At 32.1% G+C, this 113,476-nt stretch carries 112 protein-coding genes and 2 tRNA genes; 76 read left to right on the top strand and 38 right to left on the bottom strand.

Going from position 1 to position 113,476, the window contains the following annotated elements:
* Window positions 1–214: 214 nt before the first annotated feature.
* On the bottom strand, window positions 215–1,357 hold the full coding sequence (locus tag K8Z87_RS09190; protein WP_227477205.1) for an acyl-CoA dehydrogenase: 1,143 nt from the start codon (window positions 1,355–1,357) through the stop codon (window positions 215–217).
* Between the two features lie 90 nt (window positions 1,358–1,447).
* Here K8Z87_RS09190 and K8Z87_RS09185 point away from each other — a divergent pair, with 90 nt between their 5' ends.
* From K8Z87_RS09185 to K8Z87_RS09150, 8 genes are all read left to right on the top strand, one after another.
* A complete protein-coding gene (locus K8Z87_RS09185; protein ID WP_227477204.1) occupies window positions 1,448–2,521 on the top strand; it encodes an anhydro-N-acetylmuramic acid kinase in 1,074 nt (357 codons plus the stop codon).
* Between the two features lie 198 nt (window positions 2,522–2,719).
* Window positions 2,720–4,111, top strand: a complete 1,392-nt coding sequence (gene nhaD, locus K8Z87_RS09180) for a sodium:proton antiporter NhaD (RefSeq protein ID WP_227477203.1) — start codon at window positions 2,720–2,722, stop codon at window positions 4,109–4,111.
* Between the two features lie 63 nt (window positions 4,112–4,174).
* Entirely contained in the window at window positions 4,175–4,870 is a 696-nt protein-coding gene (locus tag K8Z87_RS09175) for a MotA/TolQ/ExbB proton channel family protein (RefSeq protein WP_227477202.1), read from the top strand.
* On the top strand, window positions 4,870–5,262 hold the full coding sequence (locus tag K8Z87_RS09170; RefSeq protein ID WP_227477201.1) for an ExbD/TolR family protein: 393 nt from the start codon (window positions 4,870–4,872) through the stop codon (window positions 5,260–5,262). Before K8Z87_RS09175 ends, K8Z87_RS09170 begins: the two co-directional genes overlap by 1 nt.
* Window positions 5,263–5,310: 48 nt before the next feature.
* A complete protein-coding gene (locus K8Z87_RS09165) occupies window positions 5,311–6,159 on the top strand; it encodes an energy transducer TonB (protein ID WP_227477200.1) in 849 nt (282 codons plus the stop codon).
* On the top strand, window positions 6,159–7,379 hold the full coding sequence (locus tag K8Z87_RS09160) for a bifunctional folylpolyglutamate synthase/dihydrofolate synthase (RefSeq protein ID WP_227477199.1): 1,221 nt from the start codon (window positions 6,159–6,161) through the stop codon (window positions 7,377–7,379). The genes K8Z87_RS09165 and K8Z87_RS09160 overlap by 1 nt, the downstream gene beginning before the upstream one ends.
* A gap of 160 nt (window positions 7,380–7,539) precedes the next feature.
* A tRNA-Val gene (locus tag K8Z87_RS09155) sits at window positions 7,540–7,614 on the top strand.
* Between the two features lie 43 nt (window positions 7,615–7,657).
* Window positions 7,658–7,732 (top strand) — tRNA-Val (locus K8Z87_RS09150).
* A gap of 170 nt (window positions 7,733–7,902) precedes the next feature.
* On the opposite strand, the gene K8Z87_RS09145 is transcribed toward K8Z87_RS09150, so the two are convergent.
* Both K8Z87_RS09145 and gldJ read right to left on the bottom strand, forming a co-directional pair.
* Window positions 7,903–9,186: a UDP-N-acetylmuramoyl-tripeptide--D-alanyl-D-alanine ligase gene (locus K8Z87_RS09145; protein WP_227477198.1), complete on the bottom strand. Its 1,284-nt coding sequence runs from the start codon at window positions 9,184–9,186 to the stop codon at window positions 7,903–7,905.
* A 64-nt stretch (window positions 9,187–9,250) separates the two neighbouring features.
* Window positions 9,251–10,930 carry a gliding motility lipoprotein GldJ gene (gene gldJ, locus K8Z87_RS09140; protein WP_227477197.1) on the bottom strand — a complete coding sequence of 560 codons (1,680 nt, stop codon included), beginning with the start codon at window positions 10,928–10,930 and terminating at the stop codon, window positions 9,251–9,253.
* 249 nt (window positions 10,931–11,179) lie between these two features.
* Between gldJ and porU the strand changes: the two genes are divergently transcribed.
* The 9 genes from porU to K8Z87_RS09095 all read left to right on the top strand — a co-directional run bounded on the left by porU (window position 11,180) and on the right by K8Z87_RS09095 (window position 23,860).
* Window positions 11,180–15,037: a type IX secretion system sortase PorU gene (porU, locus tag K8Z87_RS09135; protein ID WP_227477196.1), complete on the top strand. Its 3,858-nt coding sequence runs from the start codon at window positions 11,180–11,182 to the stop codon at window positions 15,035–15,037.
* Window positions 15,038–15,087: 50 nt separating this feature from the next.
* On the top strand, window positions 15,088–16,287 hold the full coding sequence (gene porV / locus K8Z87_RS09130) for a type IX secretion system outer membrane channel protein PorV (protein ID WP_227477195.1): 1,200 nt from the start codon (window positions 15,088–15,090) through the stop codon (window positions 16,285–16,287).
* Between the two features lie 73 nt (window positions 16,288–16,360).
* Window positions 16,361–16,843, top strand: a complete 483-nt coding sequence (gene cdd / locus K8Z87_RS09125; protein ID WP_227477194.1) for a cytidine deaminase — start codon at window positions 16,361–16,363, stop codon at window positions 16,841–16,843.
* A gap of 133 nt (window positions 16,844–16,976) precedes the next feature.
* A complete protein-coding gene (gene pdhA / locus K8Z87_RS09120) occupies window positions 16,977–17,978 on the top strand; it encodes a pyruvate dehydrogenase (acetyl-transferring) E1 component subunit alpha (protein WP_227477193.1) in 1,002 nt (333 codons plus the stop codon).
* A 3-nt stretch (window positions 17,979–17,981) separates the two neighbouring features.
* Window positions 17,982–19,613 (top strand): pyruvate dehydrogenase complex dihydrolipoamide acetyltransferase, encoded by a 1,632-nt coding sequence (locus K8Z87_RS09115; protein WP_227477192.1) that lies wholly within the window; start codon window positions 17,982–17,984, stop codon window positions 19,611–19,613.
* 206 nt (window positions 19,614–19,819) lie between these two features.
* Entirely contained in the window at window positions 19,820–20,503 is a 684-nt protein-coding gene (locus K8Z87_RS09110) for an SDR family NAD(P)-dependent oxidoreductase (RefSeq protein ID WP_227477191.1), read from the top strand.
* The gene (locus tag K8Z87_RS09105; RefSeq protein ID WP_227477190.1) at window positions 20,503–21,135 is read left to right on the top strand and encodes a SprT-like domain-containing protein; all 633 of its coding nucleotides are present in this window, start codon (window positions 20,503–20,505) and stop codon (window positions 21,133–21,135) included. Before K8Z87_RS09110 ends, K8Z87_RS09105 begins: the two co-directional genes overlap by 1 nt.
* Window positions 21,136–21,253: 118 nt before the next feature.
* Window positions 21,254–22,336, top strand: coding sequence for a mannose-1-phosphate guanylyltransferase (locus K8Z87_RS09100; protein ID WP_227477189.1), 1,083 nt, complete (start codon window positions 21,254–21,256; stop codon window positions 22,334–22,336).
* Window positions 22,337–22,351: 15 nt separating this feature from the next.
* Window positions 22,352–23,860, top strand: coding sequence for a DUF389 domain-containing protein (locus K8Z87_RS09095; protein WP_227477188.1), 1,509 nt, complete (start codon window positions 22,352–22,354; stop codon window positions 23,858–23,860).
* On the opposite strand, the gene K8Z87_RS09090 is transcribed toward K8Z87_RS09095, so the two are convergent.
* Entirely contained in the window at window positions 23,857–24,624 is a 768-nt protein-coding gene (locus K8Z87_RS09090; RefSeq protein ID WP_227477187.1) for an ABC transporter ATP-binding protein, read from the bottom strand. The two genes, K8Z87_RS09095 and K8Z87_RS09090, sit on opposite strands and share 4 nt — an antisense overlap.
* Window positions 24,624–25,361: an MlaE family ABC transporter permease gene (locus K8Z87_RS09085; protein WP_227477186.1), complete on the bottom strand. Its 738-nt coding sequence runs from the start codon at window positions 25,359–25,361 to the stop codon at window positions 24,624–24,626. Before K8Z87_RS09085 ends, K8Z87_RS09090 begins: the two co-directional genes overlap by 1 nt.
* 111 nt (window positions 25,362–25,472) lie before the next feature.
* Here K8Z87_RS09085 and pafA point away from each other — a divergent pair, with 111 nt between their 5' ends.
* Window positions 25,473–27,098 carry an alkaline phosphatase PafA gene (gene pafA, locus K8Z87_RS09080; RefSeq protein WP_227477185.1) on the top strand — a complete coding sequence of 542 codons (1,626 nt, stop codon included), beginning with the start codon at window positions 25,473–25,475 and terminating at the stop codon, window positions 27,096–27,098.
* A 129-nt stretch (window positions 27,099–27,227) separates the two neighbouring features.
* Here the strand turns inward: pafA and K8Z87_RS09075 are convergent, their stop codons facing one another.
* The 4 genes from K8Z87_RS09075 to gcvP form a co-directional block, all read right to left on the bottom strand.
* Window positions 27,228–28,082, bottom strand: coding sequence for a glycosyltransferase family 2 protein (locus tag K8Z87_RS09075; RefSeq protein ID WP_227477184.1), 855 nt, complete (start codon window positions 28,080–28,082; stop codon window positions 27,228–27,230).
* Between the two features lie 3 nt (window positions 28,083–28,085).
* On the bottom strand, window positions 28,086–28,610 hold the full coding sequence (locus K8Z87_RS09070) for a class I SAM-dependent methyltransferase (RefSeq protein WP_227477183.1): 525 nt from the start codon (window positions 28,608–28,610) through the stop codon (window positions 28,086–28,088).
* Window positions 28,611–28,648: 38 nt separating this feature from the next.
* The gene (locus tag K8Z87_RS09065; RefSeq protein ID WP_227477182.1) at window positions 28,649–29,707 is read right to left on the bottom strand and encodes a 3-oxoacyl-ACP synthase III family protein; all 1,059 of its coding nucleotides are present in this window, start codon (window positions 29,705–29,707) and stop codon (window positions 28,649–28,651) included.
* Between the two features lie 174 nt (window positions 29,708–29,881).
* Complete coding sequence (gene gcvP / locus K8Z87_RS09060; RefSeq protein WP_227477181.1) at window positions 29,882–32,731, bottom strand: aminomethyl-transferring glycine dehydrogenase; 2,850 nt, start codon at window positions 32,729–32,731, stop codon at window positions 29,882–29,884.
* Between the two features lie 122 nt (window positions 32,732–32,853).
* Between gcvP and K8Z87_RS09055 the strand changes: the two genes are divergently transcribed.
* Entirely contained in the window at window positions 32,854–33,687 is an 834-nt protein-coding gene (locus K8Z87_RS09055; protein WP_227477180.1) for a UbiA prenyltransferase family protein, read from the top strand.
* Here K8Z87_RS09055 and K8Z87_RS09050 read toward each other — a convergent pair.
* The 5 genes from K8Z87_RS09050 to K8Z87_RS09030 all read right to left on the bottom strand — a co-directional run bounded on the left by K8Z87_RS09050 (window position 33,661) and on the right by K8Z87_RS09030 (window position 38,524).
* Window positions 33,661–33,921 (bottom strand): hypothetical protein, encoded by a 261-nt coding sequence (locus K8Z87_RS09050; protein WP_227477179.1) that lies wholly within the window; start codon window positions 33,919–33,921, stop codon window positions 33,661–33,663. The two genes, K8Z87_RS09055 and K8Z87_RS09050, sit on opposite strands and share 27 nt — an antisense overlap.
* 7 nt (window positions 33,922–33,928) lie before the next feature.
* Window positions 33,929–34,483 (bottom strand): sigma-70 family RNA polymerase sigma factor, encoded by a 555-nt coding sequence (locus tag K8Z87_RS09045; RefSeq protein ID WP_227477178.1) that lies wholly within the window; start codon window positions 34,481–34,483, stop codon window positions 33,929–33,931.
* Between the two features lie 298 nt (window positions 34,484–34,781).
* On the bottom strand, window positions 34,782–36,812 hold the full coding sequence (locus K8Z87_RS09040) for a M3 family metallopeptidase (RefSeq protein ID WP_227477177.1): 2,031 nt from the start codon (window positions 36,810–36,812) through the stop codon (window positions 34,782–34,784).
* 71 nt (window positions 36,813–36,883) lie between these two features.
* The gene (purE, locus tag K8Z87_RS09035; RefSeq protein ID WP_227477176.1) at window positions 36,884–37,366 is read right to left on the bottom strand and encodes a 5-(carboxyamino)imidazole ribonucleotide mutase; all 483 of its coding nucleotides are present in this window, start codon (window positions 37,364–37,366) and stop codon (window positions 36,884–36,886) included.
* Between the two features lie 3 nt (window positions 37,367–37,369).
* On the bottom strand, window positions 37,370–38,524 hold the full coding sequence (locus tag K8Z87_RS09030; RefSeq protein WP_227477175.1) for a 5-(carboxyamino)imidazole ribonucleotide synthase: 1,155 nt from the start codon (window positions 38,522–38,524) through the stop codon (window positions 37,370–37,372).
* Between the two features lie 153 nt (window positions 38,525–38,677).
* On the opposite strand from K8Z87_RS09030, the gene K8Z87_RS09025 reads away from it, so the two are divergent.
* Genes K8Z87_RS09025 through K8Z87_RS09010 form a run of 4 tightly spaced genes read left to right on the top strand, consistent with a single transcriptional unit; the run spans window position 38,678 to window position 42,017 of the window.
* The gene (locus K8Z87_RS09025) at window positions 38,678–39,787 is read left to right on the top strand and encodes an adenylate kinase (RefSeq protein ID WP_227477174.1); all 1,110 of its coding nucleotides are present in this window, start codon (window positions 38,678–38,680) and stop codon (window positions 39,785–39,787) included.
* 52 nt (window positions 39,788–39,839) lie between these two features.
* A complete protein-coding gene (gene obgE / locus K8Z87_RS09020) occupies window positions 39,840–40,841 on the top strand; it encodes a GTPase ObgE (RefSeq protein ID WP_227477173.1) in 1,002 nt (333 codons plus the stop codon).
* A 44-nt stretch (window positions 40,842–40,885) separates the two neighbouring features.
* Window positions 40,886–41,416, top strand: a complete 531-nt coding sequence (locus tag K8Z87_RS09015) for a DUF4136 domain-containing protein (RefSeq protein ID WP_227477172.1) — start codon at window positions 40,886–40,888, stop codon at window positions 41,414–41,416.
* A 46-nt stretch (window positions 41,417–41,462) separates the two neighbouring features.
* Window positions 41,463–42,017, top strand: a complete 555-nt coding sequence (locus K8Z87_RS09010) for a mycothiol transferase (protein WP_227477171.1) — start codon at window positions 41,463–41,465, stop codon at window positions 42,015–42,017.
* A gap of 61 nt (window positions 42,018–42,078) precedes the next feature.
* Here K8Z87_RS09010 and K8Z87_RS09005 read toward each other — a convergent pair whose 3' ends face one another.
* Together K8Z87_RS09005 and K8Z87_RS09000 are read right to left on the bottom strand one after the other, a co-directional pair.
* The gene (locus K8Z87_RS09005) at window positions 42,079–42,453 is read right to left on the bottom strand and encodes a DoxX family membrane protein (protein ID WP_227477170.1); all 375 of its coding nucleotides are present in this window, start codon (window positions 42,451–42,453) and stop codon (window positions 42,079–42,081) included.
* Between the two features lie 94 nt (window positions 42,454–42,547).
* On the bottom strand, window positions 42,548–48,643 hold the full coding sequence (locus K8Z87_RS09000) for an alpha-2-macroglobulin family protein (RefSeq protein ID WP_227477169.1): 6,096 nt from the start codon (window positions 48,641–48,643) through the stop codon (window positions 42,548–42,550).
* Window positions 48,644–48,833: 190 nt separating this feature from the next.
* Between K8Z87_RS09000 and K8Z87_RS08995 the strand changes: the two genes are divergently transcribed.
* The 6 genes from K8Z87_RS08995 to K8Z87_RS08970 all read left to right on the top strand — a co-directional run bounded on the left by K8Z87_RS08995 (window position 48,834) and on the right by K8Z87_RS08970 (window position 56,399).
* On the top strand, window positions 48,834–49,787 hold the full coding sequence (locus tag K8Z87_RS08995; protein WP_227477168.1) for a tetratricopeptide repeat protein: 954 nt from the start codon (window positions 48,834–48,836) through the stop codon (window positions 49,785–49,787).
* A 115-nt stretch (window positions 49,788–49,902) separates the two neighbouring features.
* A complete protein-coding gene (locus K8Z87_RS08990; protein ID WP_227477167.1) occupies window positions 49,903–50,577 on the top strand; it encodes a TetR/AcrR family transcriptional regulator in 675 nt (224 codons plus the stop codon).
* Between the two features lie 3 nt (window positions 50,578–50,580).
* Window positions 50,581–52,242 carry a peptidase domain-containing ABC transporter gene (locus K8Z87_RS08985; RefSeq protein WP_227477166.1) on the top strand — a complete coding sequence of 554 codons (1,662 nt, stop codon included), beginning with the start codon at window positions 50,581–50,583 and terminating at the stop codon, window positions 52,240–52,242.
* Window positions 52,243–52,251: 9 nt separating this feature from the next.
* Window positions 52,252–53,610, top strand: coding sequence for an HlyD family secretion protein (locus tag K8Z87_RS08980; RefSeq protein WP_227477165.1), 1,359 nt, complete (start codon window positions 52,252–52,254; stop codon window positions 53,608–53,610).
* On the top strand, window positions 53,610–55,013 hold the full coding sequence (locus K8Z87_RS08975; RefSeq protein WP_227477164.1) for a TolC family protein: 1,404 nt from the start codon (window positions 53,610–53,612) through the stop codon (window positions 55,011–55,013). Before K8Z87_RS08980 ends, K8Z87_RS08975 begins: the two co-directional genes overlap by 1 nt.
* A gap of 33 nt (window positions 55,014–55,046) precedes the next feature.
* Window positions 55,047–56,399, top strand: coding sequence for a UDP-N-acetylmuramate--L-alanine ligase (locus K8Z87_RS08970; protein WP_227477163.1), 1,353 nt, complete (start codon window positions 55,047–55,049; stop codon window positions 56,397–56,399).
* A gap of 144 nt (window positions 56,400–56,543) precedes the next feature.
* Here the strand turns inward: K8Z87_RS08970 and K8Z87_RS08965 are convergent, their stop codons facing one another.
* From K8Z87_RS08965 to K8Z87_RS08950, 4 genes are all read right to left on the bottom strand, one after another.
* Complete coding sequence (locus K8Z87_RS08965) at window positions 56,544–57,875, bottom strand: Fic family protein (protein WP_227477162.1); 1,332 nt, start codon at window positions 57,873–57,875, stop codon at window positions 56,544–56,546.
* Window positions 57,876–58,110: 235 nt separating this feature from the next.
* Entirely contained in the window at window positions 58,111–59,118 is a 1,008-nt protein-coding gene (locus tag K8Z87_RS08960; protein ID WP_227477161.1) for an N-acetylmuramoyl-L-alanine amidase family protein, read from the bottom strand.
* Window positions 59,119–59,150: 32 nt separating this feature from the next.
* The gene (locus K8Z87_RS08955) at window positions 59,151–59,741 is read right to left on the bottom strand and encodes an FMN-binding negative transcriptional regulator (RefSeq protein WP_227477160.1); all 591 of its coding nucleotides are present in this window, start codon (window positions 59,739–59,741) and stop codon (window positions 59,151–59,153) included.
* 73 nt (window positions 59,742–59,814) lie between these two features.
* A complete protein-coding gene (locus K8Z87_RS08950; RefSeq protein WP_227477159.1) occupies window positions 59,815–60,267 on the bottom strand; it encodes a DUF1569 domain-containing protein in 453 nt (150 codons plus the stop codon).
* 45 nt (window positions 60,268–60,312) lie between these two features.
* Between K8Z87_RS08950 and radC the strand changes: the two genes are divergently transcribed.
* The 6 genes from radC to K8Z87_RS08920 all read left to right on the top strand — a co-directional run bounded on the left by radC (window position 60,313) and on the right by K8Z87_RS08920 (window position 65,997).
* Window positions 60,313–61,014, top strand: coding sequence for a RadC family protein (gene radC, locus K8Z87_RS08945; RefSeq protein ID WP_227477158.1), 702 nt, complete (start codon window positions 60,313–60,315; stop codon window positions 61,012–61,014).
* A 79-nt stretch (window positions 61,015–61,093) separates the two neighbouring features.
* Entirely contained in the window at window positions 61,094–62,392 is a 1,299-nt protein-coding gene (locus K8Z87_RS08940; RefSeq protein WP_227477157.1) for a polysaccharide deacetylase family protein, read from the top strand.
* Entirely contained in the window at window positions 62,385–63,071 is a 687-nt protein-coding gene (locus tag K8Z87_RS08935) for a YjjG family noncanonical pyrimidine nucleotidase (RefSeq protein WP_227477156.1), read from the top strand. The genes K8Z87_RS08940 and K8Z87_RS08935 overlap by 8 nt, the downstream gene beginning before the upstream one ends.
* A gap of 48 nt (window positions 63,072–63,119) precedes the next feature.
* A complete protein-coding gene (locus K8Z87_RS08930; protein WP_227477155.1) occupies window positions 63,120–63,689 on the top strand; it encodes a hypothetical protein in 570 nt (189 codons plus the stop codon).
* Window positions 63,686–65,098, top strand: coding sequence for a DUF5723 family protein (locus tag K8Z87_RS08925; protein WP_227477154.1), 1,413 nt, complete (start codon window positions 63,686–63,688; stop codon window positions 65,096–65,098). The genes K8Z87_RS08930 and K8Z87_RS08925 overlap by 4 nt, the downstream gene beginning before the upstream one ends.
* Window positions 65,095–65,997, top strand: coding sequence for a hypothetical protein (locus K8Z87_RS08920; RefSeq protein ID WP_227477153.1), 903 nt, complete (start codon window positions 65,095–65,097; stop codon window positions 65,995–65,997). The genes K8Z87_RS08925 and K8Z87_RS08920 overlap by 4 nt, the downstream gene beginning before the upstream one ends.
* A 43-nt stretch (window positions 65,998–66,040) precedes the next feature.
* On the opposite strand, the gene K8Z87_RS08915 is transcribed toward K8Z87_RS08920, so the two are convergent.
* A complete protein-coding gene (locus K8Z87_RS08915; protein ID WP_227477152.1) occupies window positions 66,041–67,318 on the bottom strand; it encodes a replication-associated recombination protein A in 1,278 nt (425 codons plus the stop codon).
* Window positions 67,319–67,491: 173 nt separating this feature from the next.
* Between K8Z87_RS08915 and K8Z87_RS08910 the strand changes: the two genes are divergently transcribed.
* Complete coding sequence (locus K8Z87_RS08910) at window positions 67,492–68,247, top strand: rhomboid family intramembrane serine protease (protein ID WP_227477151.1); 756 nt, start codon at window positions 67,492–67,494, stop codon at window positions 68,245–68,247.
* A 52-nt stretch (window positions 68,248–68,299) separates the two neighbouring features.
* On the opposite strand, the gene rlmB is transcribed toward K8Z87_RS08910, so the two are convergent.
* Both rlmB and K8Z87_RS08900 read right to left on the bottom strand, forming a co-directional pair.
* Complete coding sequence (rlmB, locus tag K8Z87_RS08905) at window positions 68,300–69,034, bottom strand: 23S rRNA (guanosine(2251)-2'-O)-methyltransferase RlmB (RefSeq protein ID WP_227477150.1); 735 nt, start codon at window positions 69,032–69,034, stop codon at window positions 68,300–68,302.
* Between the two features lie 34 nt (window positions 69,035–69,068).
* On the bottom strand, window positions 69,069–70,757 hold the full coding sequence (locus K8Z87_RS08900) for a POTRA domain-containing protein (protein ID WP_227477149.1): 1,689 nt from the start codon (window positions 70,755–70,757) through the stop codon (window positions 69,069–69,071).
* Window positions 70,758–70,936: 179 nt separating this feature from the next.
* Between K8Z87_RS08900 and rpsL the strand changes: the two genes are divergently transcribed.
* The 36 genes from rpsL to K8Z87_RS08720 all read left to right on the top strand — a co-directional run bounded on the left by rpsL (window position 70,937) and on the right by K8Z87_RS08720 (window position 93,588).
* The gene (gene rpsL, locus K8Z87_RS08895) at window positions 70,937–71,311 is read left to right on the top strand and encodes a 30S ribosomal protein S12 (RefSeq protein ID WP_019386263.1); all 375 of its coding nucleotides are present in this window, start codon (window positions 70,937–70,939) and stop codon (window positions 71,309–71,311) included.
* Between the two features lie 22 nt (window positions 71,312–71,333).
* Window positions 71,334–71,810 (top strand): 30S ribosomal protein S7, encoded by a 477-nt coding sequence (rpsG, locus tag K8Z87_RS08890; protein ID WP_227477148.1) that lies wholly within the window; start codon window positions 71,334–71,336, stop codon window positions 71,808–71,810.
* A 6-nt stretch (window positions 71,811–71,816) separates the two neighbouring features.
* On the top strand, window positions 71,817–73,943 hold the full coding sequence (gene fusA / locus K8Z87_RS08885; RefSeq protein ID WP_227477147.1) for an elongation factor G: 2,127 nt from the start codon (window positions 71,817–71,819) through the stop codon (window positions 73,941–73,943).
* 12 nt (window positions 73,944–73,955) lie between these two features.
* Window positions 73,956–74,261, top strand: a complete 306-nt coding sequence (rpsJ, locus tag K8Z87_RS08880) for a 30S ribosomal protein S10 (RefSeq protein WP_007650482.1) — start codon at window positions 73,956–73,958, stop codon at window positions 74,259–74,261.
* A 123-nt stretch (window positions 74,262–74,384) separates the two neighbouring features.
* A complete protein-coding gene (gene rplC / locus K8Z87_RS08875; protein WP_227477146.1) occupies window positions 74,385–75,002 on the top strand; it encodes a 50S ribosomal protein L3 in 618 nt (205 codons plus the stop codon).
* Window positions 75,002–75,631, top strand: coding sequence for a 50S ribosomal protein L4 (gene rplD, locus K8Z87_RS08870; RefSeq protein WP_227477145.1), 630 nt, complete (start codon window positions 75,002–75,004; stop codon window positions 75,629–75,631). The genes rplC and rplD overlap by 1 nt, the downstream gene beginning before the upstream one ends.
* 7 nt (window positions 75,632–75,638) lie before the next feature.
* Window positions 75,639–75,929, top strand: a complete 291-nt coding sequence (rplW, locus tag K8Z87_RS08865; protein WP_227477144.1) for a 50S ribosomal protein L23 — start codon at window positions 75,639–75,641, stop codon at window positions 75,927–75,929.
* 12 nt (window positions 75,930–75,941) lie between these two features.
* Complete coding sequence (gene rplB / locus K8Z87_RS08860; protein WP_227477143.1) at window positions 75,942–76,769, top strand: 50S ribosomal protein L2; 828 nt, start codon at window positions 75,942–75,944, stop codon at window positions 76,767–76,769.
* A gap of 10 nt (window positions 76,770–76,779) precedes the next feature.
* Window positions 76,780–77,058, top strand: coding sequence for a 30S ribosomal protein S19 (rpsS, locus tag K8Z87_RS08855; protein WP_008269180.1), 279 nt, complete (start codon window positions 76,780–76,782; stop codon window positions 77,056–77,058).
* A 5-nt stretch (window positions 77,059–77,063) separates the two neighbouring features.
* Complete coding sequence (rplV, locus tag K8Z87_RS08850) at window positions 77,064–77,471, top strand: 50S ribosomal protein L22 (protein ID WP_227477142.1); 408 nt, start codon at window positions 77,064–77,066, stop codon at window positions 77,469–77,471.
* A 9-nt stretch (window positions 77,472–77,480) separates the two neighbouring features.
* A complete protein-coding gene (rpsC, locus tag K8Z87_RS08845; protein WP_227477141.1) occupies window positions 77,481–78,206 on the top strand; it encodes a 30S ribosomal protein S3 in 726 nt (241 codons plus the stop codon).
* A gap of 22 nt (window positions 78,207–78,228) precedes the next feature.
* A complete protein-coding gene (gene rplP, locus K8Z87_RS08840; protein WP_227477140.1) occupies window positions 78,229–78,648 on the top strand; it encodes a 50S ribosomal protein L16 in 420 nt (139 codons plus the stop codon).
* 12 nt (window positions 78,649–78,660) lie between these two features.
* The gene (gene rpmC / locus K8Z87_RS08835; protein ID WP_227477139.1) at window positions 78,661–78,852 is read left to right on the top strand and encodes a 50S ribosomal protein L29; all 192 of its coding nucleotides are present in this window, start codon (window positions 78,661–78,663) and stop codon (window positions 78,850–78,852) included.
* A 17-nt stretch (window positions 78,853–78,869) separates the two neighbouring features.
* Window positions 78,870–79,127, top strand: coding sequence for a 30S ribosomal protein S17 (rpsQ, locus tag K8Z87_RS08830; RefSeq protein ID WP_006988541.1), 258 nt, complete (start codon window positions 78,870–78,872; stop codon window positions 79,125–79,127).
* A gap of 2 nt (window positions 79,128–79,129) precedes the next feature.
* Entirely contained in the window at window positions 79,130–79,498 is a 369-nt protein-coding gene (rplN, locus tag K8Z87_RS08825; protein ID WP_227477138.1) for a 50S ribosomal protein L14, read from the top strand.
* A gap of 14 nt (window positions 79,499–79,512) precedes the next feature.
* Entirely contained in the window at window positions 79,513–79,824 is a 312-nt protein-coding gene (gene rplX / locus K8Z87_RS08820; RefSeq protein WP_227477137.1) for a 50S ribosomal protein L24, read from the top strand.
* Window positions 79,825–79,826: 2 nt separating this feature from the next.
* On the top strand, window positions 79,827–80,378 hold the full coding sequence (gene rplE, locus K8Z87_RS08815; RefSeq protein ID WP_227477136.1) for a 50S ribosomal protein L5: 552 nt from the start codon (window positions 79,827–79,829) through the stop codon (window positions 80,376–80,378).
* Window positions 80,379–80,380: 2 nt separating this feature from the next.
* On the top strand, window positions 80,381–80,650 hold the full coding sequence (gene rpsN, locus K8Z87_RS08810) for a 30S ribosomal protein S14 (RefSeq protein ID WP_099563531.1): 270 nt from the start codon (window positions 80,381–80,383) through the stop codon (window positions 80,648–80,650).
* 77 nt (window positions 80,651–80,727) lie between these two features.
* Window positions 80,728–81,126, top strand: coding sequence for a 30S ribosomal protein S8 (rpsH, locus tag K8Z87_RS08805; RefSeq protein WP_227477135.1), 399 nt, complete (start codon window positions 80,728–80,730; stop codon window positions 81,124–81,126).
* Between the two features lie 12 nt (window positions 81,127–81,138).
* A complete protein-coding gene (gene rplF, locus K8Z87_RS08800) occupies window positions 81,139–81,681 on the top strand; it encodes a 50S ribosomal protein L6 (protein WP_227477134.1) in 543 nt (180 codons plus the stop codon).
* A gap of 10 nt (window positions 81,682–81,691) precedes the next feature.
* Complete coding sequence (gene rplR / locus K8Z87_RS08795) at window positions 81,692–82,048, top strand: 50S ribosomal protein L18 (protein WP_227477133.1); 357 nt, start codon at window positions 81,692–81,694, stop codon at window positions 82,046–82,048.
* A 6-nt stretch (window positions 82,049–82,054) separates the two neighbouring features.
* Window positions 82,055–82,579, top strand: coding sequence for a 30S ribosomal protein S5 (rpsE, locus tag K8Z87_RS08790; protein ID WP_227477132.1), 525 nt, complete (start codon window positions 82,055–82,057; stop codon window positions 82,577–82,579).
* A 13-nt stretch (window positions 82,580–82,592) separates the two neighbouring features.
* Window positions 82,593–82,775: a 50S ribosomal protein L30 gene (gene rpmD, locus K8Z87_RS08785; RefSeq protein ID WP_227477131.1), complete on the top strand. Its 183-nt coding sequence runs from the start codon at window positions 82,593–82,595 to the stop codon at window positions 82,773–82,775.
* Window positions 82,776–82,789: 14 nt separating this feature from the next.
* A complete protein-coding gene (rplO, locus tag K8Z87_RS08780; RefSeq protein ID WP_227477130.1) occupies window positions 82,790–83,242 on the top strand; it encodes a 50S ribosomal protein L15 in 453 nt (150 codons plus the stop codon).
* Between the two features lie 12 nt (window positions 83,243–83,254).
* The gene (gene secY / locus K8Z87_RS08775) at window positions 83,255–84,622 is read left to right on the top strand and encodes a preprotein translocase subunit SecY (RefSeq protein ID WP_227477129.1); all 1,368 of its coding nucleotides are present in this window, start codon (window positions 83,255–83,257) and stop codon (window positions 84,620–84,622) included.
* A gap of 10 nt (window positions 84,623–84,632) precedes the next feature.
* The gene (infA, locus tag K8Z87_RS08770; RefSeq protein WP_007094967.1) at window positions 84,633–84,848 is read left to right on the top strand and encodes a translation initiation factor IF-1; all 216 of its coding nucleotides are present in this window, start codon (window positions 84,633–84,635) and stop codon (window positions 84,846–84,848) included.
* Window positions 84,849–84,879: 31 nt separating this feature from the next.
* Complete coding sequence (gene ykgO / locus K8Z87_RS08765; RefSeq protein WP_008269159.1) at window positions 84,880–84,996, top strand: type B 50S ribosomal protein L36; 117 nt, start codon at window positions 84,880–84,882, stop codon at window positions 84,994–84,996.
* 102 nt (window positions 84,997–85,098) lie between these two features.
* On the top strand, window positions 85,099–85,473 hold the full coding sequence (rpsM, locus tag K8Z87_RS08760; RefSeq protein ID WP_227477128.1) for a 30S ribosomal protein S13: 375 nt from the start codon (window positions 85,099–85,101) through the stop codon (window positions 85,471–85,473).
* Between the two features lie 101 nt (window positions 85,474–85,574).
* Entirely contained in the window at window positions 85,575–85,958 is a 384-nt protein-coding gene (gene rpsK / locus K8Z87_RS08755; protein ID WP_227477127.1) for a 30S ribosomal protein S11, read from the top strand.
* A gap of 148 nt (window positions 85,959–86,106) precedes the next feature.
* Entirely contained in the window at window positions 86,107–86,712 is a 606-nt protein-coding gene (gene rpsD / locus K8Z87_RS08750) for a 30S ribosomal protein S4 (RefSeq protein ID WP_227477126.1), read from the top strand.
* Window positions 86,713–86,805: 93 nt separating this feature from the next.
* Window positions 86,806–87,798 (top strand): DNA-directed RNA polymerase subunit alpha, encoded by a 993-nt coding sequence (locus K8Z87_RS08745; protein ID WP_227477125.1) that lies wholly within the window; start codon window positions 86,806–86,808, stop codon window positions 87,796–87,798.
* A 68-nt stretch (window positions 87,799–87,866) separates the two neighbouring features.
* Complete coding sequence (gene rplQ / locus K8Z87_RS08740) at window positions 87,867–88,340, top strand: 50S ribosomal protein L17 (protein WP_227477124.1); 474 nt, start codon at window positions 87,867–87,869, stop codon at window positions 88,338–88,340.
* Window positions 88,341–88,543: 203 nt separating this feature from the next.
* The gene (gene carA / locus K8Z87_RS08735; RefSeq protein ID WP_227477123.1) at window positions 88,544–89,647 is read left to right on the top strand and encodes a glutamine-hydrolyzing carbamoyl-phosphate synthase small subunit; all 1,104 of its coding nucleotides are present in this window, start codon (window positions 88,544–88,546) and stop codon (window positions 89,645–89,647) included.
* A 149-nt stretch (window positions 89,648–89,796) separates the two neighbouring features.
* Window positions 89,797–91,086, top strand: coding sequence for a phosphopyruvate hydratase (eno, locus tag K8Z87_RS08730; protein WP_227477122.1), 1,290 nt, complete (start codon window positions 89,797–89,799; stop codon window positions 91,084–91,086).
* Between the two features lie 160 nt (window positions 91,087–91,246).
* The gene (locus tag K8Z87_RS08725; protein WP_227477121.1) at window positions 91,247–92,533 is read left to right on the top strand and encodes a citrate synthase; all 1,287 of its coding nucleotides are present in this window, start codon (window positions 91,247–91,249) and stop codon (window positions 92,531–92,533) included.
* A 92-nt stretch (window positions 92,534–92,625) separates the two neighbouring features.
* Window positions 92,626–93,588: an arginase gene (locus K8Z87_RS08720; RefSeq protein ID WP_227477120.1), complete on the top strand. Its 963-nt coding sequence runs from the start codon at window positions 92,626–92,628 to the stop codon at window positions 93,586–93,588.
* A 6-nt stretch (window positions 93,589–93,594) separates the two neighbouring features.
* On the opposite strand, the gene K8Z87_RS08715 is transcribed toward K8Z87_RS08720, so the two are convergent.
* From K8Z87_RS08715 to rsfS, 6 genes are all read right to left on the bottom strand, one after another.
* Window positions 93,595–93,864 (bottom strand): acyl-CoA-binding protein, encoded by a 270-nt coding sequence (locus K8Z87_RS08715; RefSeq protein ID WP_227477119.1) that lies wholly within the window; start codon window positions 93,862–93,864, stop codon window positions 93,595–93,597.
* Window positions 93,861–94,514, bottom strand: a complete 654-nt coding sequence (locus K8Z87_RS08710; RefSeq protein ID WP_227477118.1) for a phosphatidylserine decarboxylase family protein — start codon at window positions 94,512–94,514, stop codon at window positions 93,861–93,863. Before K8Z87_RS08710 ends, K8Z87_RS08715 begins: the two co-directional genes overlap by 4 nt.
* The gene (locus tag K8Z87_RS08705; RefSeq protein ID WP_227477117.1) at window positions 94,504–95,325 is read right to left on the bottom strand and encodes a phosphatidate cytidylyltransferase; all 822 of its coding nucleotides are present in this window, start codon (window positions 95,323–95,325) and stop codon (window positions 94,504–94,506) included. The genes K8Z87_RS08710 and K8Z87_RS08705 overlap by 11 nt, the downstream gene beginning before the upstream one ends.
* Window positions 95,326–95,934 carry an LUD domain-containing protein gene (locus tag K8Z87_RS08700; RefSeq protein ID WP_227477116.1) on the bottom strand — a complete coding sequence of 203 codons (609 nt, stop codon included), beginning with the start codon at window positions 95,932–95,934 and terminating at the stop codon, window positions 95,326–95,328.
* A gap of 116 nt (window positions 95,935–96,050) precedes the next feature.
* Window positions 96,051–97,994, bottom strand: coding sequence for an ATP-dependent zinc metalloprotease FtsH (ftsH, locus tag K8Z87_RS08695; protein ID WP_227477115.1), 1,944 nt, complete (start codon window positions 97,992–97,994; stop codon window positions 96,051–96,053).
* 33 nt (window positions 97,995–98,027) lie between these two features.
* Entirely contained in the window at window positions 98,028–98,399 is a 372-nt protein-coding gene (rsfS, locus tag K8Z87_RS08690) for a ribosome silencing factor (protein ID WP_227477114.1), read from the bottom strand.
* A 95-nt stretch (window positions 98,400–98,494) separates the two neighbouring features.
* On the opposite strand from rsfS, the gene K8Z87_RS08685 reads away from it, so the two are divergent.
* Window positions 98,495–99,226: a biotin--[acetyl-CoA-carboxylase] ligase gene (locus K8Z87_RS08685; protein WP_227477113.1), complete on the top strand. Its 732-nt coding sequence runs from the start codon at window positions 98,495–98,497 to the stop codon at window positions 99,224–99,226.
* Here the strand turns inward: K8Z87_RS08685 and K8Z87_RS08680 are convergent.
* Window positions 99,223–99,618 (bottom strand): SRPBCC family protein, encoded by a 396-nt coding sequence (locus tag K8Z87_RS08680; protein ID WP_227477112.1) that lies wholly within the window; start codon window positions 99,616–99,618, stop codon window positions 99,223–99,225. The genes K8Z87_RS08685 and K8Z87_RS08680 overlap by 4 nt on opposite strands.
* A gap of 87 nt (window positions 99,619–99,705) precedes the next feature.
* Complete coding sequence (gene pyrE / locus K8Z87_RS08675; RefSeq protein ID WP_227477111.1) at window positions 99,706–100,350, bottom strand: orotate phosphoribosyltransferase; 645 nt, start codon at window positions 100,348–100,350, stop codon at window positions 99,706–99,708.
* Between the two features lie 117 nt (window positions 100,351–100,467).
* Between pyrE and K8Z87_RS08670 the strand changes: the two genes are divergently transcribed.
* Window positions 100,468–101,049 (top strand): NUDIX hydrolase, encoded by a 582-nt coding sequence (locus tag K8Z87_RS08670; protein ID WP_227477110.1) that lies wholly within the window; start codon window positions 100,468–100,470, stop codon window positions 101,047–101,049.
* Here the strand turns inward: K8Z87_RS08670 and K8Z87_RS08665 are convergent.
* From K8Z87_RS08665 to K8Z87_RS08655, 3 genes are all read right to left on the bottom strand, one after another.
* Entirely contained in the window at window positions 101,033–101,644 is a 612-nt protein-coding gene (locus K8Z87_RS08665) for a class I SAM-dependent methyltransferase (RefSeq protein WP_227477109.1), read from the bottom strand. The two genes, K8Z87_RS08670 and K8Z87_RS08665, sit on opposite strands and share 17 nt — an antisense overlap.
* Window positions 101,645–101,787: 143 nt before the next feature.
* Window positions 101,788–103,521 (bottom strand): M14 family metallopeptidase, encoded by a 1,734-nt coding sequence (locus tag K8Z87_RS08660; protein WP_227477108.1) that lies wholly within the window; start codon window positions 103,519–103,521, stop codon window positions 101,788–101,790.
* A gap of 31 nt (window positions 103,522–103,552) precedes the next feature.
* Window positions 103,553–104,059: a hypothetical protein gene (locus K8Z87_RS08655; protein ID WP_227477107.1), complete on the bottom strand. Its 507-nt coding sequence runs from the start codon at window positions 104,057–104,059 to the stop codon at window positions 103,553–103,555.
* A 119-nt stretch (window positions 104,060–104,178) separates the two neighbouring features.
* Between K8Z87_RS08655 and ctlX the strand changes: the two genes are divergently transcribed.
* Window positions 104,179–105,111, top strand: coding sequence for a citrulline utilization hydrolase CtlX (gene ctlX, locus K8Z87_RS08650; RefSeq protein WP_227477106.1), 933 nt, complete (start codon window positions 104,179–104,181; stop codon window positions 105,109–105,111).
* An 11-nt stretch (window positions 105,112–105,122) separates the two neighbouring features.
* Here the strand turns inward: ctlX and K8Z87_RS08645 are convergent, their stop codons facing one another.
* Complete coding sequence (locus K8Z87_RS08645) at window positions 105,123–107,144, bottom strand: tetratricopeptide repeat-containing sensor histidine kinase (RefSeq protein WP_227477105.1); 2,022 nt, start codon at window positions 107,142–107,144, stop codon at window positions 105,123–105,125.
* Between the two features lie 510 nt (window positions 107,145–107,654).
* Here K8Z87_RS08645 and argS point away from each other — a divergent pair.
* On the top strand, window positions 107,655–109,433 hold the full coding sequence (argS, locus tag K8Z87_RS08640; RefSeq protein WP_227477104.1) for an arginine--tRNA ligase: 1,779 nt from the start codon (window positions 107,655–107,657) through the stop codon (window positions 109,431–109,433).
* A gap of 3 nt (window positions 109,434–109,436) precedes the next feature.
* Here argS and K8Z87_RS08635 read toward each other — a convergent pair whose 3' ends face one another.
* The 3 genes from K8Z87_RS08635 to K8Z87_RS08625 form a co-directional block, all read right to left on the bottom strand.
* Window positions 109,437–109,979 (bottom strand): YfiT family bacillithiol transferase, encoded by a 543-nt coding sequence (locus K8Z87_RS08635; protein ID WP_227477103.1) that lies wholly within the window; start codon window positions 109,977–109,979, stop codon window positions 109,437–109,439.
* A 66-nt stretch (window positions 109,980–110,045) separates the two neighbouring features.
* Window positions 110,046–112,268 carry a TonB-dependent receptor plug domain-containing protein gene (locus tag K8Z87_RS08630; protein ID WP_227477102.1) on the bottom strand — a complete coding sequence of 741 codons (2,223 nt, stop codon included), beginning with the start codon at window positions 112,266–112,268 and terminating at the stop codon, window positions 110,046–110,048.
* Between the two features lie 82 nt (window positions 112,269–112,350).
* On the bottom strand, window positions 112,351–113,247 hold the full coding sequence (locus K8Z87_RS08625) for a FecR family protein (protein WP_227477101.1): 897 nt from the start codon (window positions 113,245–113,247) through the stop codon (window positions 112,351–112,353).
* Between the last annotated feature and the right edge of the window lie 229 nt (window positions 113,248–113,476).

The following is a 113,476-nucleotide window of genomic DNA, read 5'->3' as shown; positions in this document are numbered from 1 at the left end:
ACCTTTCCGAACAGAGAAGTTAAGCCCGTTTGCGCCGATGGTACTACTATTGTGGAAGAGTAGGTCGCCGCCTTTTTTGAAAGTCCTAATTACAAACGTAATTAGGACTTTTTTTCGTTTATAGTTATTACTAATTTAAACCATAAAAAAACCAGCAATAATGCTGATCTTAATATTTATTATAAAGTAAATAATATTGTGCTTACTTAAAAATTTATCCTTTGATAACTCCTCTAGAAATTACAATTTTCTGAATTTCAGAAGTACCTTCATAAATTTGAGTAATCTTTGCATCACGCATTAAACGTTCTACATGATACTCTTTAACGAAACCATTACCACCGTGAATTTGTACAGCTTCAACCGTTTGTTCCATGGCTACTTTAGAAGCATATAATTTTGCCATCGCACTTGACATATCGTAATTATTACCTTGATCTTTATCCCAAGCGGCTTTCATTACTAAGTGTCTAGCAGCATTGATTTCTGTATACATGTCAGCTAACTTAAAAGCAATAGCTTGATGATTACAAATCTCTGTGCCGAAAGCTTTACGTTCTTTAGAATATTTTAAAGCTAGCTCGTATGCGCCTTGTGCTATACCTAAAGCTTGAGAAGCAATACCTATGCGTCCGCCGGATAAGGTTTTCATCGCAAATTTAAAACCAAAACCATCTTCACCAATTCTATTTTCTTTAGGAACTTTTACGTCATTAAATTGTAATGTATGTGTGTCGCTTCCACGAATGCCTAATTTATCTTCTTTAGGTCCAACGTCAAAACCAGGAGTTCCTTTTTCGACAATAAAAGCATTAATACCTCGATGTCCTTTTTCTCTATCCGTTTGAGCAATGACTAAATAGACATCTGCTCTTCCTCCACTAGTAATCCAATTTTTAGTGCCATTAATAACATAATGATCTCCTTTCTCTATCGCGGTTGTTTTTTGTGATGTAGCATCACTGCCAGCTTCAGGCTCACTTAAACAAAATGCACCAACATATTCACCTGTTGCTAATTTTGTTAAATACTTTTGTTTTTGATCTTCATTACCATAAGCTTCGAGACCATAACATACTAATGAATTATTCACAGAGACTATAACTGATGCAGAGGCATCAATTTTAGAAAGCTCTTCCATAATAAGAACATAAGAAGTCGCATTCATACCACTTCCTCCATATTTTGGATCTACCATAATTCCCATAAAACCTAAGTCACCCATTTTACGAACAAGTTCATTTGGGAATGACTGTTTTTCATCACGTTCTATTACTCCAGGAAGTAATTCTGTTTGAGCAAAATCGCGAGCAGCTTCGCGAATCATTTGATGCTCTTCTGTTAAGCTAAAATCCATAAATGTATTCTGTTATTAATTCAATAAAATGCGATACAAAGATAACTTTTTGTTGTCTTATTTTCAATATATAATATTATTTTTACGAATATGTTAGCAGGTGATTTTAATGTAATAGCTTTAATGTCTGGTACTTCTTTAGATGGTATAGATATAGTTTACATTAATTTTTTTTATGAAAAGGATTTGAGTTTTAAAATTAAACATGCCAAAACTTATGAATACTCTAAGGACTGGAAATTAATTTTAAGTAACTTAACTCAAAAATCGAAAAGCGAGCTAAAAATTATAGATCAAGATTATACGTTGTTTTTAGCAGATGTAATTTTAAATTTTATAGCAATTAATTCAATTGAGACTATTGATTTTATATCATCTCATGGTCATACAGCACTACATCAACCAGAAAAGTGTCTAACTTATCAAATAGGAAATCGTCAAGAGTTAGCAAACAAATTAAATCATAAAGTAATTTGTGATTTTAGAGTACAAGATGTAGAATTAGGAGGTCAAGGAGCACCATTGGTTCCTATTGGTGATTTGTTGTTGTTTTCAGATTATGACTATTGTCTTAATTTGGGCGGATTTGCTAATGTGTCATTCGATATTAAAGGGAAACGAATTGCCTATGATATATGCCCAGTTAATATTGTTCTAAATCATTATGTTAAACGTTTGGGGTTTGAATACGATGATAAAGGAGAAATAGCTTCCAAAGGAAAAATTAATGACGTATTATTAAGAGATCTTAATGGTTTAGCATTTTATAAAGAGTTGCCTCCAAAATCTTTAGGGTTAGAATGGGTGCAAAAAAACATGTTATCAAAGATTGATGTTTATAATCTTCAAATTAAAGATGTTTTAAGAACTTTTATTGAGCATATAGCAATTCAAATTTCTAAAGAATTAGAAAAAAGTTATACTTCCGTCTTAATTACAGGAGGTGGAGTTTATAATAGTTTTTTGATAAAACGCATAAAAACTCATACAAAAACTTCAATAATAATTCCTTCAGCAGCTATTATAGAATATAAAGAAGCACTGATTTTCGGACTCTTAGGAGTATTAAAACATAGAGGCGAAGTTAACTGCCTTGCTAGTGTAACCGGAGCTTCAAGAGATCATTCTTCAGGAAGAATTTTAATTCCTAAAATTAAGATATAATTTACAATAGCGCTTCAGAGTTTTTTATATTTGTAAGGACTAAAAATAACTAATTTGATTAAAATCTTATTGTATAAATACGGACATAAATTTTTTAGGATGACTAATAAAGCTTATGTTGCTAAATGTATTTTTACAATAACTCACCGCAACAATTAAGATAATAACTTTTAAGATTGTATTAAAACAGTATAATATATGGAAACCATTATAATTTTAGTATTTGTATTTGGCTACTTAGCAATTACACTTGAGCATAGTATAAAAATAGACAAACTTATTCCTGCATTAGTGATGATGGCAGTGAGTTGGGCACTTATCTCTTTAGGTATTGATGCTTTTCCACAATGGTTTGATTCTGCGAAGCATACACTAATGGATAATTTTGGTTTGCTTTCTCATGAGGAAAAAACGCACCTTATGGAAGAAACACTATTGCATCATTTAGGTAAAACAGCTGAGATCTTGGTGTTTCTTTTAGGGGCAATGACTATTGTAGAAATCATTGATTATTTTGATGGATTCTCTACTATAAAAAATGCAGTTAACTTTAGAAGTAGGAAAAAACTATTATGGATGTTTTCTATTTTAGCATTTTTGCTTTCTGCAATTATAGATAACTTAACAGCAACAATAGTGCTAATATCTATATTGCAAAAAATTGTAAAAAATAGAGATATTAGAATATGGTACGCAGGTTTAATCATTATTGCTGCTAATGCTGGCGGAGCATGGTCACCTATTGGAGATGTAACTACAACAATGTTGTGGATTGGTGATAAAGTATCTACAGGAAAACTATTTATTTACTTATTTATACCATCATTATTATGTATGGTTGTGCCAACCTTTGTTGCTTCTTTTTTAAAGCCATTTAAAGGCGAATTAGAAATAAATGAAGACGACAATAAACCTAAAAGCAAGTTTAGTTCTACGATGCTTTTTTTAGGTTTAGGTGCTATTGTCTTTGTTCCGGTTTTTAAAGTTATTACACATTTGCCTCCATATGTGGGTATGATGCTATCGTTAGGAGTTGTGGCTATCTTTGCTGAGATTTACAGCAATTCTAAATTTGCAATATCTGCAATAAGCTCAGAAGAGCATAATGAGGACTCAAATCATAGTCCAGTGCACCATTCGTTATCTAGAATTGAGTTGCCAAGTATTTTATTCTTCTTAGGAATTTTAATGGCTGTAGCTGCTTTAGAGTCATTAGGTATATTATTTGGTTTTGCAAATACATTACAAGAAACAATGCCTATGCTAAATACTGAATTACACAGCGATGGTGTATCAGATTTAGTAGTCTTATTATTAGGCGTAGGATCTGCAGTTATAGATAACGTTCCGTTAGTAGCTGCAAGTTTAGGGATGTTTACAGAATCATTAGATAATGAATTGTGGCATTTTATCGCATATTCAGCAGGTACAGGTGGTAGTATGTTAATTATTGGTTCTGCAGCAGGTGTTGTAGCTATGGGAATGGAAAAAATAGATTTTTTCTGGTACTTAAAGAAAATTTCTTGGTTAGCTTTATTAGGCTTTATTGTTGGTGCAGCAGCATTTATGGTAACAAGAAGTATTTTCTAATATACTTAAGTTAAAAACTAAGCGTTATTACACTAATCGAAATCAATTTTTAAGACTTAAACTATGATATTACAAAGTAATATTCAAGAAGCAACAGAAACGCTAGTTGATGGTGAATCTACAGAAAAAACATTGTCAATTATTGAATTGATAAGTAGTGGAGGAACTGCAGGAATGGTAATCATTGCAATTCTTTTTGTGCTTTTAGTAATAGCAACATATATTTATTTTGAACGTTTATTTGCTATCAAAGCAGCTTCTAAAGTAGATTCAAATTTCATGAATCAAATAAAAGATCATGTAAGTAATGGTAAGGTAGATTCTGCTCAAATGTTATGTGCACAGGTAAACTCTCCAGTTTCTAGATTAATTAATAAAGGTATTACCAGAATCGGGAAGCCACTTGAAGATATTAATACAGCCATTGAAAATGCAGGACGACTAGAAGTTTATGGCTTAGAAAAAAATGTAAGTGTTTTAGCTACTATATCTGGAGCAGCACCTATGATAGGTTTTTTAGGTACGGTTATAGGAATGATACTTTCTATTTTTGAAATAGCCAATTCAGGCGGACAAATAGATATTAAACTTTTAGCTGATGGATTATATACGGCAATGACAACTACTGTTGGAGGCCTTATCGTTGGTATCATTGGTTACGTAGCCTATAATCATTTAGTAGTAAAAACGAATAAAGTGGTGCATCAAATGGAAGCTAACTCTGTTGAGTTTTTAGATCATTTAAACGAACCTATCTAATGAATATTAGAGGAAGAAATAAAGTCACTCCAGAATTCAATATGTCATCGATGACAGATATTGTATTTCTATTATTGATCTTTTTTATGCTTGCATCTACTCTAGTAACGACTAATGCTATTGATATTATTTTACCTAAAGCTAGTGGAAAAACAGAGAACAAACAATCTGTAGCGGTAAGCATTAAGAAAGACCTAACCTATTATATAGATCAAAAAAGAGTAGGAGTTAGTGTTTTAGAGAATCAATTAATTTCTATTTTATCTAAACAGAACACTCCAACAATAGTGTTAAGAGCAGAGAAATCTGTACCCGTAGAAAATGTAGTAAAGGTTATGGATATTGCTAATAGAAATAAATTTAAAGTCATTTTAGCAGTAAAGCCTAATTAAAAAGGCACTGTTTTTTTAAGTACTACTTTTTTAATAACAAAATATATTTTGAAATACTTTGAGACCAAACACGAACGTAATTCAGCAAGAATAACAGCTTTATTAATTGTTATTCTAGTGTTGTTGTTATTCGTAGTTGGGCCGCCGTATATAGATCCGCCAGAAGAATATGGTGTCGCAGTAAATTTTGGAACTACGGATTTTGGTAGTGGTAGTAAACCATTAAGTAGGCCAAATAAAGCAGAAATTCCTAAAAAAGTAGAGGAAACCCAACCTAAACAAGAAAAAGTAGAACCTAAAGTTGCAGAAAGTAAGGCTGAAGATGTTTTAACACAAGAAAATGCTGAAGCCATAGCTATTAAAAAAAGAGAAGAAGCTGAGGCAAAGGCAAAAGTAGAAGCAGAACGTATTGAGCGTTTAAAGCAAGAAGCTGAAGAGAAAAAACGTAGAGAAGAAGCTGAAAAAAGAAAGAGACTAGATAATCTTATAGGAGGTGTAAAGAATTCTCAAGATTCTGATAATGGTGGTGAAGGTCCGGATAATCAAGCAGGAAATAAAGGACAGTTAGATGGAAATCCATATGCACCAAGTTATTTTGGTGGGTCTGGTCCAGGTAAAGGAGGTGTAGGTTACGGACTTAATGGAAGAGGACGACCAACGAAACAAATTTATAAACAAGACTGTAATGAATACGGTTTAGTTGTTGTTCGTATTGAAGTGAATAAAAGCGGGCAAGTCATTAAGGCTGAACCAGGTGCAAGAGGTACCACCAATACACATCCTTGTTTATTAGAGCCTGCAAAAAAAATAGCATTATCTCATAAATGGCCAGCAGATTCTAAAGCACCAACAACCCAAGTAGGTTTTGTAAGTATCAACTTTTCGGTAAGCCAATAATGAATTATCAAGAGACCGTTGATTGGATGTTTCAACAGTTGCCTATGTATCAAGCAAAAGGCAAAGCGGCATATAAAACAGATTTAAGCAATACTATTCTTTTAGCAAAACATCTTAAAAACCCTGAACATAAATTTAAAAGTATTCATGTTGCTGGTACCAATGGTAAAGGTTCAACATGCCATATTCTAGCCTCTATTTTACAAGAAGCTGGTTATAAAGTTGGGCTATATACATCACCTCATTTAAAAGATTACAGAGAACGGATTAAAATAAATGGCAAGACAATTAGTAAACAATTTGTTAGAGGTTTTGTAAAAAAACATAAAATATTCTTTGAAGTAAATGCCTTATCTTTTTTTGAAATGACTGTAGGATTAGCTTTTGATTATTTCGCAAAAAAAGAAGTAGATATAGCAATTATAGAAGTAGGACTTGGAGGAAGACTAGACTCAACTAATATTATTAACCCTGAAGTTTCTGTAATTACTAATATTGGATTAGATCACACACAATTTTTAGGAGATACTTTACCGCTTATAGCTGCAGAGAAAGCAGGAATCATTAAAAAAAATATTCCAATTGTAATAGGAGAGACACATATTGAAACAACATCAATTTTTAATAGAATTGCCAAAGAAAATAAGTCAGAGATTACATTTGCAGACAAAATAGATAATGTAAAAATTTATGAAACTGATTTAAAAGGGAGTTATCAAAAAAATAATATTAAAACAGTTTTAGTCACTTTAAAAAAATTACAAAACAAACAGTTTAAGATTAGTAAGAGTAATATAACCAAGGGGTTATTAAATGTTGTAAAAAATACAGGGCTATTAGGAAGATGGCAGATATTAAATGAAGTACCTAAGATTGTATGTGATACAGCTCATAACAAAGAAGGGTTAAGTTATGTCATGAAACAATTAGCATTTGAAACTTATAATAACTTACATATTGTTTTTGGTATTGTTAATGATAAAGATTTAGATTCAATTTTACCACTATTACCGAAAGAAGCAACTTATTATTTTTGTAAACCTATGATTGAGAGAGGTTTTGATGCAGGGAGATTACAAGACATATTTCGCAAAAAAGGATTTACTGGTAATGCATATTCATCAGTAAAAGAAGCATTAAATATGGCTAAAAATAGAGTCACTAATAATGACTTTATTTATGTAGGCGGAAGTACATTTGTGGTGGCTGAAATAATATAATATTTTTTATAAAAACCTTTTGAGATTTTAAAAACTAGTCTATATTTGCAATCCAAATAAACGGGCGCGTAGCTCATCCCGATAACTATCGGGAGGTTCAGAGTCTATAGATTATGCATAAATTGGGTCAGGTTTTCTAATTCTGACAATAAAAAAATTAGGGCGCGTAGCTCAGTTGGTTCAGAGCACTTGGTTTACACCCAAGGGGTCAGGGGTTCGAATCCCTTCGCGCCCACAGAAGTCCACTTTATAGTGGACTTTTTGGTTTTATACATTTAGGGTCATTAACTCAGTTGGTTTAGAGTGTTACCTTGACAGGGTAGAAGTCACTGGTTCGAATCCAGTATGACCCACATCATTCAGAAGTCCTAATGCAAAGCATTGGGTTTTTATTCTGTAACGTCAAAATTTCATTTTGTAAGTAAACGGAATAAAATGGTTTTTGCATAGCAAAAAGGATTTGTAATTGCAGTAGCGGTTCTAGTCTGAATCATCATAGATAATCCAGTATGACCCACAGCAATTATATAATACGTAATATACGTTCTAAAGCCATGCCTCTAGAACCTTTTATTAAAATTGTAGAATCTTTAATAGAAGTTATATTCAAGTCAAGTTTTAAATCTTCAAAAGTTTTATAAGCCTTAATAAAAGAATTGGTTCTAGTTATAAAGAAATTTTCACCAATAATGTAAATATTTTCGGTAAAATTAGTTTCTAGATAATCAACAATAGCTTGATGCTCTTTAGGTGAAGCATTTCCTAATTCAAACATATCTCCTAAAAATAACATCTTGTTTTTGTCTTTTAGTTGTTTAAAATTATCTAATGCAGCTAGCATACTTGTTGGATTGGCGTTGTATGCATCTAAAATAATCTTGTTAGAATTTTGATTAATAATCTGCGAGCGGTTATTCTTAGGGCAATATTTTTCTATACCAAGTATTATTTTATCATTAGGGACATTAAAATGATGTCCTATAGCTACGGCAGAAGCTATATTACCGTAATTATATTTGCCAATCAATTGACTCCTAATTTCTATACCATTATATAGGACAGAAACAAATGGGTCTGCAGATTTAAATTGTATAGAAGTATCATTGTTATTAGATGTTCCAAAACGAATAACATTATTATAGCTGCCAATTTGTTTCACCTGTATTGAATCGTCAGTATTACAAAAAATAGTTTTGCTATTAGTTTTTAGATAATCATATAATTCTGATTTTCCTTTTATAATACCTTCAATACCACCAAAACCTTCCATATGCGCTTTTCCAAAATTGGTAATTAAGCCATAATCAGGTTCTGCTATATTAGACAGAAACGAAATTTCTTTTTGATGATTTGCACCCATTTCTACAATGCCATATTCTGTATCTTTATTAAAAGCGAGTAAAGTTAAAGGCACGCCAATATGATTATTGAAATTGCCATTAGTGGCTTGCACTTTGTAAGATTCATTTAAAACAGAGTAGATTAACTCTTTAGTAGTTGTTTTACCATTACTTCCTGTTAAACCAATTATAGTAGTACTTATTGATCTTCTATGAAATTGAGCTAGATCCTGTAATGTTTGTAAAACATCCTTAACTAAAATAAATCGATCATATTTTTTAGCTAAACTTTCGTCATCTATAATGCAATAGGAAGCACCACTTAATAAAGCTTTTTCTGCAAATAAATTGCCATTAAAATTTTCTCCTTTTAGAGCGAAATAGAGGTCGCCTTCTTTTAACTTTCGGGTATCTGTACAAACAGACGTGTTTTTTATAAATATATTGTAGAGTTCTTCAATCTTCATGTTATAAAAATAAAAAAGTCCTAACAAACAAGTTAGGACTTTCTAATTATATTATAAATGTTTATTAATTACGTTTCTTTTTATCTGTTCTAGATTTAGATCCAACTCTAGATACAGCACATCTAAAACCAATATAGTCTGTAGCCATATCTTGTGGGAAATAGCGTCTTTGTGCTGGATCAATCCAGTATGAGCGATCTTTCCAAGAACCACCTTTATAAACTCTTACTTCATCATTAATTAAAGATGTTCTTTTGTCAGACTTATCAAACTCTTTAATCAATTTATTATCTGAAGAATCTTTAGCAATTTTATGCTTAGGTGAATTGTACATTTTACGAGTGACATCACCTTTTTCAACTCTATCTTCTTCAAAATTATCATTGTAATATTTAGAAGATTTTACGTCACCGTCTCTAAAGTTTCTATGATCGCTCTTGTCAAAGTTAGTTCTTAAATAAGTTTCGTTATCATCAACAGGAACTTGAGCAATTTCTCCTTTAAGTTGACGAGCAATAATCTTACCGTTACTTAAGGTATCAAAAATAGTTTCTTCAACTATTTTAACAGTACCATCAGCATTTAATGCATTTTTATAATATGCATTACCTCTAAAGTAATTAAAGTCATTAAATTCATCATCTACTATTGGTCGGTATACATCTGCAACCCATTCGGCTACATTACCAGCCATATCATATAATCCAAAATCATTAGGCTCATAAAATTTAACTTCTTGTGTAATATCTGCACCATCATCAGACCATCCAGCTATTCCACCAAAATCACCTTTACTTTGTTTAAAGTTAGCTAATTGATCTCCGCGTTTTGCACGTTTACCAGAACGTGTATATTGTCCGTCCCATGGATACTTTTTACGACCTCTATAGATGTTATAGCTTCTTAATTCACTTAAGCCTAAAGCAGCATATTCCCATTCTACTTCTGTAGGTAATCTATATTTTATCGGAATTACTCCAGTTTCTCTATTTGCATAGATGTTGATAGGATCTCCATTTGCATCAACTTGAGGTCTTCTTTTACCACCAGTAAGAACATCTTCATTTCCTCCATAAGTTTGAGTTGGAGCATTAATATATGTGTCGGTGCTAAATGAACTGTCTGAATTTAAGTCAGTATATTGAGCATCTCTTTTTAGGTAACCTGCTTCTTGCAGAGCCATTTCAGCAACTCTATCTGTTCTCCAACCTGCATATTCTACAGCCTGTATCCAACTTACTCCAACAACTGGGTAGTTTGCATAGGCAGGATGACGTAGATAATTCTCTGTCATCATCTCGTTATAACCTAGACGATTTCTCCATACTAAAGTATCTGGTAAAGCTCCTTTATATATAGAAGCATATGCTGGATCTTCAGGTGGATAAACACGTCTTAAATAATCTAAATACGCTAAGTAGTTAAGGTTAGTAACTTCAGCTTCGTCCATATAAAAAGATTGAACATGCTGTTGATTAGGGTTGTTGTTCCAATCATGCATTGGATCATCCTGTACTTTACCCATTGTAAAAGTACCTCCTTCTACAAAGGATGTTCCTGGAGGCGTTTCTTGTTCTTTAAAATTGGTGTTGTACTGAAAGCCACCTTTTTTATCATTAATGGCCCAGCCAGTAGCACTATCGACATTGCTGCCAGAGCTAGATGAGCGTTTGCAACTAACAACAGTAATTGCTAGGGCGGCAATTACTAGATATTTGAGGTTTGAGGCATTTTTCATATCCATACTTTTAAGTAAGTTCGTTTATTTCGACGTGCAATATAGTAATTTAAGGTAAACATCCAACATTTTTTATCGTCAAAATGCAAAAAAATGTGTATTTCATCCTTTTTTTTAAACATTACAACGGATTTTTTGCGTTTTTACCGATGTAATTCATCTTAGGAAAACGCTAAAGAAAATAAAATATTGTTGTACTTTTGAAATAAAAAGCAGAACCTTATAATAAGCCTTTTTCTTAGGCGTTATTTAATCATGAAAAAGAGCTTTACACTCACTCTATTTTTAATTTATCTTTTTTCATTTTCTCAACAAAAGCAATATGTTATTAATTGGGAAGGTGTTCGTGTTTTAGAATCGGACTATTCAAAAATTGAAATACCATCATTTAATTCTAATCATTTTAGTTATAATGATGAAACAGGATTAACCTATTTTGCACAATGGGATAACAATAACATTATAAATGAAAATTCGGTAAGGTTAACAAATGTTAGCTATGCTCAAATAACTATAGCAGAGTTAAAAGATTTAAAACCAGAACTTATTCCTTCAGAGTTACGATATACCCTTAAAAACACAAAAGCTAGAGATAAGCGATCCGCATATTTTGAATTAACACCTATTATTAACGATAATGGAGTTTATAAAAAAGTAACAGCATTTACTGTAAATTATAATTTTGGTGCTAATAACCGTTCATCTAACTCAGCATTTTTAAATAGAACACCATTTAACTCAGTTTTAGAGTCTGGAGATTGGTATCGTTTTACAGTAGATACAACAGGTGTTTTTCAATTGACTAGAAATTTTTTAAATCAGTTAGGCGTTAATACAAATGCAGTAGACCCAAGAACAATAAAAATATTCGGTAATGGAGGTAGAATGTTACCATTACCTAATTCGGTAGATTACCCAATAGATTTAACAGAGAATGCAATTCAGTTTGTTGGTGAAGAAGACGGAAGTTTTGATAGTAATGACTTTATACTATTTTATGCACAAGGACCAACAGGTTTTACACAAGAGAGTAATACAAACTTAAATTTATACAGTGATGAATCTTTTTATTATGTTAATGTAAGTTCTGGTAATGGTAAACGAATAGCTCCGCTTATACAACCAGAAGGTGAACCTACATTAATAATAGATAATTTTCAGGCCAATCAGTTTTATGAAGTTGATGAGTTTAACTTAGTCAGACTAGGAAGACGATGGTTTGGAGATAGTTTTAATGTTGAAAATCAACGAAGTTATACCTTTAACTTTCCTAATATAGACACTTCAGAACCTGCTAGATTTACCATTACGTTTGGCTCAATTGCAGAAACATCTACGTCTATGGCTGTTAGTATAAATGGTAATAATGTGTCTAATATAAGTTTTCCTATAGTAGATCTTGAAGGAACAGTAATAGCTAGCGGAGGACAATATGTAGGTAATGTGAATCTTACTAGTGATGAGATTGGAATTAACTTAGATTATGAAAATAACGGAAACCCTACCACGATAGCACATTTAGACTATATTAATATTGAAGCTACTCGAAGACTTGAGTATGTTGACGAACAATTATTATTTACTAATAGAAACGTAGCTATTAACTCAGGAATTGCTCAATATAACTTAACAAACACTTCTAGCGTATCTCAAATATGGGATATTACTGATAGGTTCAATGTTACTTCATTTTCAAATTCAGATCAGAATAGTGAAATAAATCTTAAAGCTATAGCAGGAGAAGAACGAACTTATATTGCGTTTTCCAATTCAGATTTTTTTGAACCTAGAAGAACATCGAATTCTCAGGTAGCTAATCAGAATTTAAAAGGAACTATTTTTTTAAATGATGACGGAGTGTTTGAGGACATTGATTACATCATAATTACTCCAGAATTTTTATTAGGCCAAGCCGAACGTTTGGCTGAGATTAATAGAAACCAAAACAATCTTAATGTTAAAGTAGTAATGCTTAACGAAATTTATAATGAGTTCAGTTCTGGGAATCAAGATATCGCTGGAATTAGAAATTTTGTGCGTTACGTGTATGATAATGCAAGTGAAGATAGTAGAAGGCTTAAATATCTAGGGCTTTTTGGAGATGCATCATACGATTACAAAGACAGAATTCGAAACAATACCAATATAGTACCATCTTGGTTTTCTGTCAATAGCTTTAGTTTAACAAGTTCGTTTATCTCAGATGATTTTTATGGTGTTTTAGATGTTAACGAAGGCACATTAGCAACATCAGATCGATTAGATGTAGCGGTAGGTCGACTTTTAGCAGATGATTTGCAACGTGCAAAAGATATTGTAGATAAAATAGAAAGGTATTATGCAGAAGAATCCTTTGGTAACTGGCGTAATAATTTATTAGTTGTTTCTGATGATGTGGATGAACCTTTTGAGCGTGTTCTTCAACAAACTACAGATGACCTAGCAACAGAGGCAGCAATAGAAAAACCATTTTTTAATACTATTAAAGTACATTCAGATGCTTTTCAGCAACAATCATCTTCTGGTGGTGATCGTTATCCCGATGCAAATGCAGCAATTAGAGATGCCATAGAAGTGGGTGCTTTGGTAGTTAATTATTTTGGGCATGGAGGAGAAGATGGCCTAGCTGATGAACGTATATTTATTACCAATGACGCACAAGAGGTGAATAATTTTTGCCGATTTAATTGTTTTGTTACTGTTACGTGTGAGTATACGAGATATGACGATCCCAATAGAGCAACTGCTGGTGAGTTTACGTATTGGAATACTAGAGGTGGAGCAGTGGCATTGATAACGACTACTCGTCAAATTTTTGTTACTGTTGGTACAGATTATAACGAAGTGCTAGACGATTATCTTTTTGCATTCGGTTCTAATGAAGTTCCTACAATGGCAGAAGCGTTAAGGCTTACAAAATTAGATCCTCAGATTGCAGGAAGTTTTCAAAATCGCTTAGTACATTTTATTGGAGATCCGGCTATGAAATTAGCAATACCACAACCTAATATTAGACTTACAGCTATAAATGATGTCCCAGTTGGGCAAGATACTGATGTATTGCAGTCATTGTCTAGAATTAAATTGTCTGGTGAAGTTACAGATGAAAATGGTAATGTGCTATCAGATTATAACGGAGTTTTAACGGCTACTGTTTACGATAAAGAAATACAGCGACAAACCTTGGCAAATGATGGAGTAACAGATAGTAATGGATTAATAAGGCTAGATTTCACAACACTTGGCGAAACTATTTTTAATGGCCAAGCTACAATTAACAATGGTGTTTTTGAATTCAATTTTGTGGTTCCAAGAGATATTGGTATTCCTGTAGGTCAAGGCAAAGTGAGCTTTTATGCTAAAAATAACGCGAGATTAGAAGATCAAACAGGATATAGTTTTGATATTCAAGTCGGAGGAATTAATGAAAATGCTGAAGAAGATAATGTAGGTCCTGTGGTTAATTTATTTATGAATGATGAAAACTTTGTTTCTGGTGGAATTACTAATGAGTCACCAACATTATTGGCTAGGTTGCAAGATGCTAATGGTATAAATACAGCAAGCGGAATTGGTCATGATATTTCTGCAATTTTAGATGGAGATGAAACAAACCCGTTTATACTAAATGATTATTACCAAGCAAACGTTGATGATTTTACAAATGGAGTGGTTTCATTTCCATTTAGAGATTTAGAACCAGGATTGCATACCATAACATTAACAGCTTGGGATGTTTATAATAATTCTTCAGAATCCGAAATTCAATTTTTGGTATTCGACAATAATGAAGAATTAGTAATTAATAATGTTCTTAATTACCCTAATCCTTTTGTAGATTATACAGAGTTTTGGTTTAATCATAATAGTAGCGATGTTTTAGATATATCTGTGCAAATCTTTACAGTTTCTGGTAAATTAGTTAAAACAATTAATGGACAAACCAACCAATCAGGGAAATCAACTAGCACACTATCTAGAGATATTGTTTGGGATGGAAGAGATGATTTTGGGGATAAAATAGGAAAAGGAGTATATGTTTATAAACTAAAAGTGAAATCTCAACGTTTAAATAAACAAATCGAGAATATTCAAAAACTTGTAATACTATAATAATCATTTATATTTGTTAACCCTATATAGCTATTTTTACTACAATTAATATGAAAAATTACTTACTATTTATAATTGTTCTTGCGGTTTCGCAAGTATCTATTTCTCAAGAAACGATTACGTTTCCTAATCAATCTACAGTAATTACTACAGGTATTCCATTTACACTTATTGCTCCAGACTCTAGGTCTGCAGGTATGGGAGATATGGGAGTAGCAACTTCAGTTGATGGTTTTTCTCAACAATGGAACCCTGCTAAATATGCATTTTCCGAAGCTAAATCTGGACTTGGGTTAAGCTTTACACCTTATTTAACACGATTAGTTAATGACATATCTATTAGTTATGCTACTTATTTTAATAGATTAAATGAGTTTAGTGCAATTTCTGGGAGTATTAAATATTTTAGTTTGGGAGATATAGTATTAACGCAAGATGCTAATGATCCGGGTATTTCAGTTAGACCTAATGAATATGCTGTAGATTTTGCATATTCACTAAAATTAACAGATCAATTTTCTATGGCAGTAGGTTTAAGATATTTTAGATCAGCACTTAGAATAGGAGAAGTAGACCCTAATGCAAATCCTGCAAGTTCTTTTGGTGCAGATATTACAGGATATTATCAGAGTGAAGAAGAAGCATATAATGATTTTAATGGACGTTGGAGAGCTGGTTTTGCAATACAGAATTTAGGACCTAAATTCACGTATGATGATGGAGGAGAAGATGTGTTTCAGCCAACAAACCTAAGATTAGGTGGTGGTTTCGATTTTATATTTGATCAAAACAGTACATTAGGTATTACTGCAGAAGTTTCAAAATATTTAGTGCCTACTCCGCCATTATTAGGATTTGTAGATACAGATGGAGATGGAGAACAAGGACAAGATGAGCCAACAATAATTACTGAAGGAGAAGATAATGATGTAGGTTTTTTAACGGGTGTTTTTCAATCGTTTGGTGATGCACCAGGAGGGTTTAGTGAGGAGTTAAAAGAATTTACTTGGGCATTAGGTGCAGAATATCTATATCAAGAATCTTTTGCGTTAAGAGCTGGCTATTTTAATGAATCGGATGAAAAAGGAGCACGTAAGTTTTTTACTTTAGGTGCAGGTTTTAAGTATACTACCATTAATATAGACTTATCTTATTTGTTTTCTGCATCAAGAGTTCAAAGTCCATTAGAAAATACATTACGTTTCTCATTAACATTTAATTTTGGTGACGGTACATATCAAGAATACTAGAAGTTGTATTTTTTCTAACCATATTTAAACTATTGTTTTACGACAATAGTTTTTTGTCTTAAAAAGATTCAGAATGAAGGAAGTTAAAATAGAAACCGTTTTAGAAGTTTATAGTAATCTACAGGAGCTTCCCGATGATATACAAAAATTAATGCAAGCCGCTATTAATGCACGTAATAATGCTTACTCTCCGTATTCAAATTTTAATGTAGGTGCTGCTATTTTGTTAGATAATAATGAAACTATTATTGGCAGTAATCAAGAGAACGCCTCATATCCATCTGGTTTATGTGCAGAGCGTACAGCAATATATTATGCCGGAGCAAAATTTTCTAACGCTAAAATGCTAAAAATAGCCATAAGTGCTTCTTCTCAAAATCAATTAACAACTCAGCCAATACCACCATGTGGTGCTTGCAGACAAGCAATAGCAGAATATGAGATAAAACAGTCGCTGCCTATAGAAATTTATTTTATGGGAGCTGAAGGTAAAGTTGTAAAATCTAAATCGTTGGCTAACCTATTGCCATTAGTTTTTGAAAGTTCTGTACTCTAATGCTTTTATTATCTGTAAGCCTTCAATATTTTAATTTTTACCAAATACTGTTTCTTCATTAGTCTCTAAAGTGTTATTTTTGTTTTCAGAGTGTTATCAAAATAATAAGATTCATTATTTATAATTAAAATAGATGAAAAGAATAACTAAAAAAGTTTACCTAAAGTGGTATGAAGATATGTATTTCTGGAGAAAGTTTGAAGACAAACTCGCAGCAGTATACATTCAACAAAAAGTAAGAGGTTTTCTTCATTTGTATAATGGTCAAGAAGCGGTTTTAGCTGGTGCATTACATGCCATGGATTTAACCAAAGATAAAATGATTACGGCATACCGTAATCACGTTCAGCCTATTGGTATGGGAGTTGATCCAAAACGTGTTATGGCAGAATTGTATGGAAAAGCAACAGGAACATCACAAGGTTTAGGAGGATCGATGCATATTTTTTCTAAAGAACATCGTTTTTTTGGAGGTCATGGTATTGTTGGAGGTCAAATTCCTCTAGGAGCAGGTATTGCTTTTGGTGACAAGTACCACGATAAAGATGCTGTTACTATTTGTTGTTTTGGAGATGGAGCAGCAAGACAAGGTTCTTTACATGAAACTTTTAATTTAGCTATGTTATGGAATTTGCCAGTGGTTTTTGTATGTGAAAATAATGGATATGCTATGGGAACTTCAGTAGAACGTACAGCAAACCACACAGATGTATGGAAATTAGGAAGAGGTTATGAAATGCCATCTGGTCCAGTTGATGGTATGAATCCTATTAAAGTTGCTGAAGCTTTTGATGAAGCTATTTCTAGGGCAAGAAGTGGTGGAGGTCCTTCATTTTTAGAAGTAAAAACATATAGATATAGAGGACATTCTATGTCAGATGCACAACATTATAGAACTAAGGAAGAGGTAAATGAATATAAGAAAATTGACCCTATTACTCAGGTTAAAAATATTCTTCTAGAAAAGAAATATGCTACGGAAGATGATATAGCAGCGATTGACAAAAGGGTTAAAGATTTAGTGAAAGAATGCGAAAAATTTGCAGAAGAATCTCCGTATCCAGAAAAGAATGTCATGTATGATGCTGTATATGAGCAAGAAGATTATCCATTTATTGATCATAAAATTAAATAAGTTATGGCAGTAGTAGTAAATATGCCAAGATTAAGTGATACCATGGAAGAAGGTACTGTTGCTTCATGGTTAAAACAAGTTGGCGATAAAATTGAAGAAGGAGATATTCTTGCTGAGATTGAAACAGATAAAGCAACGATGGAGTTTGAATCTTTTAACGAAGGAACATTACTTCATATAGGAGTACAAGAAGGCGAAACCACCGAAGTTGATAAACTCTTAGCTATTATAGGAGAAGAAGGAGAAGATATTTCTGGATTGCTAAATGGTAACACTTCTGAAGAAAAAGAAGATGTCACTCCGAGCGCAGTCGAGGAGTCTCAAGACGATGTCACTCCAAGTGTAGTTGATGAAGCATCTAAGGAAGCGGAATTGCCAGAAGGAGTCATTGTAGTTACTATGCCACGTTTAAGTGATACGATGGAAGAAGGTACTGTAGCTACTTGGTTAAAAAAAGAAGGAGATGTAGTAGAAGAAGGAGATATTCTTGCTGAAATTGAAACAGATAAAGCAACAATGGAATTTGAATCTTTTAATGAAGGTACATTGTTACATATCGGAATTCAAGAAGGTGGATCTGCAAAAGTAGATGCATTATTGGCTATTATTGGTCCTGCAGGAACAGATGTAACTGCTGTAGCAAAAAACTTTAAAATTTCTGGTGGAGATTCAAAACCTGCAGAAGCACCTAAAAAAGTTGAAGCACCAAAAGAAACTAAGAAGAAAACTACACCTGTCACGTCGAGCGCAGTCGAGACGTCTCAAACGACTTCATCTTCTAACGGAAGATTGTACGTGTCGCCATTAGCTAAAAAAATGGCTGAAGAAAAAGGCATTAACTTAAATCAAGTTAATGGTTCTGGTGAAAACGGACGTATTGTAAAACGAGATATTGAAAACTATACACCATCTCAAGCAACAGCTTCTGTTGGTAAGTTTGTGCCAACAGGTCAAGAAGATTTTGATGAGGTTCAAAATTCAAATATGCGTAAAGCAATTGCTAAAAACTTAGTAAAATCTAAGTTTACTGCGCCACATTATTATTTGAATGTAGAGTTTGATATGGAAAATGCAATGGCATTCCGTGCACAATATAATTCTATACCAGATATTAAAATATCGTATAACGATATGATTGTTAAAGCTTGTGCTTTAGCATTAAAACAACATCCTCAAGTTAACTCACGTTGGTTTGATGATCGCATGCAATTAAACAATCACGTACATATTGGTGTTGCTGTAGCGGTACCTGACGGATTGGTAGTGCCAGTGGTACGTTTTGCAAATGAACAGAGTTTACCTCAAATAGGTGCTGCGGTTAAAGATTATGCAGGTAGAGCTAGAGATAAAAAATTGACTTTAGACGAAATGGAAGGCAGTACGTTTACCATTTCTAATTTAGGAATGTTTGGTATTGAGAGTTTTACATCAATTATTAATCAGCCAAATTCTGCGATATTATCGGTTGGAGCTATTGTTGCAAAACCAGTAGTTAAAAATGGCGAAGTCGTAGCAGGGCATACCATGAAATTAACAATGGCTTGCGATCATCGTACTGTTGATGGCGCAACGGGATCACAATTTTTACAAACCTTAAAAGGATATATTGAGAATCCAGTGACGATGCTAGTATAATAAAAATGTCACTCTGAGCGCAGTCGAAGAGTCTCTATAAAAATAAATCCTACCTACTTAGTGGTAGGATTTTATCTTTAAGTAATATTTTGAAAATTTATGTCAATCAGAGTGATTTTCTGTCATATCGAGCGTAGTTGAGATAAAAGAAAATTGTATCGGGACAGGATACTCGAATTGACGGCTTTTTATAATCAATTTCTATTATGTCAAAAAACATCATAATCACAGGGACAAGCCGAGGTATAGGCTTTGAAATGGTTAAATTATTTGCCAGTCAAGGTCATCAAGTATTAGCTTTATCTAGAAACGAAACACCAATTAAAAACTTGAAATTAGATAATGTAATTACTTTTTCGTGTGATTTATGTGAAGCTAATGTTTACAAACAAGTCACTAATTTTATTAAAGAGAATTGGCAACAGGTAGATGTTTTAATTAACAATGCAGGCGCATTACTTAACAAGCCGTTTGCAGAGACTACAATTTCAGATTTTGAAACCGTTTATAAAACGAATGTGTTTGGCGTTTCAGAACTAACACGTGTTGTTATTCCGTTTATGAAAAAAGAAGGACATGTTGTAACTGTTAGCTCTATGGGAGGTGTGCAAGGCAGTTTAAAATTCCCAGGATTGGCGGCTTATAGTTCTAGCAAAGCAGCAGTGATTACATTAACTGAATTACTAGCCGAAGAATATAAAGAAACCGGACCAAATTTTAATGTGCTAGCCTTAGGAGCTGTACAAACAGAGATGTTAGAAGAAGCTTTTCCAGGCTATCAAGCACCAACAACGGCTTTAGAAATGGCAGAATATATTACTGATTTTGCTTTAACAGGAAGTAAATATTATAACGGTAAACTATTACAAGTATCGAACTCTACACCTTGATGCAAAACCAGATTAAAAATTATATTCCCGAAACGGCTTTAGATATTGTTGCGAGTCTATTAGATGAAGAACATCTTGTTGTTAAAATAAAAAATGAACGTAAAACCCGTCATGGAGATTATAGACAGTTACCTAATGGGAAGCATCAGATTACAGTAAATTCTAATTTGAATAAATACCGTTTTTTAATCACTTTAGTTCATGAGATAGCGCATTTAGAAGCGTATAAACGTTTCGGAAAATTTATAAAACCCCATGGTAAAGAATGGAAGCAAACCTTTCAGTATTTAATGCTACCGTTTTTAAATCCAGAAATTTTTCCTAATGAATTATTACCGCTTTTGGCAGAGCATTTTAAAAACCCAAAAGCTTCTAGTGATACGGATTCACAATTAGCACTAGCATTAAAGCAGTTTGATGCGCCAAATGATAAAACTTATGTATTTGAAGTGCCTTTAGGTGTAACATTTAAGTTATATAATGGACGAATATTTAAAAAGGGGCAAAAACGTAGAAAGCGATTTGAATGTATAGAGGTAAATTCAGGAAAGTTGTATCTTTTCAACCCTAATGCTGAGGTGGAATTGTTAAAACAACAACTCCATTCCCTTGAAGAAGGGAATATCACATAAATAAAGAACAATTGTCATTCCTGTGAATCCCGATAGCTATCGAGAAGGAATATAAAAATATATGAATTAATATAGAAAATGTCACCTTGAGCGCAGTCGAAAGGTTACTAATAATAAAATGAAAAACCAAAATTATTACGCCATTTTAATGGCTGGAGGAGTAGGCTCACGATTTTGGCCGATTAGTACTCAAGATTTCCCGAAACAGTTTCACGATATGCTGGGTACAGGAGATACGTTGATACAAAAGACGTTTCATCGCTTAGCTCAATTGATTCCAAAAGAGAATATATTTATACTCACTAATGAACGTTACAACGATCTAGTATTTGAACAATTACCAGAGATAACACAACGGCAAGTCGTTTTAGAACCTGCCATGAGAAATACTGCTCCTTGTATTTTGTATGCGGCATTAAAGATTCAAAAAGAAAACCCTGACGCCGTTATGATTGTTGCACCTAGCGATCATTGGATTGAAGATGAACAAGCTTTTACTAATAATGTGCAACAAGCTTTTGATTTTTGTGGGTCAAACAATGCTTTGATGACTTTGGGTATAACGCCAACATTTCCCAATACAGGTTATGGGTATATAGAATATGATAATACTTCAGGTGATTCTATTAGAAAAGTCAATCAATTCAGAGAAAAACCAAATTATGAAACGGCAAAATCGTTTATTAAACAAGGAAATTTTTTATGGAATGCAGGTATTTTTATGTGGAGTGTAAAAAGCGTTTTAGAAGCATTTAAAAAGAATCAGCCTGAGTTATTCCAACACTTTAAAAACGGATATGAAGCCTATAATACTGAAAAAGAAGGTGCTTTTATAACTGAGAATTATGCTAAGGCCGAAAATATATCTATTGATTATGCGGTGATGGAAAAAAGTGATAATGTCTATGTGATTCCTGCTACTTTTGATTGGAACGATTTAGGAACTTGGGGCAGTTTATACGACAAGTTAGATAAAGATGATACTAATAATGCTGTAGTTAATGCAAAGACACTTTTAGAAGACGCATCAGGAAATATGATTCGTTCTAACAAAGATAAACTCGTGGTTATCGATGGCCTTAAAGATTATATTGTGGTAGATAAGGATGAAGTTTTACTTATCTTTCCTAAAACAAAAGAACAAGATATAAAGAAAGTACTCCAGAATGTAAAAGCTAATTTTGGAGAAGAATACGGTTAATTAATCCATTATAAAATGGCAGAGCAAGAAAACAAATTCAATTTTTCTGAAGAGCAGTCCGTCGATAAGGAGAAAGCTGTTGAAGAAAAAAAACAGGCAGTAAAAGAAGATGCTAAAGGCTTATTTGCAAGCATAAAGACTTTTATGGTTGAACTTCTAAGCTTTAGAGATGATACAGATAGAGATGCAACTATTGAGGCTATAAAAGCAGACATTCCGTTTAAAGGAGCAACCGCTTGGATTTTAGTTTGTTCAATTATGGTGGCTTCAGTTGGTCTTAATGCCGATTCTACAGCTGTGGTTATTGGAGCTATGTTAATATCACCACTAATGGGACCAATACTTGGTATTGGTATGTCTCTAGCTATTAATGATATAGATACTTTAAAAAAGTCGCTAGTTAATTTAACGACCATGATTGTGTTAAGCTTATTAACGGCATTTTTGTTTTTTTGGTTATTTCCAGGAGGTGAGTTTAAAACAGATGAACTTTTTGGTCGAGTAACACCAGATATTAGAGATGTGCTTATTGCTTTTTTTGGAGGATCGGCATTAATTATTGCTAGAACTAAAAAAGGTACTATAGCTTCTGTAATTTTTGGTGTAGCAATAGCTACAGCTTTAATGCCTCCGTTATGTACGGCAGGCTATGGTTTGGGTATAGTTTTTAGAGGAGGAGATGATGTTTCACTTGGATGGAACTATTTCTTAGGGGCAATGAACCTATTTACTATTAACACCATATTTATTGCTATAGCAACATTTATTGTACTTAAGGTATTGCGTTTTCCGATGATACGTTATGCAAATTCAGCAAAACGAAGACGAATTGCGAGGTTTGCTGCTTTAATAGCAATTTTAGTAATGATATGGCCAATTAAAACATTTGTAAATGTTTTGAGATTAAGCGGTTGTGAAAATGATTATGAACGTTATGAAAAATATGAAGTAAAAGATAACCATGAACTCTGGTTTCAACAAGGTATACTAAATTACGAAGAGAAGAAGATTACATTGTATTTTAATGATGAAATAACTCTGGCTACTGAAGCTTACCTAAAAAATGGTTTAAGGCGTTATGATAAAATAAAAGATTTTGAATTGATTATTAACGGGAACAAAAACCGAAGTATCGATAAAATTTCTGATGCTTATGATAGAGCGATACAGCAAATAGATGGAAAGGATAATATTATTTCAGGGTTACAAAGTCAGATTGATAACTTGGAATCTGAAATTACCAATTTAAATCAAGAGATAGAGCAGAATAGTGCTAATGAAAATTCGGTATCATTTACAAATTTGGCTAAAGATGCTAAAATAAGATTTAACGATTTACAATATTTTAGCTATGCAGAAATGTTAGAATCTAAAGATTTTATAAATATAGATACACTAGCCGTTGCTAATGTAAAATGGAATAATACACTTAACGATAGCCTTATGTCAATTAAGGAAAAAGAACTAAGTGCTTGGTTAAGGCAAGAAATAAAGTCAGATACTATAGTGATTAAAAGAAATTAAGCATTCTCTTCTAAATACATGCGTCTTACTTTTTTAAACAAGTTAGATGAGTAAACAAAGTTAGTTACAGCTTCATTATCTGTTTTAAAAATAGTTTTATTAGAACCTTCCCATTCTTTTAAACCATCTTTTAAAAACACAATTTTCTCACCTATTTCCATTACAGAATTCATATCGTGAGAGTTAATTACCGTAGTAATATTAAATTCGTCCGTAATCTCTTGAATTAAATTATCAATAACAATAGAAGTTCTTGGATCTAAACCAGAGTTAGGCTCGTCACAAAATAAATATTTAGGATTATTTACAATAGCTCTTGCTATAGCAACACGTTTTTGCATACCTCCAGAAGCTTCACTAGGCATCTTTTTATGGGCATCACTGAGATTAACACGGTTTAATACCACATTAACACGATCTTCCATTTCGCTTCTACTTTGTTTGGTGTACATACGTAATGGAAACATTACGTTTTCGGCAATAGTCATAGAATCAAATAAAGCACTACCTTGAAATACCATGCCTATTTCAGCTCTTAAATCTCGTTTTTGATTAGCGTTTAATTCTATATATTTTTTTCCATCATACGATATGCAACCATCTTCATACTCAAACAATCCTAATAGGCATTTTAAAAATACTGTTTTCCCTGATCCACTTTGCCCAATAATAAGATTTGTTTTTCCTTTTTCAAAAGTAGTATTAATGCCCTTTAAAATTTGGTTCTCTCCAAATGATTTAAATATGTTATCTACTATGATCATTAACTTAAAAGCAATTGAGTTAATATATAATTTAAAAGTATAATAAATACACTTGTCCAAACAAACGATGTCGTACTTGCTTTACCAACCTCTAGAGCTCCACCTTTCATATAATAACCATGAAATGATGGGATTGTAGCCAAAAGAAAAGCAAAGATTAATGTTTTAAGAAATGCATATACAATATGAAATGGAATAAAATCGAGTTGTACACCTGTTATATATACATCCATAGGTGCATAACCACCATATACACTAGCAATAAGACCTCCTGAAATTCCTAAAAACATAGCAATAGCAATTACAAAAGGGTACAACATTAGTGCAATAAACTTAGGGAAAATAAGATAGTTTAGAGAATTAACACCCATAACTTCTAAAGCATCAATCTGTTCGGTAACACGCATTGTACCAATACTAGATGTTATAAAAGAGCCAACTTTACCAGCCATAATTATAGAGATAAATGTTGGAGCAAACTCTAATATTATAGATTGCCTTGTTGCAAAACCAATTAAATGTAAAGGGATAAGCGGATTGTTTAAATTTAATGCAGTCTGAATGGTTACAACACCACCAACAAAGAAAGATATAAACGCTACAATACCTATAGATCCAATAACAAGATCATCAATGTCTTTAAGGATTAAAGAACGCATAACGGACCATTTTGTTGGTTTCCGAAACATATCTTTAATCATTAAAAAATAAAGGCCTATACTTTGAAGATAACTCATCTTTAATTTTACTATCGCTAAATTATGAAAATCTATGGGTAAATTAACGCTAAATTAAATTAAGATCTCTTAAAATCCGTATTTTTGATATTGAATTAATTTCTCTTACGAATGAAAAATGCATTCTTACTTATAATCATCTGCTTTAGTTTCACTTTTTCTAAAGCACAATCTAATGAAAAACCGAAACTTGTAGTTGGTATTGTAGTTGACCAAATGAGATACGATTACCTCACAAGATTCGATGCTAAATACGGCAATGGCGGTTTTAAACGTATGATGAATGAAGGTTTTAATTGTAAAAACAATCACTTTAATTATATTCCAACTTATACAGGTCCAGGGCATGCAGCCGTTTATACTGGCACAACTCCCAAATACCATGGTATAATTTCTAATAATTGGTACGATAAAGTTGAAAAAAAATCAGTGTACTGTGTTAATGATGATAGTTTTAATCCAGTCGGTACAGAAGATAAATACAGTAGAGTTTCGCCTAATAGAATGACTGTTACTACGGTTACAGACCAATTGCGTTTACATACGCAACAACGTTCTAAAGTTATAGGAATAGCCATGAAAGATAGAGGAGCAGTATTACCTGCTGGACATTCCGCAAATGCAGCTTATTGGTTTCAAGGAAAAGGAGAGGGCAATTGGGTTACAAGCTCGTATTACATGGAAGAACTTCCACAATGGGTTAAAACATTTAATGACTCTAAAGTTACTGAAGATTATTTAAAACCCTGGAATACCTTATTAGATATTAACACTTATACAGAAAGTGGTTTAGACTTAAATAATTTTGAAAATGGATTTAGAGGAAAAGAATCCGCTACATTTCCTTATGACTTAAAAGCTTTAAGTGAAGAGAATAACGGTTTTGATATTATAAAATCAACTCCATACGGAAACAGTTTAACTACGGACTTTGCTATAGCTGCTATTGATGGCGAAGATTTGGGAAAAGATAATGTTACTGATTTTTTAGCTATCAGTTATTCTAGTACGGACTATGTGGGTCATAATTTTGGTGTAAATGCTAAAGAAACAGAAGATACCTATTTAAGATTAGATAAAGATTTAGAGCGTTTATTTACGGTATTAGATACTAAAGTAGGTAAAGGCAATTACACCGTATTTTTAACGGCCGATCATGCTGCTGCCGATGTACCATCATTTTTACAGTCTCAAAAAATTGCCGCAGGCTATTACGATTTAAATGATTTTAGAAAAAAACTAAATGTGTTCTTAGCACGTACCTACGGAGCCTCAGATTTATTAGAATACGCTGGAGACTTTCAGATTTTTTTAAATAGAGCTAAGATTAAATCACTGAAATTAAATTTAGCTGAGGTACAAGAAGCTATTGTCAATGAAATTATAGATTACAAATTTATAGATAAAGCCTATTCGGCAACGGCAATGCGAAATACATCATATAACCATGGTATAGAACATTTATTGCAAAATGGCTATCACCAAAAAAGATCTGGTGATGTTTTAGTTGTTTTAAGCCCATCTGTAATATCGTATTCTAAAAAAGGAACAACACATGGTTCTGGTTATACCTATGATACACATGTACCTTTATTATTATTCGGAAAAGGGATAAAGCAAGGAGAAACACTTCAAAAAACAAGAATAACAGATATAGCACCAACCATTTCAGCACTTTTAAATATTGCATTTCCTAATGCAGCAACGGGACAACCTTTAGGATTTGTTTTGGATTAAAAACCAACTTAAGATTAATAAAAAGAAATGTTAGCTAGCTAACATTTTGTAAATGAGAGATGTTATATTTTAGATGAGTAAATATTATTGCTATTAATCATTTACATTTACTAACCTAAAAAAGGAAGACTATTTAAGTCTTCCTTTTGTTTTTATACCTTTCCAGCGTAGTTGTCGTATAAATTTGCCTTGGTCTTCATCTACTAAAAATTCTAAAGACTTAGCTTTCGCTTTAAAATACCCATTCATATAATCTTTAAATAATCTAAAACTTCTTTTTTTATAAGCCAGTTTTAAAGCGGAGATTAATGTAAGGGTAAAACCATAACGCATTTTATACATAGCTTCTCCTTGTAAAAATTTAGAAGCTTTATTGTAAGATTGGCCTGTGGGTTTTAAATGTTTAACATGCAGCGACTCGTCTGTTAAGAGTTCCCAATTGTAGTATTTAGCTAAAAGTTCATCTACAGTATCCCAACCCATAGATGCTTTTAATTTTCCTATTTGCTCAAAGCAATCTTTTCTATAGGCTTTAAGCGCACCGCGGATATGATCTTTGTTAGTTAAGTTTTCTAGGATCCATTGGTCATTTTTTTCAATATAACAGAAGCCAGCAGCCATACCAAGTTTGTCATTTTTTTGAAAATGAATAGCGATAACTTCTAGGTAGTTTTTTGGAAAGATTAAGTCAGCATCAAATTTACAGATAATGTCATAGGTATTATTTAATTGGTTTAAACCTTTATTAAACGCATTAATGATTTTTGATCCAGGTAAATGTGTGTTTGAAGATGTTATATTTAGAAGAGAAATCCAGGAATGTTTTTCAGTAAAGCCTTCAACAACTTTTTTTGTATTATCAGTAGAATTATCATTAACTACAATAACCTGTTTAGGTAATAAGTTTTGTTCTACTAATGATTGAAGCGTTAACCCAATAAAATGGGCTTCGTTATGCGCCGGAATGATAATAGAAATATTCAAAGCTTAAGAATTTCTTGTGGCATAAACAATATAATATCGAGGAGTAAAATGACGTAAAATAGGACGAAAACCAATTTTTTTTGTAGGATTTGTCCATTTACTTCTGGCTTTAATTTCCCAACCTGTTTTTTCTAATAACCAATCGAGTTGCCAATCTTCAAATTCATGATAATGACGATCTCTAAGATCTGTTTTACTTCGATATGCGGAAGAAAACCATAAGTTTAATGGTACGCTAATTACTAATTTTTGCGCTTTAATAGACTTTAAAACTTCGTATGGAGAAAGTAGATGTTCAAATATTTCAAATGCTGTAATGACTGTTGCATTAGAATTTTCAATAGCACTACGATCTTCATCTAAATCTTCTCCATTTGTATTCTCAACCGAATATCCTTCCGAAATCATAATTTCAGAAAATGGATTTTTAACTCCCAAATCTAGTATAGATTCAGAATTAGGAACATGAGTTCTTAAAAATTCTAAAGTAAGTTTATAGCGTTTATTAGGAAAAGTGCCTTCGTACAAGGAAAATGATTTTTATTCCCACGAAAGTGAGATTATAATTAATGTTTATATATAATAGCGTTGATATTCATTCCTGCTCCAACACTTGCAAATATAATAATATCACCTTTATTTATATGCTGGTCTTCAAGTTGACCTTTTAATATCATATCATAAAGCGTAGGCACAGTTGCAACACTCGAATTGCCCAATAAGCCAATAGTCATAGGCATAACACCTTCTGGCATTTCCATATTATGAAGTTTGTAAAAACGTTTTACAATAGCTTCATCCATTTTTTCATTGGCTTGATGGATTAATATTTTTTTAACATCGTTAATGGAAATATCTGTTTTTTCTAAACACGATTTTAAGGCTAATGGTACATTTGTTAGTGCAAACTCATATATTTTACGCCCATACATTTTTATGTATTTACGTTGATCTTTACTTTCAGGATGGTTAGTTTTTCCAAAGTATATAAAATGTGCCTCATCTAAGGTAAATGTAGCTGTTTCATGAGCAATGATTCCTCCTTCATCAGAAGTTTCTTCAATAATAATTGCTCCAGCACCATCACTGTAAATCATAGAATCTCTATCGTGTCTATCTATAACCCGAGATAGTGTTTCAGAACCAACAACCAAACAACGTTTAGCAATACCAGACACAATAAATGCATTGGCTTGTATAACTCCTTCTATCCAACCAGGGCAACCAAAAAGTATATCATAAGCAACACACTTAGGGTTTTTAATTTTCAATAAATGTTTAACACGAGATGCAATGCTAGGAACAGTATCACTTTGCTCTGTATTATGCTTAATATCTCCATAATTATGTGCAACAATGATATAGTCTATATCTTCTTTGCTAATTTTAGCATCTTCAATAGCTTTTTCTGCAGCAAAGAATGCGATGTCAGAATTTAGTAATTCATCTTTAATATAACGTCTTTCTTCTATACCAGTAATGGCTTTAAATTTTTCTATAATAACTTTATTACAATTATTTATAGAAGATCCGTCAGCATTTAAGAATTCATGATTGTAGAAATCTTCATTCTTTTCAATAGTGCATGGTAAATAACTTCCTGTTCCCGTAATTCGGATTGACATTCTAAAAGTTTTATGGTTGTATGACGAATCTAATTAATATTATGTTGTTTAAGCTTTAATTGGCTTTAAAATCAGTTATTTTTTAATAATTCGTAATATAAATCGATATTTATATGAATATCATAAAAAAGCGTCATTTTATGACGCTTTTCAAAATTTCATATTTCAAAATTTTTAAGCTTCCATATAAGTTTCTATTGGAGCACAACTACAGATTAAATTTCTATCTCCAAAAGCTTCGTCAACACGTCTTACTGTAGGCCAAAATTTATTGCTGGCTACATAGTCTAATGGAAAAGCTGCTTCTTGTCTTGAGTATGGAAACAACCATTCGTCAGAGGTTAGCATTGCCAAAGTATGTGGTGCATTTTTTAATACATTATTAGGATTATCTTTGGAAGCTCCTTCTATTTCTTTTCGGATTGAAAGCATAGCATCACAAAAACGATCCATTTCAACTTTACTTTCGCTCTCTGTTGGTTCTATCATCATAGTACCTGCTACAGGAAATGATACTGTAGGAGCATGAAAACCATAATCCATTAAGCGTTTAGCAATGTCAGTAACTTCTATACCATTAGCTTTAAAATCACGACAATCTATAATCATCTCATGAGCAGCTCTACCATTTTCTCCAGTATATAGTGTTGGATAATAACCTTCTAAGCGTTCTTTTATATAATTGGCATTAAGGATAGCAACTTCAGTTGCTTGTTTTAAACCTTTAGCACCTAACATTTTTATATAACCGTAAGAAATAATACATGCTAAAGAAGAGCCAAAAGGTGCTGCAGATATTGCAGTAATAGCATTGTCTCCTCCTGTTTTTATAATTGGATTACCTGGTAAAAAAGGAACTAATTGCTCAGCAACGCATATTGGGCCAACACCAGGGCCACCACCACCGTGAGGTATAGCAAATGTTTTATGTAAGTTAAGGTGGCATACATCTGCACCAATATTTCCTGGATTGGTTAATCCTACTTGCGCATTCATGTTAGCTCCATCCATATATACTTGACCACCATTATCATGAATAATTTGAGTAATCTCTCTAATAGCAGATTCGTACACTCCGTGTGTAGATGGATAGGTTACCATTAATGCAGATAAATTATCGGCATGTAATTCGGCTTTTTCTCTTAAATCGTAAACATCAATATTGCCTTCTTCAGTAGCTTTAGTAACAACAACTTTCATCCCTGCCATAACCGCACTAGCTGGATTTGTACCATGAGCAGACGATGGAATTAAGCAAATGTTCCTATGATGATCTCCACGAGACTCGTGATAAGCTTTAATAACCATTAAGCCGGCAAACTCTCCTTGTGCTCCAGAATTAGGTTGCAATGATGTACCTGCAAATCCTGTAATTTCAGTAAGCTGATCTTCTAAAGTGCTTAGCATTGTAGTATAACCTTTTGCTTGCTCAACAGGAACAAAAGGATGTATATTTCCCCAATTTCCCCAACTTAATGGTAACATTTCTGAGGCTGCATTTAATTTCATTGTACAAGATCCTAATGATATCATCGAATGATTTAATGCTAAATCTTTTCGTTCTAAACGCTTAATATAACGCATCATTTCAGTTTCAGAATGATAACTATTAAACACATCAAAAGTTAAGAAATCGGATTGACGTTGAAGAGCTTCAGGAATCGTATTTGTATCAGAAATACCAGTTATTTTATCTGTTGATTTTTGAGTAATTGTTTCAAAAATTGAAAGAATAGTATTTAAATCTGAAATGGAAGTGGTTTCATTAATAGAAATAGTTACCGTTTCAGAATTAGGATAAAAGAAATTAACACCTCTTTTTTCTGCTTCAACTTTTACCAAATCTGCATTTGTTTTAATTTGAAGTGTATCAAAATAATGCGAATTTAGTTGTGCGACTCCTAAATGTTCTAAAGCAGCGGCCAAAGTGGCTGCACTGTTATTAACTTTATTGGCAATAAATTCTAAGCCTTTAGGACCGTGATATACAGCGTACATACCAGCCATAACCGCTAATAAAACTTGAGCGGTACATATATTAGAAGTTGCCTTATCTCGTTTAATATGTTGCTCACGTGTTTGAAGTGCCATACGCAAAGCTCTATTGCCGTTAGTGTCTTTAGTAACACCTATAATACGACCAGGGACATCACGTTTGTATTTTTCTTTAGTTGCAAAATATGCCGCATGAGGTCCGCCATATCCCATTGGAATACCAAAACGTTGTGTGGTTCCTAAAACAACATCAGCACCAAATTTACCTGGAGCTTCTAGTTTAACAAGGCTTAAAATATCAGCAGCAACGGCAACTTTTATGGCAACAGCATTTGCTTTTTCTATAAACGACTTTATATCTGTAATTTGTCCATTCTTTCCAGGATACTGTACTAAAGCTCCAAAGAAATCTTCAGAAAAATTGAAATCTGATTCATTTCCAATAACAAGTTCTATACCAATAGGATTAGCTCTTGTTTCTAGTAGCGAAATGGTTTGTGGTAAAACTAAATTAGAAACAAAAAACTTGTTAATACCAGCTTTTTTTTGCGCTCTTTCTCTTACCGCAAAAAGTAGACTCATAGCTTCAGCAGCAGCAGTACTTTCATCTAAAAGTGATGCATTGGCTATCTCCATACCCGTTAAATCAATTGCCATGGTTTGGTAGTTTAGTAATGCTTCTAAACGTCCTTGGGCAATTTCTGCCTGATATGGCGTGTAAGCTGTATACCAACCAGGGTTTTCTAAAATATTACGTTGTATTACTGAAGGCAAATTTGCAGGATGATATCCTAAACCGATATAAGATTTAAAAACTTGGTTGTGTTGAGATAATTCGTAAATATGAGAAAGGTAATCCTGTTCACTCATGGCTTCGTCTAAATCTAAATCTGATTTAAGACGTATGTCTGCCGGTACCGTTTGTGATACCAATTGGTCAATACTTGTAGAACCGATAGTGTTTAACATGGCCTTTTGTTCTTCGGAATTTGGGCCAATATGTCTAAGTGCAAAAGAAGTTGTGTCCATTCTTTAAAATTGCTAATTTTTTGATATGCAAAAATACGCAATTACCTATTTTATTTAGTTAAGGAAGACTAAAGTTTTTAACTGAAATAAGCTATTATTAACACTTTGATTATTTTTACATTATGAAGCCCTTGCAAAACATATTCAACTTTTATATTAATAGTAGTATTCATGTAGCTTTAGCGGTATATGCATTAACATGGATAACTTTAATTGAGTATGGTTTTGAGTACGATAAGGAGTTACTCTATTTTGTGTTTTTTGCAACGATAACTGGTTATAATTTTATTAAATATTTTGGAGTTGCTAAATTTCATCATCGCAGTTTGGCAAAATGGCTTAAGATTATACAGTTATTTTCTTTAGGTTGCTTTTTGCTTATGTTATATTATGCGTTTGCGTTAGGAGTAAGGACTATAATAATTATAGCAATATTTGGGGGCATTACTTTTTTATATGCTATACCAATGTTACCAAAGCATATTCTATTAGATCAGCAACAAAATTTAAGAGAAATAGGAGGTTTGAAAATATATGTTATTGCGTTTGTTTGGGCTGGTGTTACCGTTCTTTTACCAATTCTACATTTAGAAACTCAAATAACTGTAGATGTAAGTATAAGTATAATTCAACGTTTTTTATTGGTATTAGTGTTAATGCTACCGTTTGAAATTAGAGATCTTAAATACGATAGCTTAAAATTAGCAACAATACCTCAAAAAATAGGAATAAAAAAAACCAAAGCTATCGGTGCTTTGGTCTTAATTATATTTTTTAATCTAGAATTTTTTAAAGATGAGATGCAAATATCCTTTATCGTTTCAACTTTAATATTAGTATTTTTTCTCTTATTATTTTTGATTTTTTCTAATAAAAATCAATCTAAGTATTATAGTGCGTTTTGGGTAGAAAGTTTACCTGTTTTTTGGTTAATGATCTTGTTGCTGCTTCACTAATTCTCTTTCAAAAACGTTTTGTAAATCCTCTTTAGCGGTAGCATCTAATGCTTGTACTTTAGGATTATTTACCAATTTAGTTAATTTAGTATTTTTTCTTGTGTATTGTCTACAAGCTCTGCAATAAATTAGGTGTATAGTTAACTTCACTTTTTCTAAAAAGCTAGCTTCTTTATACTGATTTTTATCACAGATATGATTTGCTTCGTGACATTCTAATTTTATATTACTCATAATTTTTTTAAAACCAATTTTTTTCCATACAACTAGCCATTGCGGTTCTAGCTCTATGTATAATTACCCAAAGGTTAGACGCAGTAATATTTAGTTCATTACAAATGTTTTCAGTTTCATGACCTAAAATAGTTTTCATTTTAAAAACTTTAGCTTGCTTTTCTGGCAATTTAGATAAACATTCGTGTATAGCAGTGCCTAATTCTGTGTTTTCTATTTTGTCTTCAGCAGTTTTGTCAAAAGGATCCGCAACGCGTTCTTCTAACCAATCTCCTTCGGTTTCAGAATCACTGTTGTAAGACATTCTTACTTCAGCTTTTCCTTTATTAGAATTAATTTTGCGATAATGATCAATTATTTTTCGTTTTAAAATAGAAATCAACCAAGTGCGCTCACTAGCTTCACCTTTATAATTGGTCATGGATTTTAGTCCAGCCAAAAAAGTTTCTTGAACAAGATCTTGTGCTATCTCTCTATCACTAACACGAGTTATGGTGTAATTAAAAAGATAATCGGAATATAGGGTAATCCATTTATTAGGATCTAATTTGTGTTCGGCCATGATTAGGTTACAACGTTACAAGTTGTAAAAATACTATAAATAAATTGAAAATGTTAAAAAAGAGATGATGTGATTTTAACATTTTAAGAGTAATTTAATATTATAATAATTAATTAAGGTAGAAGGTAATTATGTATTAGGCATTGCTAATCTAATAACACCTAAAACTTCCCATATATACGCTTAATAATGAAGTAAATAAAAAACTTTTGAAGTTATGAAGCTTTTATGTAAAAATTATTGAAAAATACTTTAAAAAAGAATATTAAATATATAAAACTAATTTTTATAGATCCACTTATTTTATCAATCCAGCACGTCTAAGCAATGCTTCTGGTTTTGGTTCTTGACCTCTAAATTTCTTATACAGAGTCATCGGGTTTTGCGTTCCTCCTTGAGATAACACAAAGGCTTTAAATTTATCGGCAACGGTTTTATTAAAAATACCTTGGTCTTTAAAATATTCAAAGGCATCAGCATCTAAAACTTCTGCCCATTTGTAACTGTAATACCCAGAAGAATAACCGCCTTGAAATATATGTGCAAAAGAAGTACTCATGCAATTTTCTATCACATCTGGATAAAGACTAGTATCTCCAAAAGCTTTAGTTTCATAAGTTTTTACATTTTTAATGTTTGAAGTATCAACACCATGCCACGCCATATCGAGTAATCCAAAACTTAACTGACGCATGGTTTGCATACCTTCATGAAATGTAGAAGATGCTTTTATTTTTTCAATGAGTTCCATTGGAATCACTTCATCAGTTTTATAATGTGTAGCAAATAATTTTAAGGTATCTTCTTCGTAACACCAGTTTTCTAAAATCTGACTAGGCAATTCTACAAAATCCCAAAATACATTAGTACCAGATAAACTTGGGTAGGTTGTGTTAGCTAGCATACCATGAAGTGCATGTCCAAACTCATGAAACAATGTGGTAACCTCATTAAATGTTAGTAAAGAAGGTTTACTCTTAGTTGGTTTAGTAAAGTTGCAAACGATAGATACGTGCGGACGATGATTATGTCCACCTTTAATCATTTGTGGTTTATAAGACGTCATCCAAGCTCCATTACGTTTGCCAGCTCTTGGGAAGAAGTCTGCGTAAAAAATAGAAACCAATTCGCCAGTAGCATCTGTGACTTTGTATGTTAAAACATCATCATGGTATTTGTCTATAGTGTCAATCTCTTCAAATTGTAATCCGAATAATTTTTCAGCAACGGTAAATGCTCCATCAATAACATTTTCTAATTTAAAGTATGGTTTTAATTGCTCATCATCTAAACTAAATAGTTTTTGTTTCAACTTTTCAGAATAGTATGCAGAATCCCATTTTTGTAATTGGTCAATACCATCTAATTCTTTAGCAAAGTTTTCAAGATTTTTGAATTCTTCTTTTGCTGCTGGTTTAGCTTTTTCTAATAGTTCGTTTAAAAAAGAATTCACCTTTTCTGGTGTTTCCGCCATACGCTCTTCTAGTACAAAATGAGCATGTGTTTTGTAGCCTAAAAGCTTTGCACGCTGAAATCGTAAATTAGCAATGCGTAACACAATATCTTGATTATCTAGATCATTATTATTAAAACCTTTACTGCCAAAGGCTTTAGATAGTTTTTTACGTAACTCACGATTGTCTGCGTAAGTCATAAACGGAATATAGCTTGGGTAATCTAATGTAACTAACCAACCGTCTTTTCCTTTGCTTTCTGCTAATTGTTTGGCAGCTTCTTTGGCACCTTCTGGCAAACCAGACAAATCAGATTTGTCTGTTAGATGCATTTCAAAAGCATTAGTTTCTGCTAAAATGTGCTCACCAAATTTTAATTTTAATTGACTAGATTCTTTATCAATAGCTCTAAGTTGTTCCTTTTTATCGTCGTTGAGGTTAGCTCCATTTCTAGAAAACCCTTTATATTTTTTATCGAGAAGTGTAGTTTGTTCTATTGTTAAATCTAAAGTTGATTTAGAATCATAAACGGCCTTAACGCGTTTAAATAAAGCTTCGTTTAACGTTATATCATTACTAAACTCAGAAAGTAATGGAGAAACGTCTTGAGCAATTTTTTGAATAGCATCGTTAGTTTCAGCTGAGTTAAGGTTAAAGAAAATACTAGATATTCTATCTAATTCTTCACCAGAATAATCTAAGGCTTCAATAGTGTTCTTAAATGTTGGTGTATCAGAGTTGCTAGTAATAGCATCAATTTCGGCACGCGCGTTCTCTATAGCAATTTTAAATGCAGGAAGGAAATCTTCATCTTTAATATCAGAAAATGGAGCTGTGCTGTATGGTGTGTTGAATTTAGAATTTAGAATATTCATTTTATAATATAGATAAAGTATAATTTCATTTATAGGCTTTGATTATGTTTAATTAACCAACATAATTTGTTTTATTTTAAATCCTTAGCTGATTCTATAACTTTAGCTTTCAAACCTTCTTTATAAACTAAAACTTTATCTAAAACACATTGATCGCTGCTACCAATAATTTGAGCAGCTAAAATTCCTGCGTTTTTAGCTCCGTTTAAAGCTACTGTAGCCACAGGAACTCCACCAGGCATTTGTAGTATAGATAATATAGAATCCCAGCCATCAATTGAGTTGCTACTTTTTACAGGAACACCAATAACAGGTAATGGAGATAAAGACGCTACCATACCAGGTAAATGTGCAGCTCCGCCAGCACCAGCAACAATAACTTTAATGCCACGCGTATGCGCATTTTTACTGTAATCAAATAATTTTTCAGGTGTGCGATGTGCTGAAACAATATCAACTTCAACTTCAATATCAAATCCTTTTAAAATGTCAATAGCGTCTTGCATTACTGGCAAATCGCTTTTGCTACCCATTATTACGCCTACTTTACTCATAATTTATTTGCTAATTACTTCGATTGTTTGTTTTACTTTTCCTGCTATTTCTCTGGCTTTATTAATGTCTTTGTCTACGATAGTTACATGTCCCATTTTACGAAATGGACGTGTTTGTTTTTTGCCATAGATATGAGGTGTTACGCCATCCATAGCCATAATAGTTTCAATATTTTTATAGTGTACATTACCAGTATGGTTTTCTGCACCAACTAAATTTACCATAACTCCGGCAACTTTGTTATCTGTATTACCTAAAGGTAAGTTTAAAATAGCTCTTAATTGTTGCTCAAATTGAGAGGTGTAACTACCTTCAATACTGTAATGCCCAGAATTATGAGGTCTTGGAGCTACTTCATTTACTAGAACATTATCATCTTTGGTAAGAAACATCTCTACAGCTAAAAGACCAACATGTTTAAAAGCTGTAGCAACTTGTAAAGCTAAATCTTCAGCTTTTTTAGTAATAGCGTCAGGCAAACGAGCAGGACATAAAACATATTCTACTTGGTTAGCTTCAGGATGAAACTCCATTTCTACCGTCGGATAGGTTTTTATTTCACCATCTGCATTTCTAGCAACGATAACAGCCAATTCGTTTTTAAATGGAATAAGCTCTTCGGCTATACATTCTACATTTGGGAGTTGCTCTAAATCCGATATTTGTCGTATCACTTTTACACCATTACCATCATAACCAAATCGTGCACTTTTCCATACAAATGGTAAATTTAATCCACCATGATTTATAGCTTCTTTAATTTCTGAAGTATATGCAAAACGAAAAAAAGGAGCCGTTGGAATACCATTATCAGTATAAAACAATTTTTGTGTGGCTTTGTTTTGAATGGTGCGTAATGTTTTTGAAGACGGATATACTTTTATGCCTTCCTGCTCAAGAGTCTCTAAGGCATCTACATTAACATTTTCAATTTCAAAAGTAAGTACGTCTACTTGTCGTCCAAAATTTAATACGGTTTCATAATCTAAAATATCACCCTGTATAAATTCGTCACAGGCTAAACGCGATGGAGCGTCAGCGCTAGAATCAATAACTTTAGTGTAGATATCAAATTTTCGTGTATTGTAAAGCATCATTTTGCCTAACTGTCCACCACCTAAAATACCGAGTTTAAATTGAGAAGAGAAGTAGTTCATATTTACTTTCCACAAAAGCGGAAATCTTTTAAAAATTCAACTTTATTTCAATGCAAAAATAAGCTAATTATAGAAGAAACTTCTAAAATCGCAAATCAAAAATCGTCAATCGCCAATCAAATGATTATCTTTGCATCTTTAAATTAAAAACTAGTGCTTAAGCTTCACGATTTACATTTTAAACCCTTTATTTCTGAACAAGAAATAACTGACGTTGTAGAGCGTATGGTTAATGATATTGCAGGAGATTTAAAAGATGAAATGCCAATTTTTATAGGCATTTTAAATGGATCTTTTATGTTCGTTAGCGATTTTGTAAAAAAATATCCGCATCCATGTGAAGTCACTTTTATAAAATTAGCATCTTACGAAGGATTAAAATCTACAGAAGACATTCAACGTTTAATAGGATTGACTCAAGATTTAACAGGTAGAACAGTAGTTATTTTAGAAGATATTATCGATTCTGGGAATACTTTAGAAGAGGTACATCGTATTTTTAGAAATGAAAATGTAAAGCAACTTATAATTGCGACTTTGTTCTACAAACCTGAAGCTTATAAAAAAGATTTTAAACTAGATTATGTAGGTCTAGAAATCCCAAATAAATTTATTGTTGGTTACGGTTTAGACTATAATGGTCTTGGGCGCGATTTGCCAGAAGTATATCAATTAAAAACAACACAACACATGACAAACATAGTGCTATTTGGTCCTCCTGGTGCAGGTAAAGGAACACAAGCAAATTTTCTGAAAGAAAAATACGATTTGGTACATATCTCTACAGGTGACGTCTTTAGATATAATATAAAGAATGAAACTGCTTTAGGAATGCTTGCTAAATCTTATATGGATAAAGGTGAGTTGGTGCCAGATAAAGTAACTATAGATATGCTTAATGCAGAAGTTGAGAAAAATGCAGATGCTAATGGATTTATTTTTGACGGATTTCCAAGAACAAATGAGCAAGCTAAAGCTTTAGCGGATTTAATGGATTCTAAAGATTCTCAAATTAATGCTATGATTGCTCTAGAAGTAGACGATGAGGTGTTGGTAGAACGTTTATTAGAGCGTGGTAAAACTAGTGGAAGAGCTGATGATGCAGACGAAGATATTATTAGAAATAGAATAAAAGAGTATTATACCAAGACAGCAATACTTAAAGAATATTACTCAGAACAAAATAGGTATTTTGGAGTTGATGGTGTTGGTAGTATAGAAGCTATTACTGAGCGTTTGAATAAAGTAATAGATTCATTATAAATTCAGAGGAGTTTAAACTTTAAACTTTAAACTTAGAACTTTAAACTCAATCATGACTGAAGGCAATTTTGTTGATTATGTAAAAATGCATGTCTCTTCTGGAAACGGAGGAAAAGGCTCTGTGCATTTACATCGAGAAAAATATATCACTAAAGGTGGTCCAGATGGAGGAGATGGTGGTCGTGGTGGTCATGTTATTCTTAGAGCTAATGAAAATCTTTGGACACTGTTACATTTAAAATTTAAACGTCATGCACGTGCTGGACATGGAGCACATGGTAGTAAGAGCAGAAGTACGGGTGCAGATGGCGAAGATGTGTATTTAGATGTGCCATTAGGCACTGTGGTTAGAGATACCGAAACCAATACAATACTTTTTGAAATTACAGAAATAGGTGAGGAGCGCATTATAGCTGAAGGAGGAAAAGGAGGTCGTGGCAATTGGCATTTTAAGAGTTCGACAAATCAAACTCCAAGATACGCTCAACCAGGAATGCCTCTTGAAGAAAGAGACATTACACTAGAATTAAAAGTTTTAGCAGATGTTGGCTTAGTTGGTTTTCCAAATGCAGGTAAATCTACATTATTGTCAGTAATGACCTCTGCAAAACCTAAAATAGCAGATTATGAATTTACAACACTTAAACCCAATTTAGGGATTGTAGAATATCGCGATTTTCAATCGTTTGTTATGGCAGATATTCCAGGAATTATTGAAGGAGCTGCTGAAGGTAAAGGGTTAGGCTATTATTTTTTAAGACATATTGAACGTAATTCTATATTATTATTTTTAGTGCCTGCAGATGCTGAAAATATAGCAAAACAATATGAAGTGCTTGTAGATGAGTTAAGACGTTACAATCCAGAAATGTTAGATAAAGAACGCTTTCTACTTGTTTCAAAATCCGATATGTTAGATGACGAACTTAAAACAGAATTAAAAACAGAACTAGATAAACAATTACTAGATATTAATTACATGTTTATGTCTTCTGTGGCGCATCAAGGTATTCAAGAGCTTAAAGATAAGCTTTGGAAGATGTTAAATAGTTAAAATCTAAAATTCTTTTTCATTTTTTACTATCTTTAAAAGAAAAAATGAAAAAGAATAAATTTTTAAAATTCTCAATTATCCTTTTACTATTTAGTTCATGTGGAGTTATTGTGAATTACGATTACGATAAAGACACTAATTTTTCAGAATATACAACCTATAATTATTTTTCTGATATCAAATCAGGTTTAAGTGAGTTTGATACCAGAAGACTTTATAGAGCATTAGATGCAAAGCTAGAGTCAATCGGAATTACAAAATCTGATAATCCTACTTTTTATATAGACATACAATCTAAAGTTATTGAAAGTAGAAGTAATAGCAATGTTGGCATAGGATTAGGAGGCACAGGACGAAATGTTGGAGGTGGAGTATCTATTGGAATCCCTGTAGGAGGAAATGCTCATAATAGAGAAATTGTTATAGAATTTGTAGATGATAATAACAATGAAAAAGTAATTTGGCAAGCTGTTAGTGCTGACACTTATGGGGCAGATTCAACACCCGAAAAACGCGAAGCAAAATTTATAGCATTGGTTGAAAAAATATTTAAAAAGTATCCTCCTAAGAAATAAACGTATTCACTTTTATTCTATAAAACCAAACAAAAATTAACATAATATGAAAAAACGAATAATTTATGCTACAATCTTATTTATAGGATTTGTATGTAACACTTATGCCCAATATGCTATTAAACCAGAAAAAGGATATTCTCAAGATATCGGAAATATGATATCTATGTTAGATAATCTTAAAACTAGAGTAGAAAACAATGTGAAAGATTTAGATGTAAAAGGAACAGATTTTCTTTTAGATGAAAATGCTAATAGTCCAGGAGCAATTATTTATCACTTAGCAGCGACTGAAGCATATTACCAAGTTTATACATTTGAGAAGCGACAGTTTAATAAGGAAGAAGAAGCGAAATGGGGAACAGCATTAAGTTTAGGAGATAAAGCAAGAGCTGAATTTAAAGATAAGCCGATACAGTATTATATGGATATTTATGATGAAGTTAGAGCTAAAACTAAAGAGTTATTGAAGACTAAAGATGATAAATGGTTTACTAAAGAAAATGGTGGCTTGACAAATCATTTTTCTTGGTTTCATGTTATGGAGCATCAAGCAAACCATATGGGACAATTGGCATTAATTACTAAACGGATAAATTAAAATCATTTGATATGATGATATAAAAAAAGAGGCAAATTTGCCTCTTTTTTTATAAATATTTTTAGCTAAGTAAATCTTTATACTTGTCTTTATAACTAATTAGAGCAGCAATATTTAAAACTAATAATGCTAGCGCAGGAACAATATTTGCAGGATCTAAAACAGCATGGAATAATACAGCATTTACAGAAACACTCATTAATATAACTGCCATTAGAGCACCAAACTTATTAGTAATTAATGCTAAGCCAGTTACAACCTCTACAATACCAACTAGCATTAATGTTTTAGAAGATGTTAATGCTCCAAAATAAGCGCCTGCTTCAGGAGATAAACCTTCAAATGGAGGCAAGAAATCTAAGAATTTATTAGCTCCAAAGACTAAAACAAAAAGTCCAAGCAATATTCTTAGAATCATAAAAATTTTCGAATTCATAATTATATGTTTTATCAGTTAGTGCCTGAAAGGTACAAAATATTTTTTTTAATAGTTAGATTTTACTACCAATTAGTATTCTAAAACCTAGACATTAATTTACTGTAATTCTAACTCCTTCACTATGACTGCTAAATTCTGGGGCATACATACTTTGTATAGTGCTAATGCCATTACTCATATCACCGGCGTTGTTAACACGGACATCGTATTCAAAAACAAAAATTCCTTTTGGTAAATAATCAATAAAAAAGTTGGTAGATGCGTCCTTAGTGCTTTCATAATATCCTAATCCATCTTGCCATTTGTATTTAGATATAACATTAATAGGTTCAAAACCTGCAGCGCGCATATCTTTAAGGTGTATAAATTCCATAGGACGATCGCTTCGTAATTCTATACGGATTCTAACTAAGTCACCAACGTTTAATTTTGTGTCTTTTGTTATTTCTGAAATCTCTTCACCTTTATCTGTATTGGTCTTTAAAAAGAGTTTTTTGCTTAACTTTAAAGGAGTTTCTGCCGAAGTGATTTTGTCTAAGTCTTCAAAATATTGCCAATATAATCCTCCCCAAGCAATACCATCTCCTTTTTTTGCTAAAGTTACCTTAGCCATTTCTGGTTTAATCTCAGTAGTATTCCAACTGGTTTTATAATATCCTGTACCAGCTTCAATAGTTACATTTTCTAATATTGAAGGATTTATAGTTGTATTACCAACAGTGACATCTACCATATCTGTTACGCTTAACCAATCGCTGCCTTGAAGCAGTAATGCATAGACAGCTTCAGTTGTTGCTTTTGTGGTCTTCCACTGATTGGTTTGTTTATTTTTTAAAAGCCAAATTTTCATATTATCAATATCGTCAAGGTTCTTTGTTTCATTTTGAAAATTACGACCTGCTTCTGAAAATGCTTCAATTAAAAGTGCTTGCGTTTCAATAGGAGCCTGATACCAATACCATGAGTTGGTGTTTGCTTTCCAATACATACCTAATTCTTCAGAAGTAATACTGTTTTCTTTTAGAGATTTTAGAATTTTATTGGCAGCTGAGGTTTCTTTATGTCTATGAAGCGTTAATGTCATTAACCCTTTAGCATATAACGACCGTTTTAACCAATAAGTTTTTATCTGACCGATATAATAATCCGTAATTTTTTGTACTTCGTTAGAAACTTTTATTTCTGGATAAAAGCTGCGTACGTACAAATAATGTAATTGCGAATACGATAAGTGATCTTTGGTTAAGTCGATTTTGTTATTGTATTTTTTTAAGTCTTTGTATTCTTTTACAAAAGCATTATCTAAATAGCGTAATGCGCTTTTAATCATAGATTCTTCATTATCATTTAGAGTCACGCCTAACTTATCTAAATGCCCAAAACCACCTATAATATGTTGTGTGATATAGCGGTTATCTCTTCCTCCATAAAACCATGGCCAACCTCCAGTTGAAGATTGATTATTTTTAAGTTTACGTATTGAAGATTGTAATTCATTATTCATTTTGTTTAAATCAAATAATAATCCAATACGCTTCTTTTGTTCTGTTTCAGATTGTGCATCGCGTAACCAAGGAGTTTCTTCAATTAGAATGGATTTTAACTCTTGATTCTTTTCGAGATTACTTAATAAGGTATCTGCGGATTTCCACTGATTAAAAACGGCTTCAATTCTTGGGTTAGATGTTACAATATGTTGAGCTAAAGCATTAGCATAATATCTTGAAAATGTTTGCTCATTACACTCATACGGATATTCCATTAGATATGGTAAAGCTTGCACTGCATACCAAGCCGGATTAGAGGTCATCTCTAAAGTTAATTTATGATGCTTAAGTGTGTTTGAAGTTGATGTTGCTAATTTATCTAATGTAAATGTTTTGGTTTGGTTAGAACGCACCCACATTGGTAGTGTTTCGGTAACTAACATTCTATTAGATAATACAGGTAAAGCGTTTTGTTCGCCGTCACTAAATGTTTCTGATTGCGCAATAATTTTGTATTCAACAGCTTGAATAGCTTCTGGTATTTTTAATTGCCAAGATACTTGAGTATTGCCTTTAACATCTACAGAAAATGTTGAAGAATGGTTAGTATTTGATAACTCATCATTGATTAACTTTCCAGTTGTAGGATCTGTTAATTCTAATCTAACACTACCAGAAAGTTCTTTTTCTGTAAGATTAGCAATTTTAGTGCTAATGGTAATATCATCTCCTTCTCTAAGAAAACGTGGTGCATTTGGGATGACCATAAGTTCTTTTTGGGTGACGGTTTCAAATTGTGCCACTGAACTCTCTAAAGTTTTGGTATGTGCTAATAGTTGTAATTTCCATTGAGTTAAGGCTTCAGGCGCTGTAAAATTAAAACTTACATTACCACTAGCATCTGTTTGTAATTGCGGAAAGAAAAATGCGGTTTCTTGAAGGTTTTTTCGGATTTGTATAGTTTTAGGTTCTACTATAGTTTTAGTATCACTACTAACGCCACGTAATTGAACCAAGTCGTCTGATCTAAGATCAGTATCATTAGTTGTAATATTTAATCCAGGGACTTGACCTGATAATGTTTGTACAAAACCTGCATTTGGTGTGGTCGTAATTTCATTTAATGCCACAGATTCTGATAATGAATAAGCATCAACTTTTTTAGAGGATACTCCTCTTAACTTTATAAGTCTACTACTCCCAAAATAAAACCCAAACCAATGCAATTGGTCATAGCCTTGATACGTGTAATTTGGTATGCGTTTAAAATTGTTATAACGTCTAAAATTAGTAATGCCAAAACTTTGTCTAGCACTTTTATGAGAACGTGCCGCATAAATAGGATTACGTATTGGGTTAAACGACCAATCTTGTGCTTTAAATTCATCTAAAGAAGCATCATACATGCTTGCTAAAATTTCAGCAGTAACTTTATCTCCTTTAGGGCCTTTAATGGTAAAACTCCAAGTTTCGTCTTGTCCTGGTTGTAACTTGTCTCTAAAGGTTTTAGTAATAATTTCTAAATCGGTTTTTGGGTAAGGCACATTTATTTTTACAGCACCTGTTTTAAAATCATTAAATGCAGAAAAGCTATAATGCACTACAAAGCCTCCCAAATCGTTTTTAGAAATGGGTAATGTAATTGTCGTTTTAGAATTGTTTAAATGGTGTATTTGAGTATCTGTTATTTTGCCTTCTTTTTCAATATCTAAAGTCACACTGAGACCCTTTGCAGCTGAGCCAAAACTGAGTTTTGCAGTATCATTTATAGTATAACTCGTTTTGGATAATTTAATATCGAATAATTGCTGATCAGAAATTGAGGTGTCATTATCACTGTATAAAGTAGTGTAGACTTCGTCTTTTACCAATTGACCGTATTTATCTTTGCTTTCTAAAAGAATAATGTACTTACCCGAAGCCCAATTTTTTATACGTTTTAATTGAACAGTTTTAGAAGTCTCAGTATTAAAATCGGTTTCAAAAACCAGTTTACCTTTTTTCCAATTGGTAACTAAGTGTTCATCTTTATAAGGTTCATTAGGAAATAGAGTTTTAAATTCTGATTCGGTTAATGCTTGATAATCGGGAGCATCCCATGAACGTTGACGCAATACAGATTTAGGGCTTGTAAGTTTATAGATTTTTAGTATGCCTTTTGCAGGAGCAAACTCACCATTTAAATTACTTGTATTTAAGCCAATTCCTATATCTTTTTTAGATTTATCTATAGTACTTGGAGCTATAATGTTTGCTATTAACGTATGGTAACCAACACTTACTGTAGTGGTTGCGCTGCGTGTTTCTCCATTAATATCTGTAACGTCTGCTGTGACTTCGTAATTAAAAACAGGAAGATTGTCTTTGTCTACAGTAGCATCAGGAATAGCTTTAAAGCTAATTTCAAATTCTCCTTTTGCATTGGTTTTATTTTCTCCAAATGTAATTTCTTGAGGAGCAGAATTATAAGACGGTCGTCTCCAATAATACCAGCGTGGTAATTGTACAATTCGTTTTACACGATAAACTACTTTAGCATCTGTAATATTGCTTCCGGCAAAAGCCAAAGCGTTCCCTTTTACAGTGACACTATCATTAACCTTATAAGTGTCTGTAATCGGTTGAAATGTAGTTTTAAACTTAGGGCGTTTATATTCTTCTACCGAAAAATAATGACGTTTCTGACCTGTGCTTGATGAATGAATTTTAATATTAAAATTCCCCGTTAAACCTGAGCTTGGTAAAACAAACTCGCCATGAAATGAGCCATATGCATTGGTCGTAAATTCTAGTTCAGATAGTTGCTCACCATTAACGTTATGTAAGGTGGCTTTTACTTTTTTATTAGAAGCAACCTCAGTAATAGAAGCGTTTTTTTGCGTAATAATACCTTTAAAATAGACTGTTTGTCCTGGTCTGTATATACTGCGGTCAGAAAATACATAAGTGCTATGCTGAGTGTTGTTGTTTTTAGGTTGATTATAATCTCTATAGATATAAAAACCATCGAAATTGGCAACATCGTTTGCATGAGTAATCTTAATATCTATATCACGATAGGTGCTATGATCTTTATTAAAAATAAATTTGCCATCATTGTTTGTAGTATATTGATTTGTCCAACGGTTACTACCATTATTTAAAGAATAAGTCAGTTCTACTTTAGCATTAACAATAGGTTTGCCATTATTTCTGTCAATAACTTGATAGTGATACTTTTCTTTTTCTGAAGACTCTACCAAAACCAAATCAGTAACTTGTATATGTGTCGCTGCAAAGACGTTGTCTTTATTTAAAGTTTCTGTTTTAATAATATAAAATCCATTTTCAAGCTTTGGTAAAACCACTTCTGTACTATGTAATTGGTAATCGTTTTCGTTAGTGAGTTTTGCAATCCATGATGTTTTAGGGGTTAATCGCGATAAAAATTGAGCTTTATCATCAGCTTGATATAGTTTATTAAAACGATCTAGCTGTGCTTTTCTAACCTTATAAATTTTAAAATTAAGGCTGTCTAAATTTTTATAGGTTACAAGTGCACGAGAAGGTTTGTTAATCGGTAAAAACTGTTCAGTTCTAATGGCAATATCTGGGTTTAAAATTTGCTGTTTTAAAACGCCACATTTCTTTGCGCCATCACTATCTGGGAATTTTGAAATAACTGTATTGCATAGGTCAAGAGCTTCTTTAGCTTTCCAACGATTGGTATGGTCTATGTCTTGCGGATTATATGCGGAACTTTGGTTTTTTAAAACCTGAGCCATTTCAAAATGATATAAACCAGATAATGGAGAATCCACTAATTCAGTAACTTTAATTTTAAGTGTTTCTAGTAATTTTTCTAGTTTGTTATCAAAAGTAGCATGATCTTTAATGAAATTTAAACGTTCAATATCGAGGTTAACAAAAGCTTTTGATGTAGAATTGCTACGATGGAATTTTAGTAAATTTTGATATATTTTAAGTGCATTAAGTTGAAGATTTACAGAATCTTTAGAAGTAATTTTTAAGTTGATAAATAAATCGCTGTTAGCTAAAAAATCTGGATTATCAATTTTAAATTGATATGCTGGTTGCGTAATGCTATTTTCATCCGTTTTATAAAATTGTAAAGCATTATGATGCAGTAAATCGTATAAGGTAGGTCTATAAGTTTTAGAATTTTCAACTTCATTTAAAAGAATTTTGTATTCGTTTAAATCTTCTTGCTGAAGTAAAAGGCCATTTTTTAGAGATCGTTGGTAGTATTTATGAATTTCGGCAAAAAGAGTTTCTAAATCCCAAGTTCTAAAATCATCACTTACTTTTTCTTTGGTTTTAGAACGGTTATAAAATATAAAACGATTTTGTTGAAAATATTGCCAATACATCGTAGCCAACAAATTTTCTAAGATGCGTTTGGTAACAATATTGCTGGTTTCAATTTCAGATTTAAAATGATTAACAATTTTTAATTGTGCATCTTCTTCTAAGATTTGAAGGTATTTACTTTTAAACAATAAACTTTTAATTATTTGTGTTTTGTGACCTTTAGCTTTAGCACGTTTATAAATGACATCGACGCGTTGAGATGCGGATTTGGTGAGCCCATCTTTTTCTAGCTTTTGAATAGCGGCCCATTCTTTTTCATAATAATCGTCTTGAGCATCCGAAAATTGTGAAAAACAGATAAGTATAAGAAGTGTTAAGTAATGTTTCATTATATATGTATTTACAACAAATGACATTCAAAATGCGTTCCAAAAAAAAGAATAATGAGTTAATGCATTGTTATAGTGAGTGAAGTTAACTAATTAATGCGTAAACTAATTTATGACTTTTTTAGAATATTAAGCTAAACAGTTTTAAGACATATAATGTATTTTTGCATTTAGCAATTTGCTAATAACGATGAAAAGCCTTTTAATTCTACTATTTTTTCCTATTGTACTTTATGCACAAGTGCCTTATGATGCAGTTGAATCACTTATAAGCGAAAAACAATTTGCAAAGGCAGAAAAACTCATTGCACCATATGTAACTTCAAATACAAAAGATTTAAAAGCTATTGAGCTTTTAGGAGATGCTCACGGGCATCAGAAAAACTGGGATGAAGCAATTAAAAATTATAAACGGCTTAAAGAGCTTAGTCCATCTAATGCTAATTACCATTATAAGTATGGAGGAGCTTTAGGTATGAAAGCACTTAATGTTAATAAATTTAAAGCTTTAGGTATTATTGGAGATGTTAAAGAAGCTTTTTTAGAAGCAGCAGAGCTAGATGCTAAGCATATAGATACACGATGGGCGCTTGTAGAATTATACATGTCTTTACCAGGAATTGTTGGTGGAAGTAAAAAGAAGTCATTAAAATATGCGAATGAGTTAGAACAATTATCTTTAGTAGATGGTTATTTAGCTAAAGGTTACATATACGAATATGATGATGAACCCAAATTAGCTGAAACGTATTATAAAAAAGCGATTGAAGTTGGAGGATCTATTAATTGTTTTGAAAAATTAACCAATCTATACGAATCTCAACAACAACCAGATAAAGCAATTTCTAATATAGAAGTAGCACAAAAAAAGCATAAACGTAATGCATTGCACTATCAAATAGGTAAAGTTTGTGCAGATTACAATGTACAGTTAGATAAAGGCGAACGTTGCTTAATGAGGTACATAGAAAACTACTCTGCTGCAGATGGAGTGCCAAAAGAATGGGCTTACTACCGATTAGCACAAATTTACAAGCATAAAAACGATAAAAATAAAGCGATCGAGTATATTGATAAAGCTTTAGAAATACGTTCGGATTTTAAGCAAGCATTAAGAGAGAAATCTACAATTCTCAGTAAATAATCAATACTACTTTTTAGTTTTTTTATTTAGATCCTAATTTTTTAGGAGCTAAATAATTGTTAAATATGCAATATTAATAGTAATACTATTATATTTGCAATCAAAATAGTTTGTAATGAAAAGTTTACTATCAAATTTAAAAATTTCTGTTCCAGATAAAATATTTTTAAAAGATCCGGAATCCTCTGATTTAGGAAAACGAATTATAAAGCATAGTATATTGTTAATTGATGATATAGGCTTTGATAGCTTTACCTTTAAAAAATTAGGATTACTTATTAGCTCTAATGAGAGCTCTATATATCGCTATTTTGAGAGTAAGCATAAACTATTATTATACTTAACATCTTGGTATTGGGCATGGATAGAATACCAGTTAGTCTTTGAAACGTTTAACATGCCTGATACCGAGAAACAACTTTCAAAAACAATTGAAATTGTTACAAGATCTATTAAAGAAGATTTTAGTTTTTCTCATATCAATGAAGTGAAACTAAATCAAATTATTATTAATGAGTATTCAAAATCGTATTTAACTAAAGAGGTAGATAGCGAAAATAAAGAAGGTTATTTTGTTATATATAAACGATTGATATCGAGAATTAGAGATATGATTTTAAAAATTAACCCTAATTATAAATATGCTTCAAGTTTGGCAAGTACTATCGTAGAAGGAGCTTTGCATCAACATTTTTTAAAAGATCATTTTAAATCCATAACAGATTGTAATGAGGATTTAACACCAACAGATTTTTTTAAAGACTTAGTTTTTAACGCCATCAAATCATAATTTATGAGTTTAATTAAAGAGATAATGTCTCCTTGGCAACGCCTTGTGGGATTATTAAGACTTGAAAAAAAAGCAATAAAACAGGTTATTTATTACGCCATTTTTTCAGGACTAGTAGCGTTAACATTACCACTAGGAATACAAGCCATTATTAACCTTATTCAAGGAGCTCAAGTAAGCACTTCATGGATTGTTCTAGTCATTTTGGTCACTGTAGGTGTTTCTTTTGTAGGTGTTTTACAATTAATGCAAATGCGAATTATTGAAACTATTCAACAACGTATATTCACACGTGCATCTTTTGAGTTCACTTACCGTTTTCCAAAAATAAAAATGAGCGCACTAAGGCATTATTATCCGCCAGAATTAGCCAATCGTTTTTTTGACACACTGACCATACAAAAAGGATTAGCTAAAGTTTTGGTTGATGTTCCTGCTGCTATTTTGCAAATTGTTTTTGCATTAATCTTACTGTCGTTTTATCACCCGTTTTTTATTGCGTTTGGTGTTTTATTAATACTACTCATTTATGTAGTATTTAGATATACGGCAAAGCGAGGTATGGAAACAAGTTTGTTAGAGTCTAAGCATAAGTATAAAGTTGCACATTGGATACAGGAAGTTGCAAGAACTATAGTAAGTTTTAAACTATCAGGTAAAACAAAATTGTCAATAGATAAAAATGACAATCTGGTAGAAGCTTATTTGGAAGCTAGAGAAGACCATTTTAAAATTCTAATCATTCAGTTTATACAAATGATAGGTTTTAAAGTTTTAGTTACAGCGGGTTTATTAATTATAGGAGGACTACTTGTTTTAAATCAAGAGATGAACATAGGGCAATTTGTAGCTGCCGAAATAATTATTCTTTTGGTCATAAACTCTGTAGAGAAATTAATACTTGGCCTAGAATCTTTTTATGATGTACTAACCTCATTAGAAAAAATGGGACAAGTTGTCGATAAAGAGCTTGAAGACCAAGAAGGACTTCAGCCTAATTTTCAAGAACAGTTTACTCTAGAATTAAATGAAGTGAGTTATAATGTTCCGGATAGAGAGAAACATATTTTAAATAAGGTGTCTTTAAAAATTCAGCCACAAAGTAGGCTTTTAATTAAAGGAGCAAGTGGTTCAGGGAAGTCCACCTTACTACGTTTAATATCAGGAGTTATTGCACCAACAAAAGGACAGATATATATTAATGAATCTAATATTCATAATATTAATCTTAATTATTACCGCTCGCATTTAGGTTTGTCTCTTGCTGATGAGTCTCTTTTTGAAGGTACTATTAGAGAAAACATCACTTTTGGCAGTAAAGATATTTCTGATGATCAATTACTTAAAGTAACAAAGCAAGTAGGTCTAACAGATTTTATAAAAGAAAACCTTAATGGATTGGATACTATTTTATACCCAGAAGGCAAGCGTACATCTTTTACAGTAGTTAAAAGAATTGTATTAGCTAGGGCTATTATAGATGCACCTAAATTATTAATTCTAGAAGATCCGTTAGAGCATTTCGAAGCAGAAGAAGCTTCAGAAATTATAGATATGCTTACCAGTAAATCAAACCCTTGGGCTTTAATTGTGGTGAGTACAAATGATACTTGGTCTAAACGCTGTAGTCAAGTTATTACATTAGAAAACGGTGAAATTATATAAGAAAAAACGATGTTAAATATATCTCATAATCAACTTAATAAATCGGTAGATATCACAGACTCTAAGTCAGGGAAGCGTGTATTTCACAGTAATTATTATAAGTATTTTAATCGCTTTTTAGGTGGGTCAGCTATACTTGGTTTCATTATTTTGTTTTTACCATGGACGCAAAATATTACTGGTCGTGGTAACGTAACTACGTTAACACCAGATCAACGTCCGCAAACGATACAATCTCAAATTCCTGGTAGAATAGAAGAGTGGTTTGTTAGAGAAGGTGCTTTTGTAAAAAAAGGAGATACAATTATTCGTATCTCAGAAGTGAAGACCGATTATTTTGACCCTAAACTTGTGGAACGTACAACAAAACAACGCGATGCAAAAGCATTATCTGTTGAGTCTTATCAAGGAAAAGTTAAGGCTAATGATGTACGTATATCGGCATTAATTAGTGAGCGAAGATTAAAACTAGAACAAGCTGAGAATAAACTTATTCAAGCTAAGTATAAGGTAGAAAGTGATAGTATAGATTTAGAAGCTGCTAAAACAGCTATAAAAATTGCTGAAACAAAATACAATCGTGCAGACTCATTATTTAAAGATGGTTTTACAGCACTAAAAAATGTTGAAGACGCTACAGTTAAATTACGTGAGACACAAGCAAAATTAATTTCTCAAAACAATAAATTACTAGCAAGTAAAAACGAAGTCATTAATGCTAAGGTTGAAATTTCTAGAGTAAATGTTGAATTTTCAGATAAGATTTCAAAAGCAGAAAGCGATAAATTTTCAGCGCAATCGAGTCAGTTTGATACCGAAGCACAAGTGACTAAATTAGATAATCAAGTTTCAAATTATAAAATTAGAAATGGCCTTTTATTTGTCACAGCACCTTATGATGGCTATATCAATAAAGTATTAGTGCCAGGTATTGGTCAAACATTTAAAGAAGGAGAGAAGTTAGTCGGTATTATGCCTGCTAATGTAGATTTAGCTGTCGAAACTTTTGTGTCACCAATAGATTTACCACTGATACATGTTGGTGAAAAAGTACGTGTTCAGTTTGATGGTTGGCCGGCTATTGTATTTAGAGGTTGGCCAAATGTGTCTTATGGTACCTATGGCGCAAAAGTTGTAGCAGTAGAAAATTTTATTACACTAAGTAACGGTAAGTTTAGAGTATTATTAGCGCCAGATGAGGACGACCAAAAGTGGCCAAAAGATGTACGTGCAGGATCGGGAGCATTTACCATGGCATTATTAGATGATGTTCCTATTTGGTTTGAACTTTGGAGACAATTAAACGGTTTTCCACCTAATTACTACCAACCAGAAACGGCGACAAATAAAACAGCAAAAAAGAAATAATGAGGTATTTATATATAATTATTTTTATGTCTGCTTTTAGTACGGTAGATGCTCAAAACACCTCGATTAAAGAAGTGCTAGGTTTTGATGAGTATTTAGGTTTTGTAAAAAAGTTTCATCCAATTGTAAAACAAGCCGAGTTAGTTATAGATGAAAGTCAAGCAAAACTATTAAAGTCTCGTGGTGCTTTTGACCCTAAGATTGAAGTAGATTACGATCGCAAGAAATTTAAATCATTAGAATATTTCGATAAGTTAAACGCTACATTTAAAGTGCCTACTTGGTATGGTATTGAATTAAAAGCCAATTTTGAAGAAAATACAGGAGTGTTTCTAAATCCTGAAGCCGATGTTCCCGAAGGAGGTTTGTACTCTGCCGGATTTAGTTTTTCCGCAGCAAGAGGCTTGTTAATTAATGAAAGAATGGCAGCATTAAAACAGGCAAAATTGTTTAAAGAACAAGCTAAAGCAGATAGAGATATCTATGTTAATAACATTTTGTTTGAAGCTTCAGTTGTGTATTTTGAATGGTTAAAAGCGTACAAAGAAAATCAAGTATTCGAAAACTTTTTAGTAAACGCAGAACAACGTTTTCTTGGTGTTAAACGTGGCGTGGAAGTTGGTGAGCGCGCAGCGATAGATTCTATTGAAGCACGTATAGCGGTGAATGACCGTAAACTGAATTTTGAAAAAACACGAGTAAAGCTTATAAAAGCATCATTAAAATTGTCTAACTATTTATGGTTAGATGATAACACACCTCTAGAATTACAAGATAATATTATACCAAATGTTAATAGTGAACGTATTATTGATGATACATTTAATACATCTGCACTTCGTGAAAATGAATTTTCTGTAGATCAACACCCTAAGTTGTTATCGTTAGATTATAAAAAACAAAACCTTAATTTAGAACGACGTTTAAAAGCGAATAAACTTTTGCCTAAAATAGATTTAGAATACAATTTTTTAAGTGAAACACCGCGAGTCTCTCGATCATTCAGTACATCAGAATATAAAGCAGGAGTTAATATTAGTTATCCATTGTTTTTAAGAAAAGAACGCGGAGATTTAAAATTAGCGAAGCTTAAAATTAAAGATGTAGATTATGAGATTAACGCTACGCGAATAAAGATTTCTAATAAAGTTACGGCAACTCAAAAAGAATTAGATTCTTATGTTATTCAAAATGGTGTAATGTCTCAAATGATTACAGATTATACGCAAATGTTAAGAGCTGAAGAACGAAAATTTCAGTTAGGTGAAAGCTCGTTGTTTTTGGTAAATTCTAGAGAGTCTAAACTTATTGACGGGCAATTAAAAGCTATTGAGTTGCAAAAGAAATACTATACCACAAAAGCAAAATTGTTTAATAGTTTAGCTGTAAATCCTGAATTATAAATAGTATTTTTACAGGACAGATTTAAGCAAACTATGAATGTACATTTTATAGCTATTGGTGGTGCTGCGATGCACAATTTGGCGATAGCGCTTCATAATAAAGGATACAAAGTTACGGGAAGTGACGACACTATTTTTGACCCTTCTAAATCTAGATTAGAAGCAAAAGGATTACTACCAAAAACTTTTGGTTGGTTTCCAGAAAAAATCACTTCAAATTTAGATGCTATTGTTTTAGGAATGCATGCTAAAGCAGACAATCCTGAATTGCTAAAAGCTCAAGAACTCAATTTAAAAATTTATAGTTATCCAGAGTTTTTATATGAACAGGCCAAACACAAAACACGTGTTGTTATTGGTGGTAGTCATGGTAAGACAACCATTACATCTATGATTTTACATGTAATGCATTACCATGGAAGAGATGTCGATTACATGGTTGGTGCACAGTTAGAAGGTTTTGATGTTATGGTGAAACTCACAGAAGATAACGATTTTATAGTACTAGAAGGAGACGAATATTTAAGCTCTCCAATAGATCGTCGCCCTAAATTTCATTTGTATAAACCTAATATTGCGTTGTTAAGTGGTATTGCTTGGGATCATATCAACGTATTTCCAACCTATGAAGATTACGTAGAACAGTTTAGCATTTTTGTAGATAGTATTGTTACAGGCGGAAGCATAAATTATAACGAAGAAGATGCTGAGGTAAAACGTGTTGTAGAAGCTTCTGAAAACCAGATTAGAAAGCTACCTTACCAGACACCAGATTATACGGTAGAAGATGGAGAAACACTATTAGAAACTTCAGAAGGGCCAATGCCAATTGAAGTTTTTGGTGCGCATAATCTTAATAATTTAGCTGGTGCCAAATGGATTTGCCAACATATGGGCATAGACGAAGATGATTTTTACGAAGCCATTTCTACTTTTACAGGAGCAAGCAAACGTTTAGAAAAAATTGCAGAATCTAAAACCAGCATAGCCTATAAAGATTTTGCACATTCACCAAGTAAAGTAGAAGCAACGACTAAGGCCTTAAAAACGCAGTATAATGACAGAACTTTGGTAGCTTGTTTAGAGTTGCATACATATAGTAGTTTAAATGCAGAATTTTTAAAAGAGTATAAAGGCGCATTAGATGCTGCAGATGTAGCTGTTGTATTTTATTCGCCGCATGCTGTAGAAATTAAAAAACTAGAAGAAGTTACTAAAGATCAAATAGCCAATGCTTTTCAGCGAGACGATTTAATCATTTATACCAACCCAGATGATTTTAAAGATTTTCTGTTCTCTCAAAATTTTGAAAACAAATCTCTGTTATTGATGAGTTCAGGGAATTACGGAGGCCTAGACTTTGATGAGGTAAAGAAACTTTTTTAGAGTTTCGTTATCGTTTTTGTGTTTGGTTTCGTTGCGTATTTTAGCAACTAAATTAGCAAATACAAACTGAATAGAATCCCGATAGCATCGGGAGGTGAGTACTTTCATAAGTAGGCAAATATTAGCAATGAATTATATGCGGTGTTAGACAAAGTGAATTTTCTTTATCTTTTCATCAAATTGTTCTGATTTAAAAAATATTAATTTTTTTCCTATCAATTTACTCTTTAAGTAGCCTATTTCTTCTAAATTTAATAAATCTGTTCTCGCTGTTTGATAAGATGTTCCAAATTTACCTTGAATTTCATTAATATTTAAGATTAAGTCAGGTTCGTTAATTATAGATTTAACTGTTTCTGCCTGTCTCTCATTTATGTTTTCATTTTTTAAAATGTTATATAAATTCTTTTTTTCATTAATTTTTCTCTCAATATATTCTTTTAAACTATTTAGAGCTAATTCCATTGATTTTAAATTGAAATCAATAAAATAGGTTAAGTCATTTTCATCGTATTCGGTATATAAATATGCTCTTGCATATTGACTTGGAGATTTTATTATTATTCTTGATATAGACAAAAATTCAACAAGCCAATATCCTTGTGATATTAAATACCAATAAAAAATTGCTCTTGCTGTTCTTCCATTTCCATCAACAAAAGGATGTATGTAACCAATAAGAAAGTGAAGTATTATTCCTCTAACTATTGGATGCATAAAGTTTTTGTCATTTTTAGAATTTGCAAATTTGCAAAATGCTTCTATTAATTTAGTAAGTTCAGTATGAGATGGCGGATCATAAAATATTTCTCCATTTACATCAACTACTTTTACTTCGTTGTTTGTTCTAAATTCTCCTTCATTTTTTTTTTCTTCAAGAGTACCTTTAGTCATTAAACTATGAATACGTTTAATAATTTCAGGTGTTAATTGTTCTTTTTGAATAGATATTATCTCTTTTATAGTAAGATAATTATTCAGAATCATTTTTTCAGAATGATTTTTTGGCTTTCTCTTTGTTCGTAACATTGATTTTGCAACTTCTCTAGTAGTTACAGCACCTTCTAGTTGACTTGATGCTATTGCTTCTTCCATCAATGAACTAATTAAAAAGCGTTCTTTTTCTCTTTCAGGAACGATTGAACCTCCTTCAAGTATACCTCCAAGATTTAAATCAAATTGATGTAGTCGTTTGAGTGTATTACCTGATATATTATATTTAAATTTAAAACCATTTATGTCGCAAAGGTCAATTTTTGAAATATTTCTAGTTCGTTGAAGTTTTATAAATTTCCATAATAACTTTGGATTACTGTCAAATCCTTTTGTCTTATGTTTGAATTTTTCCCAATATGGATAGTCCTTTTCAACCTCAAATACTTTTTCAATTAATTCTTTGTTACTTAATAAGGCTATAAGATCATCAGTTTCATCCTTGCTTATTTCAGAGTTTGGTGGTAATTCAGGTTTTTTCATACTTTAAATATCTACTAATTATATCAAATTTAGTAGTTTTTAGCATGTTTACCTAATTTTATCTACTAATAATAATATAATTAGTAGATTTTATCAAAACTAATATCTGCTAATTGATTCAATTTTAGTAGGTTTTGATATTTTGCCTAACTTTAATGATATTGGTTCGTTTTAAAGACTTATACCAACACTAACGAAGTTCGTCTTTTTTATTTTAAAAGTCAAATCATTGCTATTAATGATTCTCTTCAAAATCCATTAAAAGTCCGTTATGAATCCAATTGGCTAAAGCTTCTCTATTTTCGTAATTTAAAATACGTCTTTGGTCTTTAGCATTTTTAATATTTCCTAATTCAATATATACCATTGCGGGAGTGGTATTTTTAATTAAATATAAACCACTTCTAGCACTCACAGAGCCTGAGTACTCGCGGTTAGGTTGATGTTTAGCATATTTTAAACGAAAGGATTTAAGTATGTTGTCTGCTAAGCGTTTTCCGCTTTTACTGTTTTTATGGTGGTAGAAAAAAACATCAACATTTTTTCCTGTATTTCTGCTATCGACGTGAGTTACTACAAGGCGTTGATAGGCTCCTTTATGTTTTTGATAGAGGTTGTTTACTGCTTTGGTACGTTGTTGTAATCGTAACCTGTGATTTCTTGGGATTTTATTATTTGGATGTGCTACTTCATCATAGTCGACCTCTAAAACACGTTGGTCTCTTATGCCATCGTTTTTATCTTTAATAATGATATACACTTTTGCTCCATTCTCCATTAATTTTCTGGCTAAACGTAGAGTTACATCATAAGCATATTCATCTTCAGAAATTAATTTAGAATTATATGTCGTTGTGGCACCCGGATCAGGACCACCATGACCAGAGATTAGATAGTACACATTGTTTTTAAGCTTGTCATTTTCTATAGTAACCTCGCTATATTTTTTTCCAAATAAAGGTTCTTTAATTTTTAGTTTTGAATCTAAAGGTGCTTTAGTTATAGAATCTACTTTTACAATAGGTAGTGTATAGGTTTTTCCGGCAATTAAACCATTACTGGAAGTCAGTTTCGTTTTATTAAGTTCAATAAAAGCATCGGCATAAGAAAATGCAATATTATGTGCTTTTAAAAGTGAATAAATACCATCACCGCGTTTAGCAACCACAGTAGAATCTTTTGATTGCCCAAAGGCTAGTGTAGACGTTAAGCATATTATAAATATGAGAGTGTATTTATACATGTCACTTTCAAAGCTATTAAAATAGATAAAGATTAAAACACCTTATCCAAAAATTGTTTTATACTTTCTTGGTTGGTTCTAATTAATTCTTCACGTGCAGCTTTAATATCACTTGGCTTTTTATCTTGAGACAGTTTAAACTTGCCCTCCCAATTGTTAATAGTAATCTCAAATAGTTCTATATAATTGAGATTACGGTCTAAACGTGGATTATCTGGTTCTAAAACGTATTTATGATCTGGAGCTTCCAAAAATTCAGTCATTGTAATCAACGATTGCTTTAAAGCTGTTTTATTTTCAATGGCTTTTACAGTACCTTTTAAATGCACTTTAATATAGTTCCATGTTGGTAATTGCGTTGTGCCATAAACACTAGGTGAGATATAACATTCTGGTCCTGCAAAAAGGATAGTCACCTCATTGTCATTTTTTAAAAGCTCTGCTTGAGGATTGTATATGTCTATATGCCCAATGAGTTTTCCATCTTCATATACCAATGGCAAATGCGTTATAAAAGGTTGATTGTCTTCTACAGAAATAACGGTAGCTAAAGGATAAGTTTTTATGACTTCAACCATGTGGTTAATGTCACTATCTTGATGATGTTTTGGCGGATAATTCATAATTGTCACTCTGAACATGTTTAAGAAAAGCATAGGTTCTTAAACAGTTAATTTTAAAGGTAGCTTCTCGAAACTATACTCCAAATTGTCTTAAATGATGATCTAAATGTTTGTATTGCATTTTGCCACGCTGTTCTGGTGTAAAATGCCCAAATGCAGGATGCTCTGGCCATTCCGTTTGTTCCTTTTTAGCAGCAAATTCATTAATTAAGTTTACTAAGTTGTCCTTTTCGGCATTAAACTCATAGGTATCTGTAATAACAAACTGTTTAGGAGTTTGTACATTTTTTCGCCAAGGTTTATCATTATACATCAAAGGCTTAAAACTTTTCATTAAAAGCTTTTTAAAGAATCCCATTTTCATGTTTAGCTCTTGTTTCTCAGTGGCAATTTCAAGTGCTTTTTGACAATGTTTAAACATTTGACTTACATTCATCTTGCCCCAATTGGCATGAGAAGTTTCGTTAAGTTTGTTAATACGTTCAAGAATATCTTTATGTCCTTCATTTGTAAATATAGAATTCATAGGATTGTTTTTGCTTCTGAAATTTACAATAATTATATTTAAACCATGTCAGAAAAATCAAATTCGTTTTCTATAAAAAATTGGGCGCAAGACGATCAACCAAGAGAAAAACTAAGAGATAAAGGAAAAGCCACTTTAAGTGATGCAGAATTGGTGGCTATTTTAATTGGATCGGGTAATAGAGACGAAAGTGCAGTAGATTTATGTAAACGTATTTTGGCTAGTGTAGACAACAATATAAATGCACTAGGAAAATTATCACTGCAGCAATTAATGCATTTTAAAGGTATTGGTGAAGCTAAGGCTATTACTATAACAGCTGCCTTAGAATTAGGTCGTCGTAGACGGTTAGAAGATGCACTTCAACAAGAAAAAATTGAGTCAAGTCGTTCTGTATTTAATATTATGCAACCTATAATTGGAGAGTTGCCTCATGAAGAATTTTGGATTTTATATCTAAACAATTCTAATAAAGTAATTCAAAAACATCAGCTTAGTAAAGGTGGCATTACAGGAACTTTAGTCGATGTGCGTTTGGTTTTAAAAAAAGCAATAGAAGTCAATGCAGTCTCCATTATTCTTTCGCATAATCATCCATCAGGTACTTTAAAACCAAGTGCTGCAGATAAAGCCATTACTCAAAAGTTAAAAACGGCAGCACAAAGTTTAGATATAAAAGTACTAGATCATCTTATTGTTACCGAGAAAGCGTATTTTAGTTTTGCGGATAAGAATCTATTAGATTAAATCTCAATAATCAATCACTAAATTCCAATAATCATGTAACTGGGTTTTGGAATTTTAATTTTTTGGAATTTATAACAGAATGTTATTAGTATATACTCATAAAATTACTCCAAGATTACGCTATACGTTTAAGCATATTTGCAAACGCATACTAAATATAGATGTTGATTTTACATCTAAAGTTGAAGATTTTATTGCGCATAATAGTTTAAAAATGTCGTATACAAAGCAACCTTTAAGTAATGAGGTTTTTGTGAAAAGCCATGAGCTGTTGTTTGAGCAAGGCTTGTCAGATATAGATGTTAATGTGCAAAAGTGGGATGATACAAAAGGGTTTTTTACAACCGGAGACCGTAGTAATTTACCCTTTGATATTTTTGCTGCTTCTTTTTATTTATTAAGTAGATACGAAGAATATTTACCGCATGTTAAAGACGATTACGGGCGATTTTTATCTTCTGAAAGTATAGCGAAAAAACACAATTTTTTGCAACAACCTATTGTAGATATTTGGGCATATAAATTACAAGAGGTTTTAAAAATACGTTTTCCAGATTTTGAGTTCCCAAAACGAAAATATAACGTGCAACCAGTTATAGATGTGCCTAGCGCATTTTATTTTAAGCAGAAAGGATTATTAAGAACTATTGGTGGGTTTTTTGCTGACGTATTTCGGTTAAGATTTAAACAGTTATATCAACGTACATCTGTTTTATCTGGCTTTAAACGCGACCCTTACGATACATTTAAATGGATTATTAATAGACAAAAAACATGTAATTATAAGTTTACAGTATTTTTTTTAATAGGTAATTATTCTACTTACGACAAAAACATAAGTGTTAATAAAAAACAGTTTGTGTCATTAATTAAGTCGGTTGGTGATTATTGTAATATCGGATTAAAAGCATCTTATTTTGCATTAGAAGATATAGAGCTTTTAAAGAAAGAAAAGCAAAAGCTAGAAAGTATTACTAAGGTAGATTTAGACGCTGTAAGAAATTCATTTTCTAAATTGAATTTGCCAAAAACCTACCGGAATTTGGTAGAGTTAGAAATTCATAAAGATTATACAATGGGTTATGTTAATGAGTTAGGCTTTAGAGCTGGCACATGTACACCATTTCAGTTTTACGATTTAGATTACGAAGTGCAAACTCCACTTCAAATTAATCCATATCATTGCTTAGATTATGTTTTGTTAAAACACAAATCTCTACTTGATAAAAGAGAGCATTTACAACGTTTCATTTCAGAAATAAAAGCAGTAAACGGAACGTTTGTTCCTGTATTTCATAATTATTCATTTGCGGATCATACACGATGGGAAGGATTTAAAGAGTTGTTTAATATTATTTTAGATTCAGCAAATGACTAATACAATTAAGCACATTTTTTTTGACTTAGATCACACGCTTTGGGATTTTGATAAAAATTCAGCTTTAACCTTCGAGAAGATATTTAGGCTTCATAATATTGATGTTAACCTCAATACTTTTTTAAAAGTTTATGAACCTATTAATTTTCAATATTGGAAACTATACAGAGAAGAAAAAGTTAGCAAAGAAGATCTACGTTATGGGAGATTAAAAGATGCGTTTAATAAAATTAATGTTGCGATTTTAGATACTATCGTGGATGCATTATCTGAAGACTACATTAGGTATTTAACAACATTTAATCATTTGTTTGAAGGAACTATCGAAATTTTAGAATATTTAGGTGATCGGTACCAACTTCATATTATTACTAATGGTTTTAAAGAAGCACAAGAGAAAAAAATGATAGCTTCAAATATTAAGCATTATTTTAAGACAATAACCAATTCAGAAATGGTAGGAGTTAAAAAACCAAATCCGAAGATTTTTAATTATGCTTTAAATAGTGCTAAAGCTAATGTAAAAGAAAGTGTTATGGTAGGAGATAATTACGAAGCAGATGTATTAGGAGCACTAAACATTGGTATGGATGCTATTTGCTTCAATTATCATAACGAAGATTTGCCAAATACAATAAAACGAGTTAATCATTTAACAGAGTTACAAAAGTATTTTTAGTAATAACAGAAGTGAAAAAAGCGTTAACTATTAGCTTAACATATAGAAATGAAAAGAATAGTCTACATATATACCTTTATAATCTGTGTTGGTGTCATGCTTTTTTCTTGTATTGAAGATTTAGATTTTGACCAAGCTGAAGATTTCTCGGCAGAACCTATTTTAGTATCTAGTCTTGCTTTTTTTGATGAACCTGCAAGTACGTTTATTATAGATCAAGGAGATTCAAATGTTATAACAGATACCTTAAGTGTAGATATTTTTAATGATCAATTTGTAGTAGATAATTTAATTAGAGCTGAGTTTTTTTTAGAAACTACAAATTCAATTAACAGAGTCTTCCAAGCACAAGTAGATTTTTTTAATGACGAATTTGAATTGCAAGATACTTTTACAGTAGATGTTCTTAGGTCTCAAAATAATGCAGATGTCATTACAGAATTCACAAAAGTTTTTTTAGATAACGATTTAGAGAGTTTAAAAGCGACAACTGAGATTGTGTTTACTCTAACGTTAATGGAAGATACAAGTCTACCACCTATAGACGAAGATACATTGGGTAGATTACTATTTAATTCTAGAGGAACTTTCTTTTTTAGAATAGATATCTCTGAATGAAAAACATAGTAATATTCATATTTTTGCTAATCAGTTTAATCTTGACTTCTCAGAATAAACAAGGGTTATATGGATTTTCAGAATTACCACAATCGTTATTACTAAACCCAGGAGAGAAAGTAGAGTACGAGTGGCATTTGGGAGTTCCATTTGCATCTCATATACAGACAAGCTATGGAGCTTCAGGTGTTACATTAAGAGATATTTTTGAAGACAATCAAGTAAGTTTTAATGACAAGATTCAGCGTGCAGTCTCTAATTTATCTGATACAGATTTCTTTACGCTTAATCAACAATTGGAAATCTTTTCGGCAGGATTTAAAACCGGCCCATCTTATGATAAAGACACTTATCTGTCTTTTGGATTATATCAAGAAACTGATGCTATAGTATATTTTCCAAAAGATTATGCAGAACTTTTATTAGAAGGAAATTTAAATAATATTAATAGAGTATTCGATTTAAGTGATTTAAATTTAAGAGGAGAATTAATTTCCGTACTACATTTTGGTTATAATAAAAGAGTGAGTAAAAAACTAACGTATGGTTTTAGAGGTAAAATATATTCAAGTTTGGCAACTATTAGTTCAATAAATAATGGCGGAACTTTTGTAACACGACCTGGTGGTAATAATTTTTTTCAACATCAATTTAATTTAGATATAGAAATACAAACATCAGGACTTAAATCTTTGATAAATGGTAGTAACTCGGATCCTAACGATAATATAAAAGAATTTAGAAGAAATCTATTCTTTGGTAAAAACCTAGGGTTAGGTTTTGACGTAGGCTTTACTTATCAGTTCTCTAACCAATGGTCTATGAGTGCTAGTTTACAAGATGTTGGTTTTATAAGGCATTCTAAAGATATAGAAAACTATGAATTAAAAGGAAACATAATATTTGAAGGTGTTAACCCATTGTTTAGTGATCAAACAGAGAATCCATCCGCTGAAGGTTTTGTTGAAGCTATTGCTGAAGATTTCAATAATTTATTTGATTTAGAAGCTGCAGAATCAAAATTCACAACATTAAGACCAATTAAGTTTAACAGCTCACTGACTTATGATTTTGGAAAAGAAAACGAAAAAGATTGTAATTGTCATAATACATATAAACCCTACCTAAACTCTGTTGGTTTACAGCTCTATGGTATTAAAAGACCTTTGCAGCCACAAGTAGCATTGACAGCTTTTTATTATAGAAGACTTTTTAATATATTGAGAGCCAAAATAACATATACAGTAGATACGTTTTCTTCAAAAAATATAGGATTTGGAATCTCTGGACATATTGGTAACTATAATTTATATGCTTTTGCAGATAATTTGTTAGAATATCAGAATTTAGCAAATGCTAATAGTATATCTTTGCAATTAGGACTTAACTTAATATTTGGACAAAAATGAAATCGAAATTACTTCTATTTATAATTGTTAGTTGTATTACAACAAATGTATTCTCTCAGGCGAATACAAATATTAATCAATACAAATATGTTGTGGTACCATTGCAATTTGATTTTTTAAAGGGGAAAGATCAATATCGTTTAAATACATTGACACGCTATTTATTTAAAGAAAACGGATTTGATGTTTATTTTGATGAGCAAGAATTGCCCGAAGATTTATTTAAGAATCGTTGTTTAGCTATATATGCAAATGTTAAAAAAGTCAAATCATTTCTGTCTAATAAAGTACAGATTGAATTAAAAGATTGTAGAGGGAATTTAATCTTTGTCTCTGATGAAGCTTCAACTAAAGTTAAAGAGTATAAAGAAGGTTATAGAATTGTAGTTAAAGAGGCTTTTGAAAGTATTAAGTTTTTAGATTATAGCTATGATCCTAAAATCGATAATGCTTTAGCGCAAGATATAACTAACGCAAAATCACAAAAAGAAGCAGAAGATAAGGCAGAAATAGAACGATTAAAAAAAGAAGTAGATGCTTTAAAAGCTAAAGAAGTAGAGATTAATAAAGCGGCAGAGTTAAGAAAATCAGAAGCTGTAGCTAAACAAAAAGAAAGTGAGCTACAGAATGAAAAACCTAAAACTGTAAATGAAGCAGCTCCAGTTAAAGTTCCCGAAATGAAAAGAGATGAAACACTTAAGACGGAGCTTATTGTAGGTGGATATAGAATATTAGATAGCGATGGCGCAGTAGCCATGACACTTTTAAAAACAGCTGCACCAAATGTTTATACGGTTAAAGGTAAAGATGCCATTGTTTTTAAACAAGATGGAAACTGGGTGTATTCTGAAAACACAGGAAGTTCTAAAGTTGAAAAAGTGTTAAAAATTAAGTTGTAATTTCCCTAACACCTAACATCCCGCACTGAGCTTGCCGAAGTGTCTAATACCCATATTTCTCTTTCCAACGCGCTTTTAAAAATTGGCGTTGCGCATTTTCTCTAGCATTATTCCCGGGATTATAAAGTTTAGTGTTTTGTATGTCTTTAGGCATAAACTCGTGCTCAGCAAAATTATTATCATAGCTGTGCGCATATTTGTATTCATCTCCATAACCTAGTTCTTTCATTAATTTAGTAGGCGCGTTTCTTATAGAAAGCGGAACTGATAAATCTCCGGTTTGTTTTACCAATTGTTGTGCTTTGTTTATAGCTTCATATGCGGCATTACTTTTTTCAGAACTCGCTAGATATGTGGTACATTGACTAAGAATAATACGAGATTCAGGGTGGCCAATAACAGATACAGCTTGGAATGTGTTATTAGCAATTACCAATGCGGTTGGATTAGCATTTCCTATATCTTCGCTAGCTAAAATCAATAATCGGCGTGCAATAAATTTTACATCTTCACCACCTTCAATCATTCGTGCTAAATAATAAACAGCAGCATTAGGGTCGCTGCCTCTAATCGATTTTATAAAAGCAGAGATAATATCATAATGTTGCTCTCCAGTTTTATCATAACGTACAGTATTGCTTTGTACTTGTTTTAATACAAGATCATTTGTAATTACAATTTTTTCAGTTTCAAATGACGCAACTATTAATTCAAAAATGTTAAGTAATTTACGGGCATCACCTCCTGATAATCGTAGTATAGCTTCGGTTTCTTTTAATTTAATATTTTGTTTAGATAGAACTTCATCTTCTTTTATAGCACGATCTAAAAGAGATTCTAAATCGGCTTTACTGAATGAGTTTAATACATAAACTTGGCAACGCGATAAAAGTGCAGGAATAACTTCAAAACTAGGATTTTCGGTTGTGGCTCCAATAAGTGTAACCCAACCTTTTTCTACAGCTTCTAAAAGAGAATCTTGTTGTGATTTGCTAAAACGATGAATCTCATCTATAAATAATATAGGGTTCTTTGCAGTAAATAAACCGCCACTTTTTTTAGCTTTATCAATAACTTCTCTAATGTCTTTTACACCAGAATTTATAGCACTGAGTTTATAAAAAGGACGTTCAGATTCATTAGCAATAATATTGGCTAATGTAGTTTTGCCAATACCTGGCGGTCCCCATAATATTAATGATGGAATAATACCATTTTTAATTTGTTGATAAAGCGCACCGTCTTTTCCGACTAGGTGATTCTGACTCAAATAATCTTCAAGTGTTTTTGGACGTAAGCGTTCGGCTAAAGGAATATTCATGAGCTAAAATTACAAAAAAGAGTGTGACAATATTTCAGAAAATAAACTCTTGGCGAAGAATTTGAGATAAAGTTATTGAATTGCTTGAAATAAAGCTTTAATTATGTTTAACATAGGTAAATTAAAAATAAGCTTCAAGCTAATAGAATCTCGATTATCATGTAAATTTGTGTATGAGTCAACAACAATTTAAATATTCTAATTCAGTTATTCTGTATCCATTACTTTTTGTAATGGTCATTTGGTCTGTGTTTTGGTACCAAGTAAGAGTAGACTCTAGCATTCGTAAACTTGGAGTTCATCCACAAGAATTAGAAGGTTTATTGGGCATTGTAACGAGTCCTTTTATTCATGCAGATATAGAACACTTGTACCATAACACTATTCCGCTTTTTATATTAACTATGGCTTTATTCTATTTTTACAATAAAATAGCTTGGCGCGTTCTCTTGTATGGCGTTCTATTATCAGGTTTGTTAACTTGGCTTATAGGAAAAAGCGGCAACCATATTGGAGCAAGTGGAGTTATATATGTTTTGGTGAGCTTTATATTTTTTAAAGGTATTTTAGCAAAACATTACCGTCTTATAGCACTATCACTCATGGTTATCTTTCTATACGGGAGTATGATTTGGTATGTATTTCCTATAAAAGATGGGGTATCGTGGGAAGGCCATTTAGGAGGATTAATTTCAGGACTGCTATTCGCAATTATTTTTAGAAAACAGATAGCGAAACCAAAACGTTACGTTTGGGAAACAGAAACTTATAATGAAGAGGATGATCCTTTTATGAAACATTTTGATAAAAATGGAAATTTTATTGAAGTTCTACCAGAAGAAGAAATTGAAACCACAACTGAAGCTGATAATAAACTACAACAACCTTCAATAACAATTAAGTATACCTACAAGAAAAAAGGAGATTGAAAAAGGATTACTGCGAACTGTCAACTGAATACTGAGACTGAGTACTACAAACTCAACTTCGTTGCCTAACAGCTTCATACAAAAATGCACCACAAGCTACGGACACATTTAAAGATTCTATATCCCCTAAAATAGGAAGTTTTGCTTTTTCATCTACAGCTTTTAAAACCGAAGGATTAATTCCACGACCTTCAGATCCCATAATGATAGCACAAGGTTCATTAAGTTCAATATCATAAATTAAATGCTTGGCTTTTTCAGTTGCAGCAACAACTTTAATTCCTGAAGCTTGCATATGGAAAACAGCATCTTTTATGTGATCGACTTTGCAAATCGGAATTTTAAAAATAGCACCAGCGCTTGTTTTAATAGTATCTCCATTAATTGGAGCTCCACCTTTTTTCTGAATAATAATTCCGGTAACACCAGTACATTCAGCAGTACGTATAATAGCACCAAAATTACGGACATCACTTAATTGATCGAGTAGAAGGAATAAAGGTGTTTTTTCTGATTCTAATGCATTTTCAACCAAGGTTTCAATATTATAAAATGCAATTGGAGCAATTTGGGCAACAGCACCTTGATGATTCCCTTGGGTTAAACGATTTAGTTTTTCTACAGGGACATAAGATGCGTTTAATCGTTTACTACGTATTAAAGTTTCTAATTCTTGAAAAAGCTCACCATGCAATCCTTTTTGCAGAAATACTTTATCAATATTTTCTTCAGATTTAATGGCTTCAATAATAGCGCGGATACCAAAAATGGTGGTTTCTTTAATCATGTCGCAAAGGTATAAAACCAATTGACATTTATAACTAAAAAGTAGCGGTTAAACTCACATGTACTTTAGAGTCAGATAATCTAAATGATCTATTTTCAGTTTTCCCACTAGAATAGTTGAGTTTAAATAATCCAGCTTGTGTTAAAAGCCCAAGGCCAAATCCAAATCCAAAGAGATTGGTTTCATTATTTGTAATCTCATTTTCAAAATAGGCAGCATCAAAAACAGAATGTACATATATAGTGTTACTTAAGCGGTAGCGATATTCTGTATTTAAAACTCCATATAGATTAGCAACTAAACTATTCTCTTCAAAACCTCTAATAGAATTAATACCACCAAATCGATAAAGTTCATTATCTAAGTAATCATCAGAAGTTAATGAAGCTCCTGTGACTCTTACAAAAACACTATTTTTAGGGTTAAGGTTAAAAACCTTATAAGTTTCTAATGTAAAAGCGCTCTGAGACAACTCGATATCATTTTGAGTTCTATTCCCAAAACCTGCTGTAATATCAAACCAAAAATTAATAGGAAATAAAGGGTCGTAATATTGAGGCTTAATATAATTGTAGTTAACCTCAGTGTAATTTGTGTTATAATCATTTAAAATTGAAGTGCTATTATCTAACAAGTTACTAGAATTTGTAGCACTAATGCCTACACCAATTCTATGATTGGCGTTAATTTGATAGTTTAAACGAACTTGTTGTTTGTCAGTTGAAAATGTAGAATCTTTTCTAAATAAATTTAGTCCTAAATCTAATCCTATTGGAGAACCAAATAAATAAGGAGCATTAACTCTAATATCAAAAGTCTGTTGGTCAATTTCATCACTCTTATATAAAATACGAAGTGATTCACCATAGTTTAAATTGTTAACAAGGCGTAAATCAAGAAAGCCATCAAACTCTATTCTATTGGTGTTTTCATTAGTTCCAAAACCGAGAAAGCCATCAAAATTATTGCTTCGTGTTTTTTCGGTATATATATATAGAATTGTAGAATCGTTTGTAAATAAAACTTCAGGATCTTTTACTTCTTTAGCAAAACGTAATTCCTCTAAAAGCTGTGTTTTACTTCTTATCTCTTCAAGATTAAAAGATTTGCCTTCTTTTAGTTTTAAAAACCGTTTAATGTAGGCTTTCGGAAATTTTTCATAACCTTTAACTATAATTTTATCTATAGAACGCTTTTGATTGTTTTTTAGAGTTAAATCTGCGGCAATAGTTTTACGATTTTCTTTTCTAATATTAATGAGTCTTAAGGTCGAAAAAGGATCTCCTTCTTCTGCTATAGCTTTATTTAAAGTGTTAAGTGTAATCTCTAATTGACTGATATCAACTTCAAAATAATTAAGACTAACAGATGCATTGGTTAATTTAAGCAGTTCTGTATTAAAGTCAGGTTTAAAAAATACTTTAATAACATTTAATTTTACTCCTATATATATAGATGCATTATATAAGGTGTCGTTTTCTTTTTTAATGGATTCTATTTTAAAATCTATATATCCAGTTCTTATAAGTTTATCTTTTAAAGTATAGACTTCTGTTTCTAATGTCTTATAATTTGAAAAAACTTTGTTGTAACCAATAGAATCAATAGTTGCTGTTGCTTTGTCTGATTCAGCAAAAACATTTAATGCTAAGGATTGCGCATTCACCCAATTGGTAATAATCAGAAACAGAAAAACAAAAATAAAACGAACCTTAGGAATCATTTAAAATAGGCAAATACTTACTAGGCAATAACGCAAAAATATAGCGAATTGTATAAGGTTAAAATGAATAATAAAATTTCTTTGTAAAATTAATGTAGTTGTATTTGAATTATTGATATAAATTAATACCTTTGCAGCCCTCAAAAGTGAGGGTTAAATAAAAAATTATATAGAAATATATGCCAACAATTTCACAATTAGTACGAAAAGGAAGAGCCAAAATAACCAAGAAGAGTAAATCGGCTGCTTTAGATTCGTGTCCTCAGAGACGTGGTGTATGTACTCGTGTTTATACAACGACACCTAAAAAACCTAACTCAGCAATGCGTAAGGTGGCAAGGGTTCGTTTAACAAACGGAAACGAGGTTAATGCATACATTGGCGGTGAAGGTCACAATTTACAAGAGCACTCGATAGTATTGGTTAGAGGTGGAAGGGTTAAAGATTTACCAGGAGTTAGATATCATATCGTTCGTGGTGCTTTAGATACAGCAGGTGTATCTGGAAGAACACAGCGTAGATCTAAGTATGGTGCTAAACGCCCTAAAAAGTAATTTAAAACTTTAAGAAGAAGACATGAGAAAAAGAGCAGCAAAAAAGAGACCGCTTTTACCAGATCCAAAATTTAACGATCAGTTAGTAACACGTTTCGTTAATATGATGATGTGGGATGGTAAAAAGTCTGTAGCTTTTAAAGTATTTTATGATGCGATTGATATCGTTGAAGAAAAAAAGAATGATGACGAAAAAACAGCATTAGAAATTTGGAAAGACGCTTTGTCTAACGTTATGCCTCACGTAGAAGTGCGTAGTCGTAGAGTTGGTGGTGCTACATTCCAAATACCAATGCAAATTCGTCCAGATCGTAAAGTTTCTACTGCGATGAAGTGGTTAATTGGCTATTCACGTAAAAGAAACGAAAAATCTATGGCACAACGTTTAGCTGCAGAAGTATTAGCTGCTGCTAAAGAAGAAGGTGCAGCCGTTAAGAAAAGAGTAGATACTCATAAAATGGCAGAAGCAAATAAAGCATTCTCTCACTTTAGATTTTAATAAGAAATGGCAAGAGATTTAAAATTTACAAGAAATATAGGTATTGCTGCGCATATTGACGCTGGTAAAACCACGACTACAGAACGTATTCTTTATTATACAGGAGTTTCACATAAAATTGGTGAAGTACATGATGGTGCTGCAACAATGGACTGGATGGAGCAAGAGCAAGAAAGAGGTATTACAATTACTTCTGCTGCTACGACTTGTGAGTGGAAATTCCCTATTGAAAATGGAGAACCAACTCCAGAAACTAAAGGATACCATTTTAATATTATCGATACTCCTGGTCACGTGGATTTTACGGTTGAAGTAAACCGTTCTTTACGTGTGTTAGATGGTTTAGTATTCTTATTTAGTGCGGTAGATGGTGTTGAGCCACAATCTGAAACTAACTGGAGACTTGCAGATAACTATAAAGTACCTCGTATTGGTTTTGTTAATAAAATGGACCGTCAAGGATCTAATTTTTTAGGTGTTTGTCAACAGGTAAAAGATATGTTAAAATCTAACGCGGTGCCAATTGTTTTAAACATTGGTGACGAAATAGATTTTAAAGGTATTATAGATTTAGTAAAAAATAGAGCTATTGTATGGCATGATGAAACTCAAGGGGCAACTTTTGATGTTATTGAAATTCCAGATGAGCTTAAAGACGAGGCTAAAAAATATAGAGCTTTATTAATTGAAGAAGTAGCAAGTTACGATGAGAACTTACTAGAAAAGTTCATGGAAGATGAAGATTCAATTACAGAAGAAGAAGTGCATGCTGCACTTAGAGCTGCTGTAATGGATATGGCAATCATTCCAATGATTTGTGGTTCTGCTTTTAAAAATAAAGGGGTACAATTCTTATTAGATGCTGTATGTCGTTATTTACCTTCTCCAACAGATAAAGAAGGTATTGTTGGTGTAAATCCAGATACTGAGCAAGAAGAAATTCGTAAACCAGATGTAAAGGAGCCATTCGCTGCTTTAGCATTTAAAATTGCAACAGATCCTTTTGTAGGTCGTTTAGCATTCTTTAGAGCTTATTCTGGTCGTTTAGATGCAGGTTCTTACGTGTTAAATAACCGTTCTGGTAAAAAAGAACGTATCTCACGTATATACCAAATGCACGCCAATAAACAAAATGCAATTGATTTTATAGAAGCTGGTGATATTGGAGCTGCTGTTGGATTTAAGTCTATTAAAACAGGAGATACATTAACAGCTGAAAAACATCCTATTGTTTTAGAATCTATGGACTTTCCTGATCCAGTAATCGGTATCGCGGTTGAGCCAAAAACTAAAGCAGATGTAGATAAGCTAGGTATTGGTTTAGCAAAATTAGCTGAAGAAGATCCAACATTTACAGTGCGTTCAGACGAAGCCTCTGGTCAAACCATTATTTCTGGTATGGGTGAGCTTCACTTAGATGTAATTGTAGATCGTTTAAAGCGTGAGTTTAAAGTTGAGGTTAACCAAGGTCAACCACAAGTAGAGTATAAAGAAGCTATAACACAAGCTGCAGATCATAGAGAGGTTTATAAGAAACAATCTGGTGGTCGTGGTAAGTTTGCTGATATTGTGTTTACGGTAGAGCCAGCAGAAGAAGGAGCAGTTGGACTTCAATTTGAATCTATAATTAAAGGTGGTAATGTTCCTAAAGAATTTATCCCTTCAATAGAAAAAGGATTCAAAATGGCAATGGTAAATGGTCCATTGGCAGGTTACGAAGTTGATGCTATGAAAGTGACACTTAAAGATGGTTCATACCATGACGTGGATTCTGATCAGTTATCATTTGAATTGGCTGCTAAACTTGGATTTAAAAATGCTGCTAAAGCTGCTAAAGCTGTGATTATGGAGCCTATTATGAAACTTGAGGTAATAACACCAGAAGAAAATATGGGTGATATTGTAGGTGACTTAAACCGTCGTCGTGGTCAAGTAAGTGATATGGGTGATAGAGCTGGTGCTAAAACAGTAAAAGCTACAGTGCCATTATCTGAAATGTTCGGATATGTAACAACATTACGTACATTATCTTCAGGTAGAGCAACATCTACAATGGAATTCTCTCACTATGCAGAGACTCCGTCAAATATATCAGAAGAAGTAATTAAAGCAGCAAAAGGCGTAGAAGCTTAAAACTAAAAGAAAATGAGTCAGAAAATTAGAATAAAATTAAAGTCTTACGATCATAATTTAGTTGACAAGTCTGCTGATAAGATTGTAAAAACAGTAAAAAGTACAGGTGCTGTTGTAACGGGTCCAATTCCATTACCAACACACAAGAAAATTTTCACTGTATTACGTTCACCACACGTAAACAAGAAGTCTAGAGAACAATTTCAATTAAGCTCTTATAAGCGTTTATTAGATATTTACTCTTCGTCTTCTAAGACAATCGATGCCTTAATGAAGCTTGAATTACCAAGTGGAGTTGAAGTTGAGATTAAAGTGTAATTGAAACAAAACATGTCCTGAGCTGCGAGCGAAGGAAAAACGGTAAAAATACAATTCAAGGCTGAAACGTATTTTCAGCCTTGAATTTTGAACAATAAATAGTAATAATTAATAATAAATAATATGTCTGGGTTAATTGGAAAAAAAATCGGTATGACCAGCATCTTTGATGAAAATGGAAAGAATATTCCATGTACAGTAATCGAAGCTGGACCATGTATCGTTACCCAAGTCAGAACTGAAGAAGTAGACGGTTATAGTGCACTTCAATTAGGTTTCGATGACGCGACAGAAAAAAGCGCTACTAAAGCAGACATTGGTCATGCTAAAAAAGCGGGTACTTCTGTAAAACGCAAAGTTGTTGAATTCAAAGGTTTTGATGCGGAGTACAAATTAGGTGATGCTATAACAGTAGAACACTTTATTGAAGGAGAATTTGTTGATGTAGCAGGAACTTCAAAAGGTAAAGGTTTTCAAGGTGTAGTAAAACGTCACGGATTCGGTGGTGTAGGTCAAGCAACGCATGGTCAACATAATCGTTTAAGAGCTCCAGGTTCTATTGGTGCAGCTTCTTATCCTGCGAGAGTATTCAAAGGAATGAAGATGGCCGGAAGAATGGGTGGAGATACAGTTAAAGTTCAAAATTTAAGAGTATATAAAGTGGTACCAGAAAAAAATCTTTTAGTAGTTAAAGGATGTGTTCCTGGTCACAAAAACTCTTATGTAATTATTGAAAAATAATGAAAGTAGCAGTTATAGATATCAACGGAAAAGACACGGGAAGAAAAGCTGAGCTTTCTAAAGACGTGTTTGCTATAGAACCAAACAACCATGCTGTTTATTTAGATGTAAAGCAATACTTGGCTAATCAAAGACAAGGAACGCATAAGTCTAAAGAAAGAGGAGAAATTGCTGGTAGTACACGCAAGATTAAAAAACAAAAAGGAACAGGTACAGCACGTGCAGGTTCTATTAAATCTGGTGTTTTTAAAGGTGGTGGACGTATGTTTGGTCCAAGACCAAGAAATTATGGGTTTAAACTTAACAAAAATGTTAAGCGCTTAGCTCGTAAATCAGCCTTGAGTATTAAAGCAAATGAGAAGTCAATTGTAGTATTAGAAGATTTTAACTTCGATGCTCCTAAGACTAAGAATTTTGTTAATGTATTGAAAGCATTAGAGGTAGAGAACAAAAAAACATTATTTGTGTTGGGAGGCTCAAATAATAATGTATATTTGTCGTCGCGTAATTTAAAACGCTCTGAAGTTATAAATAGCTCAGAATTAAGTACTTATAAAATAATGAACGCTAATAAAGTTGTTCTTTTAGAAGGTGCTTTAGAAGGAATTGAATCGAATTTAAGTAAATAGAACACCAATGAGTATCTTAATAAAACCGATAATCACAGAGAAAGCAACAATGCAAAGCGAAACGCTAAATGCATATGCTTTTCAAGTGAATACAAAGGCGAACAAGGTAGAAATTAAAAAAGCAGTAGAAGCTGCTTATGGAGTTTCTGTAGAAAAAGTTCGTACAATAAATGTCCGTCCAGATAGAAAAACCCGTTTCACAAAAACAGGTGTTCAAAATGGTAAAACAAATGCTGTTAAAAAAGCAATTGTACAACTGGCGGAAGGTGAAGTAATAGATTTATACACTAACATGTAATTTTAGACATTAATGTCAGTAAGAAAATTAAAACCGATCACATCAGCTCAGCGATTTAGAGTAGTAAATGGATTTGACGCCATAACTACTGATAAGCCGGAGAAAAGCTTGCTTGCTCCGAAAAAAAGATCTGGTGGTAGAAACAGTCAAGGAAAAATGACCATGCGCCATTTAGGTGGAGGTCATAAGAAGAAGTATCGTATTATTGATTTTAAACGTAACAAAACTGGTATTCCAGCAGAAGTTAAAACAATTGAATACGATCCTAACAGAACAGCATTTATTGCATTACTAAACTACCAAGATGGCGAAAAGCGTTATGTTATCGCTCAAAATGGTTTACAAGTAGGGCAAAAAATCGTTTCTGGTGAAACAGGTGTAGCTCCTGAAATAGGAAATGCTATGCCATTAAGTCAAATACCTTTAGGTACAATTATCTCTTGTATAGAGTTGCGTCCAGGACAAGGAGCTGTTATGGCTCGTAGTGCAGGTGCATTTGCTCAATTAATGGCAAGAGATGGTAAATTTGCTACCGTTAAGTTACCATCTGGTGAGACAAGAATGATTCTTGTAAACTGTATGGCAACTATAGGTGTTATTTCTAATTCAGATCATCAATTACTGGTATCAGGTAAAGCTGGTAGAAGTAGATGGTTAGGAAGACGTCCAAGAGTAAGACCGGTAGTAATGAATCCAGTCGATCATCCAATGGGTGGTGGTGAAGGAAAATCATCTGGTGGTCACCCAAGATCTAGAAACGGTATACCTGCTAAAGGTTATAGAACACGTTCTAAGACAAAAGCGAGTAATAAGTATATTGTAGAACGTAGAAAGAAATAATTAAGATAGTATGGCACGTTCATTAAAAAAAGGACCTTATATCCATTATAAATTAGAAAAGAAAGTTGCAGAGAATGTAGCTTCAAATAAAAAAACAGTTATCAAAACTTGGTCAAGAGCATCTATGATCTCTCCAGACTTTGTGGGTCAAACTATAGCTGTTCATAATGGTCGTCAATTTGTTCCAGTATATGTTACTGAGAACATGGTAGGTCATAAGTTAGGAGAATTTTCACCAACAAGATCATTCCGTGGTCATGCAGGTGCTAAGAATAAAGGTAAAAAATAAGAATCATGGGAAGTCGTAAAAAACAAATGGCAGATGCCATTAAAGCTGAGAAAAAGCAAGTTGCTTTTGCAAAGCTAAATAACTGTCCTACATCACCACGTAAAATGCGTTTAGTTGCAGATTTAGTAAGAGGTGAAAAGGCAGAGAGAGCTTTGCAGATTCTTAGATTTAGCCAAAAAGAAGCATCACGTCGTTTAGAAAAATTAGTATTATCTGCCGTTGCAAACTGGCAAGCTAAAAATGAAGACGCTGATATTGAGGAAGCTGGTTTATTTGTAAAAGAAATTAGAGTAGATAGTGGTACAATGCTTAAGCGTTTGCGTCCTGCACCTCAAGGTAGAGCACATAGAATTAGAAAAAGATCTAATCACGTAACAGTTGTGATAGATTCAATAAACAAAACACAAAGCTAAGATAGAGATATGGGACAAAAAACAAATCCAATCGGAAATCGTTTAGGTATTATCAGAGGATGGGAGTCTAACTGGTATGGTGGCAATGATTATGGAGATAAACTTGCTGAAGACGATAAGATTAGAAAATATGTTCACGCTCGTTTATCTAAAGCAAGTGTGTCTAGAGTGATTATTGAGCGTACGCTTAAACTTGTAACCGTTACTATCACTACTGCTAGACCTGGTATTATTATCGGTAAAGGTGGACAAGAGGTAGATAAGTTAAAAGAAGAGCTTAAGAAAATTACTGGTAAAGAAGTTCAATTGAACATCTTTGAGATTAAGAGACCTGAACTAGATGCGTATTTGGTAGGAGCTAGTATTGCTCGTCAAATAGAAAGTAGAATTTCTTACAGACGTGCAATTAAAATGGCTATTGCTGCGGCTATGCGTATGAATGCAGAAGGAATCAAGATTCAAATTAGTGGTCGTTTAAACGGTGCTGAAATGGCACGTTCTGAGCACTATAAAGAAGGACGTATTCCATTATCAACTTTTAGAGCTGACATCGATTATGCATTAGTAGAGTCACATACTACTTATGGAAGATTAGGTGTAAAAGTTTGGATAATGAAAGGTGAAGTTTATGGAAAAAGAGAACTTTCTCCATTAGTGGGTCTTTCTAAACAAAAAGGAAAAGGTGGACGTGGAGGAAACTCTAAAAGAGGAAACCAACAACGTCGTAGAAAGTAATTTTTTAAAGTAAAGAAGAAAAATGTTACAGCCTAAAAGAACAAAATTTCGTAAGCAGCAAAAAGGACGTATGAAAGGAAATGCAGGAAGAGGACATTTGTTATCAAATGGAACTTTCGGTATTAAAGCCTTAGATTCTACGTTTGTTACTGCACGTCAAATAGAAGCAGCACGTATTGCAGCTACACGTTACATGAAAAGAGAAGGAGCGTTATGGATTAAAATATTTCCAGACAAACCTATTACAAAAAAGCCTCTTGAAGTACGTATGGGTAAAGGTAAAGGTGCCGTTGAATATTGGGTGGCAGTTGTAAAGCCAGGTCGTGTATTATTTGAAGTAAGTGGTGTGCCATTAGAAGTAGCTCAAGAAGCACTTCGTTTAGCCGCTCAAAAACTTCCAGTAAAAACTAAGTTTATAATAGCTAGAGATTACGAAGCTTAATATAAAAGTATTATGAAGCAATCAGAAATTAAAGAGCTATCTACAGCTGAGTTACAAGAGAAACTTAGTGAAACTAAAAAGAGTTATACAGACCTAAAAATGGCACATGCTATATCTCCTTTAGAGAATCCTATACAGTTACGTAACGTAAGACGAGATGTAGCTCGTATAGCAACAGAGTTAACTAATAGAGAAGTACAATAATTGTATTCTGCTGAAAGATGGAAAAAAGAAACTTAAGAAAAGAACGTATAGGAGTAGTTACTAGTAACAAAATGCAAAAATCTATTGTTGTTGCTGAAGTAAAAAAAGTAAAACATCCTATGTATGGAAAATTCGTGTTAAAGACAAAAAAATATGTCGCTCACGATGAGACAAACGACTGCAACATTGGTGATACTGTAAAGATCATGGAAACAAGACCTTTAAGTAAATCTAAATGTTGGAGATTAGTAGAAATAATTGAAAGAGCTAAGTAATTATGGTACAACAAGAATCAAGATTAAAAGTAGCTGACAATACAGGAGCAAAGGAAGTATTAACTATCCGTGTTCTTGGTGGAACAAAAAGGCGCTATGCATCTGTAGGTGATAAAATTGTAGTTTCTGTGAAATCTGCAACACCAAACGGAAGTATAAAAAAAGGAGCTGTATCTACAGCTGTTGTTGTGCGTACTGCTAAAGAAGTAAGACGTCCTGATGGATCTTATATTAGATTCGATGATAATGCATGTGTACTTTTAAATCCTACAGGGGAAATGAGAGGAACTCGTGTTTTTGGACCTGTTGCTAGAGAACTTCGTGACAAACAGTTTATGAAGATTGTATCATTAGCACCTGAGGTGCTTTAATACATTAATTTAAGATGACAAAGCTTAAAATAAAAACAGGAGATACTGTGCAAGTTATTGCTGGTGACCATAAAGGTTCAGAAGGCAAAATACTTAAAGTATTAAAAGATAAGAATAGAGCCATCGTGGAAGGTGTAAATATGGTGAAGAAACACACTAAACCAAGTGCACAGAGTCCTCAAGGTGGTATCGTTGAAAAAGAAGCATCAATTCATGTTTCAAATTTATCTTTATTAACAAGTAAAGGTGAAACTACGCGAGTAGGTTACAGAATGGATGGTGATAATAAAGTGAGATTTTCTAAAAAATCTAATGAAGTAATTTAGTTATGGCTTACGTTGCAAGATTAAAACAAGAGTATAAGGAAAAAGTTATTCCTACTCTTACAGAAGAATTTGGATATAAAAATGTAATGCAAGTGCCTAAGCTTACTAAGATAGTAATATCTAAAGGTGTTGGAGCTGCTGTTGCAGATAAAAAATTAATTGACCATGCTGTTGATGAATTAACAAAAATATCTGGTCAAAAAGCTGTAGCTACTTTATCTAAAAAAGACGTTGCATCATTTAAGTTACGTAAAGGCATGCCAATTGGAGCTAGAGTAACTTTAAGAGGTGAGCAAATGTTTGAGTTCTTAGATCGTTTAATTACATCTGCTTTACCACGAGTTAGAGATTTTAATGGTATCAAAGCTACAGGTTTTGATGGTAGAGGAAACTATAACTTAGGTGTTACAGAACAAATTATATTCCCAGAGATTGATATTGATAAAATCAATAAAATTTCTGGTATGGATATAACTTTTGTTACATCGGCAGACACAGATAAGGAAGCAAAATCACTTTTAACAGAATTAGGATTACCTTTTAAAAAGAATTAATTATGGCTAAAGAATCAATGAAAGCTCGTGAAGTTAAGCGTGCTAAAACGGTTGCTAAGTATGCTGAAAAACGTAAAGCTTTAAAAGAAGCTGGAGATTACGAAGCATTACAAAAGTTACCAAAGAACGCTTCACCAATTCGTATGCACAACCGTTGTAAACTTACTGGTAGACCAAAAGGATATATGAGAACTTTTGGTATTTCGCGTGTTACATTCAGAGAGATGGCTAACCAAGGTTTAATACCGGGTGTTAAAAAAGCCAGCTGGTAAAATAAATTATAAATTGGATTCAGGTTTGGCAACGAATCGTTCGTTATGCCAAAAACCGATTCCGCAAATTAATAACTATGTATACAGATCCAATAGCGGATTATCTTACAAGAGTTAGAAATGCAGTTAAAGCTAACCACAGAGTAGTTGAAATTCCTGCATCTAACTTAAAGAAAGAGATGACTAAAATATTATTCGACCAAGGATATATTTTAAGTTACAAATTTGATGACTCTACTGTACAAGGCACAATTAAAATTGCTTTAAAGTACAATAAAGACACAAAAGAGTCAGTGATTAAAAAAATTCAAAGAATCAGTACACCAGGTTTACGTAGGTATGCTGGCGCCAATGAAATGCCAAGAATCTTAAATGGTTTAGGTATTGCAATTGTTTCTACATCTCATGGAGTGATGACAGGGAAACAAGCGCAAAGAGAAAATGTTGGTGGTGAAGTATTATGTTACGTATACTAAAAACAGGAAGATATGTCTAGAATAGGTAAAAACCCAATAACAATTCCTGAAGGTGTAACTGTAGAAGTTAATAATAACGTAATTACCACAAAAGGTAAATTAGGCGAATTAACTCAAGAGTACTCAGAAATTGATATTAAAATTGAAGACGGTGTAATAACATTAGAGCGTTCTTCAGATAAGAAAGATCAAAGAGCAAAACACGGTTTATATAGAGCGTTAATTGCAAACATGATAGAAGGTGTGTCAAAAGGATGGACCAAAGAATTAGAATTGGTAGGTGTAGGTTATAGAGCATCTAACCAAGGACAAAAATTGGATTTAGCTTTAGGATTTTCTCATAACATTATTTTGGATGTAGCTCCAGAAGTAAAAGTTGAGACAATTTCTGAAAAAGGAAAAAACCCAATCGTAAAATTAACATCATTTGATAAGCAATTGGTAGGTCAGGTAGCAGCGAAAATTCGTGGTTTCCGTAAGCCAGAACCATACAAAGGAAAAGGTGTTAAGTTTGTAGGAGAAGAAATAAGAAGAAAAGCAGGTAAATCAGCTTAATAGTTAGGTTATGGCATTAACAAAGAACGAAAGAAGACAAAGAATTAAAAACAGAATTCGAAAAACTGTATCTGGAACTGAATCTAGACCAAGGTTATCTGTTTTTAGAAGTAATAAAGAAATTTATGCTCAAATCGTGGATGATGTAACTGGTAAAACTATTGCTGCTGCATCTTCAAGAGATAAAGACATTAGCGCTGCTAATGGCAACAAGTCAGAAATTGCAACTTTAGTAGGTAAAGCTATTGGAGAAAAAGCAAAAGGTGCTGGTGTAGAAACCATCGCTTTTGATAGAGGTGGATATTTATATCACGGAAGAGTAAAATCATTAGCAGAAGGTGCTAGAGAAGCAGGACTTAAATTTTAAGACATTATGTATCAAAAATATAAAAACGCAGAGCTTGTAAAACCGGGAGGTTTAGAACTTAAAGATCGTTTAGTAGGCGTACAACGTGTTACTAAAGTAACTAAAGGTGGTAGAGCATTCGGATTTTCTGCTATTGTAGTAGTAGGTGATGAAGCAGGAGTTGTAGGACATGGTTTAGGGAAATCTAAAGATGTTGCAACAGCTATTGCTAAAGCCGTTGAAGATGCAAAAAAGAACTTAGTAAGAATTCCTATTATAAAAGGAACCTTACCACATGAGCAAAAAGGTAAATTTGGTGGAGCTAGAGTAAATATTATACCAGCTGCTCCTGGTACCGGTGTAATTGCTGGTGGTGCTGTAAGAACAGTTCTTGAAGCCGTAGGTGTACATGATGTATTATCTAAGTCTCAAGGATCTTCAAATCCTCATAACGTAGTTAAGGCAACATTTGATGCTTTATTACAATTGAGAAGCGCACATACTATCGCTAAAGAAAGAGGAGTTTCACTTGAAAAAGTATTTAACGGATAATCTATAGGATAAGATGGCAAAGATTAAAGTAACTAAAGTAAAAAGTGCAATCAACCGTACTAAAAGACAAAAGCTAACATTAGAAGCTTTAGGTTTAAAAAGAATCGGTCAGGTTGTTGAGCATGAAGACACACCAAATATCCTTGGTATGGTTAGAAAAGTTTCACATTTGGTTTCTGTAGAAGAATCAAAATAAAATAAAACTTAAAAATGGATTTAAGTAATTTAAAACCTGCAGAAGGTTCAGTAAAAAAACAAGGAAAGCGCATTGGTCGTGGACAAGGTTCTGGTAAAGGTGGAACTGCAACAAGAGGTCATAAAGGAGCAAAGTCGCGTTCAGGATATTCTAAAAAATTAGGATTTGAAGGTGGACAAATGCCATTACAAAGACGTGTACCTAAGTTTGGATTTACAAATATTAACCGTGTAGCATATCAAGGTGTAAACATTGATACATTACAAAAGTTAGTTGATGAAAAGAAGATTAAAGGTACTGTTGATTTTGAAACATTAGTAGGATTAGGATTAGCTGGTAAAAACGAGTTAGTTAAAATCTTAGGACGTGGAGAATTAAAATCTAAATTAACAGTAACTGCTCATAAATTTACTGCTACGGCAAAAGCTGCTATTGAAGCTGCTGGTGGTGAAGCAGTGACTTTATAAGACAACTAGAGAATGAAAATAATAGAAACATTAAAAAACGTCTGGAAAATTACAGAGCTTAAAGATAGAATTATTCTAACTTTAGGAATATTGTTAGTTTATCGTTTTGGTGCACAAGCTCCCTTACCTGGTATTGATGCATCAAAATTAGGAGCATTACAAGATAGTACTAGTCAAGGAATTCTAGGATTAATCAATGCATTTACGGGTGGTGGTTTTTCTAACGCTTCTGTATTTGCATTAGGTATTATGCCATACATCTCTGCTTCTATTGTAGTTCAGTTAATGGGTATTGCTATACCGTATTTACAAAAACTACAAAAAGAAGGTGAGAGTGGACGTAAGAAAATCAATCAGATTACACGTTGGTTAACAATAGGTATTTGTTTGGTTCAAGCACCAGGATATTTAGCAAGTTTACCAGGTTTATCTGGACAAGCATCATTATCTGCGATATTAGTTCCAGGATTTTCTACGGGTACGTTTTATTTTTCTTCGGTATTAATATTAGTAACAGGTTGTGTTTTTGCAATGTGGTTAGGAGAGAAAATTACAGATAAAGGTATTGGTAATGGTATATCATTATTAATAATGGTAGGTATTATTGCTACTCTACCTCAATCTTTCTTGCTTAACGTAGCGTCAAGAACAGATGGTGCCGGTAACGGTAGCTTTATGATGATATTAATAGAACTCGTTATTTGGTTCGTAATTATTATAGCATCCGTATTATTAGTAATGGCTGTACGTAAAATACAAGTGCAATATGCACGTAGAACGGCTTCTGGTGGTTTTGAAAAAAATGTATTTGGATCACGTCAGTTCTTACCATTAAAACTTAATGCTTCGGGTGTAATGCCAATTATATTTGCGCAAGCCATTATGTTTGTGCCTTCACTAATTGGTGGTTCATCATGGTTAGAAGGAACAACAGCTGGTGTTTGGATGCAAACTAATTTTTCAGATATTTTCGGGTTATGGTATAATATAGTGTTTGGATTATTAATTATCATATTCACATATTTTTATACTGCAATTACGGTACCGACAAATAAGATGGCAGATGATTTAAAGCGAAGCGGAGGATTTATACCAGGCATTAGACCAGGTTCTGAAACTTCTGAGTATTTAGATAAAATAATGTCTCAAATTACATTACCAGGTTCTATTTTCTTAGCATTGATTGCTGTGTTTCCAGCATTTGTTCAAAAGTTAATGGGAGTTCAACAAGGATGGGCATTATTCTTTGGTGGTACATCACTTTTAATTATGGTTGGGGTTGCAATAGATACTATGCAACAAGTAAATTCTTACTTGTTGAATAAGCACTATGATGGTTTGATGAAAACAGGTAAAAATAGAAAGTCAGTAGGACAATAATATTTATACAATGGCAAAACAAGCAGCAATAGAGCAAGACGGAACAATTATAGAAGCATTATCAAATGCTATGTTCCGTGTAGAATTAGAAAATGGTCATATTGTGACTGCACATATATCTGGTAAAATGCGTATGCATTACATTAAGTTGTTACCAGGAGATAAAGTAAAATTAGAAATGAGTCCTTATGATTTAACTAAGGCTCGTATAACTTATAGGTACTAATTAGTATTTAAAAAGAAAAAAAATAGAACAGATGAAAGTAAGAGCATCAGTTAAAAAAAGAAGTGCTGATTGTAAATTAGTACGTAGAAAAGGAAGACTTTACGTTATTAACAAAAAGAACCCTAGGTTTAAACAAAGACAAGGTTAAAAAGACACTAGTCATTAGTCATTAGTAGTTAGATGAATCTGTTTGAAATAGCAATGTTTAGGATTCTAACAACTAAAGCTAACAGCTAAAAACTAAAAGAATATGGCAAGAATTGCAGGTGTAGACATACCAAAACAAAAAAGAGGAGTAATTTCTTTAACTTATATCTATGGAATAGGTAGAAGTAGAGCGCAAGAAATTTTAGCATCAGCTAAAGTAGACGAAAGTACTAAAGTACAAGATTGGACAGATGCTGAAATTGGAGCAATCCGTGAAGCAGTTGGAACTTTTAAAATCGAAGGTGAATTACGTTCTGAAACTCAGTTAAACATTAAGCGATTAATGGATATCGGATGTTACAGAGGTATTCGTCATAGAGCTGGACTTCCATTAAGAGGTCAACGTACTAAAAACAACTCTAGAACGAGAAAAGGGCGACGTAAAACTGTTGCTAATAAGAAAAAAGTAACTAAATAATAAAAGGCATTAGTCATTAGTCATTAGGTTAGATGAATCTGTATGAAATGTAAAAGTTTAGGATTCTCAAAACTAAAAGCTAACACTAGAAACTAAAAAATATGGCAAAGTCAAGTACAAAAAAGCGTAAAGTAATTGTTGATGCAATTGGAGAAGCACATATCACAGCTTCTTTTAATAACATCATCATCTCTTTAACAAATAAAAAAGGTGACGTTATTTCTTGGTCATCAGCAGGTAAAATGGGTTTTAGAGGTTCTAAAAAGAACACACCTTACGCTGCTCAATTAGCTGCAGAAGATGCTGCAGGTGTAGCAAAAGAAGCTGGTTTAAAGAAAGTAAAAGCATATGTAAAAGGTCCAGGTAATGGTAGAGAATCTGCTATTAGATCTATACATAATGCAGGTATTGAAGTATCAGAAATTATTGATGTTACTCCACAGCCACATAATGGTTGTAGACCACCAAAAAGAAGAAGAGTATAATTTGATTTCTGCACTTCGCTAGTTGAAGTGTGTTTCAAATTAATTCAAAAATAAATAATTAATAACAAGTAATCAAAGAGAGACAAACGGTTGTTAAAGGATAAGCTTAAGACCTTAATTTAATAATTACTCTCAAAACAAATTTAAAATGGCAAGATATACTGGTCCTAAAACTAAAATAGCTCGTAAATTTGGACAAGCTATTTTCGGAGATGATAAAGCCTTCGAAAAAAGAAATTATCCTCCAGGTCAACATGGTAATAACAGAAGACGTGGAAAAAAATCTGAATATGCAATCCAATTAATGGAAAAGCAAAAAGCTAAATACACTTATGGTGTTTTAGAAAAGCAATTCAGAAACATGTTTAAAAAAGCAACTGCTGCACAAGGTATTACTGGTGAAGTATTATTACAATTATGTGAGTCTCGTTTAGATAACGTAGTTTACAGAATGGGTATAGCACCAACACGTAGCGGAGCAAGACAATTAGTATCTCACAGACACATTACAGTAAATGGAGAAAAGGTAAACATACCTTCTTACCAATTAAAAGCTGGTGATGTTGTAGGTGTTAGAGAAAAATCTAAATCCTTAGAAGCTATTCAAAGCTCATTAGCTAATTCTAGCAATGTTTATGAATGGATTACTTGGAACAATGATACAATGGAAGGAAATTATGTTTCTGTTCCTGCAAGAATTCAAATACCAGAACAAATCAACGAGCAATTTATTGTTGAATTATACTCTAAATAATAATTTAATCATATTGTTATTTAGCCAAAGGGTTTATTAGACGTCTTCAAACTAATACACCGCGCAACTAAATAACAATTAAAACGAAGAAAAATGGCAATATTAAATTTTCAGAAGCCTGACAAGGTTATAATGATCGATTCAAATGATTTTGAAGGTAAATTCGAATTTAGACCTTTAGAACCAGGATACGGATTAACAGTAGGAAATGCATTAAGACGTGTTTTATTATCTTCTTTAGAAGGTTTTGCAATCACATCGGTTAGAATAGAAGGTGTAGATCATGAGTTTTCTACAATTTCTGGTGTAGTAGAAGATGTTACAGAAATGATCTTAAACTTAAAGCAAGTTAACTTTAAGCGTCAGATTGATGAAGTAGATAACGAAACTGTTACAATTTCTATTTCTGGTCAAGATCAAATTACAGCTGGCGATTTTCAAAAGTTTATCTCAGGATTTCAAGTATTAAACAAAGACTTAGTGATTTGTAACTTAGATCCTAAAGTAAACATCAACATGGAGATTACTATTGAAAAAGGTAGAGGTTATGTTCCTGCAGAAGAAAACAAAAAAGCATCTGCTCCAATAGGAACTATCTTTACAGATTCTATATACACTCCAATAAAGAATGTAAAATATAGTATTGAAAACTTCCGTGTTGAGCAAAAAACGGATTACGAAAAATTAGTATTCGAAATTATTACTGATGGTTCTATTCATCCTAAAAATGCTTTAACAGAAGCTGCTAAAATATTAATTCATCACTTCATGTTATTCTCTGATGAGCGTATTACATTAGAAGCTGATGAAATTGCGCAAACAGAAACTTATGATGAAGAATCACTTCATATGAGACAACTATTAAAAACTAAATTAGTTGATATGGATTTGTCTGTACGTGCATTAAACTGTTTAAAAGCAGCAGAAGTAGATACTTTAGGAGATTTAGTATCATTCAATAAAAATGATTTAATGAAATTCAGAAACTTCGGTAAGAAGTCTTTAACAGAATTAGAGGAACTAGTTAATGTTAAAGGATTAAACTTCGGAATGGATTTAAGTAAATATAAATTAGATAAAGACTAACACATCATATTTTGCTCTCTAAACAGTATCGTTTAGATTTGGTAGCAAGATGATGAAATTAAAATGTCATGAGACACGGAAAAAAATTCAATCATTTAGGTAGAAAAACAGCGCATAGAAAAGCGATGTTAGCAAATATGGCTTGTTCTTTAATAGAGCATAAGCGTATTAACACAACGGTTGCTAAAGCTAAAGCATTAAAGCAATTTGTTGAGCCAATGATCACAAAGTCTAAAGAAGATACAACACATAATAGACGTATTGTTATGGCACGTCTAAGACAAAAAGAAGCAGTAGCTGAATTGTTTAGAGATGTAGCACCAAAAATCGGTGATAGACCAGGTGGATATACGCGTATTATAAAGTTAGGTAATCGTCTTGGAGATAATGCTGATATGGCAATGATAGAATTAGTGGATTACAATGAGTTATATAACGCAGGTAAACCAGCTAAGAAAACAACACGTAGAAGTAGAAGAGGTGGAAGTAAGCCAGCAGCAGTTGCGCCAATTGACACTAACACTTCTAACGAAGAAGAATAAATATGCTAATAGAGAAACGTATTAAAATTGAAGGCAATACTGTTGGATATTTAAATATGATTTTCAGAAAAACAAATCTCGATTATCGAGTGTTAATAAGCATTAATAAATATCAAGGATAAACTGTTTCAGTTTATCCTTTTTTTTTGGAATTTTGTAAAACCCTTGTTCGCAGCATTGCGACGATTTTTTAAAAAGAACACATGAAATACAAACAAAGAAAAAAAGCATTGATTTTATTAGCAGATGGTACTATCTTCCATGGCAAGTCTATTGGAAAAGAAGGTTCTGCTTTTGGAGAAGTTTGTTTTAATACTGGAACAACTGGCTATCAAGAAATTTTTACAGATCCTTCTTATTATGGGCAATTGATGGTAACTACAAATGCACATATAGGCAACTATGGTACAAAAGAATCAGAGATAGAATCCGATTCTGTAAAAATAGCAGGATTAATTTGTAAAAATTTTAGTTTTGAATATTCAAGGGTAGCAGCAGACAATTCATTAGAAGATTTTTTTGAAAAGCATAATACACTTGCAATAGCAGATGTAGATACAAGAGCTTTAGTGAGCTATATTAGAGATCACGGAGCTATGAATGCTGTAATTTCAACAGATGTAGATAATATAGAAGGGTTGAAAAAACAATTAGCTGAGCAACCAGGTATGGAAGGTTTAGAATTAGCTTCAAAAGTTTCAACAAAAGAACCTTATTACTATGGAGATGAAAATGCTACCCATAAAATAGCAGCTTTAGACATTGGGATTAAAAAAAATATTCTTAGAAATTTAGCAAAGCGAGATGCATATATAAAAGTGTTTCCATATAATTCTAAATTCGAAGATTTAGAAGCATTTCAACCAGATGGCTATTTTTTATCTAATGGACCTGGTGATCCAGAACCATTAATTGAAGCGCAAACGGTTGCTAAAGAAATTATTGAACGCAACAAACCTTTATTCGGAATCTGTTTAGGACATCAAGTTATCGCTTTAGCAAATGGAATTTCTACATATAAGATGCACAATGGGCATAGAGGAATAAATCATCCTGTAAAAAATTTAATTACGGGTAAAGGAGAGATTACATCTCAAAACCATGGATTTGCTATCAATAGAGAAGAAGCAGAAGCTAATAGTAATGTTGAGATTACACATTTACATCTAAATGATGATACAGTTGCAGGTATAAAAATAAAAGGCAAAAATTGTTTTTCAGTACAATATCATCCTGAAGCCAGCCCTGGACCAAATGACTCAACATATTTATTTGACGAGTTTATAAACAATATCAAAAATAACTAATGAAAGAATGGCAACAGAACAGCAGTTTCGTTGCCATTTTGTAATTACGAAAACATTTTCGTCACAATTAATCATAATAATAATCAGTGCTATAAATTATAGTATTAGATTTTAGTAAATTTGAAAAAATTCAATAAAAAATAAACTTTATGAGCATTATTATCAAAATTCATGCTAGACAAATATTAGATTCAAGAGGTAATCCTACAGTAGAAGTTGACGTTATTACGGAGAACGGAATTATGGGGCGTGCAGCAGTACCATCTGGAGCATCTACAGGAGAACATGAAGCAGTAGAGCTTAGAGATGGTGGCTCTAATTATATGGGCAAAGGAGTTTTAAAGGCTGTAAATAATGTTAATGCAATTATTGCTGAAGAATTATTAGGAGTTTCTGTTTTTGAACAAAACTTAATTGATCAAATCATGATTGATTTAGACGGCACGCCAAATAAATCTAAATTAGGTGCAAATGCTATTTTAGGTGTGTCTTTAGCGGCAGCCAAAGCAGCAGCTAATGAATTAGGAATGCCATTATATAGATATGTTGGTGGTGTTTCTGCAAATACATTACCAGTACCAATGATGAATATCATTAATGGTGGTTCGCATAGTGATGCGCCTATTGCATTTCAAGAATTTATGATAATGCCAGTAAAAGCAGAAAATTTTACTCATGCTATGCAAATGGGAACCGAGATTTTTCATAATCTAAAAAAAGTATTACACGATAGAGGACTAAGTACAGCTGTTGGCGATGAAGGTGGTTTTGCGCCAACGTTAGATGGTACAGAAGATGCTTTAGATACAATTGCTTTAGCTGTTGAAAAAGCAGGATACAAATTAGGAGATAATGTTATGATAGCTTTAGATTGTGCGGCAGCAGAATTCTATGTAGATGGTAATTACGATTATTCTAAGTTTGAAGGGGATACAGGTGTTGTAAGAACCAGCAAAGAACAAGCCGATTATTTAGCAGAATTGGCTTCTAATTATCCAATTATTTCAATTGAAGATGGTATGGACGAAAACGATTGGGACGGATGGAAATACTTAACAGAAAAAATAGGAGACAAAGTACAATTGGTAGGAGACGATTTGTTTGTAACTAATGTTGAACGTTTATCAAAAGGAATTTCAAATGGTATTGCCAATTCTATTTTAATTAAAGTAAACCAAATAGGTACATTAACAGAAACTATTTCTGCAGTAAATATGGCACATAATGCAGGTTATACATCTGTAATGTCTCATCGCTCTGGTGAAACTGAAGATAATACAATTGCAGATTTAGCAGTAGCACTAAATACAGGACAAATAAAAACCGGTTCTGCATCACGTAGTGATCGTATGGCTAAATACAACCAATTGTTACGTATAGAAGAAGAATTAGATGAAGTCGCATATTTCCCGAAAGAAAAAACATTTAAAGTAAAGTAAGTGCCTTAATACTACAACGACTATAAAAGCGATTATTCTTTTGAATAATCGCTTTTAATTTTAAATGATAATAGGATGTTAAAGTGATTGTTAATGCTTTTCGAGGTTATTATAATTTTCGTAAATTTACAATCCTTAATAATTAAAAAACACAATAAAGATGTCAAATACTGCAACATTAGAAGTCAATGGTCAAAAACATGAGTTTCCATTAGTTGAAGGAACTGAGAATGAAATTGCTATAGATATTAAAGCCCTTAGAAATGTTACTAATGGTGTGACTACAATAGATCCTGGATATAAGAATACAGGTAGTTGCTTAAGTAGTATCACATTTTTAGATGGTGAGAAAGGAATTTTAAGATATAGAGGTTATTCTATTGAGGAGTTAGCCGAAAAAGCAGATTTTTTAGAAGTCATTTATTTATTAATATTTGGTGAGCTTCCAACACAAGATCAGCTTGATAAATTTCATGCAGATATAAAATCAAAATCTGTTGTAGATGATGATATAAAGAAAATATTAGATGCATTTCCTAAGTCGGCACATCCAATGGGAGTGCTATCATCTTTAACAAGTGCATTAACTGCATTTAATCCGTCTTCAGTCAATGTAGATTCTGAAGAAGAAATGTATAATGCTATTATAAAAATATTGGGAAAATTCCCAGTGTTAGTTGCATGGACATTACGTAAAAAGCAAGGTTTACCATTAGATTACGGGGATAATAATTTAGGATATGTTGAGAATGTATTAAAAATGATGTTCTGTAAGCCTAATGAATCTTATGTGCAAAACGAAATTGTTGTTAATGCGTTAGATAAATTATTAATTCTTCATGCAGATCATGAGCAAAATTGTTCTACATCTACAGTTAGAATTGTAGGATCTTCACATGCAGGATTATTTGCTTCTCTATCATCAGGTATTTCAGCACTATGGGGACCACTTCATGGTGGTGCTAACCAAGCTGTACTAGAAATGTTAGAAGCTATTAAAGAAGATGGTGGAGATACTAAGAAATATATGGCTAAAGCTAAAGATAAAAATGATCCTTTCCGTTTAATGGGCTTTGGACATCGTGTTTATAAAAATTTCGATCCTCGCGCAAAAATTATAAAAGTTGCTGCAGATGAAGTATTAGCAAATTTAGGTGTTGATGATCCAATTTTAGATATAGCTAAAGGCTTAGAACAAGAAGCATTAAATGACCCTTATTTTGTAGATCGTAAATTATACCCTAATGTAGATTTTTACTCAGGTATTATATACCGTGCAATGGGCATACCTGTAGAAATGTTTACAGTAATGTTTGCTTTAGGTCGTTTACCTGGTTGGATAGCACAATGGAGAGAAATGCGTGAACGTAAAGAGCCAATTGGTCGTCCAAGACAAATATATACAGGAGAAAACTTAAGACCTTTTGTGTCTGTAGAAAAAAGATAAACGGATCCGTTTATATAAAATAAATGTCATTTAGAAAATGCTTATTTTTGGCAAATTCTAAATGACATTTTTAGTTTATAATAGTTTCAAGTATGAGTAAGGCGATAAAAATTATTAAAAATAGATCAGATATAGGAGCAGGCACACGAGGTTCAGATATGGGTATAGATGCTATTGAAATTGCAGCTATAAACTCTAAGAACAACTATTTTTCAAGATTTGATTTTGAAGATGTTGAAACAGAAAATGAATCTATATATAACAAAGTAAATAATTCGTTTGCTAAACGAATAGAGCATGTCTATTATCAATGCTCACGAGTAGCTCTTGTCGTAGAAAAAACTTTGAATGAAAATGAATTTCCATTAGTAATTTCAGGAGATCACTCTTCTGCATTAGGAACTTTAAGTGGTATAAAAGCAGCATTTCCTAATAAACGTATTGGAGCAGTTTGGATTGATGCACATGCCGATTTACATTCACCATATACATCTCCTTCAGGAAACATACACGGAATGCCACTAGCAGCCGCTTTAAATGATGATAATTTAGAAAGTAAGATTAATGAAGTTACAGGCGAAACAGATAAATATTGGGAAGCTTTAAAAAATATAGGAAAACCTGGACCAAAAATCATTGCAGATGATCTTGTGTTTTTTGGAGTAAGAGATACAGAAGAACCCGAAGATAAACAGATTGAAAAACTAGGTATTAAAAATTATAGTGTAGCAGAAGTACGTCATCGCGGTATTAAAAACACAGTTAATGAAGCCATTGATCGCTTAAAAAATTGTGATATGATTTATATATCGTTTGATGTAGATAGCATGGATTGCGACCTTATCTCTTATGGAACAGGAACACCTGTGCCAAAAGGTTTTGACCAATATGAAGTAATAGCAATAATAAATCAGCTGTTAGAAACTAAAAAAGTAGTTTGTTTAGAATTTGTAGAAGTAAATCCACTACTAGATTTTAAAGGAAATAAAATGGCTGAAACTGCTTTTGAGGTTTTGGACGCTGTTACTCCAACTTTAACTAATACTATTAACTAAAACGTATTATTTTCTATACAAAAAATAGTTATTTACCAAATCAATGTACTCTTGTTTGGCTTCATCTTGCGAGATATCTTTAACCTGAAAGAGAGCATTTGTTTTAAATGCATTAATTATAGGTTTTTTACTGTTTGGTCTACTATAGTCATTAGTAGCTTTTTTGTAGAAGGCATATAAACGCAATAAAAAATCAGCTGGAAAAGGTTCTATATAATCATTGACACGCTTTACAGCAGCTTCAAACTCTATGTCTAATTCGTTTTTTGGGTTCATTTCATTTCTGCAATCACAGATTCTCCGCCTTTTACCTTTTGGTTTAATGACACTTTAATATCTGCATCTAAAGGTAAAAATAAATCTACTCTAGAACCAAATTTTATAAAACCAGAATCATTACCTTGTTTAGCAGAACTATTTACTTTAGCATAGTTGACTATACGTTTAGCTAATGCACCAGCTATTTGTCTATATAAGACTTTTCCAAATTTTTCATTTTCTACAACAACTGTAGTGCGTTCGTTTTCTTCACTAGCTTTAGGATGCCATGCTACTAAATATTTTCCAGGATGATACTTGCTAAAGCTCACTCTGCCACTTATTGGGTAACGAGTTACGTGCACATTTAGTGGTGACATAAATACTGAAACTTGTATGCGTTTATCATTAAACACCTCTTTCTCAAAAACTTCTTCAATGACAACAACTTTTCCGTCTACAGGAGATAATGCGTGTTCCTCATTGGCATGTGTATGCCGTTTAGGGTTTCTAAAGAACTGTAAGATTAAGATAAAGAATACTATAATTAATAACATTAAACTTTTACGAAGCCACTCTATTGCTATAAATTCATCAATAGCAAAGATTGCACCAACAACGATGAATAAAGTTATTAGTATAATTTTATGACCTTCTTTATGAAACATAGCTTAAAATTCTTAAAAATAAATAAATAAATGGTGCTGCAAATATAATACTATCTAAGCGGTCTAAAAGACCTCCATGACCTGGCATTATTACACCACTATCTTTAACTTTAGCTTGGCGTTTAAATTTAGATTCTATTAAATCTCCTAAGGTGCCAAATACACTAATTATAATCGCTAAAATTAGCCAACTTGTAAAACCCAAAGTTTCTGTATATTCGGCAATAAAGTAACTAGAAACACAAGCAAAAAATAAACCACCAAGAAAGCCTTCAACTGTTTTTTTTGGAGATATACTTGAGAATAACTTCTGATTACCAAAGTTTTTACCTACCAAATAAGCAAAACTATCATTTACCCATACCAATATAAATGAACCTAAAAGTAAAAGTGGCGTAAACGTATTAAGGTAATTGGCTATAAGAATCATAAATATAAAGCTACTAGACAAATAAAAAGTAGTTGCGATATAGCGTTTAGATTCAAATAATGGAATTTTAGTCTCTACAAATAAATCTTTAATTAAAAATAGATTTACAAATACGGTAATGACTAATAAAATTTGAATGGCTTCATTTGTACCTTGAATACTATTGTATTTCATACACCAATACCAAAAGCCAAAATATAAGCAGATAAAAATAATGTACTGAATAAATGATTTTAAATGAATAAGTTTACTAAATTCTGCAAGACTGATTATACCAAATAGAGCGAGTAAAACTAATAGTGCATTTTGCCAATACATTGAAGCAATAAGTAAGATAATGTATAAAATACCCGAAATGGCTCTGGTAGCAAATTCCTTCATTTATAAGTCTTCTAATAGAAGTAAGTATAGGTTTTTAGAACTACTGCCATAACTTAAAAAATCTTTGTCAGCAGCAGTTTTAAAGTGTTTTATGGTAGTAATATTTGTGGGGATTTTAGATTTATTATTATTTTTTATGCCTTTTAAACCTTCACCTATATTTTCAACCAATTGACTAGTTGTTGCATATACAATAAAGTTGTCAGGGAGCTCTTTAAGTTTTTTTTCTGCTATCTGATGAGATGAGATGAGTAAAGAACCATCATCAGAGATGAGGTGCTCGCAAGTGGTAAAAAAATAAGTGCTTTCCGTAGTGCTTTTTGTCGCTTTAAATTGGAAGCCTTCAAACAATTTATTTAAACGATCGTCTAATAAAAACACCTGCTTATCTTGCCATTCGTTTTCAATCAGTATATTTTCTAAAGAATTATATATCTCTTCTATATTCTCACAATACAAAAACTTACCACCATTGGCTTTAAAATTGATAGTAAATCTTTCATCTACAGGCAGTTTAATTTCAGGCATATATTTGCCTCGCTCTTGATTAGGAATATGGTCTTTGGGACTTTCTGATTTTGATCCAAAGATTCTTCTAAATAAGCTCATTCAGTAGTTGCTATTAATTCTATCAATTATAAGATGTTATCAAATATAAAAAAACTTAAATTAACATCATGTTAATTTAAGTTTTTTCGATAAACTAATATATTTTGACTTCTACTTTATTCTTCTTCTTCAGAAATTATAGTTTGTTTCTCAAAAGGGCGCTTTCCAAAGATTTTTTCGAGGTTATCTTTAAAAATAACTTCTTTGTCTAATAAAACTTCTGCTAATTCAGTAAGCTTGTCTTTATTCTCTTCAAGAAGTTTAATAGCTCGTTGATATTGAGTCTCAATTATATCTGAAATTTCTTTATCTATAAGTACAGCAGTTTCTTCACTATAGGGTTTAGTAAAACCATTATTAGATTGCCCAGAAGAATCGTAATAAGTTAGGTTTCCAATTTTATCACTAAGTCCATAAACTGTAACCATAGCACGAGCTTGTTTGGTTACTTTTTCTAAATCACTTAATGCACCTGTAGAAATTTTATTAAAAATCACTTTTTCAGCAGCACGTCCACCCATAGTAGCGCACATCTCGTCAAGCATTTGTTCTGGCCTAACAATAAGACGTTCTTCTGGTAAATACCATGCAGCTCCTAAAGATTGACCTCTAGGTACAATAGTTACTTTTACAAGTGGTGCAGCGTGTTCAAGCATCCAACTTACAGTAGCATGGCCAGCTTCATGGAATGCAACAGCACGTTTTTCGTCTGGTGTAATAATTTTATTCTTTTTCTCTAAACCTCCAACAATACGGTCAACAGCATCTAAGAAATCTTGTTTGTTAACAGCTTTCTTACCATTACGGGCAGCAATTAATGCAGCTTCATTACAAACATTTGCAATATCTGCACCTGAAAATCCAGGAGTTTGTTTGGCTAAGAAATCGATATCTAAAGTTTCTTCTTTTTTAAGTGGACGTAAGTGAACCTCAAAAATTTCTTTACGTTCCCGAACATCTGGAAGATCAACATATATTTGACGATCAAAACGCCCAGCACGCATTAATGCACTATCTAAAACATCGGCTCTATTTGTAGCTGCTAATACAATAACATTTGTATTTGTGCCAAACCCATCCATTTCAGTTAGTAACTGGTTTAACGTGTTTTCACGTTCATCATTAGAACCAGAAAAATTATTTTTACCTCTTGCGCGTCCTATAGCATCGATCTCATCAATAAATATAATTGAAGGTGATTTTTCTTTAGCTTGTTTAAACAAGTCGCGTACACGAGAAGCACCAACACCAACAAACATTTCAACAAAATCTGAACCAGATAATGAGAAGAAAGGTACCTTAGCTTCACCTGCAACAGCTTTAGCTAATAAAGTTTTACCTGTACCAGGAGGACCAACTAAAAGTGCTCCTTTAGGAATTTTCCCTCCTAAGGCAGTGTATTTTTCAGGGAATTTTAAAAAATCTACAATCTCTTGTACTTCTTCTTTAGCACCTTCTAAACCAGCAACATCTTTAAAAGACGTTTTTGTATCTGTATTTTCATCAAAGAGCTTAGCTTTAGATTTTCCGATATTAAAAAGCTGTCCTCCAGCTCCGCCACCGCCACCGCCAGAAGACATACGACGCATTATAAATATCCAAACTCCTATGATTATAACAAAAGGAAGTAATGACATTAGTATTTCACCAAAGGCATTACTTTCTAGATCGGCATCACGAGTTGTATCTAGGTTTTTACTTTGAATAATGGTGTCTATTCTATTTTCAAAGTTTTGAAGATCTCCAAACTTTACTGTGTAATTTGGTGCACCACCCGAAGCTATAAAACCTGTAGGTTTAGCTTTTTTATGTGTAGCAGACTCTAAAGCTTCCTTGGTTAAATATACTTTAGCTGTTTTAGTGTTACTAATTATTATAACCTCTTTAACATCTCCATTCTCCAAATAAGAGATAAAGTCAGAGTTTTTAATTTCTTTTGAATTTTGAAAAGCACTGCCTCCAAAAAATTGTATTCCTAGAAATACAACGATAACAATACCATAAATCCAGTAAGGGCTTATTTTTGGTTTCTTATTTAAATTTTTATTGTCTTTTGCCATCTTGTTGCCGCGAAAACGGTAATCTTTTTATGTTTAGTAACTTGTTTCTATTTCAGTCGTTTTTGCATCTCCCCAAAGGCTTTCAATATCATAATACTCTCTAATATGTTTTTGAAAAACATGCACAACGACATTGACATAATCCATTAGTACCCATTCAGCATTATCGGTGCCTTCGATATGCCAAGGTTTATCTTTAATGGTTTTGCTAACTTGTTTTTGTATGGAATTGACTATAGCATTAACTTGAGTATTAGATGTACCTTCACATATTATAAAATAGTCACAAACAGTATTTTCTAGCGCTCTTAAATCTAATATAGTAATCTCTTTTCCTTTAACCTCTTCTATGCCTGTTAAAATGTTAGCAATCAGTTGGTCAGCACTGCTATTTCCTTTAGTCATTAAATTCATTTAAATTTATGCAAAGTTATTATTTTTTTAGTTCTTGCAGACGCTATTTGTCATAAGAAATCTATAAAATAATTGACATTGTCATTATGCATATAATCAAACTTAATGCCATTGATTCTACTAATGCTTATTTAAAAGCTATTAGTGTTAAAAAAGTGCCTAAAGATTTTACTGTGGTTGTCGCTGAAGAACAAACTAAAGGGCGTGGACAAATGGGAGCGCATTGGCAATCAGAAACTTCTAAAAACCTAACACTTAGCCTATTTAAAGAGGTTTCCTTTTTAAAGGTAGAGCAACAATTTTATATAAGTAAAGTTGTAGCATTAGCAATTATAAAAACATTAGAAATCCTTAATATACCTAAACTAAGTATAAAATGGCCTAACGACATTTTGTCAGCTAACAAAAAAATATCTGGTGTTTTAATAGAGAATGTTATTAAAAACAACAAATTACAAGGTTCAATAGTTGGGATTGGCTTAAATATAAATCAGAAATTTTTCAACAATTTACCTAAAGCATCTTCATTGCATTTATTAACAGGTGTTGTATATAATAAAGATGAAGTAATGAGTCTGCTTTTAAAGCAGCTTGAATTTTATTTTAGAAAATTAGAAAGTTTAAGCTTTAAAGATATTTCAGAAGAATATGAGTCGCTTATGTTTAGAATAAATAAACCTTCAACATTTAAAGCTTTAAATGAAACTCAATTTATTGGTTATATCAAAGGAGTTTCTGAAGAAGGAAAACTTCAAATCCTTCTAGAAGACAATATTATAAAAGCTTTTGATTTAAAAGAAGTAAGTCTAGAATATTAAATAGCCGTCTTCATATTAGTGACGAGAGTTTCTATAAATTTACCAATAGGTCCTTTTATCATCATAGACATCATAGGGTTAAAATCTCCTTCAAAAGTTAATTGAACAGTGCTTTGGTTAGTTTCAATCTCTGAAATATTACCAATTAATGAAAAATCTAACTTTCCTCCGGCTGCTCCTAAAACAATTTTGCTATATGGTGTAACTTCTTTTTTCTTAAGTATAATCTCTGGCATGCCTTTTAAAGCAAATAAAAATTTATCTTCTCCTAATACTTCAAATTTACTGATGTTTTCAGGCATTAGTTTTTTAAAATTTTGCACATCTGATAAGAAGTTAAATGCTTCTGTTGCAGATTTTTCTAATGTTATTTTAGGAGATTCTAAATTCATGTCTTTATGAGCTTATTTTTCAGTTATGTCCTTTCTTACTCTTTAATCGTAAAAAGAAGATATAACTAACATTTTTTAATTTTTATATCAATTAGCGTTCCATTCACTAGGATTGGCATTCCAAAGTGTTAAAATGTCTTGTTGTTTCGCAGTAATGTAATTGGTATCTAAAGCCTGTTCTAAAAGGTTTTCATAATTTCCTAAAGTATATAATTCTACAGCTTCATCTTTAAAATTTTTATCAGCTACATCAAAACCATAAGAAAAAATAGCAACCATACCTTTAACATTAACTTCAGCTTCTTTTAATGCTCTTACCGCATTAAGACTACTTTTACCAGTGCTAATTAAATCTTCGACAACAACAACGGTTTGCCCTTTTTCTATATAGCCTTCAATTTGGTTTTGACGACCATGTTTTTTTGCTTCAGGACGCACATATACAAAGGGTAGATTTAAATACTCAGCAACTAATGCTCCAATACCAATAGCTCCTGTAGCTACACCAGCAATAACATCTGGTTTTCCATAGTGTTTTTCAATATGTTTTGCCATAGTTTCTCTTACATAATTACGAATAAGAGGGTATGATAATACAATACGATTGTCGCAATATATAGGCGATTTCCAACCAGAAGCCCAAGTAAAAGGGTCATTTGGTTGTAATTTAATAGCATTGATTTGAAGTAGAACTTCGGCGGTTTTTTTAGCGGTTTCTTTATTAAAAATCATGCAGCAAAATTAATGATTTTTAAAAGTTTTATTATTTTAATTTTAAATTAATTTAAAATTAAATACAAGAAAAAAGAATACATTTACAAAACTTAAAAGTAAAAACGGTAAACAACTATGTATACTATTTTTGTAGGTGATAAACCTATAATTTTAACAACTTCGGTTAATAAAGAAACAGATTTTAAAGTTTTTTTATTAAAATCTGTAGACCTCACTAAGGTTATTCGTTTGTTAAATACTACAGATGTTAAAGCTGTTTATTTAGTTGGTAAAAACCCTAATAAATTATTAAAGCGTTTTTTAAAAAAATTACCTAATGTTATTGCAGGTGGCGGTAAGGTTTTTAATAAGGAAGGAAAAATTTTATTTATTTATAGAAATGACAAGTGGGATTTACCTAAAGGTAAGGCCGAAGCTAATGAAAGTATAGAAGAGACCGCAATGCGTGAGGTTCAAGAAGAAACAGGAGTTAATGGCTTATCTATTATAAAACCTTTGCCAACAACTTATCATATATTTAAACGAAATGAACGTTATAAATTAAAGATTACGTATTGGTTTGAAATGCAATCTACATTTGAAGGGGATTTATATCCTCAGATTAATGAAGGTATAACTAAGGTAAAATGGTTAGGTAAGAAAAAAACGAAAAAAGCTATGAAAAACAGTTATGCTAATATTAAGCTTTTAGTTTAAAAGGTTTTGTTGCTATAATTATAGTTTCCTCTTCAGAAAAACCAAATGTATTACCTGTTTCATAGCCTGTGTTTTTTAATTTAACCGTAAAACCTACGGATTCTAATCGAGATTTTAAACCTTTAATGGAATAGACTCTAACATGATCTTCTTGACCAAAATGTTGTAATCGATCTTCAGGTTTTATAATTGTGGTGTCTTCATAAATATCACCGTCTTTAAAAGGAGTTTGTATGTAACAAATACCATTAGGTTTTAAAATACGATATAACTCAGACATGGCTTTTATATCGTTATTAACATGCTCTAAGACATGATAACATATTGCAATATCAAAGGACGCATCAGGCTCGTCAATAGCTTCAATGTTTAATGTTTTGTCTGCTTCAAATTCACCTTGGTAGTCAGTACTTACATAATTAGAAGCATCACTTTGTTCTAATTTGTGTTTTAAAGCTAAGGTTGGTGAGAAGTGTAGAACGACTTTATTTTTAATTTCTGTGTTTATTACTTCCCAGAGTTGTCTTGTTCTTGATAGACTTCCGCATTTAGGGCAAATCATTAATCCATTTTTAGATGTTATAAACTTCCGCATTTTAAACTCGCATATATTACAACTATACTCAGAGCCTTTATAAAAAACAGCAACTACTTTTCTAAGTTTAGTTTTATGCTTTGCTATGAACTGTTTTGGAAAAACGTTATTAATAATTTGCTTTAAAAAGTTATACATACACCTTATTTAATCCTATAAACAGGATACTGCAAATGTGCTTTTTCGTAATGAGTTGATTGTTTATGTAACCAATCGAGTTGTGCATACCAATTTTTAGCGAACGCTTCGTCATAAGTTTTTTTAAGATTAAAATCTATTTGAAGTTTTGGGTTTGTAGCTAAAATGGCTTTTGCTTTATCTTCCCATACATAAGGCGAAAAACCTTCTTTTTGCTGTAAAATGGTGTCAAAAAAGTTCCAATTAAAAAAGGAATCAGGAGCTTGAGGCTCTAAGGTTTCAAGTAAGTAACGTAATGCGCGTTGATTTGTACTAACAATATAATCACCTGTTCTAAATGTTAAGGGTTCAGATGTAGCACTTACTTCTGTATTATAATGCAAATAGTGACCTTCATATGCAGAGCGTCTTGTATCATATTTAGAAATCTTATAAGACTCTACAGTAATCGTACTGTCATTTTTAAGTTGAGTAAATTCTACATTATTTAGTTTTAATAACTCTATAACATGATGAAATCCTTGAGGAATAATATATGCAGAAGGAATTTCAACTTCTAAACTAGACTTAAAATAATTTCTATAATTAACAGGTTTAGTAAATGGTTTTGAAGGATCATACTTTAGACGATTGCCACCTGTTAATTCGCTAGGAATTCTATTGCCTTCAAAGCCTTTAAAATTTAATGTTGAAGATAAGGTTGTATCTACAATCCATTGTAATGGGTAAGTTTTGCGCGCTGCTAAATTATTAAATTGCGCTTGTCTTAGTTTTGTGATTTCATCTCCTTTATCTTCAGTGATTTCAATTATACTTTTCATTAATTCATAAGTACCTTCAACTCTCAACTTGTATGGTTTTAGCATATGCGTTTCAACCATCATACCGAGTGTATTGAACAAAGTGGTATATCCTGTAGAATAACGTGGAGAATCCATAAATTGAGAGAAACCACGTTCTGGTACACTATTAAATACATTAACATAAGGAGTAATATCCCAAGACTTCTCTTCTAGTTTTTGCTCGAGTTGAGGCATCATTGTTGTATGAAGAAATTCGCCAAGTTCTCCTCCTAATTTGTTGTGTTGTGTAAACAAATGCGTTAACGTGTATTGATAATCGGCACCATTACTTACGTGATTATCAATAAAAACATCAGGTTGTACTAAATGAAAAATCTGAGCAAAAGTCCTTGCATTTTTTGTGTCTGCTTTTATAAAATCTCTGTTTAAATCGTAATTACGAGCATTACCTCTAAAACCATAAGACTTAGGTCCGTTTTGGTTGGTACGTGTTGTAGAATTTCGATTTAAACTTCCGCCAACATTATAGATAGGGATAGTAACCAAAACAGTTTGCTTTGGTGCTTCAATTTTACCGTGAACAATATCTCTAAAAAGCATCATTGTAGCATCAATACCATCAGATTCTCCAGGATGTATACCATTATTAATAAGAAGTATACGATTATCTTTCCTTAGCGTTTTAAAATCGAAATCTAAAGTCGGACTTAGCGTTACAATATGTAAAGGTTTACCAGAATCGGTTTCACCAATTGCCTGTATTGAAATCTCAGAATATATTTCGGCTAAGTCGGTATAATATTGAATGGTTTCTTGATAGGTCGCTGTCTCTAAACCTTTGCTTTTTTCAAAAACAGTAGTAAAATCGATATTATGACTAGAAGTATTACAACTAAAGAAAGAGATAGAAACAAAAAATAGATATAAATATCGCATTGAAAAGGGCTGTTTTGGCGGAATTAATTTATTATACGTAACCTAGTTTTCGTTCTGTTTTTTCTCCAACAAACTTTTGTAATTGCGCATCATATGAATTTATAATTTCATCAAATAGAAAATTAAAAAACGGATGATAAGATTCTGAATTTCCTTTTACAATTTCAAATTCTTTATCAGCATAAGCGTATTGAATAAAGTTTCTGTTTTCTTCATCTTTTCTAAATTTAAGATGTATCAAAATTAATTCTTCAGGAAGTGTTTCGGGAGATTTGCATACTGTTAAACCAATACCAAAATGCCAAAAATAATCTTGTTTTATAGAAATGGCATGAATTAAAGCAGGAGTTACTAATTCAAAACCATTTTGATCGTTAATTTTATATAGTGAAAATTGTGTGTCAGGTACTTCATAGTAGCTTTTTAATTCTTTTACTATTTCCATAGATAGAATGTGACAATCCGTTTTATAGGTTTCAAAATTATTTTGAGCATTACCATATGCGTTACATAATTGGTGGAATTTTGTGGTTTTCATAACTTAATTATTTATAGTGCTATAAAATTAATCATTCTAATGGCTTAATTGCGTATTGTTAATGATTTTTTAATACTTAAAACAGTTAAATTTGTTGTAGCGAATAACAAATTGAATAGATGCAACAGATTACAAATACTATTTTAATGATTCGTCCAGAAAATTTTAGGACAAACAAAGAAACAGCGATTAATAATTATTTTCAAAAAGAACTAGATTTAGATGATGCCGAAATAAATAGAAGAGCGCAAAAAGAGTTTGATGGTTTTGTTGAAAAACTGCGAGCAGTTGGTATTAATGTTATTGTAGAGAACGATGATGTTTCATTAAATGCTACTGATTCTGTTTTTCCGAATAATTGGGTGAGTTTTCACAGTAGTGGTGATATAGCAATCTATCCGATGTTTGCTAAAAGTCGTAGACGTGAACGTAGGGAAGATGTGTTTTTAAGATTAGAAGAAGAAGGGTTTAAAATAGAGAATATTATAGATTATACAGACGCTGAATCTGAAGGTGTTTTTTTAGAAGGTACAGGAAGTTTGCTTTTAGATCGTGTTAATCGTAAAGCGTATTGTGCATTATCAGCACGTTCGGATGAAGAATTATTTATTGAGTTTTGTGAAGATTTTGAATATACGCCTGTAATTTTCACAGCCAACCAAACTGTAGATGGAAAACGTTTGGCTATATACCATACAAATGTTATGATGTGTTTGGCAGAAACATTTGCAGTGATATGCTTAGATTCTATCGATGATAAAAAAGAACGTAAAAATGTTGTGAAGCATTTAAAGCAAGATGGAAAAACTATTATCTCTATTACAGAAGCGCAAATGCATCAATTTGCTGGAAATATGTTGCAGTTAAGAGGCGAGAATGATAAGCGTTATTTAGTTATGAGTAAAGCTGCCCACAATAGTTTAACACCATCTCAGATCAATGAAATTCAAAAAAGCTGTTCTATTATATCGAGTTCTTTAGAAATTATAGAAACATGTGGAGGTGGAAGTGCACGTTGTATGATGGCTGAAGTGTTTTTGCCAAAAACTTAATTAACTAGTTACTAAACATTAGTTAAAGCAGCTTTAGGTAATTCAATAAAGAATTTACTGCCGATATTTGGAGTGCTTTCTACCCATATACGACCTTTGTTAAGTTCGACTAAATCTTTACAGATCGTTAAGCCTAAGCCAGTACCTTTTTCATTTTCGGTACCAATAGTAGTAAAATTCTTTTTAGCGTTAAATAATTTTTTAATATTCTCTTCAGAAATGCCAATACCGGTATCTTCAACACTGATAAGTACTTTGCCATTGTAATCTTGATTGGATACCGTTATAACATCTCCTTTGCCAGTAAACTTAACAGCATTAGTAATTAAGTTTTGAATTACAATTTCTAACATGCTGCGATCGGCATAAACAAAATCGCGTTTAGATTCATCAATTAAAAGAATGCCTTTGTCTTCTACCTTTTTCTCTACTAGAGACATTTTAATATGAAAGACTTCCTGAATATTAAATAATTCTGGTTTTGGCTCTAAATTTTGCATTTGAGACTTAGACCAGTTTAATAAGTTAAATAATAATGATGAAGCATTATTAGCATTTTCACTTAATTCTGGGATTAACTGATTAAACTCTTCTTTTGTAATACCATCATCTTTTAGTAAATCTAAAAATGCTTTTATAGAAGAAATAGAATCTTTTAAATCGTGAGAAACAATAGAAAAGAGTTTGTCTTTAACTTGGTTTACTTCTTCTAACTGTTGATTTTGAGCTAACAATTTAGTATTACTAGAACTCAATTCTTTTACAGATTTACCATCTTTTGAGCCTTTTAAATAACTAAAAGTTAACAACGCAATAGTAAAAATTAAACCTGCTATTAATCCATATATAAGTAGTGTATTAGATTTTGAAGGTTTAGGTTCTGCGGTTTCTGGTATTATTATACTAGTTTTAGATGAAGAAGTGTTAGCTTCAGGTTTATTATTAATAGCTAATTGTTTTGCAACGGTTTCTTTATCAATCTCTGTTTTAAGATCGTAATATTTATTTTGCCAAAAAAATGCATTTTGATAAAACCCTCTAGAAGAATCTAACTTAACATGTAGTTTTAAATTTTTTAAGAGATGCGTTTTATGGTTTAATTTATTAGCAATATTATACGCTTCATTTAATTGCGTGAGTGCTAATTTTACTTTTTTACGTCTAATATTTAAGTCACCAGCAGCATTAAGAGAAATTAAAACTCCTAAATCATTCTTTTGTCTTCTGTTAAAACGAAGACCTTCTGCAATATATCTTCCAGCTTTATCGAGTTGAGAAACTTCTAGATACTCAGCACCTAAAATAGGAGTAATCTCACCACGCAAATCTTTATCTTCAGAATCTAAAAGAACTAAAACACGTTCAAAATTATCTATAGCACGACGGTGTTCATTTTTTAAGGCGTAAAGTATTCCTATATTTTTTAAAGATTGTTTAATGCCTTGTTTATCTTCAATTTCTTCCCTAACAATAAGTGCTTTTCTGTTATACTCTAATGCTTTGTCAAAATTACTGGTATTGAAATAAGCTTCTGCTAAATTATTGTAAGCTTTACTGAGTTCGGTGTTTAAACCTCTTTTTTCAAAAATTGAGATGGCAGAAAGTGAGTTCTGTAGTCCTTTTTCGTAATTACCACGCTTTATGTCAATAAGTCCCAAGTTGTTATTTACTTTGGCAATACCTAGAGTGTCTCTAATCTGTTGAAAATAAGTTTTTGCTGCATTAAAGTTATTTATGGCATTAGCATTTTCATCTTTCTCACTATAAATTAATGCTTTTAAGTAATTGCTTTCAGCAAGTCCTCTATTATTATTTAAAGTTTTAGATAATTCAGTGGTTTGATCTATAAATAATAACGCCTTTTCGTAATCCTTAATGAGATAGAATTCGTTTATAAGCAACAGTGAAGTCTCTATTTTGGTAGAATCTTGATTTTGATATGCAAGCCTAACAGTAAGACTATCGATTTTTGCATTCTGAGCAAAAGTCAATAATGATAGTAAACAAGCAGCATATGTTATCAATTGCTTCATTGGGCAATAGTATTACTGCGTAGTTTAGAGTTGAGGTGATTCCAACTTTCTGAGAGGGATTGTAAAAGTAAGTTCACGCAAAACATAAACAACAGTGTTAATGTTTGGTTTACAAGCGTCATAAACGTTTGGGACGTTAATTAATAGCAAACCAAAAATGGTTAAATGTAATTGCATTTGCTAATTTATGGGATTTAATGCTAAAAAATCAGACAAAATGAACGATGAAAATTGTGAAAAAAAAGACGTATCGATTAAAGGTAAAAATATCGGCAGAAATACACTTTCATCGACGAAATGCATATTGCTTTTATATTATTGATAATCAATACATTAAATTATATGTGATTGAGTTGTTTAGCAGCTTTAAACTTTCTTTAAATTAAGTGTCATTTTATGCTAAAAATTAATTGAAATAATAAGTTTGTTTTTCATTTTTCATAAGCCAGAAGATAAACAATAAAAACTCTATCTTTGCAGCCGTTTATTAATGTAAAGATTTAAGGCTAAATGCATCTTCAAAATACTATAGAATTACACGTTAAAGCGGCTATAAAATCGTTATTTCAGGCAGAACTACAATCGGTAGAGTTTCAAGCAACACGTAAAGAATTTGCTGGAGATATTACCGTAGTTGTTTTTCCTATGTTACGTGTAGTTAAAGGAAATCCTGTAGTTATAGGTGAGCAAGTAGGTCAGTATCTGGTAAATCATGTTGATGAGGTTAAAGCATTTAATGTGGTTAAAGGCTTTTTAAATATAGAAATTGATGATAGCTATTATATTAATTTCTTTAATACTATTAAAGCTAAAAACGATTACGGTTTTTCTAAACCTAAAACGAGTAGCAAAGCTGTAATGGTAGAATATTCTTCGCCAAACACAAATAAACCTTTGCATTTAGGCCATGTGCGTAATGTGCTTTTAGGTTATAGTGTATCCGAAATTATTAAAGCTTCTGGGCAAAACGTATATAAAACACAAATAGTTAACGATAGAGGTATACATATTTGCAAAAGTATGTTAGCTTGGAAACGTTACGGTAATGGAGAAACACCAGAGTCTACTGGGTTGAAAGGTGATAAGTTGGTTGGAAATTATTATGTAAAGTTTGACCAAGAATATAAAAAAGAAATTGCGGGTTTAATGTCTGAAGGTCAATCTGAAGATGATGCAAAAAAGAATGCTCCAATTTTAATTGAAGCACAACAAATGCTTAGAAACTGGGAAGCTGGAGATAAAGATACAGTTGCCTTATGGACGTTAATGAATAGTTGGGTTTATGATGGTTTTGATGTAACTTATAAAAATATAGGTGTAGATTTTGATAAACTATATTACGAGAGTAACACGTATTTATTAGGAAAAGAGTTTGTAGCTCAAGGCTTAAAGTCAGATGCATTTTTTAAGAAAGATGATGGTTCGGTATGGTGTGATTTAACAGAAGACGGACTAGACGAAAAAATTGTATTACGTAGTGATGGCACTGCAGTTTACATGACGCAAGATATTGGTACAGCTATACAACGTATTAAGGATTATCCCGATGTTGGAGGTATGGTATATACTGTTGGTAACGAGCAAGATTATCATTTTAAAGTTTTGTTCTTAATCTTGAAAAAATTGGGATTCGATTGGGCTAAAAATCTATTTCATTTAAGTTATGGTATGGTAGATTTACCAAGCGGCAAAATGAAGAGTAGAGAAGGTACTGTAGTTGATGCTGATGATTTAATTGAAGACATGGCGCATACCGCTGAAGCTATTTCTAATGAATTGGGTAAGCTTGAAGATTACTCAGAAAACGAACGAAAAACACTATACAAAACCATAGGTTTAGGAGCTCTTAAATATTATATTTTAAAAGTAGATCCTAAAAAACGTATTTTATTTGACCCTAAAGAATCTATAGATTTTCAAGGTAATACAGGGCCATTTATACAATATACTTACGCAAGAATACAATCGATTTTAAGAAAAGTGACTTCAGATAAATCTGTTGATTTTTCAGGATTGAAATTGCATGATAAAGAAAAACAGTTGCTTAAACAATTAGAGTTGTTCCCAGAAATTATTCAAAATGCAGCAGTGCAACATAGTCCGGCATTAGTTGCTAATTACACTTACGATTTGGTAAAAGATTTTAATTCGTTTTACCAGAATGTGTCTATTCTTGGTGCAGATACAGACCAAGAAAAAATGTTTAGAGTAACTTTATCTAGCGCTGTGGCTACAACCATTAAAAATGCATTTAGTGTTTTAGGTATTGCTGTGCCAGAGCGTATGTAAGTTTTAAAATTCGCCTTTATATCGCAAGGCTTGTTCTATATGCGCTAAATGATGATTACTATGCCAAGCGTAAACTCCAATAGTTTCTTCTAGAGAAAAATGCTTGTTGTGTTCTGGATGAATAAATTCTCGTTTTAAATCCTCTGAAGTTAGATTTCGTAATAGAATTCCCAATTTTGCATGAATACCTTTTATAATTGAAAGCGAACTATCAATAGAAGCACTGTAATCGATAAGTTGAGCCCAACGGTCTTCGTGGTAAAATTTAATTGTAGGTGTGTTTTCTGTTAATGCCCATTTAAACCGAATAATACTATTCATATGGCTATCTGCATAGTGATGTGTCACTTGCTTTATCGTCCAGCCTTCTGGGCGATATGAGTAATTTAATTCAGTTTCAGTTAAGCTTTTTGTTAGGGTTTTAAGAGATTGCGGAAGTGTTTCAATATCTGTAATCCATGTTTCTAATAAGTTAGAAGTTATCGTTTTTGGCAGTTCAAATTCGCCTATAGGATATTTTAATTTGTAGAGTTCTTGAGTTGTCATTAAGCGTATAATTTTATACACCAAAAGTACAGATAAAACGAATAAAAGACTTGTGTCATTTGGGTTTTAAAAATTTAGCCTAAAACTAAAATTAGTTGTAAAGTCTAAAGCAGTATTGTCGTTCTGAATTATAGTATCTGTGTCATCTAAAGTAAAAAATCGATTAATAATATTTTCTTTATTTAATAGGTTCCATATAGAAGCTCCAACTTCTGCATTTATAGTTTCGCTAAATTTAAAAGTATAAGTTGCTGATATGTCAGTACGTAAATAATCTGGGAGTCGCTCACTATTTGGAGCATTATACAATATACGATCAATAGATGTGTCTTGATTTTCTTGAGGAGAAGTAAAAGGCTTTCCTGTGCGCCAGTTAACACTAGCTGCTAGTTTAAAATCATTAATGGTATAGGCTAATGATGCATTAATGATATGCGTTAAGTCTATATTATTTGGAAATGTATTACCGTTATTTAAATCTTCAAATTCGTAATCATTCTCGCTGTAAGAATAGCTTAGCCATGTACTAAGACTATTAAACTTTTTGTTTACTAATAAATCAAAACCTTTAGCTTGATAGTTTCCGGTAGAATTAACAAATTGAAATTGATTCTGAAACCCTTGACTACGCGTCGTAATACCATCGACATTTTTTATATAAGCTTCAACATTAATTAGCCAACCTTTATTGCTATAGTTTAAACCTACAGATAGCTGATCGCTTTTGATAACAGGAACAGTATCATCATTAGATAATTGCCATCGTCGTTTTTCTATACCAAAGAAATCTTGTTGTAAATCTATAATCTGTGTAATGGTTTGGCTTTTAGTCTCTGCAAGAATTTCCAATCTAAAATGATCTAAAAATTTTTGATTAAAAGCTAGACGTGGTTCAAAAATAAAATCTCCAAAATTTTCAAAATAATTACCTCTTAAGCCTATACGTCCGTATGTGTTTTTTGAGTTTGAAGTAAATTCAGCTTCACTATATAGCGCATGGGTTCTAACAACTTCTTTAATAAAACTTCGAAATCTAGGATTAGAGACATCTTCTAAATTAGAAACTCCGATTTCATTATATTGATATCCAGAGTTGAGATTAATATTTTTATCTACAGCTTTTAAGAGATCAAAACGAATGCCTATATCTTCAACTTTATTTTCTTGTAATAACTGTTGATCTGCAATACTATTTTCACTAAACGCATCAAGGTTATATTTAGAAAAATAGATTTGAGTATTGGTTTCAGTGGATTTAGACCATTTTTTATTGTAAGCAATGCTAGCAGCATAACTCGATTGATCTAATTGACTTATAGTTTGTTGAGGTAAATTACCTCTATTACTAAACTCTTGATTGTAGTCTAGACGATTAAATATATTAATGATGTTAAATCTTAGTTTAGAGTCTTTATCAATATCATATAGAAATTTAGCATTAATATCATAAAAGAAAAACCGTTCATCTTGTTTTGCTCTTGGGTTTGAAGTTGCATTGAGTTCAGAATCTCTAAAAATACGATCGAGATATGCATCGTAAGTTGGTGATGATATTAGATCCGTAAATGATCGACGTGCAGATAATTGTAATTCTGTTTTTTTAGAAAACTGAATTTTAGTAAAACCATCAACACTTAACAAATTAGCCCCTAATCCGGCTTTATAGTTTTTATCTATTTCATTAGAATTTTCTATACTTATTAAGCTAGAAATACCAGAACCATATTTTGCATTCGTTCCATTTTTTGTAATAGTAACTTTATCAATTAAATACGGATTAAAAGCAGAAATTAAACCAAAAAAATGGCCAGTTTGGTACATTCTAATACCTTCATACAAAACAAGGTTTTGATCATTAGTGCCGCCTCTAATATTAATATTAGAAATCAATTCGTCTGCACTAGTAATCCCAGGTAAACTTTGTATGGTTTGAAGAATATCGGGTTCAATTAAGCCAGGTAATATTTCAAAATCTTGCGGTGCAATTTCTATAGTTCCATTTATAGATTTAGCTAAACCTTTAGTTAAATAATTCTGAATAATAATTTCATCTAAACGCTGTAAAGTGTAATCGTTTGGGTTTACTTTTTCTTGACGCTTTTCAACAGAGATAAACCTAGAATCTAAAGCATTAAAAATTAATTGGGTTTTATTTCTTAAGTAGTTTAATGCGCCTTCTAAACTTAAGTCAGCATTAGGTATTTTTAGTGTAATATCAGTAATTGACTTATCAGCATAAGAAAACCGAACATTATAACGCTGCTCTAATGTTTCAAGAATTTTACTCAAGGGAATATTGCCGTCTTCAACTTGTGAAAAGCTTAGAAGCGACAGATTAAAAAAAAAGAAAATTAAAATACTTTTTTTTAAGCTATTCACCTTTTAATATAATAGTTGTATTCGTTTTTATGTACGTTAAACCTAGAGGTAAGGTAATAGATTTTAATGCCAAATCTAAATCTTTGTGCGCAAAACTACCAGAGAATAATTGTTTGTTATCTACAGAGGAAGCATCTACAGTAATATTGTATTGACGCTCTAATTCGTTAATTACAAACTTCAATGGACGACTGGTAAAAGTACTTTCATTATGCATCCAGCTAGGTTGTAATTTATTTTCTTTTTCATTAACAATTAGTTTCCCATCTATATATGCAAATTTTTGTCCTGGTTTTAATTTGGTAGTATTACCGTTATAATTTACAGCGACAGAGCCTTCAAAACATGTTACTTCGAAATAATTATCTCTTTGTTTTACATTAAATTGTGTCCCTAAAACAGAAACAATACCGTCAGCAGTTTCAACATCAAACTTAGAGCCTTTAGCTACTTTAAAATAGGCTTCACCTTGTAGAGAAACCACTCTATTATCTGACCATTTGTTTTTGTTAAATGCTAAAACAGAAGCAGCATTTAAATTTACAGTAGACGCGTCAGGTAAATCAATAGCTATTTGTTGAGAAGCTATAGTTTGTATTTTGGTATCTAAATTATTGGTGTAGTAATAAATGCTAAATCCTATAAGTAAAATCGCAGCAATTCTAAGTAATGGTTTTAACCAAGGTGTGTTGGTTTTTTGCTTAACGTTTAATTGGTTTTTAATAGTATCGTAAGCTATTGAACTATCAAAAGAAGGAGCTTTAAAGCCTTCAAGTGATTGAGACATTTGTATTAAATCTTTATAATCATCTAAAGCCTCAAAGGCTTTTTGCTCTTCAGGATTGAGATTATGATCTAACCATTTTTCTATTAAGTCTTCTTTATTCATTATTCTATTAATTATCTATATAACATGTTAGATTTAAAAACTCCTACCTTTTTAATTGAAAAGTTGATAAGGGTAAGAAAAGAGGGATAAGTTATAAGGGATTAGTGAAAAAGAAATAGTTTAAAATTTAATTTCACCTAACACCTAACACCTAACACCTAACACCTAACACCTAACACCTAACACCTAACACCTAACACCTAACACCTAACACCTAACACCTAACACC

Source organism: Winogradskyella immobilis (assembly GCF_021887715.1).
Classification (GTDB): domain Bacteria; phylum Bacteroidota; class Bacteroidia; order Flavobacteriales; family Flavobacteriaceae; genus Winogradskyella; species Winogradskyella immobilis.
Note: the sequence above shows the minus strand (reverse complement) of the source record. Positions and strands in the feature narration are given on the sequence as shown.

Excerpts from the sequence above, each read along its gene's own strand:
- ctlX (WP_227477106.1), top strand. The coding sequence starts at position 104,179 with ATGCAACAGATTACAAATACTATTTTAATGATTCGTCCAGAAAATTTT.
- ftsH (WP_227477115.1), bottom strand. The coding sequence starts at position 97,994 with ATGGCAAAAGACAATAAAAATTTAAATAAGAAACCAAAAATAAGCCCT.
- K8Z87_RS09010 (WP_227477171.1), top strand. The coding sequence starts at position 41,463 with ATGAAAAAACGAATAATTTATGCTACAATCTTATTTATAGGATTTGTA.
- rpsE (WP_227477132.1), top strand. The coding sequence starts at position 82,055 with ATGTATCAAAAATATAAAAACGCAGAGCTTGTAAAACCGGGAGGTTTA.
- pdhA (WP_227477193.1), top strand. The coding sequence starts at position 16,977 with ATGAAAAGAATAACTAAAAAAGTTTACCTAAAGTGGTATGAAGATATG.
- K8Z87_RS08990 (WP_227477167.1), top strand. The coding sequence starts at position 49,903 with ATGAAAAGTTTACTATCAAATTTAAAAATTTCTGTTCCAGATAAAATA.
- K8Z87_RS09055 (WP_227477180.1), top strand. The coding sequence starts at position 32,854 with ATGAAGCCCTTGCAAAACATATTCAACTTTTATATTAATAGTAGTATT.
- K8Z87_RS08925 (WP_227477154.1), top strand. The coding sequence starts at position 63,686 with ATGAAAAACATAGTAATATTCATATTTTTGCTAATCAGTTTAATCTTG.
- rpmC (WP_227477139.1), top strand. The coding sequence starts at position 78,661 with ATGAAGCAATCAGAAATTAAAGAGCTATCTACAGCTGAGTTACAAGAG.
- cdd (WP_227477194.1), top strand. The coding sequence starts at position 16,361 with ATGAAGGAAGTTAAAATAGAAACCGTTTTAGAAGTTTATAGTAATCTA.
- K8Z87_RS08920 (WP_227477153.1), top strand. The coding sequence starts at position 65,095 with ATGAAATCGAAATTACTTCTATTTATAATTGTTAGTTGTATTACAACA.
- K8Z87_RS09105 (WP_227477190.1), top strand. The coding sequence starts at position 20,503 with ATGCAAAACCAGATTAAAAATTATATTCCCGAAACGGCTTTAGATATT.
- K8Z87_RS09095 (WP_227477188.1), top strand. The coding sequence starts at position 22,352 with ATGGCAGAGCAAGAAAACAAATTCAATTTTTCTGAAGAGCAGTCCGTC.
- gcvP (WP_227477181.1), bottom strand. The coding sequence starts at position 32,731 with ATGGACACAACTTCTTTTGCACTTAGACATATTGGCCCAAATTCCGAA.
- K8Z87_RS08665 (WP_227477109.1), bottom strand. The coding sequence starts at position 101,644 with ATGCGGAAGTTTATAACATCTAAAAATGGATTAATGATTTGCCCTAAA.
- rpmD (WP_227477131.1), top strand. The coding sequence starts at position 82,593 with ATGGCAAAGATTAAAGTAACTAAAGTAAAAAGTGCAATCAACCGTACT.
- K8Z87_RS08955 (WP_227477160.1), bottom strand. The coding sequence starts at position 59,741 with ATGAATTATCCGCCAAAACATCATCAAGATAGTGACATTAACCACATG.
- K8Z87_RS08965 (WP_227477162.1), bottom strand. The coding sequence starts at position 57,875 with ATGAAAAAACCTGAATTACCACCAAACTCTGAAATAAGCAAGGATGAA.
- rpsK (WP_227477127.1), top strand. The coding sequence starts at position 85,575 with ATGGCAAAGTCAAGTACAAAAAAGCGTAAAGTAATTGTTGATGCAATT.
- rplP (WP_227477140.1), top strand. The coding sequence starts at position 78,229 with ATGTTACAGCCTAAAAGAACAAAATTTCGTAAGCAGCAAAAAGGACGT.
- K8Z87_RS08685 (WP_227477113.1), top strand. The coding sequence starts at position 98,495 with ATGCATATAATCAAACTTAATGCCATTGATTCTACTAATGCTTATTTA.
- K8Z87_RS08940 (WP_227477157.1), top strand. The coding sequence starts at position 61,094 with ATGTTATTAGTATATACTCATAAAATTACTCCAAGATTACGCTATACG.
- rpsJ (WP_007650482.1), top strand. The coding sequence starts at position 73,956 with ATGAGTCAGAAAATTAGAATAAAATTAAAGTCTTACGATCATAATTTA.
- rplB (WP_227477143.1), top strand. The coding sequence starts at position 75,942 with ATGTCAGTAAGAAAATTAAAACCGATCACATCAGCTCAGCGATTTAGA.
- porV (WP_227477195.1), top strand. The coding sequence starts at position 15,088 with ATGAAAAATTACTTACTATTTATAATTGTTCTTGCGGTTTCGCAAGTA.
- K8Z87_RS09145 (WP_227477198.1), bottom strand. The coding sequence starts at position 9,186 with ATGAAGATTGAAGAACTCTACAATATATTTATAAAAAACACGTCTGTT.
- carA (WP_227477123.1), top strand. The coding sequence starts at position 88,544 with ATGAAATACAAACAAAGAAAAAAAGCATTGATTTTATTAGCAGATGGT.
- gldJ (WP_227477197.1), bottom strand. The coding sequence starts at position 10,930 with ATGGATATGAAAAATGCCTCAAACCTCAAATATCTAGTAATTGCCGCC.
- rpsN (WP_099563531.1), top strand. The coding sequence starts at position 80,381 with ATGGCTAAAGAATCAATGAAAGCTCGTGAAGTTAAGCGTGCTAAAACG.
- rpsS (WP_008269180.1), top strand. The coding sequence starts at position 76,780 with ATGGCACGTTCATTAAAAAAAGGACCTTATATCCATTATAAATTAGAA.
- rplF (WP_227477134.1), top strand. The coding sequence starts at position 81,139 with ATGTCTAGAATAGGTAAAAACCCAATAACAATTCCTGAAGGTGTAACT.
- rplQ (WP_227477124.1), top strand. The coding sequence starts at position 87,867 with ATGAGACACGGAAAAAAATTCAATCATTTAGGTAGAAAAACAGCGCAT.
- secY (WP_227477129.1), top strand. The coding sequence starts at position 83,255 with ATGAAAATAATAGAAACATTAAAAAACGTCTGGAAAATTACAGAGCTT.
- rpsL (WP_019386263.1), top strand. The coding sequence starts at position 70,937 with ATGCCAACAATTTCACAATTAGTACGAAAAGGAAGAGCCAAAATAACC.
- rplD (WP_227477145.1), top strand. The coding sequence starts at position 75,002 with ATGAAAGTAGCAGTTATAGATATCAACGGAAAAGACACGGGAAGAAAA.
- K8Z87_RS08915 (WP_227477152.1), bottom strand. The coding sequence starts at position 67,318 with ATGAATATTCCTTTAGCCGAACGCTTACGTCCAAAAACACTTGAAGAT.
- rlmB (WP_227477150.1), bottom strand. The coding sequence starts at position 69,034 with ATGATTAAAGAAACCACCATTTTTGGTATCCGCGCTATTATTGAAGCC.
- K8Z87_RS09170 (WP_227477201.1), top strand. The coding sequence starts at position 4,870 with ATGAATATTAGAGGAAGAAATAAAGTCACTCCAGAATTCAATATGTCA.
- K8Z87_RS08710 (WP_227477118.1), bottom strand. The coding sequence starts at position 94,514 with ATGTTTCATAAAGAAGGTCATAAAATTATACTAATAACTTTATTCATC.
- K8Z87_RS08745 (WP_227477125.1), top strand. The coding sequence starts at position 86,806 with ATGGCAATATTAAATTTTCAGAAGCCTGACAAGGTTATAATGATCGAT.
- purE (WP_227477176.1), bottom strand. The coding sequence starts at position 37,366 with ATGAGTAAAGTAGGCGTAATAATGGGTAGCAAAAGCGATTTGCCAGTA.
- K8Z87_RS08930 (WP_227477155.1), top strand. The coding sequence starts at position 63,120 with ATGAAAAGAATAGTCTACATATATACCTTTATAATCTGTGTTGGTGTC.
- rplR (WP_227477133.1), top strand. The coding sequence starts at position 81,692 with ATGGCATTAACAAAGAACGAAAGAAGACAAAGAATTAAAAACAGAATT.
- K8Z87_RS09040 (WP_227477177.1), bottom strand. The coding sequence starts at position 36,812 with ATGAATATTCTAAATTCTAAATTCAACACACCATACAGCACAGCTCCA.
- obgE (WP_227477173.1), top strand. The coding sequence starts at position 39,840 with ATGACTGAAGGCAATTTTGTTGATTATGTAAAAATGCATGTCTCTTCT.
- K8Z87_RS09045 (WP_227477178.1), bottom strand. The coding sequence starts at position 34,483 with ATGGCCGAACACAAATTAGATCCTAATAAATGGATTACCCTATATTCC.
- rpsG (WP_227477148.1), top strand. The coding sequence starts at position 71,334 with ATGAGAAAAAGAGCAGCAAAAAAGAGACCGCTTTTACCAGATCCAAAA.
- K8Z87_RS09160 (WP_227477199.1), top strand. The coding sequence starts at position 6,159 with ATGAATTATCAAGAGACCGTTGATTGGATGTTTCAACAGTTGCCTATG.
- K8Z87_RS08660 (WP_227477108.1), bottom strand. The coding sequence starts at position 103,521 with ATGCGATATTTATATCTATTTTTTGTTTCTATCTCTTTCTTTAGTTGT.
- K8Z87_RS08980 (WP_227477165.1), top strand. The coding sequence starts at position 52,252 with ATGTTAAATATATCTCATAATCAACTTAATAAATCGGTAGATATCACA.
- K8Z87_RS09115 (WP_227477192.1), top strand. The coding sequence starts at position 17,982 with ATGGCAGTAGTAGTAAATATGCCAAGATTAAGTGATACCATGGAAGAA.
- K8Z87_RS08705 (WP_227477117.1), bottom strand. The coding sequence starts at position 95,325 with ATGAAGGAATTTGCTACCAGAGCCATTTCGGGTATTTTATACATTATC.
- K8Z87_RS09185 (WP_227477204.1), top strand. The coding sequence starts at position 1,448 with ATGTTAGCAGGTGATTTTAATGTAATAGCTTTAATGTCTGGTACTTCT.
- ykgO (WP_008269159.1), top strand. The coding sequence starts at position 84,880 with ATGAAAGTAAGAGCATCAGTTAAAAAAAGAAGTGCTGATTGTAAATTA.
- rpsC (WP_227477141.1), top strand. The coding sequence starts at position 77,481 with ATGGGACAAAAAACAAATCCAATCGGAAATCGTTTAGGTATTATCAGA.
- K8Z87_RS08635 (WP_227477103.1), bottom strand. The coding sequence starts at position 109,979 with ATGACAACTCAAGAACTCTACAAATTAAAATATCCTATAGGCGAATTT.
- K8Z87_RS08995 (WP_227477168.1), top strand. The coding sequence starts at position 48,834 with ATGAAAAGCCTTTTAATTCTACTATTTTTTCCTATTGTACTTTATGCA.
- rplW (WP_227477144.1), top strand. The coding sequence starts at position 75,639 with ATGAGTATCTTAATAAAACCGATAATCACAGAGAAAGCAACAATGCAA.
- rplV (WP_227477142.1), top strand. The coding sequence starts at position 77,064 with ATGGGAAGTCGTAAAAAACAAATGGCAGATGCCATTAAAGCTGAGAAA.
- K8Z87_RS08720 (WP_227477120.1), top strand. The coding sequence starts at position 92,626 with ATGAGTAAGGCGATAAAAATTATTAAAAATAGATCAGATATAGGAGCA.
- K8Z87_RS09085 (WP_227477186.1), bottom strand. The coding sequence starts at position 25,361 with ATGAGTTATCTTCAAAGTATAGGCCTTTATTTTTTAATGATTAAAGAT.
- fusA (WP_227477147.1), top strand. The coding sequence starts at position 71,817 with ATGGCAAGAGATTTAAAATTTACAAGAAATATAGGTATTGCTGCGCAT.
- K8Z87_RS09015 (WP_227477172.1), top strand. The coding sequence starts at position 40,886 with ATGAAAAAGAATAAATTTTTAAAATTCTCAATTATCCTTTTACTATTT.
- K8Z87_RS08680 (WP_227477112.1), bottom strand. The coding sequence starts at position 99,618 with ATGAATTTAGAATCTCCTAAAATAACATTAGAAAAATCTGCAACAGAA.
- rpsQ (WP_006988541.1), top strand. The coding sequence starts at position 78,870 with ATGGAAAAAAGAAACTTAAGAAAAGAACGTATAGGAGTAGTTACTAGT.
- radC (WP_227477158.1), top strand. The coding sequence starts at position 60,313 with ATGTCAGAAAAATCAAATTCGTTTTCTATAAAAAATTGGGCGCAAGAC.
- rpsD (WP_227477126.1), top strand. The coding sequence starts at position 86,107 with ATGGCAAGATATACTGGTCCTAAAACTAAAATAGCTCGTAAATTTGGA.
- pyrE (WP_227477111.1), bottom strand. The coding sequence starts at position 100,350 with ATGATTTTTAATAAAGAAACCGCTAAAAAAACCGCCGAAGTTCTACTT.
- K8Z87_RS08700 (WP_227477116.1), bottom strand. The coding sequence starts at position 95,934 with ATGAGCTTATTTAGAAGAATCTTTGGATCAAAATCAGAAAGTCCCAAA.
- rplE (WP_227477136.1), top strand. The coding sequence starts at position 79,827 with ATGGCTTACGTTGCAAGATTAAAACAAGAGTATAAGGAAAAAGTTATT.
- rplX (WP_227477137.1), top strand. The coding sequence starts at position 79,513 with ATGACAAAGCTTAAAATAAAAACAGGAGATACTGTGCAAGTTATTGCT.
- K8Z87_RS08715 (WP_227477119.1), bottom strand. The coding sequence starts at position 93,864 with ATGAACCCAAAAAACGAATTAGACATAGAGTTTGAAGCTGCTGTAAAG.
- K8Z87_RS09065 (WP_227477182.1), bottom strand. The coding sequence starts at position 29,707 with ATGTCAATCCGAATTACGGGAACAGGAAGTTATTTACCATGCACTATT.
- K8Z87_RS09190 (WP_227477205.1), bottom strand. The coding sequence starts at position 1,357 with ATGGATTTTAGCTTAACAGAAGAGCATCAAATGATTCGCGAAGCTGCT.
- rplN (WP_227477138.1), top strand. The coding sequence starts at position 79,130 with ATGGTACAACAAGAATCAAGATTAAAAGTAGCTGACAATACAGGAGCA.
- porU (WP_227477196.1), top strand. The coding sequence starts at position 11,180 with ATGAAAAAGAGCTTTACACTCACTCTATTTTTAATTTATCTTTTTTCA.
- eno (WP_227477122.1), top strand. The coding sequence starts at position 89,797 with ATGAGCATTATTATCAAAATTCATGCTAGACAAATATTAGATTCAAGA.
- K8Z87_RS08960 (WP_227477161.1), bottom strand. The coding sequence starts at position 59,118 with ATGTATAAATACACTCTCATATTTATAATATGCTTAACGTCTACACTA.
- pafA (WP_227477185.1), top strand. The coding sequence starts at position 25,473 with ATGAAAAATGCATTCTTACTTATAATCATCTGCTTTAGTTTCACTTTT.
- K8Z87_RS08950 (WP_227477159.1), bottom strand. The coding sequence starts at position 60,267 with ATGAATTCTATATTTACAAATGAAGGACATAAAGATATTCTTGAACGT.
- K8Z87_RS08975 (WP_227477164.1), top strand. The coding sequence starts at position 53,610 with ATGAGGTATTTATATATAATTATTTTTATGTCTGCTTTTAGTACGGTA.
- K8Z87_RS09030 (WP_227477175.1), bottom strand. The coding sequence starts at position 38,524 with ATGAACTACTTCTCTTCTCAATTTAAACTCGGTATTTTAGGTGGTGGA.
- K8Z87_RS08645 (WP_227477105.1), bottom strand. The coding sequence starts at position 107,144 with ATGAAGCAATTGATAACATATGCTGCTTGTTTACTATCATTATTGACT.
- rpsM (WP_227477128.1), top strand. The coding sequence starts at position 85,099 with ATGGCAAGAATTGCAGGTGTAGACATACCAAAACAAAAAAGAGGAGTA.
- rplO (WP_227477130.1), top strand. The coding sequence starts at position 82,790 with ATGGATTTAAGTAATTTAAAACCTGCAGAAGGTTCAGTAAAAAAACAA.
- K8Z87_RS08985 (WP_227477166.1), top strand. The coding sequence starts at position 50,581 with ATGAGTTTAATTAAAGAGATAATGTCTCCTTGGCAACGCCTTGTGGGA.
- K8Z87_RS08900 (WP_227477149.1), bottom strand. The coding sequence starts at position 70,757 with ATGATTCCTAAGGTTCGTTTTATTTTTGTTTTTCTGTTTCTGATTATT.
- K8Z87_RS08910 (WP_227477151.1), top strand. The coding sequence starts at position 67,492 with ATGAGTCAACAACAATTTAAATATTCTAATTCAGTTATTCTGTATCCA.
- K8Z87_RS09000 (WP_227477169.1), bottom strand. The coding sequence starts at position 48,643 with ATGAAACATTACTTAACACTTCTTATACTTATCTGTTTTTCACAATTT.
- K8Z87_RS08725 (WP_227477121.1), top strand. The coding sequence starts at position 91,247 with ATGTCAAATACTGCAACATTAGAAGTCAATGGTCAAAAACATGAGTTT.
- K8Z87_RS08655 (WP_227477107.1), bottom strand. The coding sequence starts at position 104,059 with ATGAAAACCACAAAATTCCACCAATTATGTAACGCATATGGTAATGCT.
- argS (WP_227477104.1), top strand. The coding sequence starts at position 107,655 with ATGCATCTTCAAAATACTATAGAATTACACGTTAAAGCGGCTATAAAA.
- K8Z87_RS08970 (WP_227477163.1), top strand. The coding sequence starts at position 55,047 with ATGAATGTACATTTTATAGCTATTGGTGGTGCTGCGATGCACAATTTG.
- K8Z87_RS09050 (WP_227477179.1), bottom strand. The coding sequence starts at position 33,921 with ATGAGTAATATAAAATTAGAATGTCACGAAGCAAATCATATCTGTGAT.
- nhaD (WP_227477203.1), top strand. The coding sequence starts at position 2,720 with ATGGAAACCATTATAATTTTAGTATTTGTATTTGGCTACTTAGCAATT.
- K8Z87_RS09090 (WP_227477187.1), bottom strand. The coding sequence starts at position 24,624 with ATGATCATAGTAGATAACATATTTAAATCATTTGGAGAGAACCAAATT.
- K8Z87_RS09005 (WP_227477170.1), bottom strand. The coding sequence starts at position 42,453 with ATGAATTCGAAAATTTTTATGATTCTAAGAATATTGCTTGGACTTTTT.
- K8Z87_RS08625 (WP_227477101.1), bottom strand. The coding sequence starts at position 113,247 with ATGAATAAAGAAGACTTAATAGAAAAATGGTTAGATCATAATCTCAAT.
- K8Z87_RS08935 (WP_227477156.1), top strand. The coding sequence starts at position 62,385 with ATGACTAATACAATTAAGCACATTTTTTTTGACTTAGATCACACGCTT.
- K8Z87_RS08670 (WP_227477110.1), top strand. The coding sequence starts at position 100,468 with ATGTATACTATTTTTGTAGGTGATAAACCTATAATTTTAACAACTTCG.
- K8Z87_RS09110 (WP_227477191.1), top strand. The coding sequence starts at position 19,820 with ATGTCAAAAAACATCATAATCACAGGGACAAGCCGAGGTATAGGCTTT.
- infA (WP_007094967.1), top strand. The coding sequence starts at position 84,633 with ATGGCAAAACAAGCAGCAATAGAGCAAGACGGAACAATTATAGAAGCA.
- K8Z87_RS09100 (WP_227477189.1), top strand. The coding sequence starts at position 21,254 with ATGAAAAACCAAAATTATTACGCCATTTTAATGGCTGGAGGAGTAGGC.
- rpsH (WP_227477135.1), top strand. The coding sequence starts at position 80,728 with ATGTATACAGATCCAATAGCGGATTATCTTACAAGAGTTAGAAATGCA.
- rsfS (WP_227477114.1), bottom strand. The coding sequence starts at position 98,399 with ATGACTAAAGGAAATAGCAGTGCTGACCAACTGATTGCTAACATTTTA.
- K8Z87_RS09175 (WP_227477202.1), top strand. The coding sequence starts at position 4,175 with ATGATATTACAAAGTAATATTCAAGAAGCAACAGAAACGCTAGTTGAT.
- rplC (WP_227477146.1), top strand. The coding sequence starts at position 74,385 with ATGTCTGGGTTAATTGGAAAAAAAATCGGTATGACCAGCATCTTTGAT.